Here is a 112,992-nt window from a genome sequence, read left to right as displayed (position 1 = left end):
GCATCGAGTCCGTGACGGTCAGGTAGTCGTCGACCACGTGGTCCGCGATCGCGTGCAGCACCGCGGACGGGCCCTTGGCCAGCTGGCCGGGATCGGACTCCAGCTCCTCGCGCAGCGGACCCAGCGAGCCGTGCCGGCCGTGCCGCACCGTGATCACGAAGTCCTCGCCGACGAACACCATGATCTCGCCGGTGTTCACCACCTCGCTGGTGGCCGTGAGTTCCTCGTGCTCGACGTAGCAGACCGTCTTGAACACCGCGAAGAGCGTCTCCCCGTACCGCTCCAGCTTGGGGCGCTGGTGGGCCTCGACGGCGTCCTCGACGGCCAGCGGGTGCAGGTCGAAGAGCTCGGCGATGCCCGCGAACTCCTGGTCGGTCGGCTCGTGCAGCCCGAGCCAGACGAAGCCCTCCCGGCGCTTGCGCACCCGCTCCACGACATCCACCAGATCCCCGCGCACGGGGGTGCGGACACCGTCCCGGTACGTCACGCAGTTCACCACCGAGGAGCCCAGCGGGGAGCGGGCCGGGTGGCTCAGGTCGACGCGCGGGCGCCGCCTGGCCAGCCGAGCCACCTTGCGAAGGCCGCCGACCCCGCCGAGGCTCGTGACCTTCCGCAGATTCCCTGCCATGGACATCCGGATCTCCTCGCGTGAACTCCTCGCGCCGTTCCTGCGCCTTGGCGCGCCAGTCTGCCAGGCCCACGTGAGCTGCGGGTAAGGCTGTGGAAACGACTCATTCCGCTTTGTTCCCGGCTGTGGACGAACGACTCGCCGATGCCGTTGTCCTGAGACATCGACGCATGCGGGTGCGGTGCGGTTCTCCTTACCGGAGCGTCGACCATTACGGGTAAGTCGGACAACTGGGATGATCGCGGCATGACGCGAACCGATGGGTACCTCCTCGACAACCGGCAGACCGAGGCGGCAGAGCATTTCAGCGCCTTCGCCGCTCTCTTCGACCCGACGACGTTCCGGCATCTCGAAGCGCTCGGCGTCGGATCCGGCTGGCGCTGTTGGGAGGTCGGCGCCGGCGGCCCGTCCGTGGTGTCCTGGCTGGCGAAGAGGGTCGGCCCGACCGGACGCGTCGTCGCGACCGACACCGACACCTCACGGCTGGCCCGGGGCGCCCGGCCGCCCGTCGAGGTCCGCGTCCACGACCTCGGCGTACAGGACCCGCCGGGGGAGGGCTTCGACCTGGTGCACGCTCGCCTCGCCCTCGTCCACGTCACCGACCGGCAACGGGCGTTGCGGTCCATGGCCGGCTCTCTGCGCCCCGGCGGGCGCCTCCTCGTCGAGGACGTCGACCCCGCCCTTCAGCCCCTGCTCTGCCCCGATGAGTACGGCCCCGAGCAGCAGCTCGCGAACCGGCTGCGGCACAGCTTCCGCAAACTGCTCGCCGACCGCGGGACCGACCTCCCCTGCGGCCGCACCCTCCCGCGCCAGCTCCGGGAGGCCGGCCTGACCCGCGTCCACGCCGACGCCTACTTCCCTCTCGCCTCACCGGCCTGTGCGGCCCTGGAGTCCGCCACGATCCGCCAGATCCGCGACCAGCTGGTCACCGCGGGCCTCGCCACGGACCAGGACATCCAGCGGCACCTCATGAACGTCACGTCCGGCGCGCTCGACCTCACGACGCCACCGATGATCTCGGCGTGGGGACGCAAGTAGTAGCCAGGGGTGGTGCGGGCGTGGGGTGTCAGCCCGGGCCGGGGCGGTCTGCCCCGCATTAGCCGGGCAGAGGCGGCCTGCTCCGCACCAGCCGGGCAGAGGCGGTTTGCTCCGTATCAGCCGGGCAGAGGCGGCCTGCCGCCCACTTGCTCCACTGCCCGCGCACCCGCCCGGCAGCCCTCCTCCGCCGCCTCCTCCGGTCCGGCGCCCGCGAGCAGGGCGCCGAGGAACGTGCCGGTGAAGGCATCACCGGCGCCCGTGGTGTCCCGCGGCGTCGCCGGCACGGCGGGAACGCGGGCGCACACCTTCCCCGAGCGAGCCACGAGTGCTCCCTCGCGCCCCTGCTTCGCGACGACCAGCGGGATGCTCAGGCTCAGCTCGGCCGCCGCGTCGGCCGTGTCGGCCAGCCCCGTCAGCAGGCACGCCTCGTCCCGGCTGGGCAGCAGTACGTCCACGCCCTCCACGAGCGCCAGGAATCGCTCGACGCCCAGGTCGGTGAGGAACCCCGCCGACGCCGGGTCCAGACTCACCGGCACGCCACGCGCCTGTGCGGCCTTCACAGCCACCGTCACCAGGGCGCGACCCTGTTCCGAGAACAGGAGGTAGCCCGACAGGTGCAGCCGGGCCACCCCGTCGAGCAGCGCGTCCGACCAGTCGGCGGGTTCGAGCCGCAACGCCGCGCCGCTGTCGGTGAGGAACGTCCGCTCCGCCGAAGCGTCCCGGTCCACCAGGCAGATCACCGTGCCGGTCGGCGCCAGCGGGTCGACGACGAGCTGCGGGCGCACGCCGTGGGCCGCCAGTTCACGCTCGTGCCAGGCGGCCGTATCCGCGCCCACACGCCCGAGCAGCCGTACCTCCGCCGCACCCCGGAGTGCCGCCCAGCACGCCACGTTCGCGCCCGCGCCGCCCGGCACCGTCCGGATCGAGGCAACCGTGTCCGTGCCCGCCGCGAGCGGCCCCCGGTGCCGCGCGACGACATCGGTGATGACGTCCCCGACGACCAGCAGCGCCGCGCCCTCCACGGAGCGCTCTTCACAACCCGCGGGGCGGCCGGCCCCGGTCCCGGTCACCCCCGGGCCCAGGCCGCCGCGATCCGCGCCGCCAGACGCACATTGCCGCGGACCGCCGCCAGGTTGGCGCTCAGGGAGGCTCCGTCGGTGTGCCGCACCAGATAGTCGAGCAGGAACGGCGTGACCGCCTGGCCGGTGACCCCCTCCTCCTCGCACGCGTGCAGCGCGTCCGCGAGCACGCGCGCGTGCAGCTCCGGATCGAGCTGCTCCGCCTCGGGGACGGGGTTGGCGACGATCAGGGCCGACTCCGGCTCACCGAGCGCGTCCTGGGCCCGCATGACGCCCGCCACCTGCTCCGGCGTCCGCAGCGTCCAGTCCACCGGATGCCCCGAGTCGGACAGATAGAAGCCCGGGAACCGGTCGGTGCCGTAACCGGCCACCGCGACACCCAGCGTCTCCAGCCGCTGCAGGGTCGCCGGCACGTCCAGGATCGACTTCACCCCGGCACACACCACGGTGATCCGCGTCCGCGCCAGCAGACCCAGATCGGCCGACTCGTCCTGCGTCACCGTCCATTCCCGGTGCACCCCGCCGAGCCCGCCGGTCGCGAACACCCGGACGCCCGCCAGCGCCGCCAGCAGCGCGGTAGCCGACACCGTGGTCGCCCCGCTCGCTCCGGAGGAGAGCGCGAGCGGCAGATCACGGTGGCCCAGCTTGCGGATCCCGTCTTCGTTCGCGACCCGCTCCAGCTGCTCCTTGTCCAGTCCGACATGGGGCCGCCCGTCCAGCACGGCGATGGTCGCGGGCACCGCCCCCTCCTGCCGCACGGCCGTCTCCAGCTCCAGGGCCACCTGGAGGTTGCGCGGCCGAGGCAGCCCGTGGGCGATGATCGTGGACTCCAGGGCCACCACGGGCTGCCGCGCCTCGAGCGCCGCCCGTACCTCTTCCGACATCACCAGCACCACGCGCCTGCCTCCTGTCAGTCGGTCCTCCCTCATCTCTGGCGGGCGGCGCGCCGGGCCAAACCCTTGCGGGCTGTCACAGAGGTCACCAGCCTGGAGTGCATGACGGACCACACAGCACGCCTCGACCACGTCGTCCTCTGGGTGCGCGACCCGCTCGCCGCCGCCGACTTCTACGAGAAGGCCGTCGGCATGGAGCCGCTCAGGCGCACCGAGTTCGCCGCGGGCCAGGTGCCGTTCCCGTCCGTGCGCGTCAACGACGAGACCATCCTCGACCTCATGCCGCTGACCTTCGCGGAACGCATGAAGATGCTGCCCGGCGCCGCCGACAGCGCCGGCCACCCGGTCAACCACGTCTGCCTGTCCCTGCCCCGCGGCGACTTCGACGCCCTGCTCGGCCGCCTCGAGGAACGCGCCGTACCGGTGTCGGAGCTCTCGTACGACTCCTTCGGAGCCCGGGGCAAGGCCACCCGCAGCTTCTACTTCCGGGACCCGGACGGCAACGTCTTCGAGGCGCGGCACTACGACTGACTTCGAGGCGCGGCACTACCACCGACCGGGCCCGAGACCTCAGAAGAGAGGCTCGGGCAGCACCCCCTCCAGGGCGAGCAGTTTCCGCTTGGTCTCCAGTCCGCCCCCGAAGCCGCCGATCCCGCCGCCGCTCTCGACGACCCGGTGGCAGGGCACCACCACGGGCAGCGGGTTGGCGCCCATCGCCATGCCCACGGCCTGCGCGGCGCCCGGCTGACCGACCCGCCCGGCCAGATCGCCGTACCCCACGACCGTGCCGTACGGCACGCCCGAGGCCAGTTCGCGCAGGACCTCCCTGTTGAAGCCGGAGATCAGCGACCAGTCCAGCGGCAGGTCGAAGTCGCGCCGCTCACCCGCGAAGTACGCCGCGAGCTGGCGTATCGCCTCGGCCAGCAGTGGGGAGCCGGGCGCCCCGACGGGCTCGGTGCCGAGACGCGACGCCAGCCGCTCGACCGCCCGGTCCCGCACCGCGTCCGTGGCATGGAACACAACGCTGACCAGGCCCTCGCGGGTCGCGGCCAGCAGCAGCGGACCGATGCCGCTGTCGACGACGCACCACACGACCCGCTGCTCGACCTGCGCATGGCTGTCCATGCGCCCACCGTACGACCCACCACTGACAACGCCGCCGCGCCGGGAAGGCCGCCAGGCGGCCGCCGGGGGCGAGAGATCACCCGCCGACGGCCTCCCGCACCACATCCGGCTTGTTCGTGATGATCCCGTCGACGCCGTACCGGGCGACCCGCTGGGCGGTGGCCGCGTCGTCGACCGTCCAGGTGAAGACCTCCAAAGGCGTGCCGTGCGGTCCGTCGAACGCCTGCACGGCGGAGACGTACGCCGTGGAGAGTGAGCCGTACGACGGGTTGATCTGGTCGGCGAAGCCGGCATAGGCCGACAGGTCGGACACCGGCGGCGTCCCCAGGAACCCGGTCTTCACACCGGGCTTCAGCTCGTGCACCGTCCGCACGCTGTCCGCGCTGAAGCTCTGCACGATCAGCCGGCCCGCCAGATGCGACTTGTCGAGCCAGCCTTCGTTGCTGAGGACCTTGAGCGTCTGGCGCTCTATGCCCGGATAGAGCTCCGGGTTCTTGATCTCCAGGAGAAGCTTCTGGTGGTGCCGCTCGACGCGGTCCACGAACTGCTCCAGCGTCGGCACGCGCGCGCCCGCGTAGGCGGGGCCGAACCAACTGCCCGCGTCGAGACGGGCGATCTCGGCGGCGGTGAAGTCCTTCACCTTCCAGGGGGCCCGCCCGGGGAAGACCTCCTCGACATCGGTGGTGCGCCGCAGGTTGTCGTCGTGGACGACGACGAGCTCGCCGTCCCTGGTCTCCTGGACGTCGTTCTCCACCCAGGGGATGCCCAGCTCGGCCGCCTTGTCCACGGCGGCCAGCGTGTTCTCGGGCGCGTACGCGGAAGCGCCCCGATGGGCGATGACCTGCGGCGCCACCTCGGCGTCGGCGGCCCCGGCGGGGGAGACGGGGACGAGGAGAGCGGCGGTCCCCAGGAGTGCGGTGGTGGAGGCGGCAACGGCGCGCGCGTGCATGCGTACTCCTCGCGTGAGCGTTCGGCGACATCACAGACAGATCAACTGTGACAGCAGAGGGTCAACGCGAGAGGGGTGCAGGATGGCCACAGGTTGAACGCAGATGACCCAACTCCGGTCACTGGTGCCGCACAACTGGGGCAAGGCCGTGTTTCTTTGCCGGAAAGTCGTTCGACCATTCCGGTGGGAGTCATACTCTCTGCGTCAACCCTGACCGCTCGTGCGGTCCTGGGAGGGGGCACATCAGGAGTTCCGGGACGCAAAGGGCGGGAAGGACAGCCGCGCATGCAGGGCACGGTCGACGGATTCAGCTACGGCCTGGTCACACCCCTGGTGGCCTACCTCATGGCCTGCCTGGGCGGCGCCCTGGGGCTGCGGTGCACCAATAGATCCATGCTGGTCGCCCAGTCGTGGCGCCCCGGCTGGCTCGCCCTCGGCTCGGCCGCCATCGGCTCCGGCATATGGACCATGCACTTCGTCGCGATGATGGGGTTCACGGTCCGGGAGACCCCGATCCACTACGACAAGGCGATGACCTTCGCGAGCCTCGCCGTGGCGATCGTCATGGTGGGCGTCGGGGTCTTCATCGTGGGCTACAAGGGTGCCCGGGGAACGGCCCTCTTCACCGGGGGCACCATCACCGGTCTGGGCATAGCGTCGATGCACTACCTCGGCATGGCCAGCATGCGCCTGGACGGGAAGCTGGAGTACAACACCTTCACCGTCGGCATCTCCGTCGCGATCGCCATGTGCGCCGCCACCGCCGCGCTGTGGGCGGCCGGCCAGGTCAGGGGATTCCTCTGGAGCGTGGGTGCCAGCCTCGTCATGGGGCTCGCCGTCAGCGGCATGCACTACACCGGCATGGCCGCCCTCGACGTCCACCTCCACGGCACTTCCGCACCCACCTCGGGAGAGTCGCCCGCGGCCCTGCTCGCGCCCATGCTGATCGGCCCGCTCGCCTTCCTCCTGCTCGCCGGTGTCGTGGTGATGTTCGACCCGCTGATGGTCATGGGGAAGCCCGCCGTCGCCCCCGTCGAGCAGAAGCCCGGCATCCCCGCCCACTCCCACAGCGCCGTCCACCACTCCGCGCACCGACTGCGGTTCCGCCCCCGCCGTCCCGTGGAGCACAGCCGCTCCCGAACCCCGCAGAAGCACTGATCGGAGCCCGTTGTCAGTGCGGGGTCGTACGGTGGATTCCATGCGGCCCGTTTCCCAGATCGAACGCACGGTGGCGCCCTTCGAGGTCGTCAGCCCCTACCAGCCGAACGGCGACCAGCCGACGGCCATCGCCGATCTCGCCCGGCGCGTCCAGGCAGGCGAGAAGGACGTCGTCCTGCTCGGCGCGACCGGCACCGGCAAGTCCGCCACCACCGCGTGGATGATCGAGAAGCTTCAGCGCCCCACACTCGTGATGGCGCCGAACAAGACGCTGGCCGCCCAGCTGGCGAACGAGTTCCGCGAGCTGCTCCCGAACAACGCCGTCGAGTACTTCGTCTCGTACTACGACTACTACCAGCCCGAGGCATACGTCCCGCAGTCGGACACCTACATCGAGAAGGACTCCTCGATCAACGAGGAGGTCGAGCGCCTGCGCCACTCCGCGACCAACTCGCTGCTCACCCGCCGTGACGTCGTGGTGGTCGCCTCGGTCTCCTGCATCTACGGCCTGGGTACGCCGCAGGAGTACGTGGACCGCATGGTCCCCCTCAAGGTCGGTGACGAGTTCGACCGGGACGAGCTGCTGCGCCGCTTCGTGGACATCCAGTACACGCGCAACGACATGGCCTTCGCCCGCGGCACCTTCCGCGTCCGCGGCGACACCATCGAGATCTTCCCGGTCTACGAGGAGCTGGCCGTCCGCATCGAGATGTTCGGCGACGAGATCGAGGCGCTGTCCACCCTCCACCCGCTCACCGGCGAGATCATCAGCGACGACCAGCAGCTGTACGTCTTCCCGGCCTCCCACTACGTCGCAGGGCCCGAGCGGCTGGAGCGGGCGGTCAACGACATCGAGAAGGAGCTGGGCGAGCGCCTCGCGGAACTGGAGAAGCAGGGCAAGCTCCTGGAGGCCCAGCGCCTCAGGATGCGCACCACGTACGACATCGAGATGCTCCGCCAGATCGGCTCCTGCTCCGGCGTCGAGAACTACTCGATGCACTTCGACGGCCGCCTGCCCGGCTCCCCGCCCAACACCCTGCTGGACTACTTCCCGGACGACTTCCTCCTCGTCATCGACGAGTCGCACGTCACGGTGCCCCAGATCGGCGCCATGTACGAGGGCGACGCCTCCCGCAAGCGCACCCTCGTCGACCACGGCTTCCGGCTGCCCTCCGCCCTGGACAACCGCCCTCTGAAGTGGGAGGAGTTCCAGGAACGCATCGACCAGACGGTCTACCTGTCCGCGACCCCCGGAAAGTACGAGCTCTCCCGCGGGGACGGCGTCGTCGAGCAGATCATCCGCCCCACCGGCCTGGTCGACCCGGAGGTCGTCGTCAAGCCCACCGAGGGCCAGATCGACGACCTGGTGCACGAGATCCGGACGCGCACCGACAAGGACGAGCGCGTCCTGGTCACCACGCTCACCAAGAAGATGGCCGAGGACCTCACGGACTACTTCCTGGAGCTGGGCATCCAGGTGCGCTATCTGCACAGCGACGTCGACACCCTGCGCCGCGTCGAGCTGCTGCGTGAGCTGCGCGCCGGCGAATACGACGTGCTCGTCGGCATCAACCTCCTGAGGGAGGGCCTCGACCTGCCCGAGGTGTCCCTGGTGGCGATCCTGGACGCCGACAAGGAGGGCTTCCTGCGCTCCGGCACCTCCCTGATCCAGACCATCGGCCGTGCCGCGCGCAACGTCTCGGGCCAGGTCCACATGTACGCCGACAAGATCACCCCGGCGATGGAGAAGGCCATCGACGAGACCAACCGGCGCCGGGAGAAGCAGATCGCGTACAACACGGAACAGGGCATCGACCCCCAGCCCCTCCGCAAGAAGATCAACGACATCGTCGCCCAGATCGCCCGCGAGGACATCGACACCGAGCAGCTGCTCGGCTCGGGCTACCGCAAGGGACGCAAGGACGGCGGAGGCGCCAAGGCGCCCGTGCCCTCCCTGGGCGGCAAGGCCGCCGAGGGGGCCAAGCCCGCCAAGGGCAGGGGCAAGGCCAAGGAGACGGTGCCGACCGACCGCCCCGCGGCCGAACTCACCGAGCAGATCGAGGAGCTGACCACGCGCATGCGGGCCGCCGCCGCGGACCTCCAGTTCGAGATCGCGGCCCGGCTGCGCGACGAAGTCTCCGAGATGAAGAAGGAACTGCGCCAGATGAAGGAGGCGGGCCTGGCCTGACAGCGGACCGCGTACGCGCAGTGTTGCAAGACCGACACAAAGCGCCGACCGGGGTACGTCACTGTCAGTGCCGCTGCGTAGGGTTCTGGTCAACCGCGAATGCGCGGCAACAGGGGACGTTCGAGAGGGGAATCAGCGCGTGACCGTCAACATGACCAAGGGTCAGGCCATCAGTCTTCAGAAGAACGACGGCGGCAGCCTGACCGCGGTGCGGATGGGTCTCGGCTGGCAGGCGGCTCCCCGGCGCGGCCTGTTCGGCTCACGGACGCGCGAGGTCGACCTCGACGCCTCCGCCGTCCTGTTCGCGGACAAGCAGCCGGTCGACGTCGTCTTCTTCCGTCACCTGGTGAGCGACGACGGCTCGGTGCGCCACACCGGCGACAACCTCGTCGGCGGTGTCGGCCAGGGCGGCGACGACGAGGCCATCCTCGTCGACCTCTCCCGCGTCCCGGTCCACATCGACCAGATCGTCTTCACCGTGAACTCCTTCACGGGCCAGACGTTCCAGGAGGTGCAGAACGCGTTCTGCCGCCTGGTCGACGAGACCAACGGCCAGGAGCTCGCCCGCTACACGCTGGCCGGCGGCGGCCAGTACACGGCCCAGATCATGGCGAAGGTGCACCGCTCGGGCTCGGGCTGGTCGATGACGGCCCTGGGCAACCCGGCCAACGGCCGTACCTTCCAGGACCTCATGCCGACGATTCTGCCCGTCCTCTAAGGCCCCAGGGGCACCCGCTCGGGGCGGGCCGGCGGGCGGCACACGACACCACACAACGACACAGGGGGACGAAGGCGATGACGGCCGAGCTGGTGCGGGGGCAGAACCACCCGCTCTCCCAGGCCCGTCTCGAGATCCGGGTCTCGGCCGGCACACCGATCGTGGCTGCGGCCGCGCTCAGCGACGAGACCGGCAGGATCCACGGCGTGGAATGGGTGGCCCATCCGGGTGCCCCCACCCAGCCCGGTCTCGAGGTCTCCCGGCAGGCCGCCGCCGACCACCGCCTCGCGGTGGACCTGGACGCCCTGCCGGAGGCTGTCCACCGTGTCGGCGTGCTGCTCGCCCTTCCCGCCGGTGGGGCGGGCCCGGTCCGCTTCGGCGCCGTCGCCGCCCCGTTCGTCGCCGTCACCGGCCTCGACGGCGGCGAGATCGCCAGCTACACCCTCACCGGCCTGGACAGCGAGTCGGCCGTGGTCGCCCTGGAGCTCTACCGCCGCCAGGGCGTCTGGAAGGTGCGCGCCGTCGGCCAGGGCTACGCGGGCGGCCTCGCCGAACTCCTCACCGACCAGGGCCTGCCCCAGGCTCACCAACTGGCCGGCAGCATCAACGAGGCGGTGGCCCAAGGGCTGGCCCGCTCGGTGCAGGCGCCCCCGCCGCGCACCGCGGACGGCGACCGTTCCCGCCAGACAGCGACCCCGGCCCTCGGCCAGGACCAGGGCGGCACCGTGCCCCAGGGCGCTCCCGGCCCCGTACCACCCACGTCCCCTTACGGCGGGCAGCCGCCCGGCGTGCCGGGGCAGCCCGCACCGCAGCCGACGTATCCCGGCACGGCGCCGGACCCTTCCGCCGTCACCCAGCCGTCCGTGCCGACCGCGGGCAGCCCGATCGACTACAGCCATCCGCGCCGCCAGAACGCCGCTCCGCCCCCGCCTCCGCCCACCGCACCCCCGGCTGCGCCCGGGCAGCCCGCCCAGCCCGTGGCGGGCGACGCGACCGGCTGGTCCATGGAGGAGCGTCTCTACAACCAGGTGTGGGGCATGTTCGAGGACCTGGCCCGTACCACCGCCGCCTACCGCAGCGCCGTCGACTTCGCCGAGTCCCGCATGGACAAGGAGCTCGAACAGGTCCTGTCCGACCCGCGCAGCCGGATCGGCGGGCAGGGCGACGCCGCCCGTGAGGCGGCCCGCGCCCGGCACGCACAGCTCGTCGACCAGGCCAGGGAGGCCCTCGACCGGGACATCGCCCAGCTCACGGCAGAGGCCGACGTCGTCGAACCGGCTCTGCCGCCGGCGTACGCCCGCTGGGACAACCCCGTGTGGCATACCTACCGGCCGCCGATGGAGATCCCCATGGCCCTGCGCCTGGGCGACCTCCGTCTCCCCGAGGCCGACCGGATCCGCATCCCGATGCTGGTCCGGCTGCCGCTGGAGCGGGGTCTGTGGATCGACAGCGGCCACACCGGATCATCCGACGGTCTGTTCACCGACTCGCATGCCCTGGGGCGTCTCGCCATGGACACGGCGGTCGCGCACGCGGCCCGGCTGCTCGCCGCCTATCCCGCGAGTGAGTTCACCGTTCATGTCATCGACCCGGCCGGCTCGGGAGCGCAGCCGCTGGTACCTCTCGTGCAGAGCGGTGTGCTCGCGGCCCCGCCCGCGCTCGGCGCCGCAGGCGTGGCGGACGTGCTGGGGCGGCTCACCCAGCGGGTCGACCTGGTGCAGATGGCGGTGCGCGGAGGCGCCGCCGACTCCTTGCCACCCGGCTTCGACACCTCGCAGCAGTTGCTGATCGTCAACGACTTCCCGCACGGATTCGACGACCGCGCCGTGAACCAGCTGCGCTACCTCGCCGACGAGGGCCCCGCCTTCGGCGTGCACCTGATGATGGTGGCCGACCGTGAGGAGTCCTCCGGATACGGGCCTTTGCTCGACCCGCTGTGGCGTTCGCTGTTGCGATTGACGCCGGTGCCCGACGACCACCTCGCCGACCCGTGGGTCGGTCATGCCTGGACCTACGAGCCGTCGCTGGTGCCGCCCGGCAGTCAGGTCCTCCAGCAGGTGCTCTCCCAAGTCGCGGCCGCCCGCACCAAGTAGTTGTAAAGCCTCCCGACCTGGGGTTTTGATCCTCTTTTTGCCAAGCGCTTTACCTGTTCTTGGTGATTGGGGTAATGTTGACGGCACGGAGGGGAGTACTCCCTGTCTGCTGCGACGTACCCGTCAATACGGATCAGGCCAGATCCCGGGGCGTCGGCCCATCGTTGGGTGGAAGAGACCTCCGGCAGCGACGACGCTGACATTTGCCGTTAACGACTGCCGGAGGCGCAGTGGATGTTTCCGTGACCCTATGGGTCCTGACGATCGTGGGTCTTGCCGCCCTGATCGCGGTCGACTTCTTCATTGGCCGCAAACCGCACGACGTGTCGATCAAGGAAGCCGGGATCTGGACGATCGTCTGGATCGTGCTGGCCGCGCTCTTCGGGCTCGGTCTGCTGGTGTTCGGCGGCGGCCAGCCCGCCGGCGAGTTCTTCGCGGGCTTCATCACAGAGAAGTCGCTGAGCGTCGACAACCTCTTCGTCTTCGTCCTGATCATGGCGAAGTTCGCGGTGCCCTCGCAGTACCAGCAGCGCGTTCTCCTGATCGGTGTCCTCATAGCCCTGGTCCTGCGGGCCATCTTCATCGCGGCCGGCGCGGCGATCCTCGCCAGTTTCGCGTGGGTGTTCTACATCTTCGGCGCCTTCCTCATCTGGACCGCCTGGAAGCTCATCCAGGAGGCCCGCGCTGACGAGGAGGACGAGGACTGGGAGGAGAACAAGCTGCTCAAGGCCGCCGAGCGCCGCTTCGGTGTGGCTGACCGCTACCACGGCACCAAGCTGTGGATCGAGGAGAACGGCAAGCGGGTCATGACCCCGATGCTGGTCGTGATGCTCGCGATCGGCACCACCGACGTCCTGTTCGCCCTCGACTCCATCCCCGCGATCTTCGGCCTGACGCAGGACCCGTACATCGTCTTCACGGCCAACGCGTTCGCCCTGATGGGTCTGCGTCAGCTGTACTTCCTCATCGGCGGCCTGCTGAGGAAGCTGGTCCACCTCAGCTACGGTCTGTCGATCATCCTGGGCTTCATCGGTGTGAAGCTGGTGCTCCACGCCCTGCACGAGTCCGGGGTGCACGTCCCCGAGATCAGCATTCCGGTATCGCTCGGAGTGATCTGCGCCGTCCTGATCGTCACCACGATCACCAGCCTGCTGGCTTCCAAGAAGCAGGCGGCGGCCGAGGCGGCGCAGGGGGAGAGCGGAAGCGCTCCGAAGGACAGTATCGACGTCTGACCGCGTCGGACGTAGGAACAACCATCACCGGGACCGGTGGTCGGCGAATTGCCGACTGCCGGTCCCGGTGCTTGCTTGTTTCCTGAGCGTGTTCCCCGGTCCGGGGGCGCCGTGGCCGGCTGGAGGTGCCATGAAGTTCGTGCAGATCATCGACTTCGAGACCGAGCGCTTGGACGAGATGGAGCAGATTTTCGAGGACGCGGAGCGGCGCTTCGCCGGCCGGACGGGCGGCCCCACCCACCGCACGCTCCTGAAGGACCGCGACAACCCCCGCCGCTATCTGGCGCTGATCGAGTTCGAGTCGTTCGACGAGGCCATGCGCATCAGCGAGGACCCCGAGACCGGCCGCATGGCGGAGCATCTGGGCGCGCTGTGCATCGGCGAGCGGGTCTACACCAACTGCGACCTCCTGGACGCGAGTGAACTCAAGTAGGCCCTGGCTCGGGCCCCGCGCGACCGGAGTGCGGGGCCCTTGCCCCTCTGCGACGATCACTGCATGATCGCTCGGCGCAGGCCGCCGCTCACGGCACAGTGGACGACCCTGGTGCCCGTGCTCGCGGCCGTGTTGCTGGTCCTGACCTGGGGGCGCGATCTGCCCGCGGCTGTCGTCGCGCTGGTGACCCTGGTCCTGGCGGGAGCTGTTCTGTCCGCCGTCCAACATGCCGAGGTGGTGGCGCACCGGGTCGGTGAACCGTTCGGCTCCCTCGTTCTCGCCGTCGCCGTCACGATCATCGAGGTCGCCCTCATCGTCACCCTGATGGTCGACGGCGGGGACAAGAGCGCGACACTGGCCCGCGACACGGTCTTCGCAGCCGTGATGATCACCTGCAACGGCATCGTCGGCCTGTGCCTGCTGGTCGCCTCGCTGCGGCACGGCACGGCCGTCTTCAACCCAGAGGGCACCGGCGCCGCACTCGCGACCGTCGCGACCCTGGCCACGCTCAGCCTGGTGCTGCCGACGTTCACCACGAGCAAACCGGGCCCGGAGTTCTCCACCGTCCAGCTGACCTTCGCGGCGGTCTCCTCGCTGATCCTGTACGGCCTGTTCGTCGCGACGCAGACCGTGCGGCACCGGGACTACTTCCTGCCGATCACCCGGCAGGGCGACGTGATCACCGCCGAGGAGCACGCCGCGGCGCCGACTGCCCGTACCGCCCTGATCAGCCTGGGACTGCTGGGCCTGGCGTTGATCGGCGTGGTCGGCCTGGCCAAGGGTGTGTCGCCCACCATCGAGTCCGGGGTGGAGGCCGCAGGGCTGCACCAGGCCGTGGTCGGCGTGATCATCGCGCTGCTGGTACTGCTCCCGGAGACCATCGCCGCACTGCGCTCCGCACGCCGCGACCGTGTGCAGACCAGCCTTAACCTCGCCCTCGGCTCGGCCATGGCCAGCATCGGCCTGACCATCCCCGCCGTCGCGCTCGCGTCCGTGTGGCTGTCCGGCCCGCTGGTGCTCGGCCTCGGCGCCACGCACATGGTGCTGCTCGCCCTGACCGTGGTGGTGGCCTCCCTGACGGTGGTCCCGGGCCGCGCCACACCGCTCCAGGGCGGGGTCCATCTGGTCCTGTTCGCGGCGTACCTGGAACTGGCGATCAACCCGTAGGCGCCTCAGCCTCCGCCCCGGCCTCAGCCTTCGCCCCCGCCTCCACCGGCACCGGACGCGTCTCCGGCAGCAGCGCGAAACACCCCAGGCTGACCAGCGCGATCGCCGTCAGATACGCGGCCACGCCCCAGGGCACCCGCCCGCCCTGCTCGGCGAGCGCCGTCGCCACGATCGGCGTGAGAGCGCCCCCGAGGACGCCGCCGAGGTTGTAGCCGACGGCGGCGCCGGTGCAGCGCACCCGCGGCTCGTACAGCTCGGGCAGATACGCGGCGATCACGGCGAACATCGTGATGAACGAGAGCATCGCGCCGAGGAAGCCGAGGAACATCGGCAGCGGCGTTCCGGTGGCGAGGAGCGCGACCATCGGGAACATCCACAGGGCGGCCGCCGCGCACCCGGCCAGGCACATGGGTCGTCGGCCGTAGCGGTCCCCGAGCATCGCCACCAGCGGCGTGAGCGCGCCCTTCACGACCACCGCGCCCATGATGCAGGTCAGCATGACACTGCGGCTCACCCCGAGCCGTTCCGTCCCGTAGGCGAGGGACCAGGTCGTCACGGCGTAGAAGATCGCGTAGCCGATCGCGAGCGCTCCGCCGGTCAGCAGGAGGAGACGCCAGTGGTCGCGCATGACCTCGGCGATGGGCACGCGCGCGTGGTCGTCGAGTTCGAGGAAGCTGGGGCTCTCGGCGAGCGACGAGCGCAGCCACAGCCCCACAACCGCCAGTACCCCCGCCGCCCAGAACGGCACCCGCCAGCCCCACGCGGCGAACTGCGCCTCGGAGAGCGTCGCCGACAGCCCCAGCACCACACCGTTGGCGAGCAGGAACCCCAGGGCGGGCCCGACCTGCGGGAAGCTCGACCACAGCCCGCGTCGCTCGGCGGGCGCGTGCTCCACCGTCAGCAGCACCGCTCCGCCCCACTCCCCGCCGAGCCCCAGCCCCTGCAGGAAGCGCAGCACCAGGAGCAGCAGGGGAGCGGCCACGCCGATCGTGTCGTAGGTCGGCACACAGCCGACCGCGACCGTGGAGGCGCCGGTGAGCAGCAGGGAGGCGACGAGGACCGGCCGCCGTCCACGCCGGTCCCCGATGTGCCCGAACAGCACCGACCCGAGCGGCCGCGCCACGAAGCCCACGCCGAAGGTGGCGAAGGCGGCCAGCGTCCCGGCCACCGGCGAGAACGTCGGGAAGAACAGCGGACCCAGGATGAGGGCCGCCGCGGTCCCGTAGACGAAGAAGTCGTAGAACTCGATGGCCGTGCCGGCGAGCGATGCGGCCGCTAGGCGCGGCATGGAGGGTGCCCTTACGGTGCGTACGTCGTGCATGCCGCGTCAACTACCCACGGTGACGGTGGGTTACGGGGGCGCGCGGGGGCTCGGGGCCCTCAGTAGGTGACCGTGATGCGCCGGGCCGGTCCGTCCACGCGCACGGTGCCGCCGTACGGGATGACCAGTTGCGGATCGGTGTGCCCGAAGTCCACGTCGAAGACGATCGTGGTGTCGGGAGCGTAGGCCCGCATGGCGCGCACAACCGCCTCACGCTGGTCGGACGCGTAACGAGCGGCCTCCTCCGGGGCGTTGGGCCGCTCGAAGGACCAGGTCTTGGGGCGGCCCATCAGCAGCGCCGGGAAGCGCTGGAGCAGCCCGCGCTCGCCCATGGTGCGCAGGGTGCTGAAGACCTCCGTGGCACTCGGCATGTCCTCCGAGGTCTCCAGCAGGAGCACACCGCCGTCGTACTCGGACGGGTCGTGCGCGATCTCGCGGTCGGCCATCAGCAGCCAGCCGAGGATCTCCAGGCAGCCGCCCCAACTGCGGCCCTCCACCACACGGTCGGCGTTGACCCAGGTCCAGCCGGTCCCGTGCCGGGTCTCCGGCTCGGCATCGAAGGTCGCCGGGTCAGCCCAGTCCCGGTCGATGTCACGCCATCGCTCGGCGGGCTTCAGCTCGTACGGGCCGGAGGTGAACAGGGCCGCACGCAGGGAGTCGGCGGTCTGCGGGTGCAGGGCACCAGGACGGCCGAGCTCGCACATGACGCTCCCGCCGTGGTATCCGACGATGCCGCTGTTGCGCAGGAAGGCGAGCAGGTTGGTGTTGTCGCTCATCCCGAAGAACGGCTTCGGGTTCGCCCGGATCAACTCCCGGTCCAGCAGCGGCAGCACGGTGATCTGGTCGTCCCCGCCGATCGACGCGATGACCGCCTTGATGTCCGGATCGGAGAAGGCGGCGTGGATGTCGTCGGCCCGCTCCCGGGGCGTCGAGCCCATCTTGCGCGTCGCCGGATACTCGACCGGCTCCAGCCCGTACTCCTTGCGCAGCCGCTCCAGTCCCAGCTCGTAGGGGAGCGGGAAGAGCCCCGGCAGGCCGGAGGAGGGGGAGATCACGGCGATACGGTCACCGGGCGACGGCTTGGGCGGGTAGGAGAGGCTCGTCATGCCGGGAGGCTATGGCCCGGCGGGCTGTCGGCGCACCGTGATAAACCGGGTCCGAGCAGCGGTCCGTCACGGGCCGCCCGACCCTGAACGGACCGGAGGAACCGTGCCCCGCACCCTGGCCAACGCCCCGATCATGATCCTCAACGGCCCCAACCTGAACCTGCTCGGCCAGCGTCAGCCGGAGATCTACGGCTCCGACACGCTCGCCGACGTCGAGGCCCTGTGCGCCAAGGCGGCGGCCGCGCACGGCGGCACGGTCGACTTCCGCCAGTCCAACCACGAGGGCGAGCTGGTGGACTGGATCCACGAGGCGCGGCTGAACCACTGCGGCATCGTGATCAATCCGGGTGCCTACTCGCACACCTCCGTCGCCATCCTGGACGCCCTCAACACCTGTGACGGCATGCCGGTGTTGGAGGTCCACATCTCCAACATCCACAAGCGCGAGTCGTTCCGGCATCACTCCTACGTCTCGCTGCGCGCCGACGGGGTCATCGCGGGCTGCGGGGTCCAGGGCTATGTGTTCGGGGTGGAGCGCGTCGCGGCGCTGGCGGGAGCGGGACAGGCGGACGCGTAGACCCTGCCCGCGGTGTAAGCCCCGATCGCCCTGGCTAGCGCCCCTTACAGCCGCCCCGCCTCCACGATCCGCCGCAGGAAGCGCTGCGTGCGCTCCTGCCGCGGTTCCCCGAAGACCTGCTCGGCGGTGCCGCGTTCCAGCACCACGCCGCCCTCCAGGAAGCACACCTGGTCGGCGACCTCCCGTGCGAAGCCCATCTCGTGCGTGGCCAGCACCATGGTCATGCCCTCGTCCTTCAGGTCGCGGACGACGGTGAGGACCTCGCCCACCAGCTCGGGATCGAGGGCGGCGGTGATCTCGTCGAGCAGCAGCAGCCGGGGGCGTACCGCCAGGGCACGCACGATCGCCACCCGCTGCTGCTGGCCGCCGCTCAGCCGGTCCGGGTACTCGCCCGCCTTCCCGCCCAGCCCCAGCCGCTCCAGCAGCGCACGCGCGCGTGCCTCGGCCTCGGCGCGGGGCAGGCCGTGCACCCGGCGCGGAGCGAGCGTGATGTTCTCCAGGACCGTCATGTGCGGAAAGAGGTTGTACGACTGGAAGACCACGCCGATCCGGCGGCGCACGGCGTCCTGGTCGACGCGCGGGTCGGTGATCTCCTCGTCGTCCAGCCAGATCGCCCCGTCGTCGATCTCTTCCAGCAGGTTCGCGCACCGCAGCAGCGTGGATTTGCCGGAGCCGGAGGCGCCGATCAGCGCGGTGACCGTGTGCGGGGCCACCTCCAGGTCGACGTCCCGCAGGACGACCGAGCCGCCGAAGGTCTTGCGGACGGACTCCATGCGCAGCACGGACGTTTCGCTCATGTGGTTCCTCCCTGGGCCCGCCGGCGGTCCATCCGCGCCGTCACCCAGTCCGTGAAGCGGGTCATCGGGATGGTCAGCGCGACGAAGACCAGACCCGCGACGATGTACGGCGTGTAGTTGAGGCTGCGTCCGACGATGATGTCGGCGGCCCGTACGGCGTCCACCGCACCGCCGATCGAGACCAGCCCGGTGTCCTTCTGCAGCGACACCAGGTCGTTCAGCAGCGGCGGCACCTGGCGGCGTACGGCCTGGGGCAGCACCACGTGGCGCAGCGCCTGCCGGTTGCTGAGCCCGAGGGAGCGGGCCGCGGCACGCTGCGAGGGATGCACGGACTCGATGCCGGCGCGGAACACCTCGGCGACGTACGCCGAGTACGTCAGGGTGAGCGCGGTGCCGCCGAGGAGCACCGGGTCGACGGTCACCCCCTGGAGCCGCAGCGCCGGGACGCCGAGGACCACGATCATCAGGTTGATGATGAGCGGCAGCCCCCGGAAGAAGTCCGTGTAGGCGGCGGCCAGGGCGCGCAGCGGGAAGAACACCGGGCCGCGCAGTGTACGCGCGACGGCGATCAGCATGCCGAGGACGAGCACCGCGGCACCGCAGATCAGCAGCAGCCGGACGTTCAGCCACAGCCCGTCGAGGACCTTCGGGAACGCCTCGCGCGCGTACCCCCAGTCGAAGAAGGTCTCCTTGGTGCGCGGCCAGCCCGGGGCGTTGACGACGACCAGGTAGAGGACGGCTCCCGTGACGAGGGTCGAGAGCGCGCCGATCGCGGTGGCACGCCGGGCGCGGGCGCGCTTGTAGCGTTCACGGTCCAGGCGCCGCTGCGAGGGGACGTACCCGTCCGGCGCGTCGTGCTCGCCGGATCCCTCCGCCAGCTCCTCCTTGTTCACCGTCACTTGAGCACCGGGGCGTCGACGGCGTCCGACAGCCACTGCTGCTCGAGCTTGGCGAGCGTGCCGTCCTCGCGCAGCGCGTCCACGGCCCGCGAGACGCAGGGGGTGAGCGCGCTGCCCTTGTCGAGCACGAGACCGAACTGCTCCGGCGTACCGCCCTGGTTCTCGAACTGGCCGACGACCGTCGCGTCCGTGATCTCGGCCCCGGTGATGTAGAAGGCCGTCGGCAGGTCCACGACGATGGCGCCGACCTGGCCGTTCTTCAGCGCGGACTTGGCCTGGTCGTTCTTGCCGTAGACGGCCGCGGCCTGCTTCGGCTTCACCACGTCGTCGATGTAGTCGAGACTGGTGGTACCGACCTGGGCGCCCAGCTTCACGTCCTTCAGGTCGGCGATGCTCTTCGCCTTCGCGGCCTTGGAGCCCTTCAGCGCGACGACGGCCTGGCGCACGTCGTAGTAGCCGGACGAGAAGTCCACGGCCCTCTTGCGTTCGGCGCTGACGGACACCTGGTTGATGTCGAAGTCGAAGGTCTTCTCGCCGGGCGCGAAGGCCTTGTTGAACGGGACGGTCTGCCAGGCGACCTTGTCCTTGCCGTACCCGAGCCGCTCGGCGACGGCGTACGCGACCGCCGACTCGAAGCCCTTGCCGCCGGCGGGGTCGTCGTCCTTGAACCACGGCTCGTAGGCGGGTTCGTCGGTGGCGATGGTCAGCTTGCCCGAGGAGTGGGTGGCCAACTTGCCCTTGGCGCAGGTGCTTGCGGCCGATGCCGATGGCCCGTCCGACGCCTCCGGCTGCGGAGCACAGCTCACGGCGGCGGCGGCGAGGAGGAGGACGACGGCGGCGGCAGCGCGGCGCAGGGCGCGAGGGGCAGGATGCATGGCGGGAGATTGGCAGCCGACAGTCCCGTTTGTCGAGGTCACGGCACCAGGCGTCCGCATGGTGGGAACGGGTGTTGCAATCTCGTGAACGGCCGGGGCCGCCGGCCGAGGGCGGGGATCGACAGGCCGGCGGCCCATCCGCCCAGGAGCCGTCATCCTGCGCGGGGCTCCTACCAGTTGACCGCGCAACTACACGCACCGGGAGCGCGCGCACGACACCGGCGCGTGTGAAGCGTTCACACGGGGCGCGTGCGCGGCTTGTGACTGCGAACTCGCGCCCCGGCTCGGCCTCTCACCACCCGCGCGCGTGCCACTCCGGCAGTTGCGGGCGCTCCGTGCCCAGCGTCGTGTCGTTGCCGTGCCCCGGGTAGACCCACGTCTCGTCCGGGAGGACGTCGAAGATCCTGGTCTCCACATCGTGGAGGAGGCTGGCGAACGCCTTGGGGTCCTTGTGGGTGTTGCCCACACCGCCGGGGAACAGGCAGTCCCCGGTGAACACATGGGGGTGCCCGTGCGGGTCGTCGTAGACGAGGGCGATCGAGCCGGGCGTGTGCCCGACCAGGTGGCGCGCGGTGAGTTCCACGCGCCCCACCCGGATGGTGTCGCCGTCGTCGACCAGCACGTCGGTCCGTACGGGGATGCCGTCGGCGTCGTCCCGGCCCGCGTACGTGCGGGCGCCGGTGGCCGCCACGACCTCGGCGAGCGCCTGCCAGTGGTCGCCGTGCTGGTGGGTGGTGACGACGGACGCGATGCCGTCGCCACCGATCATGCCGAGCAGTGTGTGCGCCTCGTTCGCGGCGTCGATCAGCAACTGCTCGTCCGTGGCCCGGCAGCGCAGCAGATAGGCGTTGTTGTTCATCGGACCGACCGCGATCTTGGTGATCATCAGGTCCTTGAGCTCGTGCACGTCGGCAGGCCCGCCGACCGTCACCTCTCCGCTGTACGTCATGTCCGCCAGCCTATAGCGGGGGAGTGGTCCGGGTCCTAGAGCGGGGGCAGCGCCGGAAGCCGGCCCCCGGCCACCTCCAGCGCGGATCCGGCACGGCGGCCGGCGAGCCAGCCCAGAAGATCGGCCGGGGGACCAGTGACGGTCACCTCGGGTCCTTCTCCGGGTTCCCGTCCCGTGCTCCACGCGCGCGTGGAGTCCGTGAGGCGCGTGGGCGGTACGTCGGGATGCCCGGCGAACCGGTCGGCCAGGAAGACGATCTCCCGCTCGGTGAACTCCGTCGGCAGATCCTCCAGCTCGTACCCGATCCCCAGGTCCACGTGGTGCAGCTCCACCTCCACCCAGCGCCGGAACGGCACCCGGGACGCGGAGTCCGTGACCCCGTTGCGCAGCTCCACCGTGCGCGACCAGTCCGCCGGAGCGGCCCCGGTCTCCTGGAAGCGGGCCGCGCTCTCGCGCAGGTCGGCGAGCTGGACGTCGAGGGCGCGTGGGGCGTCCCGCTCGATGTCGGCGTCCCGGGCCTCGCCGGAGACGTACATGGGGCGCCCTTCGAGGACGTTCACGAGGGCGTCCGCGTTGCGGGCGAGGTGGGCGAGGACATGGCCGCGGGTCCAGCCGGGAAGCCGTGACGGCTGCGTCACAGACGCGTTGTCCTGTTTGCCGACTGCGATGAGCAGCCGCTCCGTAGCGTCACGTACAGACGCCAGGTCATGACCGTGATCAATCATGGTGCTGACCCTAGCCGCGCCACACCTTTGGGTGAAGGTGGTGAACGAGTGCCGTAAATCGAATGCACGTGCTATAGGGTCGGACGTGGCGTCGGGCATGCTGGAGAGCCGGGGTTTTGTTGACAACCCGTGAATCCGACCGGCGTTGTCAGTGGCTCCCCCTAGTCTGAGAAGGACGGGGGCCCCGCCCCTGTCACTTCTCTCAAGAAAGGTGCGGACCGGCGTGGCCGACCGTCTCATCGTTCGTGGAGCGCGCGAGCACAACCTCAAGAACGTCTCGCTCGACCTCCCGCGCGACTCGCTCATCGTCTTCACGGGCCTGTCGGGGTCGGGCAAGTCCTCGCTGGCCTTCGACACCATCTTCGCCGAGGGGCAGCGGCGCTACGTGGAGTCGCTCTCCTCCTACGCCCGGCAGTTCCTCGGCCAGATGGACAAGCCGGACGTCGACTTCATCGAGGGCCTCTCCCCGGCGGTCTCCATCGACCAGAAGTCGACCTCGCGCAACCCGCGCTCCACGGTCGGCACCATCACCGAGGTCTACGACTACCTGCGTCTGCTCTTCGCGCGCATCGGCAAGCCGCACTGCCCCGAGTGCAGCCGCCCGATCTCCCGCCAGTCGCCGCAGGCCATCGTCGACAAGGTCCTGGAGTTGCCGGAGGGCAGCCGCTTCCAGGTGCTGTCGCCGCTGGTGCGCGAGCGCAAGGGCGAGTTCGTCGATCTCTTCGCCGAGCTCCAGACCAAGGGCTACTCCCGCGCGCGCGTGGACGGCGAGACGATCCAGCTGTCGAACCCGCCCACGCTGAAGAAGCAGGAGAAGCACACCATCGAGGTGGTCGTCGACCGCCTCACGGTCAAGGAGGGCGCCAAGCGCCGCCTCACCGACTCCGTGGAGACCGCGCTCGGCCTGTCCGGCGGCATGGTCGTGCTCGACTTCGTCGACCTCCCCGAGGACGACCCCGAGCGTGAGCGCATGTACTCGGAGCACCTGTACTGCCCGTACGACGACCTGTCCTTCGAGGAGCTGGAGCCCCGCTCCTTCTCCTTCAACTCGCCCTTCGGCGCCTGCCCGGACTGCTCCGGCATCGGCACGCGCATGGAGGTCGACGCGGAGCTGATCGTCCCGGACGAGGACAAGAGCCTCGACGAAGGCGCCATCCACCCGTGGTCGCACGGCCACACCAAGGACTACTTCGGCCGCCTCATCGGCGCACTCGCCGACGCGCTGGGCTTCCGTACGGACATCCCCTTCGCGGGCCTGCCGCAGCGCGCCAAGAAGGCCCTGCTCCACGGTCACAAGACCCAGGTGGAAGTCCGCTACCGCAACCGCTACGGGCGCGAGCGCCGGTACACCACGGCCTTCGAAGGTGCCGTCCCCTTCGTGAAGCGCCGGCACCGCGAGGCCGAGAGCGACTCCAGCCGTGAGCGCTTCGAGGGCTACATGCGCGAGGTGCCCTGCCCCACCTGTGAGGGCACGCGCCTGAAGCCGATCGTCCTCGCGGTCACGATCATGGACAAGTCCATCGCCGAGGTCTCCGCGATGTCGATCAGCGACTGCGCGGACTTCCTGGGCGAGCTGAAGCTCACGGCCCGCGACAAGAAGATCGCCGAGCGCGTGCTGAAGGAGGTCAACGAACGGCTGCGGTTCCTGGTCGACGTCGGCCTGGACTACCTCTCGCTGAACCGCGCGGCCGGCACCCTCTCCGGCGGCGAGGCCCAGCGCATCCGCCTGGCCACCCAGATCGGCTCCGGCCTGGTCGGCGTCCTGTACGTCCTCGACGAGCCGTCCATCGGCCTGCACCAGCGCGACAACCACCGCCTGATCGAGACCCTCGTCCGGCTGCGCGACATGGGCAACACGCTCATCGTCGTCGAGCACGACGAGGACACCATCAAGACCGCCGACTGGATCGTCGACATCGGACCCGGCGCCGGTGAGCACGGCGGCAAGGTGGTGCACAGCGGCTCCCTGAAGGAGCTGCTCGCCAACGCCGAGTCGCAGACCGGTCAGTACCTGTCCGGCAAGAAGGCCATCCCGCTGCCCGACCTCCGGCGCCCGCTGGACCCGACCCGGCAGCTCACGGTGCACGGCGCCCGGGAGAACAACCTCCAGGACATCGACGTGTCCTTCCCGCTGGGCGTGCTCACCGCCGTCACCGGTGTGTCCGGCTCCGGCAAGTCGACCCTGGTCAACGACATCCTGTACACACACCTGGCCCGCGAGCTGAACGGCGCGAGGAGCGTGCCCGGGCGGCACACGCGCGTGGACGGCGACGACCTCGTCGACAAGGTCGTGCATGTCGACCAGTCGCCCATCGGCCGCACCCCGCGCTCCAACCCGGCCACCTACACCGGCGTCTTCGACCACATCCGCAAGCTGTTCGCCGAGACCACCGAGGCGAAGGTCCGCGGCTACATGCCCGGCCGCTTCTCCTTCAACGTCAAGGGCGGCCGCTGCGAGAACTGCTCGGGCGACGGCACCATCAAGATCGAGATGAACTTCCTCCCGGACGTGTACGTCCCGTGCGAGGTCTGCCACGGTGCCCGGTACAACCGGGAGACCCTGGAGGTCCACTACAAGGGCAAGTCCATCGCCGACGTCCTGAACATGCCGATCGAGGAGGCCACGGAGTTCTTCGAGGCGGTCCCCGCGATCTCCCGCCACATGAAGACCCTGAAGGACGTCGGCCTCGGCTACGTCCGGCTCGGCCAGTCCGCGACCACCCTGTCCGGAGGCGAGGCCCAGCGCGTCAAGCTCGCCAGCGAGCTGCAGCGCCGCTCCACCGGCCGCACGGTCTACGTCCTGGACGAGCCGACCACCGGTCTGCACTTCGAGGACATCAGCAAGCTGCTGACGGTCCTGTCCGGACTGGTCGACAAGGGCAACACGGTCATCGTCATCGAGCACAACCTCGACGTGATCAAGACCGCCGACTGGATCGTCGACATGGGCCCCGAGGGCGGTGCGGGCGGCGGCCTGGTCGTCGCCGAGGGCACCCCCGAGCAGGTCGCCGCGGTCCCGACCAGCCACACCGGCAAGTTCCTCCAGGAGGTCCTCGGCGCCGACCGCATCAGCGACGCGTCCTCGGTGCCGGCACCGCGCAGGACGGCGTCGAAGAAGACGGTCGCGGCGCAGGCCCCGGCGAAGAAGACCGCCACCAAGAGGGTCAACAGCACCGCCGCCAAGAAGGCGGCGACCAAGACCACCAAGACCACGAAGGCCGCCGCGAAGAAGACGACGCGGACGACCAAGGGCTGAGGGCTGCGCCCACGCGCCGTGCCCCACGGGAACTCTCGTGGGGCACGGCGCGTCGGTGTGTCGGGAGCCCGTGTGCTGATCAGCCGTTCCCCGGCTCCACGAACTGCATGTCGAGCTGGATCTTCACCACTTCCCCGAGCAGACCGGGAGCGAAGTCGAGCCCGAACTCGCTGCGCCGGATCTCGCCCGTCGCCTCGAACCCGGCATGCCGGCTGCCGTCCATCGGCACCTCGACCAGCCCGCCGAACTCCACGGCGAGCGTCACCGGCCGGGTCACCCCGCCGATCGTCAGCTCACCCTCCATCGTCCAGTCCTCGCCCTCACCCGACACCCGGGTCGAGCGGTACGTCATCGTCGGGCGCTTCTCGACGTCGAGCAGGTCGTAGGCGCGGACATGCGCGTCCCGGTCAGCGTTGCCCGTGTCGATCGAGGCCAGGTCGACGGTCGCGGAGACCCGCACGTCCTCGACCCGTTCCCCGACGAAGAGTTCGGCCTCCAACCGCTCGAAACGACCCCGTACCTTGGCGATGCCCAGGTGACGGATGGTGAAGTTCACCGAAGAGTGGAACGGGTCCAGGGCCCATTTCCCCGGAGCCAGCGGCAGGGCGGTGGCAGAAGCGGCGGCAGCGATGTCATTCGTCATGTGCTCCACCCTGAGGGCCGGGCGGCGCAGGAGGGAGACCGTCCGGAGCCTGGTAGTGGCAGGGCCACGATCCGCGCCCGGGCGCGTTGTACGTTCGGCGGGTGAGCGACAACGAGTTGGGCACCTTCCTGCGCACCTGGCGTGAAGCCGTCAGCCCCGCCGAGGTGGGGCTGCCCACGGGGCAGCGGCGCCGCACCCCGGGCCTGCGGCGCGCCGAACTGGCCACGCTCGCCGGCATCAGCGTCGAGTACCTCACCCGGCTGGAACAGGGACGCGACCGCAACCCCTCCGCCCAGGTGCTCGGTGCCGTCGCCGACGCCCTGCATCTGACGCTCAACGACCGGATGCTGCTGCGCCGCCTGACCAAGGAGGCGGACGGCGGCGACCCGCTGGTCTGCGCGGCGGCCCCGTCGCTCGGCCGCACGGCGCGCCCCACCGTCCGGTCCGTGCTCGACCGCCTGGAGCCGACCCCCGCGCTGGTGGTCAACTGGATCGGCGACATCCTCGCCCACACCGCGGGCTACGAGCGGCTGGCCGGCCCCCTCGGCCTGCTCGACGACGAGCGGCCCAACCTGCTCCGGTACCTGTTCACCGACGAGCGGGCCCGGGTCGCCTACCGCGACTGGGACCGGGTGGCCGACGACATGGTCGCCCGGCTCCGGCACGGGGCCCCTCTCCGGGATCCGCACGTCGCCGAGCTGGCCGACGAGCTGACGGTGACGGCGGGAGCGGACTTCGCCGACCGGTTCGCCGACCTGGCCGTGGTGCCGCGGCGGACTGGCTCCCAGCACATCGAGCACCCGGAGGCCGGATCGCTGCGACTGCTGCACGAGACGCTGGTGCTGCCCGACGAAGGCCAGCGCGTGATCGTCCATCTGCCCGCGGACGATGCCACGGCCGACGCCCTGGACCACCTCGACGGCCGCCGCCCCGGCGCGCTGCGAGCCGTGGGAGAGGCCGGCTGAGCGAACTCAGCCGTCCAGCTCGTGCGCGTACGGCGGCTCCGCACCCGCCCGTGAGCAGGTGACGGCCGCCGCGCGAGCCGCGAATCGCAGGAGTTCCGTCCAGCCGTCGGACCCCAGCGCTTCCAGGGCTCGCTCGCTCAGCGCATCGCGCACCGCGAGTCCGTGCAGCAGCGCCGCGTTGACCGTGTCGCCCGCGCCGATCGTGTCCACGACCTCCACCCGCTCGCCCGGCACCGCGTACTCGCCGCCGTCGGCGGTGAAGACGGTCAGCCCGTCACCGCCCCGGGTGATCACGACCGCTGCCGGGCCCGCCGCCAGCCACTCCTGGGGCGTGCCGCCGAGCCACTGGGCGTCCTCGGCGGACAGCTTCAGCAGCGACACCGACGGCAGCCAGCTCTTGAACCGCGCCCGGTAGGCGTCCGCGTCCGGGATCAGCCCGGCCCTGATGTTCGGGTCCAGCGCGGTGAACACGCCCTGCGCGGCCGCCGAACGCATCAGCTCCTCGTACGCGCTCGCCCCCGGCTCCAGCACCAGCGAGCAGGTGCCGAAGGAGACCGCACGAGTGCCCGACGGCAACGCGGAGGGCGCCGCGAACAACCGGTCCGCCGTCCCGTCCACGTAGAAGGAGTACGCCGCCGAGCCGTCCACACCGACCGTGGCGACGGCGAGGGTCGTCGGCTCGGCGCCGCGCTGCACCGACGACACGTCGACCCCGGTCTCGCGCAGCCGGTCCAGCAGCGCCTCCCCGAAGGCGTCGGACGACACCCGGGAGCAGAAGGCGGCGGGGGAGCCGAGGCGGCCCAGCGCCACGGCCGTGTTGTACGGGCCGCCGCCGAGCGCCGGCTGCAGCGCCGCCAGGGCACCCGCGCCCCGCGGTACCAGGTCGATCAGTGCCTCACCGGCGACGACGATCATGCGACGGTTCCTCTCTCGGACTGCGCGGCCCGCGCGGATTGCACGGACTGTGCGTACTACTGGGGCTGTTGGGCCTGCTGAGGCTGTTCGGGATGCTCGGATCGTGTCGGCTCCTCCGGGCAGCCGCACGATGTGCGATGGACGAAGGCGGAGGCGAGCCGCACGGTCCGCGCCGGCCGGTCCGGCTCGGCGAGACGCTCCAGGAGCACGCGTACGGCATGGGCGCCGATGTCCTTGCTGGGCTGCGCGATCGCGGTGAGCCGGGGCGAGAACAGATCCGCCCAGGCGAAGTCGTCGAAGCAGCACAGCGCGATGTCGCCCGGTACGGACAGGCCGCGGGCGCGCAGGGCACGCAGCGCCCCGATGGTCATGGCGTTGTTGCCGGTGACCAGCGCGGTGGGCGGCACGGCGAGGGACAGCAGGGCCGCGGCGGCCTGTTCGCCACCGGCCGACTCCGAGTCGCCGTGCACCAGGAGCCGTTCGTCGTACGGCAGTCCCGCGAAGGCGAGGCCGCTGCGGTAGCCGGTGATCCGCTCGCTCGTGGTGCTGAGCCCCGGCCGCCCCGCCACCAGCCCGATCCGCCGGTGGCCGAGGCCGGCGAGATGGGTGACCAGCCGGGACGTCGGTTCGGCGTTGTCGGCGCACACCTGGTCGAAACGCGGACCGCCGTCCGCCGCCGGGTCGGCCACCAGCCGGTCGAGGAACACCGCCGGTACATCGTGCCGCCCCAGGTACGTCAGCAGCCCGAGCGGATCCGCCGAGGGCGCGACGATCATGCCGTCCACCCGGCGCTCGTGCAGCAACTGGACGACCTTGCGCTCGTGCTCCGGGTCGTCGTGCGGATCGGCGATCAACAGGCTGTAGCCGTGTTCCAGGGCGCTGGCCTCGACGCCCTGGAGGATCTCCGTGAAGTACGGGTTGCTGATCGCCGACACCGCCAGCCCGATGGAACGGGTGCGGGACGTCACCAGGGAACGGGCCAGCGTGTTCGTGGTGTAGCCGAGCTCCTCCACGGCGTCCAGGACGGCCTGGCGGGTGTGCGGCAGCACCGGCCGGGTGCCGTTCAGCACGTGCGAGACGGTCGCCACGGAGACACCGGCGCTTCGCGCGACGTCGGCCATGGTCGCCATGCCGTTCCCTCCTCCGCTTCCGGCGGTCCGGCGGGGAACGTATCGCATCCGACGCCGTACGTAAACGCTTGCGCAAACGTTTACGTCCGTGCGGGACCGTCACCGTGACCGCACCGCGACCGCAGACCGGCCACGGCCCCGCCGTCGTGACGCCTACTCCCAGTCCCAGCCGATCCCCAGAAACCCGGCCCGCACCCGCGGCTCGACCACGTGCACCGACCGGTGCCGTCCACTCAGCGCCAGCTCCTGGCAGCCGCTGCGCGGCGCCGCCGCCGAGTGCTGCGCGAACCGGTGACAGCGCACCGGGAGGGCCGCGGCGTCGAAGCACACCTGGAGCGCGTACTGGCCGCCGGGGACGTCGAAACCGCGGACGTACTCGCGCGACTCGTCCGCCGTCCCGTCCTCGACGCCGTAGCGGAACAGGAACGTGTCCCCGGCCCGCAGCCGGGTGTCGAAGAGCAGCTCGGCGGCGAGCACGCCGGTGTCGCGGTGCCAACGGACGCGTCCCGTACGGCAGTTCTCCAGGGCATGCACCCTCACGCGCTCGGGCACGGCTCCCCGGTCGCCGTGGTGGACGGCGACGAAGCGGTCGACGCCGTCCCGGTGGGCGCGCACGATGTGGTGCGACTCGCGCTCGGCCAGCTCGCGCCGCGCCCCGATCCGCAGCCGCTCGTGGTGCCCGAGGGTGTGCAGGCCCCCGTCCGGCGGGCAGTCCAGCTCTGCCAGCAACTGGTCCAGGACCCCGGAGGCCTCGACGAGGGAGCGATAGGACCGGGCCGTGGACCGCTGCCCGGACGGGCCGGCGTCGGACTCGGCGAGCAGCCGGATCAGCGACTCCTCGGGAAGCTCCAGGATCTCTTCCAGCGCGCGGACGGCTCGCAGCGACTCGGGGCGCTGCGGACGCCTGGCCCCCTGCTGCCAGTAACTCAGGCTCGTGACACCGACCTTCACGCCGTGGCGGGACAGGTGGTGCTGCACGCGCTGCAGCGGCAGCCCACGGGCTGCGATCGCCGCACGCAGGGCGACGTGGAAGGGGCCGCCTCGCAGGGCCGAGTCCAGGTCCGCGGTGGCGATGTCCGCGTGCTGTGTGGCGTGCGGCATGCAGGGGCCTCTCTCTGAGTCGGCAACGGCTGGTCAGACCGTTCGCACGGGCCGCCCGGGGCCGTCCCGTCGGCGCACCGGCGGGTCTTCACATCCGTACGTCGTCGTTCAGGGCCCCGAGTTCCACCGCATTGAAGCGTGTTGACCTGGTCCCGACAACACCTGATGCCGGACAGTGATGTACGCCCGCCCGGACATGCGAACGCCCGGGGCGTACGCCCCGGGCGTTCGCGGCAGACGGTGGGTTTCTAGGAGCGGTCGCTTCCGCCCTGTTCCTCGAGGGCGAGACGCTTGGCCCGCACTATGTCGGGGTCGCGCGGGTCCAGGGCGTCGCGCAGCGCGAACGCCTCGTCCGCGTACCGGCGGGCACGGACCGTCCGCCGGGTTTTCTCGATCCGCATCCGCTTCATCTGCGCAGCCCTCCGACCCGTGGCCCGCCCGCTCCGAGTGGAAGCGGCCGGTCCGCACTGACAACCTGTGCCTGCACCGACACGGCCCTCGTCCGCCGGACGCCGCCGTGTCCCCGTGGGAAGCCTGCATTCCCGCTACCGGCCCGCCGTAATCCCCGCGGCGGGACATGCCGTTGGAAACTGCCACCCGCCAAGCCCGTGATCGTGCCCCGCGCTCCCGTCGGACTGTCGGTGCTCGCCAGTAGGGTGTGAGACATGGCCGACCCCTCCAGCTACCGCCCCAAACCGGGTGAGATCCCCGACACGCCGGGGGTCTACAGGTTCCGTGACGAGCACCGCCGGGTGATCTACGTCGGTAAGGCGAAGAGCCTGCGCCAGCGCCTGGCGAACTACTTCCAGGACGTGGCGGGAATGCACCCGCGCACCCGGACCATGGTCACCACGGCCGCGTCCGTGGAGTGGACGGTGGTGTCCACGGAGGTCGAGGCGCTCCAGCTGGAGTACTCCTGGATCAAGGAGTACGACCCCCGGTTCAACGTCAAGTACCGCGACGACAAGAGCTACCCGTACCTCGCGGTGACGATGAACGAGGAGTACCCGCGCGTGCAGGTGATGCGCGGTCACAAGAAGAAGGGCGTCCGCTACTTCGGGCCGTACGGGCACGCGTGGGCGATCCGCGACACCGTCGACCTCCTGTTGCGCGTCTTCCCCGTGCGCACCTGCTCCGCCGGTGTCTTCAAGAACGCCGCCCGCACCGGCCGCCCCTGTCTCCTCGGCTACATTGGCAAGTGCTCGGCCCCCTGCGTGGACCGGGTCTCCGCCGAGGAGCACCGCGAACTGGCCGATGAGTTCTGCGACTTCATGACCGGCCGGACGAACACGTACATCCGCCGGCTGGAGAAGCAGATGGCGGAAGCGGCCGACGAGATGGAGTACGAGCGGGCGGCCCGGCTGCGCGACGACATCGAGGCCCTGAAGAAGGCCATGGAGAAGAACGCGGTCGTGCTCGCCGACGCGACCGACGCCGATCTGATCGCGGTCGCCGAGGACGAGCTGGAGGCGGCCGTCCAGATCTTCCATGTGCGCGGCGGACGCGTGCGCGGCCAGCGCGGCTGGGTCACCGACAAGGTGGAGGAGATCACCACCGGCGCCCTCGTGGAGCACGCCCTGCAGCAGCTCTACGGCGAGGAGACCGGCGACGCCGTCCCCAAGGAGGTCCTGGTCCCGGCCCTGCCCGACCCCGTGGAGCCCGTCCAGGAGTGGCTCACCGGGCGGCGCGGCTCGATCGTCTCCCTGCGCGTCCCGCAGCGCGGCGACAAGAAGTCCCTCATGGAGACGGTCCAGCGCAACGCGCAGCAGGCGCTGGTCCTGCACAAGACCAAGCGCGCCTCCGACCTGACCACGCGCTCGCGCGCCCTGGAGGAGATCGCCGACGCCCTCGACCTGGACAGCGCCCCGCTCAGGATCGAGTGCTACGACATCTCCCACCTCCAGGGGGACGACGTCGTGGCCTCCATGGTCGTCTTCGAGGACGGGCTCGCCCGCAAGAGCGAATACCGCCGCTTCCAGATCAAGGGCTTCGCCGGGCAGGACGACGTCCGTTCCATGCACGAGGTGATCACCCGCCGCTTCCGGCGCTACCTCGCCGAGAAGGAGAAGACGGGGGAGTGGACCGACGGCGAGAACGCCGAGACCCCTGAGATCGACAGCAACGGCGAGATCGTCGGGACCGGCCTCACCGAGGACGACGGCCGCCCCAGGAAGTTCGCCTACCCGCCCCAGCTCGTGGTCGTCGACGGCGGTGCCCCCCAGGTCGCGGCCGCCCGGCGGGCCCTGGACGAGCTCGGTATCGACGACATCGCCGTGTGCGGCCTCGCCAAGCGCCTGGAGGAGGTCTGGGTGCCCGGCGACGACGACCCGGTGGTCCTGCCCCGCACCAGCGAGGGCCTGTACCTGCTCCAGCGGGTCCGCGACGAGGCCCACCGGTTCGCGATCACCTACCAGCGCTCGAAGCGGGCCAAGCGCTTCCGCTCCAGCCCTCTGGACGACGTGCCGGGACTCGGCGACACGCGGAAGCAGGCACTCCTGAAACACTTCGGTTCGTTGAAGAAACTGCGATCCGCCACCATCGACCAGATCTGCGAGGTTCCCGGCATAGGCCGCAAGACCGCGGAGACCATCGCGGCGGCCCTCGCCCAGGCGGCCCCGGCCGCACCCGCCGTCAACACGGCGACCGGAGAGATCATGGAAGAGGAACCCGGCACGGAACCTGGCACGGAACGCGGGACCATGGGTTCCAGTGGGGAACCCGTGACGATGGGCGCCCCGGACGAACGACGGGGGCAGGAGACATGAATGTGAACGAGCACGACGGGCAAGAACAGCAAGCCGGAGACGGAGCACAGGTGAGCACGGGCACGCCCAACGACAAGGCCCCGGTCCCGGACGCGGCCATCCCCGAGCTGGTGATCATCTCCGGCATGTCCGGGGCCGGCCGCTCGACGGCCGCGAAGTGCCTGGAAGACCTCGGCTGGTTCGTCGTCGACAACCTGCCACCCGCGCTGATCCCCACCATGGTGGAGCTCGGCGCCCGCTCCCAGGGCAACGTGGCCCGGATCGCCGTCGTCGTCGACGTCCGCGGCCGCCGCTTCTTCGACAACCTCCGCGAGTCCCTCGCCGACCTGGAGGCGAAGAACGTCACCCGGAGGATCGTCTTCCTGGAGTCCTCCGACGATGCCCTGGTGCGCCGCTTCGAGTCGGTGCGCCGCCCGCACCCCCTCCAGGGCGACGGCCGGATCGTCGACGGCATCGCCGCCGAGCGCGAACTGCTGCGCGAGCTGCGCGGCGACGCCGACCTGGTGATCGACACCTCCAGCCTGAACGTGCACGAGCTGCGCGCCAAGATGGACGCCCAGTTCGCCGGCGAGGAGGAGCCGGAACTGCGGGCCACGGTGATGTCCTTCGGCTACAAGTACGGCCTGCCGGTCGACGCCGACCTCGTCGTCGACTGCCGCTTCCTGCCGAACCCGCACTGGGTCCCGGAGCTGCGCCCTTACACCGGCCTCAACGACGAGGTCTCCGGGTACGTCTTCAACCAGCCCGGAGCCAAGGAGTTCCTCGACCGGTACACGGAGCTGCTCCAGCTCGTCGCCACCGGCTACCGCCGTGAGGGCAAGCGCTACGTGACCATCGCCGTGGGCTGCACGGGCGGCAAGCACCGCTCGGTCGCCATGTCGGAGAAGCTCGCCGCCCGGCTCGCCTCCGAAGGCGTGGAGACCGTGGTCGTACACCGGGACATGGGACGCGAATGACACGACGTACTCCGCGGCTGAGCCGGCTGCGCCGGGTGGTGCCCGACGGCAGCACCGACGCACGGGCCGGCCGGCCCGCCGAGGCCCGGGGCGGCAGACCACGCCGCCGGGGCACCCAGCCCAAGGTCGTCGCCCTCGGCGGCGGCATGGGCCTGTCCGCCTCGCTGGCCGCACTGCGCCGGATCACCGGCGACCTCACCGCCGTCGTCACCGTGGCCGATGACGGTGGCTCCAGCGGCCGGCTCCGCGACGAGCTGGGCGTGCTGCCGCCCGGCGACCTGCGCAAGGCGCTGGCCGCGCTGTGCGGTGACGACGACTGGGGCCAGACCTGGGCCCGGGTCATCCAGCATCGCTTCCAGTCCCAGGGCGACCTGCACGAGCACGCGGTCGGCAACCTGCTGATCGTCGCCCTCTGGGAGCAGCTCGGCGACCACGTGCAGGCCCTCGACCTGGTCGGACGGCTGCTCGGCGCCCAGGGGCGTGTGCTGCCCATGTCCGCCGTCCCACTGGAGCTCCAGGCCCTGGTCAAAGGCCACGACCCGGAGCGCCCGGAGGAGGTCGACACGGTCCGCGGCCAGGCCACCGTCGCCCTCACCCCGGGCGAGGTGCAGTCCGTGCACGTCGTGCCGCACGACCCGCCCGCCGTGCCCGAGGCGGTCGAGGCCGTCCTGGACGCGGACTGGGTGGTGCTCGGCCCCGGCTCCTGGTTCTCCTCGGTCATCCCGCACCTGCTCGTGCCCGAGCTGCTGGACGCGCTCACGCAGACCAAGGCACGCCGGGTACTCTCCCTGAACCTCGCCCCGCAGCCCGGAGAAACCGAGGGCTTCTCCCCGCAGCGTCATTTGGAGGTTTTGGGACGACACGCCCCTAAACTCGCCCTGGACGTGGTGCTGGCCGACGAGGCCGCCGTGCCCGACCGTGACTCCCTGACCGACGCCGCCAAGCGCTTCGGGGCCGCGGTCGAGCTGGCGCCGGTGGCCAGGCCCGACGGGACCCCGAGGCACGACCCGGAGCTGTTGGCCGCCGCGTACGACCGTATTTTTCGGATGCATGGAAGGATCGGCCCATGGCGATGACGGCAGCGGTGAAGGACGAGATCTCCCGGCTCCCCGTCACCCGGACCTGCTGCAGAAAGGCGGAGGTCTCCGCCATGCTGCGGTTCGCCGGCGGCCTCCACCTGGTGAGCGGTCGGATTGTGATCGAGGCGGAGCTGGACACGGCGATGGCGGCCCGCCGTCTGAAGCGGGACATCCTGGAGATCTTCGGCCACAGCTCCGAACTGATCGTGATGGCACCCGGCGGACTGCGCCGCGGCTCCCGCTACGTCGTGCGTGTCATCGCGGGCGGGGACCAGCTGGCCCGCCAGACCGGCCTGGTCGACGGGCGCGGCCGCCCGATCCGTGGCCTGCCCCCGCAGGTGGTCTCGGGGGCCACCTGCGACGCCGAGGCCGCCTGGCGTGGCGCGTTCCTGGCGCACGGCTCGCTCACCGAGCCCGGCCGGTCCTCCTCCCTCGAGGTGACCTGCCCGGGCCCCGAGGCCGCGCTCGCACTGGTCGGCGCCGCCCGCCGCCTGTCGATCGGGGCCAAGGCCCGTGAGGTGCGCGGGGTGGACCGTGTCGTCGTGCGGGACGGCGACGCCATCGGTGCCCTGCTGACCCGGCTCGGTGCCCATGAGTCGGTGCTGGCCTGGGAGGAGCGCCGGATGCGCCGCGAGGTGCGCGCCACGGCGAACCGGCTCGCCAACTTCGACGACGCCAACCTCCGCCGCTCGGCCCGCGCCGCCGTCGCGGCCGGTGCCCGCGTGCAGCGCGCCCTGGAGATCCTCGCCGACGACGTCCCCGAGCACCTCGCCGCCGCCGGCCGGCTGCGCATGGAGCACAAGCAGGCCTCCCTGGAGGAACTGGGCGCGCTCGCGGACCCGCCGCTGACCAAGGACGCCGTCGCCGGCCGGATCCGCCGCCTGCTGGCCATGGCCGACAAGCGCGCCTCCGACCTCGGCATCCCGGGCACGGAGTCCAACCTCGCCGACGAACTCGCCGACAACCTCGTGGGCTGACCTCACAGGCCGTCAATCAGCCGGTGTCCGGCGCCCACTTGGGTGGTCGGCACCGGCTTTTGCGTGTCGTTCAGGCACTCTTGACTCGATCATGGACTGTCATGAGCCTGGCATCTGTTCGCTGCTGTGGCGAACCCACGCAAGGGGGGTTCATGAGACGAAGAGCGAGATCGATCCTCGCTGTCGGCGCGCTCCTGATCGGCGGAGCGAGCATCGCACCCATTGCCCAGGCACAACCGGGAAGTTCGGCCCCGTCCGACTCGGACGAAGTCAAGGTCTTCCGGGCCGAGGTCACCCAGAAGCAGGTACCCCTGCTGCTGGCGGCCGGTCAGGACGGCCACGAACTCGGCGAGCAGGTGCCCGAGAAGGGCACGGGCACCGTCGAGGTCTATCTCACCGACCAGCAGGCGACGAAGCTTCGGAAGCAGGGCGTCGGCCTCACCGAGCACAAAGTCTCCGCAGGTGCCGAGAAGCGCGTCAAGAACGCCGCCGAGGGCGTGTTCCGCCCGTACAGCGGAGGGGGTGGCCTGAAGGAGGAGATCCTCCGGGCCGCGCAGCAGCACCCCGGCCTCACCAAGGTCGTCTCCATCGGCAAGACGGTGGGCGGCCAGGACATCCTCGCCCTGAAGCTCACCAAGAACGCGAAGAAGGCGAAGGACGGCTCCAAGCCCTCCGTCCTCTACATGTCCAACCAGCACGCGCGCGAGTGGATCACGCCGGAGATGACCCGGCGCCTGATGCACCATTACCTGGACAAGTACAAGACGGACAAGCGCGTCAAGAAGATCGTCGACTCCACGGAGCTGTGGTTCCTCCTGTCGGCCAACCCCGACGGCTACGACCACACCTTCAAGAGCGACGACAACCGCATGTGGCGCAAGAACCTGCGGGACAACAACGGCGACGGCGTCATCGGCACCGGCGACGGCGTCGACCTCAACCGCAACTTCACCTACAAGTGGGGCTACGACGACGAGGGCTCGTCCCCCAGCCCCACCAGCGAGACCTACCGCGGCGCGAGCCCGGGCTCCGAGCCGGAGACCAAGGCCCTGGACGCCTTCCAGAAGCGGATCGGCTTCACGTACGGCATCAACTACCACTCCGCCGCCGAACTCATCCTCTACGGAGTCGGCTGGCAGGTGGCCACCCCGACCCCGGACGACGTCCTGTACGAGGCGCTCGCCGGCACGCCCGAGAACCCGGCGGTCCCCGGCTACCACCCGCAGGTCTCCTCCGAGCTGTACACGACGAACGGCGAGGCCGACGGCCACGCGGCGAACGTCAACGGCCTGGCGATGTTCACCCCTGAGATGTCGACCTGCGCGACCGCCTCGAACGTCGACCCGAACGACGAGTGGAAGGCGTCCGACTGCCGGTCGGTCTTCACCTTCCCGGACGACGAGAAGCTGATCCAGCAGGAGTTCGCGAAGAACATCCCGTTCGCACTCTCCGTCGCCGAGTCGGCCGCCCGCCCCGACCGGCCGTCCTCCTCGGTCGGCATGAGCGCCGCCGACTTCACCCCGGCCGCCTTCTCCACGTCCTACTCGCGCGGCGCCGACCAGGAGATCTCCGTCGTCGCACGCAAGTCCGTGCGCGACAAGGAGCTGAGGTACCGCGTCAACGGCGGCCGCACCGAGGACATGGCGCTCAAGCCCTGGAAGGGCGGTGAGACGTACGGCGGTGAGGACAACCTCTACTTCGACGAGTACCGGGCGAAGGTCAAGGACGGCGATCCGGGCGACAAGGTCGAGGTGTGGTTCACCGGGGAGACGAAGAACGGGAAGCCGGTCTCCAGCAAGCGCTTCACCTACACCGTGGCCGAGCTCCCCAGGGCGAACACCCTCGTGGTCGCCGAGGAAGGCGCCGCCGCCACGCAGGCACAGAGTTACGTCGACGCGCTCAAGGCCAACGGCCGCAAGGCGGCCGTCTGGGACGTCGCCAAGCAGGGCGCGCCCGACGCGCTCGGCGTGCTGAGCCACTTCGACACCGTCGTCCACTACACGGGCGCGGGCGTCCCGGGCGTCGCCACCCAGCTCCAGCTGCGGGCCTTCCTCAACGAGGGCGGCCGGCTGATCGAGGCGGGCGAGCAGGCCGGCGGCAGCGTCGACCTGGGCGGCGGCACGCTGTCGAACGACTTCAGCCAGTACTACCTGGGTGCCTACAGCCGCACCTCGACCCCCGGGGCGACCGGCTTCACCGGCTCCGGCGGGCTCGGCGGCTTCACGGGCACGCTCGCCGGCACCCCCGGCAACCCGCTCGACAAGGCGGGCACCTACGCGGTCACCTCCGGCGAACTGCCCGCCGACAAGTACCCGCAGTTCGCGAGCGAGGGCGCGGGACAGTTCGCCGGCACGGTGAACCCGTACGGCCCGTACGCGGGCTCCTCCATGGCGGCGGCCGTCCACACCAACGACGGCTACAAGCGCCTCACCCGCACCGTGGACCTCACCGGCACCACGGCGGCGGACAAGCCCACGCTGCGCACCCAGTTGCTGTGGGACACCGAGCCCGGCTACGACCACGTCCTGGTCGAGGCCCACACCACCGGCGCCGACGACTGGACGACCCTGCCCGAGGCGGGCGGCGCCACCAAGGCCACCGTGCCGGAGGAGTGCGCGGCCGGCTTCTACGTCAATGAGCACCCCTGGCTGAAGCGCTACCTCACCCTGACGGACGACGGCTGCACCGCGGCCGGCAGCTCCGGCCAGTGGCACAGCCTCACCGGCGCCTCCAGCGGCTGGCAGCAGGTGAACTACGACCTGAGCGCCTATGCCGGCAAGACGGTCGAGCTGTCGATCAGCTACGTCACCGACCCGGGCACCGGCGGGCGCGGCGTCCTCGCCGACGACGCCGCGCTCGTCGTCGGCGGCACGGCGAAGGAGACCGAGGGCTTCGAGACCTCCCTCGGCGCCTGGAAGACGGCCGGCCCGCCCGCGGGCAGCCCGGCCGTCCTCAAGGACTGGACGCGCACCGGGGCGCTGTTCCGGACATTCGGCGCGGTCACCACGGACGACACCGTGCTGCTGGGCTTCGGCCTGGAGCACGTCGCCGCGGCGGCCGACCGGACGGCACTGATGAGGAAGGCGCTCGCTTCCCTGGACGGGTGACACCCCTTACCTGAAAGGGTGACGTCCCTGGTCAACAGGGATGCGCTTCGTGTAGCGAAATCGAGTGATCTTGCTCTCAGTGGTGGGCGGTCCGTACCCCTACTGGCGGGTACGGACCGCCCTGCCGTGTATGGGGCATCTGGATGTCACCACCTGGGGCTCAGGGAGGTAGGGTCGTAGGCGGTCGGGGACATCCCAAACAGAGCTCGCCGGCTCTTCATGGCCGGCGTACCAACGAGGAGATCGGTTCGTGACGATCCGCGTAGGCATCAACGGCTTCGGCCGCATCGGCCGCAACTACTTCCGTGCGCTGCTGGAGCAGGGTGCGGACATCGAAATCGTGGCTGTCAACGACCTGGGTGACACCGCGACCACCGCTCATCTGCTCAAGTACGACACCATCCTGGGCCGCCTCAAGGCAGAGGTGTCGCACACCGCAGACACGATCACGGTCGACGGCCACACCATCAAGGTGCTCTCCGAGCGCAACCCCGCCGACATCCCGTGGGGCGAGCTGGGCGTCGACATCGTCATCGAGTCGACCGGCATCTTCACGAAGAAGGCCGACGCCGCCAAGCACCTCACCGGCGGCGCCAAGAAGGTCCTCATCTCGGCTCCGGCCAAGGAAGAGGACATCACCATCGTGATGGGTGTCAACCAGGACAAGTACGACCCGGCGAACCACCACGTCATCTCCAACGCCTCCTGCACCACCAACTGTGTGGCGCCGATGGCCAAGGTCCTCGACGAGAACTTCGGCATCGTCAAGGGCCTGATGACGACGGTCCACGCGTACACCAACGACCAGCGCATCCTGGACTTCCCGCACTCGGACCTGCGTCGCGCCCGCGCCGCCGCCGAGAACATCATCCCGACCACCACGGGTGCCGCGAAGGCCACCGCGCTGGTGCTGCCGCAGCTGAAGGGCAAGCTCGACGGCATCGCGATGCGCGTCCCGGTCCCGACCGGCTCGGCCACCGACCTGGTCGTGACGCTGCAGCGCGAGGTCACCAAGGACGAGGTCAACGCCGCGTTCAAGAAGGCGTCCGAGGACGGCGACCTCAAGGGCTACCTGGCCTACACCGAGGACCAGATCGTCTCCTCGGACATCGTCAGCGACCCGGCCTCCTGCACCTTCGACTCCTCCCTGACCATGGTCCAGGAGGGCAACTCGGTGAAGATCCTCGGCTGGTACGACAACGAGTGGGGCTACTCCAACCGCCTCGTCGACCTTACGGTCTTCGTCGGCAACCAGCTCTGATCAATCGAGCAGGCACGACCATGTGAGAGCAGGGCTCGGTCAGCGCGAGGACGCGCTGTCCGAGCCCTGACGCACGTACAGATCAGAGCTGTTCGATCACGAGCGCTTACGAGCGATCACGAGCTCTTTCAGGAGTCCCCTCATGAAGACGATCGACGAACTCCTCGCCGAAGGGGTCGCGGGCAAGCGGGCTTTCGTCCGCGCCGACCTGAACGTGCCGCTGGACGGCACGGCGATCACCGACGACGGCCGCATCCGCGCCGTGCTGCCCACGGTCAAGGCCCTCGCCGAGGCGGGCGCCCGCGTGGTCGTCGCCTCCCACCTGGGCCGCCCCAAGGGCGCCCCGGACCCGGCCTTCTCCCTCGCCCCCGCTGCGGCGCGCCTCGGTGAACTCCTCGGCGCCGACGTGGCCTTCGCGACCGACACGGTCGGCGAGTCCGCCCAGGCCACCGTCGCCGCGCTGACCGACGGCCAGGTCGCCGTCGTCGAGAACCTGCGCTTCAACGCCGGCGAGACGAGCAAGGACGACGCCGAGCGCGGCGCCTTCGCCGACCGGCTCGCAGACCTTGCCGACGTCTACGTCGGCGACGGCTTCGGAGCCGTACACCGCAAGCACGCCTCCGTGTACGACCTCCCGGCCCGGCTGCCGCACTACGCCGGCTACCTCATCGCGACCGAGGTCGGCGTCCTCAAGAAGCTCACCGACGAGGTCGAGCGGCCCTACGTCGTCGCGCTCGGCGGGGCCAAGGTCTCCGACAAGCTCGCCGTGATCGACCAGCTGCTCGGCAAGGCCGACCGCATCCTCATCGGCGGCGGCATGACCTACACCTTCCTCAAGGCCAAGGGCTACGAGGTCGGCATCTCCCTCCTTCAGGAGGACCAGATCCCCGCTGTCCAGGAGTACATGGAACGGGCCGAGAGGACCGGCGTCGAGCTGGTCCTGCCGGTGGACATCCTCGTCGCGACCGAGTTCCCGGACCTGAAGACCAAGGCCCCGGCCAACCCCACGACCGTCGCCGCGGACGCCATCCCGGCCGACCGGATGGGCCTCGACAACGGGCCCGAGACCTGCAAGCTGTACGCGTCCAAGCTCGCCGACGCCGCCACCGTCTTCTGGAACGGACCCATGGGCGTCTTCGAGCACCCCGACTACGCCGAGGGCACCAAGGCGGTCGCCCAGGCCCTCGTCGAATCCAAGGGCTTCACCGTGGTCGGCGGTGGCGACTCCGCCGCCGCCGTGCGCACCCTGGGCTTCGACGAGACGGCATTCGGCCACATCTCGACCGGTGGCGGCGCCTCCCTCGAATACCTAGAGGGCAAGACGCTCCCCGGCCTCGCCGCACTGGAGGACTGACCCACATGACCGCGCGCACGCCGCTGATGGCGGGCAACTGGAAGATGAACCTCAACCACCTCGAGGCCATCGCCCACGTCCAGAAGCTCGCCTTCGCCCTGGCCGACAAGGACTACGAGGCCGTCGAGGTCGCCGTCCTGCCGCCCTTCACCGACCTGCGCTCCGTGCAGACCCTGGTCGACGGCGACAAGCTCAAGATCAAGTACGGTGCCCAGGACATCTCGGCGCACGACGGCGGTGCCTTCACCGGCGAGATCTCCGGCCCGATGCTGGCCAAGCTCAAGTGCTCGTACGTCGCGATCGGCCACAGCGAGCGGCGCCAGTACCACGCCGAGACCGACGAGCTGGTGAACGCCAAGGTCAAGGCCGCCTACAAGCACGGTCTGACGCCCATCCTGTGCGTCGGCGAGGAGCTGGAGATCCGCGAGGCGGGCAACCACGTCTCCCACACCCTCGCCCAGGTCGAGGGCGGTCTGAAGGACCTCCCCGCCGAGCAGGCCGAGACCATCGTGATCGCCTACGAGCCCGTCTGGGCCATCGGCACCGGCAAGGTCTGCGGAGCCGGGGACGCCCAGGAGGTCTGCTCCGCGATCCGTGGCAAGATCGCCGAGCTGTACTCGCAGGACCTGGCCGACAAGGTCCGCATCCAGTACGGCGGCTCGGTCAAGGCGGGCAACGTCGCCGAGATCATGGCCCAGGCCGACATCGACGGCGCCCTGGTCGGCGGCGCCTCGCTGGACGCCGACGAGTTCGTCAAGATCGTGCGCTTCCGCGACCAGTGAGTATGCGGTAGCGGCGATCCGTCGTACCCTTGCGGGGTCCAGCACTGTGCTGGGCCCCGCGTCGTCCATCCGAATCCGAGGAAGTTGGTCCAGCCGTGGTTTTGGGGTTCTCGATCGCCCTGATCGTCTTCAGCCTGCTGCTGATGCTGCTGGTGCTGATGCACAAGGGGAAGGGCGGCGGCCTCTCCGACATGTTCGGTGGCGGCATGCAGTCCTCCGTCGGCGGCTCCTCGGTCGCCGAGCGCAACCTCGACCGGATCACCGTTGTGGTCGGTCTGGGATGGTTCGCGTGCATTGTCGTGCTCGGCATCCTGATGAAGGTGAACAACTGACCGAGACGCAAGCCGCACGGAACTCGTTCGCAAGCCCCATGTTCGGTACGCGCCGCTGAGCGCGGCCTATCATGGGGCTTGCGTCTTCGTGTGAGGGTTGTAACTCCAATCACTGGACGCGCGTTGGGCCTTACGTAGACTGAGGCGCTCGCGGCGAAGCGGAACGCCGACTCGCTTCGCGGCACCATCACGCAGGGAGTTACGACCGTGGCAAGTGGCAACGCGATCCGGGGAAGCCGGGTCGGGGCGGGGCCGATGGGCGAGGCCGAGCGCGGCGAGTCCGCGCCGCGGCTGCGCATCTCCTTCTGGTGCTCCAACGGACACGAGACCCAGCCGAGCTTCGCCAGCGACGCGCAGGTGCCCGAAACCTGGGACTGTCCCCGCTGCGGATTCCCGGCCGGCCAGGACCGGGACAACCCGCCGGACCCGCCGCGCACCGAGCCCTACAAGACGCACCTGGCGTATGTGCGGGAGCGGCGCAGCGACGCGGACGGCGAGGCGATCCTCGCCGAGGCGCTCGCCAAACTGCGGGGCGAGATCTAGAAAACGAGACCGGCCGGGCACCAGCAGGTGCCCGGCCGGAGCTGGTTTCCGAGCCCCGCCGCGGTCCGCTCGCGGACCGATTGTCAGTGGTGCCCTCTACGGTTTGTGCATCGGGCGAACCGTGAGGGGGGGGGGACAGTGGCGACGGCCGAGGTGGGGAGCGTGCGCACGCCCGTGTGGCGTGGGGGTTTCGGACGGCTGTGGAGCGCTGCCGTCCTGTCCAGCTTCGGTGACGCGCTGCGTACGGCCGCGCTGCCCTTGCTGGCCGTCACACTGACCGACGAGCCGCTGCTCATCGCCTCCGTCACGGCCTGCGGCTATCTGCCCTGGATCGTCTTCGGACTGCTCGGCGGGGCCGTCGCCGACCGCGTGGACCAGCGGCGCGCCATGTGGATGGTGGATGCGTTACGCGGTCTGCTGGTCGCCGCCTTCGCCGTGGCCGTCGCGCTCGGCCACGCCTCGATCGGCCTGCTCATCGTGCTGGCCGCGGCGCTCACCACCCTCCAGACCCTCTTCGACAACGCCGCGACCGCGCTGCTGCCCGCCTTGGTCGACCGGGACGCGCTGGGCGGTGCCAACGCCCGGCTGATGACCGGCCAGCGCGTCGCGGGCGGCCTGCTGGGCGGGCCGGTCGTGCCGCTGCTGCTGGCGGCGGGGGCCGCAGTGCCCTTCGCGGCCGACGCGGTGACCTTCCTGGTGGCCGCCGCGCTGATCGCCACACTGCCGGCCGACGGGACCGACCGTGAGCCGAGGCCGGCGGGCAGCACCCTGCGCCGCGAGATCGCGCAGGGGCTGCGCGCCCTGTGGCGCGACAGCGCCCTGCGCATCCTGTGCGCCGCCACGGCCCTGTGCAACATCGGCATGGGCACCCTGCTCGCCCTGCTGGTCGTCCTCGTCACCGACTGGCTGGAGGCGGGCCCCGCGGGCTACGCGGCGGCGGGCACCGCCTTCACCCTGGGCGGCCTGGCCGGGGGAGTGGTGAACAGCCGGCTGGTCGCGTGGCTCGGCCGGCTGCGGTCGGTGCTGCTCGCCGGATCGGCGCAGACCGCGGCCCTCGTCGTCATGGGCACCGTGCGCAGCCTGACCGTGCTGGTGGGGATGCTGGCCGTCTTCGGGCTCATGGGCATGGTGTGGAACGTCAACACGACGACGCTGATGCAGGAGCGCAGCCCCGCCGAGCTGCTGGGCCGGGTCAGCTCGGCCTTCCGCACCCTGGCCTTCGCCGGAGTACCCCTCGGCGCCCTGCTGGGCGGAGCCGTCGCCACCGCCTGGGGGCCGAACACCCCGCCCCTGCTCACCGCCGCATTCTTCCTCCTGGCCGTCATCGCGCTGATACCCACGCTCCACGCGAACGTATCTGTTGTTGAACCGGACGACGGTGCCACGACGACCGAGGCCACGCGCTGATCAATTAGGTTGGGACCGGCAGCGGGGCAAGGTGCGCAGGCAGGACAGGAAAGAAGGCTGAAGTCCGAGATGAACGCAGACGGCCGTACCAGGCTCAACCAGACGCCCGAGTGGACGGCACTGGCCAAGCACCGCGAGGAGCTGGGCGAGGTCAGGCTGCGCGAGCTGTTCGCCGCCGAGCCCGGCCGCGGCACCGCGTACGCCCTCCGGGTCGGTGACCTGTACGTCGACTACTCCAAGCACCTCGTCACCGACGACACCCTGCGACTGCTGCGGGAACTGGCCGCCGCCACCGATGTCTTCGGGCTCCGGGACGCCATGTTCCGCGGGGAGAAGATCAACACCACCGAGGACCGGTCCGTGCTGCACACCGCGCTGCGCGCCCCGAGGGACGCGGTGATCGAGGCCGACGGCGAGAACGTGGTGCCGGGTGTGCACGCCGTGCTCGACAAGATGGCCGGCTTCGCCGACCGCGTCCGCTCCGGGGAGTGGACCGGCCACACCGGCAAGCGCATCCGCAACGTCGTCAACATCGGCATCGGCGGCTCCGACCTCGGCCCCGCGATGGCGTACGAGGTGCTGCGCGCCTACACGGACCGCTCGATGACGTTCCGCTTCGTGTCGAACGTGGACGGCGCCGACCTGCACGAGGCGGTGAGGGACCTGGACCCGGCGGAGACGCTGTTCGTCGTCGCCTCCAAGACCTTCACCACCATCGAGACGGTCACCAACGCCACCTCCGCCCGCGGCTGGCTGCTGGCCGCGCTCGGTGACGAGGCCGCCGTCGCCCGGCACTTCGTCGCCCTGTCGACGAACGCCGAGAAGGTCGCCGGGTTCGGCATCGACACGGCCAACATGTTCGAGTTCTGGGACTGGGTCGGCGGCCGCTACTCGTACGACTCCGCGATCGGCCTGTCCCTGATGATCGCCATCGGCCCGGACCGCTTCCGGGAGATGCTCGACGGGTTCCGGATCGTCGACGAGCACTTCCGGACCGCGCCCGCCGAGTCCAATGTGCCGCTGCTGCTCGGCCTGCTGGGCATCTGGTACGGCAACTTCCACGACGCCCAGTCGCACGCGGTGCTGCCGTACAGCCACTACCTGTCCAAGTTCACCGCCTACCTCCAGCAGCTCGACATGGAGTCCAACGGCAAGTACGTGGACCGGGACGGGCATGAGGTGGAGTGGCAGACGGGGCCGGTGGTGTGGGGCACGCCGGGCACCAACGGGCAGCATGCCTACTACCAGCTCATCCACCAGGGCACGAAGCTGATCCCGGCGGACTTCATCGGCTTCGCACGGCCGGTCGCCGAGCTGAGCGACGAACTCAAGGCGCAGCACGACCTGCTGATGGCCAACTTCTTCGCCCAGACGCAGGCGCTCGCCTTGGGCAAGACGCCGCAGGAGGTACGGGCCGAGGGGGTTCCGGAGGAGCTGGTGCCGCACAAGACGTTCCAGGGCAACCACCCGACGACCACGATTCTGGCGCCCGAGCTGACGCCGTCCGTCCTCGGCCAGCTCGTCGCCCTCTACGAGCACAAGGTGTTCGTGCAGGGTGCGGTGTGGAACATCGACTCCTTCGACCAGTGGGGCGTGGAGCTGGGCAAGGTCCTCGCCAAGCGTGTCGAGCCCGCGTTGACCGAGGGCGCCGAGGTCGAGGGTCTGGACGCCTCCACGAAGGCGCTGGTCGCGGCCTACCGGGAGTTGCGCGGCCGGGAGTGACGGCTTCCGGACAGTGGACGCGGACGGTGGGACGCCGTCCGCGTCCCGTAGACTCCGGGCGATCATGACAGCGAGTGCTCGGGGGAGCGCGAAGTGGCACGCACACGCGGAAGTTGGACGGGCGGCACGCTGACGGCCCGGTCCCTGTTGAAGCCCCAGGACGTGGCTCGGGCCGTGTTCCACCCGGCGTGGATACCGGATTCGCTCGATCCGTCCGTGGAGCAGCTCAAGAAGTTCCGGGTCATCGCAGGCGCGGTCGCGTCCCTCGGCGTCTACACCTTCCTCCAGGGCGGCTTCGACTTCACGGAACTGCTGGAGAACGCGATGACCGCCTCGGTCGTCCTGCTCTTCCTCACGCCGCTGACGGTCGGGGCGATGCTCTACGTCTGGCGGCGCGGCGGCACCGTACGGCAGTTGCGGGTGCAGCTGCTCAACTCCCTCAAGCTGCTGGTGCTGTTCGTCGGATGTGTGGCCGCCCTGCTCGTGCTGGTGCAGACGGTGAACGGGTCGGCGCACCCCGCCGTGATCATCGGGGTCGGCGTGACCATGATGTGGATGCTCATCTTCACGGCCTACGGGGCGGTGCGGGTCTCCGGCAACTTCTTCGGCACGGCTGCCGTGCACCGCTGTCTGCCACCGCTGCTCGCCATGGTGACGAGCTGGCTGATGGCCGTCCCGGACCTGGTCACCGGTGATCTGCACGGGCTCAGCCTCACGCTGGGCATCGTCTTCATCCTGGGCGCTCCGGTGACGGTCACCGCGATCGCGTCGCTGGAGATGGGGCGGCTGAGGCGGCGGTACGGGATCCGGCTGAAGGCACACCCGGCGACCCTGGCACCGGCCCCCGGCCCCGTTCCGCCGATGTCCCCGCCCGTGCCGCCGGGGATGCCCCCGGCGGGGCAGCCGTACCTGCCGCCGCGGGGGAACCCGTACAACAATCCGTACGGCAACCCCTACGCGCCACACCCTCAGCCGCCGTACAACCCGCAGCGGCCCTACGGCGGCTGACCGGCGAAGCCGCCGAAGTCGAGGTCAGGCGACCGCGCTCAGCGTGTCCGCGAGCCGGCGGCGTGCCGCGCGGGCCGCGGGCAGGGCGGCCAGCGCGGCCGCGCAGAGCACCGCCGCCGCCCCCAGTGGCAGCATGAGGAGGACCGACGGGCCCTGGGCGATCCCCGCGCCGATCCCGCTCGATCTGCCCTGGGCGTCGATGAGCCAGTGGGCGAGCGGCAGACCCAGGGCGGCGGCGGCGAGCACGGCAGCCAGGGCCGTACAGCCGGTGGCCGTGACCGTGATCGCCGTGATCTGGCGGGGGGACAGGCCGATGGCCTTCAGTGCCAGCAGGTCCCGTTCGCCCTCGCGGACGGCGCCGCCGATCGCGGTCAGCAGTTCGATGAGACCGATGAGGGCGAGCACGGCGATCAGCCCGGCGACGACGGCGCGCAGCGGCGAGAGACCGTCGGCGGGGTTGGCCACGGTGTGCACGTCCAGATGGCCGCGCCCGGCCGTGGCGAGCCGGTCGGCGACCTCCCCCGGGTCGGCGCCGGGGTCCAGCCGCAGCTCGTAGAGGGTCGGGCGGAGCCCGGGATCGTTCGCGCGGAGGGTGTCGAGGGACGTGGAGATGACCCGGCCGGCGTTCTCCGGCTCGATGCTGCGGCCCACGATGTGCAGGATCTGCGGCTGGTCGCCGACGGTCATCCGCACCCAGTCGCCGACGCGCACGTCCAGCAGGTCGAGCAGCCCCTGCCCGGCCACCGCCTCGTCGGCGCCGCGGGCGGCGCGGCCCTCGGCGAGGGTGTACGGGTAGGGGTCCTGGTGGGTGCCGAGGCCGCGCAGGGCGATGGTCGCCGTCTGGCCCGGGACCAGGGCGGCCGTCTCGACGCCGGGGTAGGCGGCGGCGACCTGCGGGTCGTGTTCCAGGAGGGTGCGGGTCTGCCGTTCGCTCAGGCCGGTGTCGGCACGGACGCTGAGCGTGGTGGGCAGGCCGATCTGCTCCGGCTCGCTGTGGAAGCGGTCGATGGTGGTCCACGCGCTCATCGCCACGACGATCAGCAGCAGCGGCAGCGTGAGGCGGGCGACCGTGGCCAGAGACCGGGAGCGGCGGGTGAACGCCTTGTGCCAGCCCAGCACCAGCGCGGGCGGAATCCGCAGGCCGAGTGCCCGGCGGGCCACGCCGGACAGTTGTCCGGTGCCTGGAGCCGCGGGCGGGAGTCCGAGGAAGCGGCGCAGGCCGCCGGCGCGCCGGCTCCGGCCCCTCGTGCCGGTCAACCGCCCGCCCAGCGCCGCCGCCGGCCTCGGCACCGGCACCGGCGGCACCCGTCCCGCCCGCCACGCGGCCAGGCCGGTGGTCGCGCCGATGAACAGCACCGCGCCCACCGGGACCACGACCAGCGCCACGGTGTGCCCGGGAAGGCCCTGCCACACGCCGACCGCGTCCCCGAGCCGCCCGGGGATCCGGCTGCCCAGGGCCTCGGCGAGCGCGGCGGCGGCCACGGCGCCCAGCAGGGCGTAGGCGAGGTGCTGGAGCAGGAAGACGCGGACCACCTGCCCCGGGGTGAAGCCGATCGCCTTCAGCACGGAGAGGTCCCGCAGATGGCCGCGGATACGGGTGCTGATCGCCCCGTGCACGGCGAGCCCGGCGGCGACCAGCGCGCCCAGTCCGAACAGGCCCAGCACCTGGCCGAGGAGCCGGTTGTCGCCCTGCGCCTCGGCGCGTGCCTGCTGCCAGGTGGAGACCTCGCCGATCGCCCCGGCTCCCAGCACGGTCACGGCACGCTGCACGACGTAGGAGGTGTCGCCGGGGTCCGTCAGGCGCAGCCCGATCACCTGGCCGCCGGGGTCCGGCACGGCCGACGGCAGGGCCCACACCAGGCCCGGCTGCTCACCGGGCCGGTAGCGCGGCTCGGCGCTGTCGGCGAGCCCGACGACGGTCAGCTCGCGGGCGGTTCCGGGCACGGTGAGGGTGTCGCCGGGCTCGGCCAGCAGCGCGCGGGCGAGACGGCTCTCGAGGACCACACCGTTCGGCGTCGAGGGGTCGAGCCAGTGGCCGGAGACGAGCGGCGGGCGGCCGACGGAGGGGCGTTCCGGAGTGCCGCGCAGCTCCACGGCGGCGCGGCTGCCCCGTGAGGAGACGGTGGCGGCGGCGCTGGGATAGGGCCCGGCGACGGAGTCGACGCCGTCCAGCCCGGCCAGTTTCCCGGTGTCGGCGGCGGTGTCGGTGTGCAGCCACACATGCGCTCCGTGCGACTGCGTGAACACGCGCTGCCAGGGGTTGGTCGCGTACCCGAACAGGGCCGTGGCCAGCAGCAGCGACGCGACGATGCCCGCGGTGGCGAGGACGAGGAACAGCGCCTCGCCGCGGTGCGTGCGCAGATCGGAGTGTGCCCAGCGCAGGGTGGCTCGCACGGGCCTCAGCCTCTCGGCCCGGACGCCGGGCAGCCGTCGTACACCCGCATGTCAGTCCTTGAGTTCCAGCACACCGGAGATGCCGGACCGGCGCGGTGGGGTGCCGCCGTCGAGTTCCGCGTCGTCGGCGATCCGGCCGTCGAAGAAGCTGATCACCCGGTCCGCGGCGCTCGCCAGCCGCGCGTCATGCGTGACCAGAAGGATCGTCTGGCCGCGCTGGTGGAAGCGGGACAGCAGCCGCATCACCTCGCGGGTGCCCTTGCTGTCGAGGCTGCCGGCCGGTTCGTCGGCCAGCAGCAGCGGGGGATGGTTGACCAGGGCCCGGGCCAGGGCGACCCGCTGCTGCTCACCGCCGGACAGCTCGCCCGGCATGCTGCGCTCCTTGCCCGTCAGGCCCAGCTCGCCGAGCAGCTGCTCGCGCTCGGTGCGCGCCCGCTTCGGCGAGCTCCCGGCGAGCAGGGCGGGCAGCTCCACGTTGTCGGCGACGGACAGGTTGGACACGAGGTTGAAGAACTGGAAGACGATCCCGATCCGCTTCCTGCGCTCCACCGCCCAGCGGGCCTCGCTGTAGGTGTCGGTGGACTCGCCGTCGAGCCAGAGGTGGCCCGCGTCCGGCCGCTGGAGCCCGCCCAGCAGATGCAGCAGCGTCGACTTCCCGGCGCCGGACGGGCCGGTGATCGCCACGAACTCGCCCGTCCGTACGCACAGGTCGACCCCGCGCACGGCATGGGCGGGCGCGCCCTCGCCGTGGTGCGTCTTCACCAGCCCCTCGGCGCGCAGCACAGGAGCGGGACGGTCGTCGCTCACTCCAGCTCCTCCAGCTCTTCCTGGCACCGCTCCAGCCAGTCGAGATCGGCCTGCAGGTGCAGCATCGCGCCCTCTATCAGCAGATGCGCGATGCGGTTGTCGCGGTCTTCGGCGGCGGCCAGCTTCGACAGCTGCCGCATGGTGTTCAGATACTGGCGCCGCTGGTGGTTGATCAGGGAGATCTGGTCGGCGAGCCCGGTCTGCGGAGCGAGCGCCAGCTTCATGAAGAAGTCGTCCCGTACCCGCGGCTCGTCCTCGGGTTCCTCGAACCAGGCGCGCAGCGCCTCCCGCCCGGCGTCGGTGAGGTGGTAGACCTTTTTATTGGGCCGGCTGGACTGCGCCACGTCCTCGCCCTCGATCAGTCCCGACTTCTCGAGGCGGCCGAGGGTCACATAGATCTGGCCGACATTCGGCTGAGGGTACGCGGAGCCCAGCAGTTGCTCAAGGTCCTGCTTGAGCTCGTAGCCGTGGGCGGGGCCGCGGGCGAGGAGTGCCAGGAGGTGCAGGCGCACGCGTGCAGTCCTCCTGTCCGGTCAATGTGCTCCAGACCCTAGTATCGCCCATACCTAACAGGTATACATGGCCTCTGATTCCGGGCAAGGGAGCCCGTCGCCGGTGTACAGGGAGGAACCTATGCGGTGGATCCATGCCGCGGGTAGGGGCCTTCTCGTTCTCGTCGTGGTCATGACCGGCTACGTCGCCGCCGGAGCACAGGCGGGCGAGCCGGCCGACGGAGGCCGCGGACCGCTCACCCTGGCCACCGCCGGAGACCTCACCGGCTATCTCGGCCCCCTGCTGGAGGGCTGGAACCGAACCCACCCCGGCGAGAGGGTGACCCTCGTCGAGCTGCCCGACTCGGCCGACGAGACCCAGGCGCAGATGGCCACCGACCTGCGCGACGGCGACCGCAGCCGGTTCGACGTGCTCAACATCGACGTCAACTGGACCTCGGAGTTCGCCGCCGCGGGCTGGATCAGGCCCCTGCCCCGCGACCGCTTCCCGCTGAAGACCTTCCTCCCGCCGGTCGTCGACACGGCGACCTACGACGGACAGCTGTACGCCGTCCCGTACGTCACCAACGCCGGCCTGCTCCTCTACCGCAAGGACGTCCTCGCCAAGGAGGGCGTCGCGCCGCCGCGCACCTGGGCGGAGCTGGAGCGGTACGCGAAGACCATCGCCCCGAAGTACGGCCTCGACGGCTACGCCGGGCAGTTCCTGCCCTACGAGGGCCTCACGGTCAACGCGGCCGAGGCCGTCTACTCGGCGGGCGGCTCGATCCTCGGCGACGAGGGCGAACGTGTCACCGTCGACTCGGCGGCGGCCCGCGAGGGCATCGGGTTCCTGGCCCGCGGAGCGCGGGAGGGCTGGATCCCGAAAGAGGCGCTGGCCTACAAGGAGGAGGAGTCCAAGCAGGCCTTCCAGGACGGCCGGCTGCTCTTCCTGCGGAACTGGCCGTACGCGTACGTCGGCGCCTCCGCCCCGGGTTCCCAGGTCGCCGGGAAGATCGGCGCCGTGCCGCTGCCCGGACGGGACGGGCCGGGGACGAGCGTCCTCGGCGGATCCAACCTGGCCGTCAGCAGCCACGCCCGGCATCCCGACTCGGCCGCCCGCCTGATCGCGTACCTCACCAGCGAGCGCGTCCAGCGGCAGGTCCTCACCCGTGGCGCGCTTCCGCCCGTACGGGCCGATCTCTACACCGACCCGCGGCTCATCCGCAGGTTCCCGTACCTGCCGACCCTGCGCGAGAGCGTGCTCGCCGCCGCACCGCGCCCCAAGAGCCCGCGCTACGACCAGGTCAGCCTGGTCGTCCAGGCGGTCGTGCACGACGCGATGGCCGGGCACGAGACGCCGACGGCAGCGGTGCGCCGTCTGGCACGGGAGCTCGCCGTCATCTCGCGCGGCTAGGGCGCTTCTAGTTACTTGTTAGGTAACGCGGACGTCTCATCTGGCTGAGATATGCCCGATTGGCACCCAATTTTACTATTTCAACTCCTCAGTAGCTTCCGTCTTTTCATTGACACCCTCTCGACATGCCTACTTAACATGCATGCATAACCGCTGCCCTCCACAGAGACAGGTCGATGGGTTGAACAGGCACCACTGGTGGCGTGACGCAGTGATCTATCAGGTGTACGTCCGCAGCTTCCTCGACAGCACCGGCGACGGCATCGGCGATCTCGCCGGCGTCCGGGCCGGACTGCCGTATCTGAAGAAGCTCGGCGTCGACGGGATCTGGCTGAGCCCCTTCTATCCCTCGCCGCAGCACGACCACGGCTACGACGTGGCCGACTACTGCGACGTCGATGCGCTCTTCGGCGACCTCGCCGAGTTCGACCTGCTGGTGGGCGCCGCGCGGCGGCTCGGCGTGAAGGTGCTGCTCGACATCGTCCCGAACCACTGCTCCAGCGAGCACCTCTGGTTCCGCGAGGCCCTCGCCGCGTCTCCCGGCAGCGAGGCCCGCGCCCGTTTCCACTTCGCCGACGGCCGCGGCCCGGACGGCGACGAGCCGCCCAACAACTGGCACGCGATGTTCGGCGGCCCGGCGTGGAGCCGGGTGACCGAGGCGGACGGGCGGCCCGGCCAGTGGTACCTGCACATGTTCACGCCCGAGCAGCCCGACTGGAACTGGCGCGACCCGGAGGTCGCCGCCGAGTTCGACCGGGTCCTGCGGTTCTGGCTGGACCGGGGTGTCGACGGCTTCCGCATCGACGTCGCCGCCGGCCTCTACAAGCACCCCGAACTGCCCGACTCCGACGACCCGGAGGCCGACGCCCGCACCCGCGACTCGGTCAACCCGCTCGCCTGGAACCAGCCCGAGGTGCACGAGGTGTGGCGGCGCTGGCGCTCCATATGCGAGGAGTACACCGAGCGCGACGGCCGCGAACGCCTCCTCGTCGGCGAGGTCTCCGTCCCGACCGCCCGCGAGCACGCCCAGTACGTCCGCCCCGATGAACTCCACCAGGCCTTCTTCTTCGACCTGCTCAGCGCACCCTGGGACCCCGAGGCCTTCCAGAAGGTCATCTCCGAGGCCATGCAGGACATCGCCGGGACCGGCTCGACGGTCACCTGGGTCCTCAACAACCACGACCAGGTCCGCACCGTCACCCGCTACGGCGAACCCGCCACGGAGGGCAGCGGCCTCGGGGCCGCCCGGGCCCGCGCCGCCGCGCTGCTGATGCTGGCACTGCCCGGCGCCGCCTACATCTACCAGGGCGAGGAGCTCGGCCTGCCCGAGGTCGTCGACCTGCCCGACGACGTGCTCACCGACCCGATCTTCCACCGCACCGGCAGCCGGGCCCGGATCCGTGACGGCTGCCGGGTGCCGCTGCCCTGGTCGGGGCAGGCGTCCCCCTTCGGCTTCACCTCCGGCGAGGAGAGCGCCAAGCCGTGGCTGCCGCAGCCGGAGTACTTCGCCGAGTACGCCACCGACCGCGCCCTCGCCGACACCCGCTCCTTCTGGCACCTGTACCGCGACGGCCTCCAACTGCGCGGCACCCTGCCCCAGCTGGGCGAGGGCACCCTGCGCTGGCTGGACGCCCCGCCCGGCGTCCTGGCCTTCGCCCGCGGCGACGACCTGGTGTGCGCCGTCAACTTCGGTACGGCACCCACCCCCGCGCCGGTCTCCGGCACCCCACTGCTCGCCAGCGGCCCCTGCCCCGCCGGGGTACTGCCCGGCTCCACGGCCGCCTGGTGGATCCGTTCCTGAACTCCCCGCAAGTCAACTCCCCGAAGGGACATCAACGATGATGCGACGACGTACCACCCTGCTCGCCGGCTGCACCGCCCTCGCCCTCGCGCTCGGCGCGACCGCCTGCGGCGGCGGCCCCGTCACGGCCGGCGGCGGCGACAAGGCCCTCAGCGGCCAGACGGTCACCGTGGCCGGCGTCTGGTCCGGCACCGAGCAGAAGAACTTCCAGAAGGTGCTGGACGCCTTCACCGAGAAGACCGGCGCCAAGACGCAGTTCACGTCCACCGGCGACAACGTCTCCACCGTCGTCGGCAGCAAGATCGAGGGCGGCAACGCCCCCGACGTCGTGATGGTCCCGCAGGTCGGCGTCCTCAAGCAGTTCGCCGCCAAGGGCTGGCTGAAGCCGCTGTCGAAGAAGACCGAGCAGTCCGTGGACGCGGGATACGCCCCCGTGTGGAAGGAGTACGGCAGCGTCGACGGAACCCTCTACGGCCTGTACTTCAAGGCCGCCCACAAGTCGACCGTCTGGTACAGCCCCGACGCCCTCGCCCAGGCCGGCGTGAAGCCGCCGAAGTCGTACGACGAGATGCTGAAGGCCGGGCAGACCGTGTCCGACTCCGGGCTCGCCGCGTTCTCCGTCGCCGGACAGGACGGCTGGACCCTCACCGACTGGTTCGAGAACGTCTACCTGTCCCAGGCCGGACCCGAGAAGTACGACGCCCTCGCCGCGCACAAGCTGAAGTGGACCGACGCGTCGGTCGTCGACGCCCTCACCACGCTCGGCAAGCTCTTCAAGGACAAGCAGCTCATCGCCGGCGGCCAGAAGGGCGCGCTGAACACCGACTTCCCCGGCTCCGTGGAGAAGGTCTTCGGGCCGGAGCCCGAGGCCGGCATGGTCTACGAGGGCGACTTCGTCGCAGGCGTCGCCAAGGACCAGTTCGGCAAGACCGTCGGGAAGGACGCGAACTTCTTCCCGTTCCCCGCGGTCGGCGGCGGTGAGGCGCCGGTCGTCAGCGGCGGTGACGCGGCCGCCGTCCTGAAGGACGGCAAGAACCAGAAGGCCGCGCAGGCTCTCACGGAGTACCTGGCCACGCCGGAGGCCTCCGCGGTGTGGGCCGAGGCCGGCGGTTTCCTCTCCCCGAACAAGGAGCTCGACCTCGCCAAGTACGGCGACGACGTCACCCGCGCCACCGCCAAGTCCCTCGTCCAGGCCGGGGACTCGGTCCGCTTCGACATGTCCGACCAGGCCCCGGCGGCCTTCGGCGGCACGAAGGGCACCGGCGAGTGGAAGCTGCTCCAGGACTTCCTGCGCGACCCGTCCGACCCGAAGGGCACCGCGGCGAAGCTGGAGGCCGCGGCGGCCAAGGCGTACCAGGACTGATACGCCATGACAGCGACCCTCGTGAAAGAGACGAGCCCCCCGCCGCCCGGCACGATCGCCGACCGCACGCGGCGCCTGCGCCGGCGCGGCAAGGTCATCGCCCTGCTGTTCGTGCTGCCCGCGCTGCTGCTGCTCGGCGCGCTCGTCGTCTACCCGGTGCTGTTCAGCATCGGCCGCAGCTTCTTCGACGCCTCCGGGACGACCTTCGTCGGCGGCGACAACTACGCCGAGATGTTCAGCGACCCGGCCACCCTCAACGCCGTGCGCAACACGGCCATCTGGGTCGTCGTGGCACCGGCCCTGCTGACCGGCCTCGGGCTCATCCTGGCCGTCCTGGTGGAGAAGGTCCGCTGGGCCACGGCCTTCAAGCTGCTGCTCTTCATGCCGATGGCGGTCTCCTTCCTCGCCGCCGGCATCATCTTCCGGCTCGCCTACGACGAGGACCCCGACAAGGGCGTCCTCAACGCGGCGGCGGTCTCCGTCCACGACGCGTTCGAGGGCTCCTCGTCCTACCCGACGGCCCGGGCGCGTGACGGGCAGGGGCTGACGAAGGAGAAGGACGGGTCGTACCGCACGAGTCAGAGCGTGTCGCCGGGCAACGCGGTGACGCTCCCGCTGGTCGGGGTGCTGCCCGACGACCTGCCGGGCGGGACGAAGCCGGCGTACGCGGCGGCGGGTCAGAAGGCCGCCTCCGACGAAGTGCGCGGCGTGGTCTACCTGGACTTCACGCCCGGCGGAGGAGGGGAGCAGGGCAAGGTCGACCGGCGGGAGAGCGGACTGCCCGAGATGAAGGTCCAGGCGGTGCGCGACGGCAAGCCGGTCGCCACGGCGACCACCGCGTCCGACGGCTCCTTCCGCTTCGAGGGACTCGAACCGGGCTCCTACGCCGTGCAGCTGCCGTCGTCCAACTTCGCCCCGCCCTACGAGGGCGTCTCCTGGCTCGGACCGGCGCTGGTCACACCGGCGATCATCGGCGCGTACCTGTGGATCTGGACCGGCTTCTCCATGGTGCTCATCGGCGCCGGCCTGGCGACGCTCCCGCGGGACACGCTGGAGGCGGCGCGGATGGACGGCGCCAACGAGTGGCAGATCTTCCGGCGGATCACGGTGCCGTTGCTGGCACCCGTCCTGACGGTCGTCTTCATCACCCTGGTGATCAACGTGATGAAGGTCTTCGACCTCGTCTACATCATCGCGCCCGGACCGGTGCAGGAAGACGCGACCGTGCTCGCGACGCAGATGTGGCTGGTGTCGTTCGGCGGCGGCAACAACCAGGGCCTCGGCAGCGCGCTGGGTGTGCTGCTCCTGCTGCTGGTGGTCCCGGCCATGGTGTTCAACGTCCGCCGTTTCCGAAGGGGTCAGCGATGAACGCGGTTCGGCGCGGGTTGGGCAACGGGGTCGTCCAGGCCTTCCTCGTGATCGTGGGTCTGGTCTGGATGACGCCCCTGGCCGGGCTGTTCCTGTCCTCGATGCGGTCCGCCGAGGACACCGCGAAGGGCGGCTGGTGGACGGTGTTCACCAGCCCCGGGCAGCTGTCCTTCGACAACTACTCGGAGCTGCTGGGGAACGCCGGGATCACGACGGCGTTCTGGAACACGGTGCTGATCTCGGTGCCGACGACGGTGCTGGTCGTCGTCATCGCGGCACTGGCGGGCTATGCCTTCGCATGGCTGGACTTCCCAGGGCGGGAGACGATCTTCCTGGTCGTGGTCGCGTTGCTGGTGGTGCCCGTGCAGATCGGCCTGCTGCCGGTCGCGAAACTCTTCGGGCAGCTGGGGCTGTTCGGGACGATCCCGGGTGTGGTCCTCTTCCACGTCGCCTACGGCCTGCCGTTCGCGGTGTTCCTGCTGCGGAACTACTTCTCCGAGATACCGAAGGAGATGCTGGAGGCCGCGCGCATGGACGGGGGCAGTGAGTGGCGTATCTTCACGCGGCTCGTGCTGCCCGTGGGGCGGCCGGCGATCGCCTCCCTGGCCATCTTCCAGTTCCTGTGGGTGTGGAACGACATGCTGGTGGCGTTGCTGTTCGCGGACAGCTCCTCGCAGCCGCTGACCGTGGAACTCCAGTCGCAGATACGGCAGTTCGGCAGCAACATCGATGTGCTGGCGCCGGGGGCGTTCGTGTCGCTGGTGGTTCCGGTCGTCGTGTTCTTCGCGTTCCAGAAGCACTTCGTGCAGGGCGTGATGGCGGGGTCGGTCAAGTAGCCGTGGGGAGGCGGGCGCGGTCCACCGCCCGCCTCGACGCGTGTTCCACGTGGGCGCGGAAGCCGCGTGGCGGGCGGCCGGTGAGGCGTTCGACCGTGTCGGTGACCCGGTCCTCGGCTCCCTCGGCGATGGCGCTGTCCAGGCCGGCGAGTACCGCGGCGAACTCCGGGGGCATGTCCCGCGCCAGACGGTCGCGCAATTGCTCGACGGTCAGCCGCCGGTGGGTCACCGGGCGCCCCGTGACCTCGCTGAGCACGGCCGCGGCGTCGTCGTAACTCAGCGCCTGCGGCCCGGTGACGACCAGGTCGCCCTCCGTCCACCGGTCGGCGGTGAGCGCGTGGACGGCGACGGCCGCGATGTCGTCGGCGTCCACGAAGGCCACCCGCCCCTCGCCCGTCGCGGTGAGGATCGTCCCGTGCTCGCGGATGCTCCGCGCGTGCGGGTGGTCTCCGGTGAGGTTCTGCATGAACCACGAGGGTCGCAGTGCCGCCCAGGTCTCGAACAGGCCGGGCAGGGCCTGCTGCACCTGCCCGACGGCCGGGCCGCCGGACGGGATCGCCGAGGAGCCGAGCAGCACGGCCCGGCCCACCCCGGACGCACGGGCCTGTTCCAGGAACGGCAGCATGACGGCTGCGGGCTCGGGCGCCCCGACCGGCGGGACGAGATAGACCCGGTCCGCGTCCTTCAGCGCCTCCTCGAACGTCCCGGGGTCGTACCAGTCGAAGCGGACCGCTTCGGCACCGGCGACGGCGACCGCGCGCCGGCTCGCCGCCTTCACCCGCCGGCCTCGCGCGGTGAGCAGCCGGGCCACCCGCCCGCCGGTCGTGCCGGTGGCGCCCATGACGAGGGTGGCCGCGGTCATCGAACCCTCCCGGCGAAGTCCGCCGCGCCGTCCTGGGGCAGGGCGAGCGGGTTCCAGTAGTCGCGGTAGTGCCTGATACGTCCGTCGGCGACCGTCACCACGGCGATGTACGTCATGTCGAACGGTTCTCCGCTCTTCACCAGCCGCCCCACTCCGCGCATCTCCACCACGATCTTCCCGGGAGCGTCGGTCTGGTGGACGGTCACGTCGGGAAAGTCGTGCAGGTCGATGTGTTCGGGATAGTCGCGCATGTAGTCGAGGACGGCCGCCTTGCCCTCCAGTCGCTTCGGCCACCCCTCGGGCGCGAACGGGAACTCGAGGACACCGTCGTCGTCCCAGAGCGCGACCCAGGCGGCGATGTCCTTGTCGAGCAGCAGCCGCAGGCCGTGGTGGTACAGGTCGGTCGGGGTCAAGGATGTGGTCATGGGTGTCCCTCCGATACGATGCGGACCGCCGGTCCGCTTAATGTCCGACGATACGGACCCGTGGTCCGTTTAGCAAGATGCGGACCCGTGGTCCGTTTAAGCGGCCGGAGGAAGAGGAGGAGTCTCATGCCCGAACGCAAGCCCCGTGCGGACGCCGTGCGCAATCGTGAGTCCGTCCTGGCGGCGGCCGACAGGCTCTTCGCGGCGTGTGCGGACCCCGAGGACGTGACCATGGCCGACATCGCCGCCGCGGCCGGCGTCGGCAAGGGCACGCTCTTCCGCGGATTCGGCGACCGCACCGGGCTGATCCGCGCGCTCTACGAGTCCCGGCTGGAACCGGTCCGCCACGCGGTCGCCGAGGGACCCGGCCCGCTCGGGCCCGGCACGCCCCCGGCGGAACGCGTCCCGGCCCTGCTCGACGCCCTGTTGTGCTTCAAGCTCGACCACCGGCACCTGTCCGTGGCGTTGGAGGGCACGGGAAGCGACAGCCCCTATCGCGCCGCGCACTACGACTGGTGGCACGGCACGCTCCGGGACGTCCTCGAACAACTCCCCGGCTTCCCCGACGGCGACTTCGCCGCCCACGCGCTCCTCGCGGCGGTCCGCGCGGACCTCGTCGACCACCTGGCCGACCGGCGGCACATGGCGCGTGAGCGTCTACGGGCCGATCTGACGGCCTTCACCGCGCGGGTGCTGGGCGGGAGTTGAGCACCGAAACGCCGAAGCGGCCGGAGGCCCCCTGAGGTCAGGGGCTCCAGCCGCTCCGGTGATGAGAAAGTCAGGCGTCCTCGACGCTCACGCCGAGGCCGGCGGATACAGCGAGCGCGGAAGCTGAGAGGCCGCCGCCCCGTCCAGCAGCCACAGCGTCCGGCTGCGGCCGTACGCCCCGGCCGCCGGGGCCTGGATCTCGCCCGCGCCCGAGAGCGCGATCGCCGCGGCCTGGGCCTTGTCCTCGCCCGCGGCCAGGAGCCACACCTCACGGGCCGCCCGGATCGCCGGCAATGTCAGCGTCACCCGGGTCGGCGGCGGCTTGGGCGCGCCGTGGACGCCCACGACCGTGCGGTCCGTCTCGCGTACCGCGGGCAACTCCGGGAACAGCGAGGCGACATGCGTGTCCGGGCCGACGCCGAGCATCAGCACGTCGAACGTCGGCGCGGGGCCGTGGTTCTCCGGGCCGGCAGCCCGCGCCAGTTCCTCCGCGTACGCGGCCGCCGCCGCGTCCACGTCGGCGCCGTGGGGGCCGTCCGACGCGGGCATCGCGTGCACCCGCTTCGGATCGAGCGGCACCGCGTCCAGCAGTGCCTCCCTCGCCTGCGTGATGTTGCGCTCCGGGTCGCCCTCGGGCAGGAACCGCTCGTCGCCCCACCAGAGGTCGAGCCTGCTCCAGTCGACGGCGTCCCGGGCGGGCGCCGCGGCCAGTGCGGCCAGCAGGCCGTTGCCGTTGCGGCCGCCCGTGAGGACCACGGACGCCGAGCCCCGGGAGGCCTGCGCGTCCACGATCTTCGTGATCAGCCTGGCCGCCGCGGCCTGCGCCATCAGCTCCTTGTCGCGGTGCACGACCAGCTGCGGTGCCGTACTCACTTCGTCGTAGCCCTCACTTCGTCGTCGCCTTCCGTACCGGTTCCAGCGCGGGCGGTTCCTGCTTCACCGGCGCCTGCGCCGTCGCTTCCGCAGCGGGTGCTTTCGCAGCCCTTTCGACGGGAGCGGGGAGGGCGAGGCGGCCTCGCCCGTCACTTTTGGGCTCTCCGCTCTCTCCTTTGGCCACCGACTCCTCGGAGACCCGAGGGGCCGGAGCCGACCAGGATGACTTCAGCCGGTCCACCCCGTACCGCAGGGCCGACGCGTACGTGTCGTCCGGGTCAAGCCGCCGCAGCTCCTCCGCTATCAGCTCGGCCGTGTCCCGGCGCTTGAGCGCCACTCCGCGGTCCGGCTGGCCGTCGATGGAGAGCGTGGCGAGGGAGCCGTCCGCGCGGTCCAGCTTGATCGGGCCGCAGTTGGTGTCCAGGCGGACCGCCGTCAGACCGGGGCCGCCGGACAGCGAGCGCTTCACGGGGACGTCCAGCCGGTCCGCGAGCCACATCGCCAGCAGCTCGCAGCTCGGGTTGAACTCCTCGCCCTCCACCTCGACGGCCCTGACCTCGCAGGTGACCTGGTCGAGGGCCGCCGCCAGCATGGAGCGCCAGGGCGTGATGCGGGTCCACGACAGGTCCGTGTCGCCGGGGGTGTAGGTCCCCGACCGGGTCGCCAGGTCCCGTACCGGCTGCTCGGAGGCGTAGGTGTCGGTGACACGGCGCTGGCCGAGGGCACCCAGAGGGTCCTTCGCCGGGTCGAGCGGCGCGTTCACCGGCCACCACACCACCACCGGGGCGTCCGGCAGCAGCAGCGGCAGCACCACCGACTGGGCGTGCTCGGCCACCTCGCCGTACAGGCGGAGCACCACCGTCTCGCCCGAGCCGGCGTCCGCGCCCAGCCGGACCTCCGCGTCCAGGCGGGACTGCGTCCGGTCGCGGGGCGAGCGGGAGACGCGCTTGATGACCACGAGCGTGCGCGAGGGATGCTCGTGCGAGGCGTCGTTCGCCGCCTTCAGCGCGTCGTAGGCGTTCTCCTCGTCCGTCACGATGACCAGCGTGAGCACCATGCCGACCGCCGGGGTGCCGATCGCCCGGCGGCCCTGCACCAGCGCCTTGTTGATCTTGCTGGCGGTGGTGTCCGTCAGGTCTGTCTTCATGGCCGGCGCCAGCTCCGTCCGTGTCGCTCGAGCATTTCGTCCGCCTCGACGGGCCCCCAGGTACCGGCCGGGTACTGGGCGGGCTTGCCGTTCTTGTCCCAGTACTCCTCGATCGGGTCGAGGATCTTCCAGGACAGCTCGACCTCCTCGGTGCGCGGGAAGAGGTTCGAGTCACCGAGGAGAACGTCCAGGATGAGACGCTCGTACGCCTCCGGGCTGGACTCCGTGAAGGACTCGCCGTACGCGAAGTCCATGGACACGTCCCGGATCTCCATCGACGTGCCGGGGACCTTCGAGCCGAAGCGGACCGTCACGCCCTCGTCCGGCTGGACGCGGATGACGATCGCGTTGGAGCCCAGTTCCTCGGTGGCCGTCGTGTCGAAGGGGGAGTGCGGGGCCCGCTGGAAGACGACCGCGATCTCCGTCACCCGGCGGCCGAGGCGCTTGCCGGTGCGCAGATAGAAGGGGACACCCGCCCAGCGGCGGTTGTCGATCTCCAGCTTGATCGCGGCGTAGGTGTCGGTCTTCGACGAGGCGTTGATGCCGTCCTCGTCCAGATAGCCGGTCACCTTCTCGCCGCCCTGCCAGCCGGCCGAGTACTGGCCGCGCACGGTGTCCCGGCCCATGTCCTTCGGCAGCCTCACGGCGCCGAGCACCTTGGTCTTCTCGGCGGCCAGCGCGTCCGCGTCGAAGGAGGCCGGCTCCTCCATGGCGGTGAGCGCCAGCAGCTGGAGCAGGTGGTTCTGGATGACGTCACGGGCGGCGCCGATGCCGTCGTAGTACCCGGCCCGGCCGCCGATGCCGATGTCCTCGGCCATGGTGATCTGCACATGGTCCACGAGGGACCGGTTCCAGATCGGCTCGAACATCGTGTTGGCGAAGCGCAGCGCCAGGATGTTCTGGACGGTCTCCTTGCCGAGGTAGTGGTCGATCCGGAAGACCTGCTCCGGCGCGAACACCTCGTGGACGACCTTGTTGAGTTCCTCGGCCGACTTCAGGTCGTGGCCGAAGGGCTTCTCGATGACCGCGCGCCGCCAGGAGCCGCCCTGCTGGTCGGCCAGCTGGTGCTTCTTCAGCTGCTGGATGACCACCGGGAAGGACTTCGGCGGCACGGAGAGGTAGAAGGCGAAGTTGCCGCCCGTGCCCTGTGCCTTGTCCAGCTCCTCGATCGTGGAGCGCAGCCGCTCGAACGCGTCGTCGTCGTCGAATGTGCCCTGCACGAAGCGCATGCCCTGGATGAGCTGCTGCCAGACCTCCTCGCGGAAGGGCGTGCGGGCATGCTCCTTGACCGCGTCGTGGACCTCCTGTGCGAAGTCCTCGTGCGCCCACTCGCGGCGCGCGAAGCCCACCAGCGAGAAGCCCGGCGGCAGCAGACCCCGGTTGGCGAGGTCGTACACGGCGGGCATGAGCTTCTTGCGTGACAGGTCGCCCGTGACGCCGAAGATGACCAGGCCCGACGGCCCCGCGATACGCGGGAGCCGTCGGTCCGCGGGGTCACGCAGCGGATTGCTGCTCGACACCTGTTCAGCCCTCCGAGGGGGCGAGGCGCTGAAGCTCGGCCTCGGTCGACTTCAGCAGGTCGGTCCAGGACGCCTCGAACTTCTCGACGCCCTCGTCCTCCAGCAGCTGGACCACGTCGTCGTACTTGATCCCGAGCTGCTCGACCGCGTCGAGGTCGGCGCGGGCCTGCTCGTACGTGCCGGCGAGGGTGTTGCCGGTGATCTGGCCGTGGTCCTCGGTGGCGTAGAGGGTCGCCTCCGGCATGGTGTTCACCGTGTTCGGCGCGACCAGCTCGGTGACGTACATGGTGTCGCTGTACGCCTTGTCCTTGACACCGGTGGAGGCCCACAGCGGACGCTGCTTGTTGGCGCCGGCCTTCTCCAGGGCGTTCCAGCGGTCGCTCGAGAAGACCTCCTCGTACGCCTGGTAGGCGAGCCGGGCGTTGGCGATGGCGGACTTGCCGCGCAGCGCCTTGGCCTCGGGGGTGCCCAGGGCGTCGATCCGCTTGTCGATCTCGGTGTCGACGCGCGAGACGAAGAAGGACGCCACCGAGTGGATCTTGGACAGGTCCAGGCCCTTGGCCTTGGCCTTCTCCAGACCGGACAGGTAGGCGTCCATCACCTCGCGGTAGCGCTCCAGCGAGAAGATCAGCGTGACGTTGACGCTGATGCCGTTGCCGATCGTCTCGGTGATGCCCGGCAGGCCCGCCTTGGTGGCCGGGATCTTGATCAGCGTGTTGGGGCGGTCCACCAGCCAGGCCAGCTGGCGGGCCTCGGCGACCGTCGCCTTGGTGTTGTGCGCGAGGCGCGGGTCGACCTCGATCGAGACCCGGCCGTCCTGGCCGCCGGTGGCGTCGAAGACCGGGCGCAGGATGTCGGCGGCGTCGCGGACGTCCGCCGTGGTGATCATGCGGATGGCCTCTTCGACGGTCACCTTGCGGGCGGCGAGGTCCGACAGCTGCTGGTCGTAGCCGTCACCCTCGGAGATCGCCTTCTGGAAGATCGTCGGGTTGGTGGTGACGCCCACGACGTGCTGCTGGTCGATCAGCTCGGCGAGGTTGCCGGACGTGATGCGCTTGCGCGACAGGTCGTCCAGCCAGATCGCGACGCCTTCCTCGGAGAGGCGCTTGAGTGCGTCTGTCATGGAAATTCCATCTCCTACGTGTCGTGTATGAGCGTCAGCGCTGAGCTGCGGCGATCGATTCCCGGGCGGCGGCGGCCACGTTCTCGGCAGTGAAGCCGAACTCGCGGAAAAGGACCTTGCCGTCGGCCGAAGCACCGAAGTGCTCCAGGGAAACGATGCGGCCGGCGTCCCCGACGTACTTGTGCCAGGTCAGTCCGATACCGGCCTCGACCGCCACGCGAGCCTTCACGGCCGGCGGAAGGACGCTGTCCCGGTACCCCTGGTCCTGCTGCTCGAACCACTCCACCGACGGCATGGACACCACGCGCGTGGGCACGCCGGCGCCCTGGAGCTGCTCGCGCGCCTCGACGGCGACGTGCACCTCCGAACCGGTGGCGATGAGGACGACCTCGGGCTCGCCGCCGTCGGCCTCGAACAGGACGTAACCGCCCTTGGCGGCATCCTCGTTGGGCTGGTACGTCGGCACACCCTGACGCGTCAGCGCCAGACCGTGCGGCTGCCCCTTGCCGAACTCCTTCGTCCAGCGCTTCAGGATCTCGCGCCAGGCGATCGCGGTCTCGTTGGCGTCCGCCGGGCGTACGAGGTTCAGACCCGGGATCGCCCGCAGCGACGCCAGGTGCTCGACCGGCTGGTGCGTCGGGCCGTCCTCGCCCAGGCCGATGGAGTCGTGCGTCCACACGTACGTCACCGGCAGGTGCATCAGCGCCGACAGCCGCACCGCGTTGCGCATGTAGTCGGAGAAGACCAGGAACGTGCCGCCGTAGACGCGGGTGTTGCCGTGCAGCGCGATGCCGTTCATCTCGGCGGCCATCGCGTGCTCGCGGATACCGAAGTGGATCGTGCGGCCGTACGGGTCCGCCTCCTGAAGCGGGTTGTCCGCCGGGAGGAACGACGACGTCTTGTCGATCGTGGTGTTGTTCGAGCCCGCCAGGTCGGCCGAGCCGCCCCACAGCTCGGGAATGACCCCGCCGAGGGCCTGCAGGACCTTGCCCGAGGCGGCACGCGTGGCCACACCCTTGCCGGCCTCGAAGACCGGGATCTTCTCCTCCCAGCCGGTGGGCAGCTCACCCTGGGCGATCCGGTCGTACTCGGCGGCGCGCTCCGGGTTGTTGTCCCGCCACTGCTGGTACGCCTTCTCCCACACCGCCCGGGCCGCCTGGCCCCGCTCCAGCGCCTTGCGGGTGTGCGTGATGACCTCGTCCGAGACCTCGAAGCTCTGCTCCGGGTCGAAGCCCAGCACACGCTTGGTCGCGGCCACCTCGTCGTCACCCAGCGCCGAGCCGTGCGCGGCCTCGGTGTTCTGCGCGTTCGGGGCGGGCCAGGCGATGATCGAGCGCATCGCGATGAACGACGGCCGGTCGGTGACCGCCTTGGCCGCCTCGATCGCGTCGTAGAGCGCGTGCGGGTCCAGGTCGCCGTCCGGCTTCGGCGCCACCCGCTGCACGTGCCAGCCGTACGCCTCGTACCGCTTCACCGTGTCCTCGGACACGGCCGTCTCGGTGTCGCCCTCGATCGAGATGTGGTTGTCGTCCCACAGCAGGACCAGGTTGCCCAGCTTCTGGTGGCCCGCGAGGGACGAGGCCTCCGCGGAGATGCCCTCCTGCAGACAGCCGTCACCGGCGACGCAGTAGACGAAGTGGTCGAAGGGGGACTCGCCCTCGGCGGCCTCCGGGTCGAACAGACCGCGCTCGTAGCGGGCGGCCATCGCCATGCCCACCGCGTTCGCGACACCCTGCCCGAGCGGGCCGGTCGTCGTCTCCACACCGGTCGTGTGCCCGTACTCGGGGTGACCGGGGGTCTTCGAACCCCACGTACGGAAGGACTTCAGGTCGTCCAGCTCCAGACCGAAACCGGCCAGGTACAGCTGGGTGTAGAGGGTCAGGGACGAGTGGCCGGCGGACAGCACGAAGCGGTCCCGCCCGACCCAGTCGGCGTCCGCCGGGTCGTGCCGCATCACCTTCTGGAAGAGGGTGTAGGCGGCAGGCGCCAGGCTCATCGCCGTACCCGGATGGCCGTTACCGACCTTCTGTACGGCATCGGCGGCCAGGACACGCGCGGTGTCGACGGACCGCTGGTCCAACTCGGTCCACTCGAGGTCTGTGGTGGTCGGCTTGGTGCTCACCCTGGGTCAGGGCTCCTCTCCACATGTTTCGGATGCCGGTGTATCGGGGCGCCCACCGGCCGCAGTCGAGCCTACCCCCGTGGGACGTGCGTTTTTTCGAGTCACTCAAGAGTGCCGGGGCTCATCCCGATCCGCCTCCTGACTGGGCCGTACCGCATTCGGCAAGTGAATACGGAGCCGCTCATCCGGGTGCTCAATCGAGCCGCCGGCTGCCCTTCCGAAGCCCCCTCCCAACACGACCCGACCCCCGCGAATGTCCGAGTCTGGGCAACGTCTAAAGTGGCGTGGTACGCGCGAGCCTTTACCGGTACTTCACACGGGTGAGGCTCGCTGGGATGTCTCTGTAGGGGTGTGCGTGACGGCCGTTGAATCCCGTCCAGCGGGGATGACCGGGACGGACCAGAGCCCGGCCCACCGGCCGCTCGGGGCCCGTGTCATGGCGTTCGTGGCTCTCACCAAGCCGCGGATCATCGAACTGTTGCTGATCACCACGGTTCCGGTGATGTTCCTGGCGCAGCAGGGTGTACCCGACCTGACGCTGGTGCTGCTGACCTGCGTCGGCGGTTACCTGTCGGCGGGCGGCGCCAACGCGCTCAACATGTACATCGACCGCGACATCGACGCGCTGATGGACCGCACCTCGCAGCGCCCGCTGGTCACCGGCATGGTCAGCCCGCGCGAGTGCCTGGCTTTCGGCATCACCCTGGCCGTCGTCTCGACGCTGCTGTTCGGCCTCACGGTCAACTGGCTCTCGGCCTGGCTCTCCCTCGGCGCGCTCCTGTTCTACGTCGTCGTCTACACGATGATCCTCAAGCGCCGTACCTCGCAGAACATCGTGTGGGGCGGCATCGCCGGCTGTCTGCCCGTGCTGATCGGCTGGTCCTCGGTCACGAACTCCATGTCGTGGGCGCCGATCATCCTGTTCCTCGTCATGTTCTTCTGGACGCCGCCGCACTACTGGCCGCTGTCGATGAAGGTGAAAGAGGACTACGCGCGCGTGGGCGTGCCGATGCTGCCGGTGGTCGCCTCCAACAAGGTGGTCGCCAAGCAGATCGTGATCTACAGCTGGGTCATGGTCGCCGTCTCGCTCCTGCTGACCCCGCTCGGCTACACGGGCTGGTTCTACACGGCGGTCGCCCTGCTGGCCGGCGGCTTCTGGCTGTGGGAGGCGCACGGCCTGCAGAACCGCGCCAAGGCCGAGGTGACGGGCGCCAAGCTCAAGGAGATGCGGCTCTTCCACTGGTCGATCACCTACGTGTCGATCCTGTTCGTGGCGGTCGCGGTCGACCCGTTCCTGCGCTGACGTACGTCACAGGGCCCTGCTCTCGCCAGTCGATCTACTCGTGAGTAGCATCCTGACCATGGCAGACACGCAGCAGGTTGACCCGAAGACCGAGCGCAAGGTCGCCCGGCTCGCCAAGCAGATCACCTCCTTCTCCAAGACCCACGGCGGCGCCGAGGGCCAGGTCGCCTACCTCGGCGAACGCGGAGCCCGCATCGTCCTCGTCGGCGAGGACGGCAACTGGGGCGACCTGGTGGCCCCGTCGTACGAGATCGCCGACCAGGCGGTGGAGAAGTCGGGCATCACCCGCCACGAGTCCTTCGACGGCGAATTCGCGGCGAAGGTGAAGACGGGCCGCTACGAGTGGACGCGCATGGCGGGCATCCAGGTGGGCGGCCCGAAGAACGCCTGACCTCTCAGGGGCGCGGGGAACTGCGCGACAAGCCACACTCCGCCCGCAGTCGCCGATTCACCCGCACCCCCCTCCGGGACCGCGACCTCAACCCGCTTCACCCGTTAGGACCCTTGGAACAACAGGGTCCACACCGGGGAGCCCGGATGATCGAAACGCCGTCCCTAGTGGACCAGTACTGCCACGGAGTGCTCCGCACGGAACTGGGCCTCGGCACCTTCGAGGCCCACCTCTCCCGCACCGAGGGCCCACCCGCCCCCGGCACCACCCTCTTCGACACCCAGACCGGCTTCGCCGTACGGCGCTGGTGCCCGCCCCTTCTCGGCCTCGAACCCCACTGCACCCCCGCCCACTACCTGGCCCGCCGCCGTGAACTGGGCGTCCTGGAGTCCGGCCGCCGGCTCCTGCGCGGCAGCGGCATCACGACGTACCTCGTCGACACCGGCCTGCCCGGAGACCTCACGGAGCCCCGCGAGCTGGCCTCCGCGGGCGCCGCCGAGGCCCATGAGATCGTGCGCCTGGAACTGCTCGCCGAGCAGGTCGCCGACACCTCCGGAACCGTCGAGTCCTTCCTCGCCAACCTCGCCGAGTCCGTGCACGCCGCCGCCGCGAACGCCGTCGCCTTCACCTCGGTCGCGGGCGTCCGGCACGGCCTCGCGCTCGCGCCCGAGCCGCCCGGGCCGGGAGAGGTGCGGGGAGCGGTCGGCCGCTGGCTCGCGGGGCGCGGGGTAGGCGGGGAGCTGAGCGACCCCGTACTGCTGCGGCATCTGCTGTGGAGCGCCGTCGCCTCGGGGCTGCCGCTCCAGCTGCACGCGGGGCTCGGGGCGCCGGGCCTGCGCATCGACCGTACGGATCCGGTGCTGCTGACGGACTTCGTGCGGGCCACGGCCGGGCTCGGCACGGACCTCGTCCTGCTGCACGGCTACCCGTACCACCGGCACGCCGCCCATCTGGCCGGCGTCTTCCCGCACGTCTACGCCGACTGCGGCGCCGCCCTGGTCCGCACCGGCGCCCGGGCCGCCACTGTCCTCGCGGAGATCCTGGAGCTGGCCCCGTTCGGCAAGATCCTCTTCTCCAGCGGCGCCCAGGGGCTGCCCGAGCTGCACGTGGTGGCCGCCCGGCTGTTCCGCGAAGCGCTCGGCCGGGTGCTCGGCACCTGGGTCGCCGAGGGCGCGTGGTCCCTGACCGACGCGCAGCGGGTGGCGGGGATGCTGGCGTCGGGGAACGCGCGCAGGGTGTACGGGCTCGACTAGGCCTTCGTCAGGGAGGCCTCGGCGGCGGGGCCGGGCAGGTCCACAGCCACCTCGGAGCGCTCACGCAGCGACAGCACCACCCGCAGCACCCAGATCCACATCACGGCCGAGCCGAACATGTGCAGGCCGACCAGGATCTCGGGCAGGTCCGTGAAGTACTGGACGTATCCGATGGCGCCCTGCGCGAGCAGGATCAGGAACAGTTCGCGGGTGCGGTTCAGGGGGCCCTTCGGTGCGTCGACCGCCTTGAGGACGAACCACAGGGCGAACGTCAGCGTCACCACGATCCACGCCAGCACGGCGTGCAGTTTGCTCACCGTCTCCCAGTCGACCGGCATCCGCTCGACCTCGCTGGAGTCGCCCGCGTGCGGGCCCGCGCCGGTGACCACGGTGCCGACCAGGATGAGCAGGACGGCGGCCGCGGTCAGGAACCACACCAGCTGCCGCACGGCCTTGCCGACCAGCTGGCGGGGTGCGGTGTCGCCCTCACGGGCGCGCTGCCACATCACCGTGGCCACCGCGATGAGCGCGGACGTCGCCACGAAGTGGGCCGCGACCGTGTACGGGTTGAGGCCGACCAGCACCACGATGCCGCCGAGCACGGCGTTGCTCATCACGATCCAGAACTGCGCCCAGCCCAGCCGGACCAGGCCGCGCCGGTACGGCTTCTGCGAGCGCGCGGCGATGATCGCCCAGCCGACGGCCGCGCACAGCACGTACGTCAGCATGCGGTTGCCGAACTCGATGACGCCGTGAACGCCCATCTCGCTGGTCGTGGTCAGGGAGTCCGCGGTGCACTTGGGCCAGGTCGGGCAGCCCAGGCCCGAGCCGGTCAGCCGCACGGCACCGCCGGTGACCACGATGAGCACCGACATCACGATGGCGGACATGGCGGCCCGCTGGACGGTCCGGGGTTCCGGGGTCCAGCGTGCGGCGATGAAGGCGAGAGGGTTGCGCAGGGCGGCCATGGCGTCGGCGCGGGTCACTTTTGGCACGCGACCCATCGTAGGACGCCGCTTGTGCACGCTTTCACGAGGGTCCCTCATGGCCTACTCCCAGCGGAAGAACCGCCCGGCCGCGGCCAGCCCGGCCACGGCCCAGACCGCCAGGATCCCCAGGTCGGCCCAGGGCGTCCCGGCCCCGTGCTGGAGCACGTCGCGCAGCCCGTCGGACAGCGCCGAGACGGGCAGCAGACCGAGTACGTCCTGCGCGCCGGAGGGGAACTTGTCCAGCGGGACGACGACCCCGCCGCCGACGAGCAGCAGCAGGAACACCAGGTTGGCGGCGGCCAGGGTCGCCTCGGCCTTCAGCGTCCCGGCCATCAGCAGGCCGAGGCCGGAGAAGGCCGCCGTGCCGAGGATCAGAAGCAGCAGGACGGCGAACGGGTTGCCCTGCGGCGACCAGCCGAGCGCGAAGGCGATCACCGTCAGCAGGACCACCTGGAGCACCTCGGTGACCAGCACGGACAGCGTCTTCGCCGTCATCAGGCCCCAGCGCGGCAGGGGCGAGGAGGCGAGCCGCTTCAGCACGCCGTAGCGGCGCTCGAAGCCGGTGGCGATCGCCTGGCCGGTGAACGCCGTCGACATCACCGCGAGCGCGAGAATGCCGGGGGCGAGGAAGTCGACCGCCTCGCCGGCTCCCGTGTCCACGATGTCCACGGTGCTGAAGAGGACGAGCAGCAGGGTCGGGATCACGACCGTCAGCAGCAGCTGCTCGCCGTTGCGCAGCAGCATCTTCGTCTCGAGCGCGGCCTGGGCCGCGATCATGCGGGGGAGGGGCGCGGCCCCCGGCTTCGGCGCATAGGTGCCGGTGGCGGTCACGAACGCAGCTCCTTACCGGTCAGCTCCAGAAAGACGTCTTCCAGGGAGTGCCGCTCCACCGAGATCTTCTCCGGCATCACGCCGTGCTGGGCGCACCAGGAGGTGACCGTCGCGAGCAGCTGCGGGTCGATCTTGCCGACGACCCGGTAGGAACCCGGCGTCAGCTCGGCGGCCGAGGAGTCGGCGGGCAGGGCCTTGAGCAGCGAGCCCACGTCCAGGCCGGGACGGCCGGTGAAGCGGAGCGTGTTCTCGGCGCCGCCCTTGCACAGCTCCTCCGGGGAGCCCTGGGCGATGACCCGGCCCGCGTCGATGATCGCCACGTCGTCGGCGAGCTGCTCGGCCTCGTCCATGTAGTGGGTGGTGAGGATCACCGAGACGCCGTCGGCGCGCAGGTCCCGGACCAGGTCCCAGGTCGCGCGGCGGGCCTGCGGGTCGAGCCCGGCGGTCGGTTCGTCCAGGAACACCAGCTCGGGGCGCCCGACCACGGCCATCGCCAGCGCGAGCCGCTGTTGCTGCCCGCCCGAAAGACGCCGGTACGTCGTGCGCCCGCAGGAGCCGAGCCCCAGGCGTTCGACGAGCGCGTCCACGTCCAGCGGATGAGCGTGCAGCTTGGCGACATGGCGGAGCATCTCGTCGGCCCTGGAGCCCGAGTACACGCCGCCGGACTGGAGCATCACACCGATGCGGGGCCGCAGCCGCCCGGACTCTCCGACCGGGTCGAGGCCCAGGACGCGCACCGTGCCGGCATCGGGCTTCCGGTACCCCTCGCAGGTCTCGACCGTCGTCGTCTTGCCCGCTCCGTTGGGGCCGAGCACGGCGGTCACACCCTCCCGGGCCACCAGGTCGAGCCCGTCCACCGCGGTCTTCGGGCCGTACCGCTTCACCAGGGCCTGGACCTGGACCACGGGCTCACTTCGCATGGGTCCAGAGTCTAGGTAGGCGCGCGGGGGCTCAGACCGGGGGGTGCGGGAACTCCTCCTCACGCGGCCGGTGCACCGCCAGCCACCGTTCGGCGTAGGCCACCGCGTCCGCCACCGGGAACAGCCGGGCTTCGGCCGCCCCGACCTTCCCGCGTACGACGGGACGGTCCCGTTCGAAGTCGTAGCCCAGCTCGTCGAAGCGGTCCGAGCTGATCGACACCTCGGTCACGGTCTCCCAGCCTTCCGGACCCGGTCGGCCCACGGCGACGCGCGGGGACGGTATCCGGTACTCGGCGAGGTGGAAGCTGGTACAGGAGGCGTAGCCGGCACCGAGCAGCAGGACCCGGGCGCCCGTCGCCTCCAGCGTCGCGAGCGGGCTGTGCTCGCCGAGCCTGCAGTCGGGCGCGTGCCCCTCGGTCACCTCCGCCGCGCGCGGCCCGACCGCCGCGAACGAGGTCTGCGGATGGGCGCTGCGCAGGGCGCCGGGCCAGGTCCGTACCGTCTCCGGGACGACTCCGACCCCGCGTGCGGGCGTGATCCGGGGGTCGTACGCGGGCATGGTCGCGCGAATGGCCGCCCACCATTCCGGGGGTACGGGCGGCTTGCGCCACAGGACCGGGTCGGAGAGGTCCCCGGTCTGCGTGGGGACCACCAGAGTGCCCTCCGGGCCGAGCGCGTCGAGCAGCCCCCGCACCACCGCGACGGCGCCGCCGTTGACCCAGCCGAGGGCGCTGAGCGAGGAGTGCACGAGGAGGGTCTCGCCGGGCCGCACGCCCAGTTCGCCCAACTGCGTCCGCAGTGTGTCCCGGGTGACAAGAGGGCCGGTCGGAGGGGGTGTGGACATGGTTCGGGAGTGTCCCCGAAGGGGCTTCGACATGCCACCGGTTTGATCGATCAAAGATCGTTTCCGCAGGTCAGGTTAGCTTTACCTAAGTGACGCAAGGCACCGTCGCGCGAGGCGGGTGTGGCTTGCCCGGTCCTGAAGAATTACGCAACAATGGCGTTGTGAAAAACGTCGGCGAGGCTCGGGAGGCTCCCATGGGTGCCCCACAGGAGGAGCTCGCGACCGGTGAGCGGTCCACCCGCAACCGCGTCGCGCGATCCATCCTGGACCACGGCCCGTCGACCGTCGCCGAGCTCGCCGAGCGGCTGCGCCTCACCCAGGCGGCCGTACGTCGGCACCTGGATGCCCTCGCGGGCGACGGTGTCGTGGAAGCGCGCGAGCAACGGGTCTACGGCGCACGCACCCGCGGCCGTCCCGCCAAGGCGTTCGCCCTGACGGACTGCGGCCGGGACGCCTTCGACCAGTCGTACGACAAGCTCGCGGCCGACGCGCTGCGCTGGATCGCCGACCGTGAGGGCGGCAGCGAGGCGATCGCCGCCTTCGCCCGCGCCAGGATCGCCGCACAGGCGGGCGCGTACCGCCAAGCGGTCGAGGCGGCGCCGCCCGAGAAGCGGACCGAAGCGCTGGCCAAGGCCCTGAGCACGGACGGGTACGCTGCTACGGCGCGCAGTGCGCCCCACCCGCAGAAGGGTGAACAGCTCTGCCAGCACCACTGCCCGGTCGCCCACGTCGCCGAGCAGTTCCCCCAGTTGTGCGAGGCGGAGACGGAATTTTTCGCCGAGCTGCTCGGTACCCATGTACAGCGGCTCGCCACCATCGCGCACGGCGACGGCGTCTGCACGACGTTCATCCCCAAGATTTCCCACACGCAAGTTGACAGCGACAACGCATCTGCAAGCACGGCCGGGAGGAACCCCGCATGACTCTCCCCACGGAGACTGCCCACCCTGAGCTCGAGGGTCTGGGTAAGTACGAATACGGCTGGGCCGACTCCGACACGGCCGGCGCCTCTGCCAAGCGCGGCATCAACGAGGACGTCGTCCGCGACATCTCCGACAAGAAGAACGAGCCGGAGTGGATGACCAAGCTCCGTCTCAAGGGCCTGCGCCTGTTCGAGAAGAAGCCGATGCCGAACTGGGGCTCGGACCTGTCGGGCATCGACTTCGACAACATCAAGTACTTCGTGCGCTCCACGGAGAAGCAGGCGGAGTCCTGGGAGGACCTGCCCGAGGACATCAAGAACACGTACGACAAGCTCGGCATCCCCGAGGCGGAGAAGCAGCGCCTCGTCGCCGGTGTCGCCGCCCAGTACGAGTCCGAGGTCGTCTACCACCAGATCCGCGAGGACCTGGAGGAGCAGGGCGTCATCTTCCTCGACACCGACACGGCCCTGAAGGAGCACCCGGAGCTCTTCAAGGAGTACTTCGGGACCGTCATCCCCGTCGGCGACAACAAGTTCGCCTCGCTGAACTCCGCCGTGTGGTCGGGCGGCTCCTTCATCTACGTGCCGCCGGGCGTCCACGTGGAGATCCCGCTCCAGGCCTACTTCCGGATCAACACGGAGAACATGGGCCAGTTCGAGCGGACCCTGATCATCGTCGACGAGGGTGCCTACGTGCACTACGTCGAGGGCTGCACCGCCCCGATCTACAAGTCGGACTCGCTGCACTCCGCGGTCGTCGAGATCATCGTCAAGAAGAACGCCCGCTGCCGCTACACGACCATCCAGAACTGGTCGAACAACGTCTACAACCTGGTCACCAAGCGTGCCGTGGCCTACGAGGGCGCGACCATGGAGTGGGTCGACGGCAACATCGGCTCCAAGGTGACGATGAAGTACCCGGCCGTCTACCTGATGGGCGAGCACGCCAAGGGCGAGACCCTGTCCATCGCCTTCGCCGGCGAGGGCCAGCACCAGGACGCGGGCGCCAAGATGGTCCACATGGCGCCGAACACGTCGTCCAACATCGTCTCGAAGTCCGTCGCGCGCGGCGGTGGCCGCACCTCCTACCGTGGCCTCATCGAGATCGGCGAGGGCGCCCCGGGCTCGAAGTCGAACGTGCTCTGTGACGCGCTGCTGGTCGACACGATCTCCCGCTCGGACACCTACCCCTACGTGGACGTCCGCGAGGACGACGTGTCCATGGGCCACGAGGCGACCGTCTCCAAGGTCTCCGAGGACCAGCTCTTCTACCTGATGAGCCGCGGTCTGTCGGAGGACGAGGCCATGGCGATGATCGTGCGCGGCTTCGTCGAGCCCATCGCCAAGGAGCTCCCCATGGAGTACGCGCTGGAGCTCAACCGGCTGATCGAGCTGCAGATGGAAGGCGCGGTCGGCTAACCCCACCGCAGTCCATCAAGCCCTTACGTAACGGAAAGCGAGCACTACGACAGCCATGGCTGAGGCCCAGAACATCCCGGTGGGGTCCACCACCACCGGCTCGATCGCGGTGGCGGCCGAGTCGACCGTCGCCACCCGCATGAGCGCGCCCCCCTCCTTCGACGTGACGGACTTCCCCGTCCCGCACGGCCGGGAGGAGGAATGGCGGTTCACCCCGCTGGAGCGCCTGCGCGGTCTGCACGACGGCACCGCCGTGGCGAACGGCAACGGCGTGAAGGTCGAGGTCCAGGCCCCCGAGGGCGTCACCGTCGAGGCCGTCGGCCGCGACGACGCGCGGCTCGGCAAGGCGGGCACCCCGGCGGACCGCGTCGCCGCCCAGGCCTACTCCGCGTTCGAGAAGGCCTCGGTCGTGACCGTCCCGAAGGAGACCGTCCTCACCGAGCCGATCCGCATCGCGGTGCACGGCGAGGGCGGGACCGCCTTCGGCCACCAGGTGATCGAGCTGGGCGCCTTCGCCGAGGCCGTCGTGGTCATCGACCACACCGGTGACGCGGTGCTCGCCGCCAACGTCGACTACCTCCTGGGCGACGGCGCCAAGCTGACCGTCGTCTCCGTCCAGGACTGGGACGAGAAGGCCGTCCACGTCGCCCAGCACAACGCGCTCGTCGGCCGCGACGCCTCCTTCAAGTCGGTCGTCGTCACCTTCGGCGGCGACGTCGTCCGGCTGCACCCGCGCGTCGCCTACGCCGGCCCCGGCGGCGAGGCCGAGCTCTTCGGCCTGTACTTCACCGACCAGGGCCAGCACCAGGAGCACCGCCTCCTGGTCGACCACAACGTCCCGCACTGCAAGTCGAACGTCGTCTACAAGGGCGCGCTCCAGGGCGACCAGGCGCACGCGGTGTGGATCGGCGACGTGCTCATCGAGGCCAAGGCCGAGGGCACCGACACCTACGAGATGAACCGCAACCTGGTCCTCACGGACGGGGCGCGCGTGGACTCCGTACCCAACCTCGAGATCGAGACCGGCGAGATCGTCGGCGCCGGCCACGCCTCGGCGACCGGCCGCTTCGACGACGAGCAGCTCTTCTACCTCATGGCTCGCGGCATCCCGGAGCAGGAGGCCCGCCGCCTCGTGGTCCGCGGCTTCTTCGCCGAGTTGGTCCAGCAGATCGGCCTCCCGGACATCGAGGAGCGCCTGATCGCCAAGATCGACGAGGAGCTGGAGGCATCGGTGGCATGAGCCTCGCATTTGTACGCGTCTGTGGGCTGAGCGAGCTGGAGGACGACACCCCGAAGCGGGTGGAACTCGACGGCACGCCCATGTCCATCGTGCGGACCGAGGGCGAGGTGTTCGCGGTGTACGACATCTGCTCGCACGCGAACGTCTCCCTGTCGGAGGGCGAGGTCGACGACTGTCACATCGAGTGCTGGCTGCACGGCTCGCGCTTCGACCTCCGTTCCGGCAAGCCCGACGCCCTTCCGGCGACGCGCCCCGTCCCCGTATACCCCGTAAAGATCGAAGGGGACGACGTGCTCGTCTCCCTCACCCAGGAGTCCTGAGGCACCCATGGCAACGCTTGAAATCCGAGACCTGCACGTCACCGTCGAGGCCGACAACGCCACGAAGGAGATCCTCAAGGGCGTCGACCTCACCGTGAAGCAGGGCGAGACGCACGCCATCATGGGCCCGAACGGCTCCGGCAAGTCGACCCTCGCCTACTCCCTCGCGGGTCACCCGAAGTACACGATCACCGGCGGCACCGTCACCCTCGACGGTGAGGACGTCCTGGAGATGTCCGTCGACGAGCGGGCCCGCGCCGGCCTGTTCCTCGCCATGCAGTACCCGGTCGAGGTCCCGGGTGTGTCGGTGAGCAACTTCCTGCGCACCTCCGCCACCGCCATCCGCGGCGAGGCCCCCAAGCTGCGCACCTGGGTGAAGGAGGTCAAGGAGGCCATGCAGCGCCTCAACATCGACCCGTCCTTCGCCGAGCGCAACGTCAACGAGGGCTTCTCCGGCGGTGAGAAGAAGCGCCACGAGATCCTCCAGCTGGAGCTGCTCAAGCCGAAGATCGCGGTCCTCGACGAGACCGACTCCGGCCTGGACGTCGACGCCCTGCGCGTCGTCTCCGAGGGCGTGAACCGGGTCCGTGAGACGGGTGAGGTCGGCACCCTGCTGATCACCCACTACACCCGCATCCTCCGTTACATCAAGCCCGACCACGTGCACGTCTTCTCCGGCGGCCGCATCGTCGAGTCCGGCGGTGCCGAGCTCGCCGACAAGCTGGAGGACGAGGGATACGAGGCATACACGAAGGGTGGCGCATCCGCGTGACACAGCTGCCGGGCCTCCTCGACACTGAGGCGCTCCGCAAGGACTTCCCGATCCTGGACCGCCAGGTCCATGACGGAAAGAAGCTCGTCTACCTCGACAACGCGGCGACCTCGCAGACCCCGCGCCAGGTCATCGACGTCCTCGACGAGTACTACGAGCAGCACAACGCCAACGTCCACCGTGGCGTGCATGTCCTCGCCGAGGAGGCCACGGCGCTGTACGAGGGCGCGCGCGACAAGGTCGCGGAGTTCATCAACGCGCCCTCGCGCAACGAGGTGATCTTCACCAAGAACGCCTCGGAGTCGCTCAACCTCGTGGCGAACATGCTGGGCTGGGCCGACGAGCCCTACCGCGTGGACTCCGAGACCGAGATCGTCATCACGGAGATGGAGCACCACTCCAACATCGTGCCGTGGCAGCTGCTCGCGCAGCGCACGGGCGCGAAGCTGAAGTGGTTCGGCCTCACCGACGACGGCCGCCTCGACCTGTCCAACATCGACCAGGTCATCACGGAGAAGACGAAGATCGTCTCCTTCGTGCTGGTCTCCAACATCCTGGGCACCCAGAACCCGGTCGAGGCGATAGTGCGCCGCGCCCAGGAGGTCGGTGCGCTGGTGTGCGTCGACGCATCCCAGGCCGCGCCGCACATGCCGCTGGACGTGCAGGCCCTCCAGGCCGACTTCGTGGCCTTCACCGGCCACAAGATGTGCGGTCCGACCGGCATCGGCGTCCTGTGGGGACGGCAGGAACTCCTCGAGGACCTGCCTCCGTTCCTCGGCGGCGGCGAGATGATCGAGACGGTGTCGATGCACTCCTCGACCTACGCCCCGGCACCCCACAAGTTCGAGGCGGGCACGCCCCCGATCGCCCAGGCGGTCGGGCTCGGCGCGGCGATCGACTACCTCAACTCGATCGGCATGGACAAGATCTTCGCCCACGAGCACGCGCTCACCGAGTACGCGGTGAAGCGGCTCCTGGAGGTCCCCGACCTCCGGATCATCGGCCCCACCACGGCCGAGGAGCGGGGCGCGGCGATCTCCTTCACCCTCGGGGACATCCACCCGCACGACGTGGGCCAGGTCCTCGACGAGCAGGGCATCGCGGTCCGGGTCGGCCACCACTGCGCGCGGCCGGTCTGCCTGCGCTACGGAATTCCCGCGACCACGCGAGCGTCGTTCTATCTGTACTCCACGCCGGCCGAGATCGACGCACTGGTCGACGGCCTGGAGCACGTACGGAACTTCTTCGGCTGAGAGGCGTGCGGAAACCGTGAAGCTGGATTCGATGTACCAGGAAGTCATCCTGGACCACTACAAGAACCCGCACGGGCGGGGCTTGCGGGACGGCGACGCCGAGGTGCACCACGTCAACCCGACGTGCGGTGACGAGATCACACTGCGCGTGAAGTACGACGGCACGACGATCGAGGACGTCTCGTACGAGGGCCAGGGCTGTTCCATCAGCCAGGCGAGCGCGTCCGTACTGAACGAACTCCTCGTCGGCAAGGACCTCTCCGACGCGCGGAAGATCCAGGAGACCTTCCTGGAGCTGATGCAGTCCAAGGGGAAGCTCGAGCCCGACGACGCCATGGAGGAGGTCCTGGAGGACGCGGTCGCGTTCGCCGGGGTCTCCAAGTACCCGGCCCGGGTCAAGTGCGCCCTGTTGAGCTGGATGGCCTGGAAGGACGCGACGGCCCAGGCCCTGGGCGAGGCCGACGCCGAAAGGAAGACGACGGCATGAGCGAGACCATCGAGATGAAGCCGGCCTCGGAGGACGAGGTCCGCGAGGCCCTGTACGACGTCGTGGACCCCGAGCTGGGCATCGACGTCGTCAACCTCGGGCTGATCTACGGCATTCATATCGACGACGCGAACATCGCGACGATCGACATGACGCTGACGTCGGCGGCCTGCCCGCTCACCGACGTCATCGAGGACCAGGCGAAGTCGGCCACGGACGGCATCGTGAACGAACTGCGCATCAACTGGGTCTGGATGCCCCCGTGGGGCCCCGACAAGATCACGGACGACGGCCGGGAGCAGCTTCGGGCGCTCGGGTTCAACGTCTGAGATCCACGCGTGACGAAGGGGCGGCACCCATCGGGTGCCGCCCCTTCGTCATGCTCGGTCCAGCGCGGCTCAGTCCAGCCCGGCCACCAGCCGGAACGACGCGTCCGCGCGGAACTCGCCGTAGTGCTGGTACGGGTCGAGGCGGAGCTGGAAGTCGCGGTGGCGCAGGAAGCGGCCCGGGTAGTTCACCGACTCCAGCATGACCGCGCCCGAGGGGTACACGGGGCGGGGGCAGAAGGTGGCGTCCTTGCGGAAGAGGGCCGAGCCGTCGTCGCTGTCCTCGACGAGGACGAAGCTGCGGTGGCGGAGGTAGCGGCCGTCCGCGGTGGTGAAGGAGTAGCAGGAGGAGTCGGCGAGGCCGGAGACGCGCCGGAAGGTGGCGTCCTCACGCTGCTCGGGGCCGGAGCCGATCGAGTCCAGGCGCACATAGCCGTCGCGCACCCGCCAGTAGCGCTCGGGGTAGTTGACCGAGCGTATGGATATCCCGTTGGACTTCGGGGGCTTCGGGGCCGGTGAAGTCCGGTGGGAATCCGAGGGCTTCGGCGCCTTCGGGCGCGGCTTCGCGGAGGCGCTCGGGCTGGTGGGTGCGCTCGTCGTCGGGGTGGGGGACGGGTGTCCGCGGTCCTTGCCGGGCGCGTGCGTGGTGTTCCCGGAGGGTGTCGCGAAGGAGATCAGCCCGCCGGGGGCCGAGTTGCTGAGTGTCGTCGGCTCCGCCGACTCGGGTGTCGTGTCGCCGGACTGACTGTCCATCACGGCGATCGCCGTCACACACGCGGTGACCGTGGCCAGGGCGAGGGTGCCCGCCAGCCAGAGCCTTCGCGTTCCCGGTGCCCGGGTGGTGTCCGGGGCCCAGCCGCTCTCCCACGGACGGTCCTGTGGCGGCCGGGACTTGTCTTCTGTCATGCGTTTGTTCCTCCATCGGGCACCCTTGACGGCGGCGCAGTTGTGGTGGCCCGGTGCGTGATCGGTGACACCGTAGTGGACGTGTGGGATCACTGGGGGCGTTATGTGAGAGCGGTTTCCGTCCTGTGATGTGTACGGTCGTACAGATGGTGTGTACGCTTGTACACATGGGTTATCTGCTGCTGTCCGCGGCCATCGCCGCCGAAGTGGGTGCGACCACCGCCATGAAGTACAGCGACGGCTTCAGCAGGCTCGGGCCCTCGCTGCTCACGCTCCTCGGATACGTCGTCTCCTTCGCACTGCTCGCGCAGACGCTGAAGACCGTCTCCGTCGCCTCGGCCTACGCCATCTGGTCCGGCGTGGGCACCGCGGCCGTCGCTACCATCGGGACCCTGTTCCTGGGAGAGGGCATGACCACGGCCAAGGCCGCCGGGATCGCGCTGATCATCGTCGGGGTCGTGGTGCTGAACATGGGAGGTGGGCACTGATGCCCCGGCGTTACGACCCCGAGCGGCGGCAGCGGATCATCGACGCGGCGATGCGGGTCGTCGGGGAGAAGGGCATCGCCGGGCTGAGCCACCGCAGTGCCGCCGCCGAGGCCGATGTGCCGCTCGGCTCCACGACGTACCACTTCAAGACCCTCGACGAACTGATGGTCGCCGCGCTGCGGCAGGCCAACGAGGGGTTCGCCAAGGTGGTCGCCGCCCGCGGCGGCCTGGAGGATCCGCAGAGCGACCTCGCGGCCGAACTCGCCGCGTGGATGGGCGAGTGGCTCGCGGGCGACCGCACCGCCGTCGAGCTGGAGTACGAGCTGTACCTGGCCGCCCTGCGCCGGCCCGCTCTGCGGCCCGTCGCCGAGGAGTGCACCAAGGTACTCGCCGAGGTGCTGTCCCGGCGCACGGATCCGGTCACCGCGCGGGCGCTCGTGGCGCTCGTCGACGGCATCTGTCTTCAGGCGCTGCTGACGGGGGCGCCGTACGACGAGGTGTACGCACGGGAGGTGCTGGGGCGGGTCGTGGCGGGGGCGGGTCGTCGCGGGGCGGGGGAGTGAGGCCGGTGGCGGGGCGGCCGCCGCGCGTCGCCGACCAGTACGGGAGACGTACCGCCCGGCACGTGAGACGCCTCCGTACCGGTTCGCATCGACCGCCGTCCGCCGGTTAGGTTGCCCTCATGACCGACACGACTGCTCCTCGCACCACCGGCGCCGTGGCCGCCGGCCTCGCCACGATCGCCGCCGACGGCACCGTTCTCGACACCTGGTTCCCCGCACCCGAGCTGGCCGGCGAGCCCGGCCCGTCCGGCACCGAGCGGCTGTCCGCCGAGCGTGCCGCGGAGCTGCTCGGCGACGGCGCGACCGCCGCGGTCGGCCCCGACGCCCGCCGGGGCGTCGAGGTGGTCGCGGTCCGCACGGTCATCGCCTCGCTCGACGAGAAGCCGGTCGACGCGCACGACGTCTACCTGCGCCTGCACCTGCTCTCGCACCGTCTGGTGAAGCCGCACGGCCAGAGCCTCGACGGCATCTTCGGCCACCTCGCGAACGTCGCCTGGACCTCGCTGGGCCCGGTCGCCGTCGACGACCTGGAGAAGGTCCGCCTGAACGCGCGCGCCGAGGGCCTGCACCTGCAGGTGACGAGCGTCGACAAGTTCCCGCGCATGACGGACTACGTGGCCCCCAAGGGTGTCCGCATCGCCGACGCCGACCGGGTCCGCCTCGGCGCGCACCTCTCCGAGGGCACCACCGTCATGCACGAGGGCTTCGTCAACTTCAACGCCGGCACGCTCGGCACGTCGATGGTCGAGGGCCGTATCTCCGCGGGCGTCCTGATCGGCGACGGCTCGGACATCGGCGGCGGCGCCTCCACCATGGGCACGCTGTCCGGCGGCGGCAACGTCATCATCTCCATCGGCGAGCGCTGCCTGATCGGCGCCGAGGCGGGCGTGGGCATCGCCCTCGGCGACGAGTGCGTCGTAGAGGCCGGCCTCTACGTCACCGCCGGCACCCGCGTCACCATGCCCGACGGCCAGATCATCAAGGCCCGCGAGCTGTCCGGCGCCTCCAACATCCTGTTCCGCCGCAATTCGGTCACCGGCACGGTCGAGGCCCGGCCGAACAACGCGGTGTGGGGCGGGCTGAACGAGATCCTGCACAGCCACAACTAATCCGCGTCGGTCATCGCCGAGCGCCCTCCCAGGCCCGAGGACGGCCGGGAGGGCGCTCGTGTGTTCACGGCCGTTCCGCCGCCTTGACCTCAAGCAAAGTCGAGGTCCTAGCCTGCCGGGCAAGTGATCGATATCTGGGGGCAGGAGCGGGCGGCGATGATTCTTGTGACCGGTGCGACCGGGAACATCGGAAGGACTCTGCTGGGGGAGTTGAGTCTGAGGGGCGCCGTGGCGGTGCGGGCTCTGACGCGGGATGCGGGGCGGGTCTCGGTCCCCGAGGGGGTCGAAGTCGTCGAGGGCGATCTCGCGCGGGCGGATTCCCTGAAGGGCGCGCTGGAGGGGGTGCGTTCGCTGTTCCTGTTGTCGGGGACGGGGGACGAAGAGGAGGTTCTCGCGGCTGCCCGGCAGGCGGGTGTGGAGCATGTGGTGCTCGTGTCGTCGATCACCGTGCAGACCCATCCGCACCTGCCCGCGGCCGGCGAGAACCTGGCCGTCGAACGGTTGCTCAAGGACAGCGGAATGGCCTGGACGATCCTGCGGCCGACGCAGTTCGCCTCGAACACTCTGTGGTGGGCGCAGTCGATCCGTGCGGAGGGCGTGGTCCGGGCGCCGTATGCGGACATCGGGCTTCCCGCCGTGCACCCCGCGGACATCGCGGCGGTCGCTCGCGCCGCGCTGACCGAGCCGGGGCATCGAGGGCGGACGTACGCCCTGACGGGGCCGGCACGCGTCACCGTCCGGCAGCAGGTCGCGGCCGTGGCGGCGGCTCTGGGGCGGGAGGTGACCCTCGTCGAGATCAGCCCGGAGGAGGCACATCGGCAGATGGCGTCCTTCCTGGGGGACGAGACCGCGCACGCCGTGCTCGATCTCATGGGCGGGGACGTCAACGACGAGTTGCTGACGGTGCGCGACACGGTTGCGCAGGTCACCGGTTCCTCGGCCAGGTCGTTCCGGCAGTGGGCAGCGGAGAACGGTGACGCCTTCCGCTGAGCCGGGACACCTACGGACGCATGAGCGGGCGTGACCTCGTGACGGGGCAGGCAGATGAACCGGTGGACGCAGTGTCCGATCTGACGCCGAACCGATGAAACGAGGACCGGGGCATGAGGAATGAGCGGGAGCGGGTCGTGGCGCGCTGTCTGGCCGTGGCGGTCGCGGCACTGGCGGTGTGCTGGATTCCGGCGGGGGCCGCGCACGCCGACGAGACCAACACGAACTCGCACAACGGCCACCGGTTCGGTCTGGTCAACGTCAGCACCGGGCAGGTCGACGACCCGGCCGAGGACGTGCTGGAGCACACGCTGCTGTTCGGTGACGGGTACGCCTGGAACTGAGCCGGCAGCACGACCGCGGGGTGGGGTGCCGGGGTTCGTATCGCACGTGGGTGCGGTGCGGACCCCGGCCCGTTGGCGGGGCAGGGCCCGCCTCGGGGCTGGTCAGGTGGTGGTCACGTGGTGGTCAGGGTCCTGTGGAGCGACAGGAGTTCGTCGGTCCTGGCGCGGTCGGCGGGGCGTAGGGGGGCGCGGACCGGGCCCGCGGGGAGGTTCAGTGCGGTGAGGAGTGCCTTCGTGGTGACGGTGCCCGGCAGGCCTGCCGACATGATCGCCTCGATGAGGGGGGTGGCTCGCTGCTGGAGGCGGGCCGCGTGTGCGGTGTCGCCCGCGTCGAACGCGTCCAGGACCGCTCGCAGGTGGCTCGGGATCACGTTCGCGACCGTGCTGACGTAGCCCGTGCCGCCTACGGCGTACAGCGCGAGATTGTGCTCGTCGCAGCCCGCGTAGTACGCCAGGTCCGTGCGGGACAGCACCTTCTGGGCGCCCAGGAAGTCGTACGAGCAGTCCTTGACCGCGACGATCCGGGGGTGTTCGGCGAGGCGGAGGATCGTCTCGGGTTCGACGCGGATGCCGGTGCGGATCGGGATGTCGTAGAGCATGAGCGGGAGTTCGGTGGCGTCCGCGATCTCGCTGAAATGGGCCTCGATCGCGTCCTGCGGGGGCCTGCTGTAGTACGGCGGGATCACCAACAGGCCGTCCGCGCCCGCCTTTTCGGCCTCCCGGGCCAGGTCGGCGGTGTGCCTCGTGTCGGCGGTGCCGACACCCGCGACGATCGACGCCCTGTCGGCCACGGCCTCGCGGACGGCGGCGATCAGGGCCGACTTCTCGGCGTCCGTGGTGGTCGGGGACTCGCCCGTCGTGCCGGAGACTACGAGGCCGTCGCAGCCGTGTGCGACCAGGTGCGTGGCGAGGTGCTGGGCGCCGTCGAGGTCCAGGGTTCCGGTCTCGGTGAACGGGGTGATCATGGCGCAGAGGGTGCGGCCGAACGGTGGCGTCGTCGTCATGTCAGTAGTGTCGGCGGCGTGTCTGTGTAGCTCCACTTAAATCTTCTACCAGGTGTTGGTTAGATCTGCTTCGAGGTTGTGTGGGGGTGGTGAGGGTACTCGGGCGTTCCTACTTCGAGAGGAGGCGGAACACTGTGACCGGGACCATGGAACATCGGGTCGTGCACGACGAGCACCACTCCGTGGGTGAGCTCGTCGGACAGGCCGCGGAGCAGCTCTCCCTGCTGGTGCGGCAGGAAGTGGCTCTCGCCAAGGAGGAGCTGGCCGAGAAGGGGCGGCGTGCGGGGCGTGGTGGTGGGCTGCTCGGTGCGGCGGGTGCCGTTGCCTATGCGGGGCTGCTCGCGCTGGCCGGTACGGGGGTTGCCGCGCTCTCGCTGGTGCTGTCCGTGTGGGCCTCGGCGCTCATCGTGACGGGGGTGCTGTTCGTCATCGCGGCTGTGCTGGGTGTGGTCGGTCGGGGGCAGTTGCGGCGGGCCACGCCTCCTACGCCTGAGGAGGCTCTCGGCAGTGTGAAGGCGGACGTGGAGGAGATCAGGGAAAGGGCGCATCGATGACGGACGCGACGGGTGGGGCCAAGGGGCCCGATGAGCTGCGGCGGCAGATCGAGCGGACCCGCAGTGAACTCGGCAATACCGTGGAGGAGTTGGCGGGGAAGGCGGATGTGAAGGGGCGTGCGCGTGCGCGGGCGGCTGATCTCCGGGACAAGGCCGGGGCGATGACGGTGCAGTTGCGCAGCAGTGCGGTGCAGGCTGGGCATACGGTGCAGGACAGGGCGACGCATACGGGGCCTCGGCCGGTGCGGAATGCTGTTCAGGCCGGGTTCCGGCATCCGCGGCCGGTGTTGGTGGTGGGGGCGGCTGCCGGGGCTGTGGTGGCTGTCGGGGTGTTCCGGCGGAGGCATCATCACGGGCATCGCTGAGTGCCTGCGGTGGGCTGTGGGGGTGCGCGTCGCGCCTATGCGCCGGGTTGTGGGGCGGGGCCGTGTCGGGGGGTGTCCGTCCTCGGAACGGCGCGATGGGGTTGGACGCCGACTGACTGTTCGTTGACGCGCCAACCGCTGCGGGCGGACACCCCCCGACACGTCCCCTTGCCGCCGTTGGCGCGTGCGGGCGCGTGGTGGTCCCCCGGTTGTGGCTGGCCGTCGGTGCGAGCTGCGGGTGGTGTGGGCGGCATCGTGGTCCGTTTGGCTGCCGCCGGCCGTCGCTGCGGGCATGCGTGCCGCCAGGGGCGGCACCCCGCTACGCCGGGCTGCGGACCCACCCGGCCCCAGCGCTGACGCCGAGTGACTGAGAACCCTTCCTTGACCTCAAGCTTGGTTGAGATTGAAGGGTGGGGTGCGTAGTCATTCGGCGAACCGCGACTGGAGTGTTCAATGAGCCGTCGGACCGAGCAGCACCCCGATCTCACCGACCCGCGTATCGGTGCTCCCCTCTTCAGTACCTGGCGTGTGGGGACGCCCGAGCGGCAGGGGCGGACAGTGGAGGCGATCGGGCGTACCTGGGAGCGGCGGCCCTGGCCCGCTGATGGGCTGCTGGGGTATCACGTGTACGCGGGGCATGACGGGTCCACGCTGATGCACCACTCGCAGTGGAGCGGTGAGCAGGCCTTCGAGGCGTTTGTGAAGACTCATCGGCAGGAGCGGGTCGACGAGATCGACACCGCAGTGCCGGGAATCGAGCGGGTGGGGCTCGGGCGGTACCGGCGGTATCGCAGCAGGGAACGGGCCGTCGGGGACGTGCGCGTGCCTGGGCTGATCGTCACCGTGCGGATCGGCTTCGAGGAAGGGGCCGGGGCGCGTAGGGAGGAGTGGATCGGCTTGGTGGCGAGGGCCGTGGAGGACGATCCGGACGGGCACGCCGGGCTGATCTCCGCTCACTTCCATCTGAGTACCGATGGCGGGCATGTGCTGAACTACGCCGAGTGGGAGAGTGACCAGGCCTATGACGCTGCCTTGGCCGCTTCAGGGGGCGATGACGCGTGGGAGCGGGTGCGGGCGTATCCGGGGGTGAAGGGGACGAGCGGGAGCCGGTATCGGCATGCTCTGGGGCTTGTGCCCGGGTGAGTGAGGATGAGGTGGGCCGGCTGAAGCAGTTCTTCAGCCGGCCCTTGTGGGTTACGGGCGGAAGCGCAGGACCTGGGGGTCGTGGTCGCTGATCTGGTCGTTGAACTCCGCGTTGATGTGCACGCTGTCGTACTCGAAGTCGCAGTCGCGACGGATCGACGGGCTGATCAGGATCTGGTCGAGGACCTGGCTGTTGCCCTGGTAGACGTACGAGTAACGCTCGTTGCGGGGGAGCGACTTGATCGCCGACCAGAGTTCGCCGCGGCCCTCCAGGAGCTTCGCGGTCTTCGAGAACTCGAAGTCGTTGATGTCGCCCAGCGTGATGACGTCCGCGTTCTTCTGGGTGTCGAGGATGTCCTTGACGAAGGCGTTCACCAGGGTGGCCTGCTGGTGGCGCTGGGTCTCGGAGCTGCGGGACGGCGGCTGGTACTGGGAGGTCAGGCCCTGGTCGCCGCCCTTGGAGTTGAAGTGGTTGGCGATCACGAAGACCGTACGGCCGCGGAAGGCGAACTCGCCGGCCAGCGGCTTGCGGCTGTTCTTCCAGGCCTCGTCGGCGGGGGCGATACGGCCGGGGCTCAGCGTGAGCTGGGCCTTGCCGCGGACCTTCGTCACGTCGGTGGCCGTCGTGGCGTCGCCGCCCGCGCGGTCGGCGAAGGAGACCCGCTCCGGGTTGAACAGGAAGGCCTGGCGGATGTTGCCGCCGGGCTCGCCGCCGTCGGTGTTGTTCGCCGGGTCGATCGAGCGCCAGTCGTACTTCGGGCCGCCTGTCGCGACGATCGCGTCGATCAGCTTGGTCATCGTCTGGTCGGCGGCGACCGTGCCGTCGTTCGTGGCGCCGTTGTTGTCCTGGATCTCCTCCAGGGACACGATGTCGGGCGACTTCAGGTTGTTCACGATCGCGGAGGCGTGCTCGGCGAACGTGCCGTCGGACGGGTCGAGGTTCTCGACGTTGTACGTCGCGACCGACAGTTCGCCGCCGCGCTGACTACGGGTGGTCTCGCGCTTCAGGTCACCCGTCTTGAGCGTGCCGAGTTCGCTCGCGACCAGGGTGTAGCCGCCGAACTGGTTGTAGTCGAGCGGGCCCGCCGTCGTGCCGGAGAGGGTGTCGCCTACGTTCGCCTTCGGGAAGTCGGCCGTCGCCCCGAGGGACTGGATCTGGAGGCGGCCGGTGTTCTGGGCGTCGTAGGAGCCGTAGACCGTGCCGCCGTGGCGGTTGCGGTTCTCGTGCGGCTTCACCGTCACCCAGAGTTCGGTGTACGGGTCGGTGGCGCCCACCACCCGTGTGTCGGTGACGCGGACGGTCATGCCCTCCAGCGCCTCGTAGTGGTCCAGGGCGTACTTCGAGGGCTTGAGGGCGAGGGCGTTGATCGAGCCGTTGGTGGTCGTGTCGCCGGGTGGCGCGTAGGTGGCCGGGACCGACCGCGAGGTGATGGTGGTGGCGGCGGGAAGCGTGTTGCCGCTGGAGAGGACCGTGAACGTCGGCTTGGTGATCTCCGTCAGCGACTGGTTGCCGGAGGTGGCGCCGCCGGGGACGTACTCCGCGACCGTGCCGCTGACCGTGACGGAGTCACCGACGGCGACCCCCTTCGGCGCCGAGCTGGTGAAGACGAAGACGCCCTCGCTGGTCGCCGGGTCGGCGTCCGGGTTCGGGTCCTGGATCCAGAAGCCGCGGGAGGAACCGTACGTCCGGATGCCGGTGACGATTCCGGCCACGTCCGTGACCTGCTTCCCGGCGTACGGGGAGGTACGGGTGTTGCCCTGGACGTCGTGGACGCGGACCGAGTCCGCGTGCGCGGGGGTGGTGAGGACGATCGTGGATGCCGCGGAGCACGCGGCGGCGACGGTGAGCGCGGCGAGACGCGCGGACGACTTGCTCGGCAACGGGGTTCCCTCCGGGGACATGACAGGTGCCGGGACGAGGGTGGTGCGTGGACTGACTGCCGCTACCTGTGGGGCGGGCGGTGTGACGCGCGTAGCGGGCGGTGGACGGGCGGGCGGGGTGGGGCCGGCCCGGTGAACAACTGTCCGCCGACTTCTACGCGCGTCAATCTCCAGCCTGGTCACGTCACTTGTCAAGGTTTCGGCCATGTACGACGGCTGACGGGGAGATGAAGTAGGCGGCATGGGTGGAAATCCGTCTAGGCTGAGCGGCTGAGTCGTATGAGGCGCCCTAGGAGAAACAGCCGATGTCAGACAGCTCCCCCCTGCCGCCGGTGCGGCTGCACTCCGAAGCGGAGCTGGCGCGTGCCGCACTGTCCACGCCGTTGCTGTCCCGGGCCGCCCGGCTCGCCCGCTGGGCCGGGCCGGACACCCGCGTCGACGCCGGGGGAGGGCTCGTCGACGAGCAGCTTCCCGCGGCGGTCGAGACGCTCGGGCTGAGCGGGGACGATGCCGCAGCCGACGCCAGCGAGGCATGGCGGGTGGCCGTGGACACCGGGCTCGTCGAGGTCGTCGACGAGGAGGAGGGCACCGTCCGGGCGGGCGAGGACCTGGCCCTGCTCACCGGTGGCTCGCCGCAGGACGTGCTCGCCCTGTGGCTCGCCGCCCTGGAGACGGTGCTCGCCGACGCGAGCGTGCCCGACCTGGAGGGGCTCGCGGATCTCGTCGACGAGGACGGCGAGCTCGACCTCTCCGGGCTCGACTGGGACCCCGAGTCCGAGGCCGAGTTCCTCGACGGGGTGCTCGGCAACCTCTATCTGCTGACCGCCGGCGAGGACACGCCCGGCGAGGCGCCGGTGCCGCTGCCCGCGCTGGCCGCGTCGGTGATCGTGCCCAGCGACATGGGCGAGCCCACCAACGACGTCCTGGAGCAGGTGTCCGACGCGATGATGCGGCTGGACGACCAGTTCCGGATGCTGGAGCCCGTGGGGTTCGTGGAGTACCAGCCGGTGGACGAGGCGCTCATGGCCGACGCCGACGAGGAGCCCGCGGCGCCCGTGGACGACACCGACGTCTCCCGCTACGGCATGGTCCGGCTCACCCCGCTCGGGCTGTACGGGATGCGTGCCCGGCTGCTGGAGGCCGGGTTCGAGGCACCGGCCGTCGGGGACCTCGCGGACAAGGGCGCCGACGCGCTGCTCGACGGCACGGCGGCGTTCCCGCCGGCCGCGGCGCAGGCCGAGACCGAGCAGTGGCTGTCCCGCCGTGACTCCCTCGCCTCCGCGCGGGAGCTGCTGGCGGCGGCCCGTGGCGCGGACGCCGGTGCGCCGCTGCGGCGGCTGCGCTGCCAGCAGGCGCTGTCCCTGGTCGGCGCCTCGGCCGAGCCGGCGCTGCGGGAAGTCCTCGACGATGCCGAGCTGGGCGGGCTCGCGCGGGTGTGGCTGACCGAGCACGGGGCGGCGGATGTGCCCGCGCCGTCCGAGGCGATGGTGTATTGGCTGACCATCGACACGGTGGCTGCGCAGCTTGCCGCCGAAGGGAACTCCGAGGAGTTGCGGGCGTTGGTACAGGGGCTTGCTCAGCAGCACAGCGGGTTCTTTGCGGCGGTGTGGCGGGTGGATCATCCAGCTGTGGCTGATGTGCTGGAGGCGATGGGGCGGTTGCATCCGGACAAGAAGATCGCCAAGGAGGCGCGGAAGGCCGCGTTCAAGGCGCGGTCGCAGCACGGGGGCTGAGCTGGTCCGGCGTATGCCGGCCCGTTGTGGCTGGTCGCGCCCACGCGGCGGAGCCGCATATGAGAACAGTCCCGCGCCCCTTTGGGCGTTGTTCAGCCCTCATTCACCTATGAGCGGCACGGTGTCGCCGAACGAGGTCCGCCACCCTCCACGGCATACTCACCGTCACAGGAGACACCATGTCGCTCACCCGCAGGGACTTCGCCAGAACCTCCGCGATCACCGGTGCCGGTGTCGCGCTGGCGGGCAGTGTCGGCGCCCTCGGCACCGCACCGAACGCCCTCGCGTCCTACGACACCGGCAGCGCGGGGGACGCGTCCGCGGACTCCCGGCACGGAGTCGGCTACGGGCCGCTGGTCCCGGACCCCAAGGGCATCCTCGCCCTGCCCGCCGGCTTCACGTACCGGATCCTCACCTACAGCGGCAAGACGAAGCTGGAGTCCGGCGAGTTCACGCCGTCCAACCACGACGGCACCGCCACCTTCGACGGTCCCCGCGGCACCACCCTGCTCGTCAACAACCACGAGCTGAAGGGCCCGCGCGCCAAATGGGAGCACCCGGTGCCGCTCACCGAGGGCCTCGTCTACGACCCGGCCGCCGCCGGTGGCTGCACGGTCGTCGAGGTGCGCCCCGACGGACGCGTCGCCGAGTGGGTGGGCATCGCCGGCACCTCCACCAACTGCGCAGGCGGCAGCACCCCCTGGGGCACCTGGCTCACCTGCGAGGAGAACTCCGACAAGGCCGGCGTCAACGGCATGACCAAGGACCACGGCTATGTGTTCGAGGTCGATCCGTGCGACCGGCGCGCCAACCGCGGCCCCAAGCCCCTGAAGTTCTTCGGCCGCTACGACCACGAGGCCGTCGTCATCGACCCCAGGCGCGGCCACGCCTACCTCACCGAGGACGCCGCCGACCCCAACGGCCTCTTCTTCCGCTGGACCCCGCCCAGGGGCTTCGAGTACGGCCCCGGCAAGTTCCGCAAGCTCGCCGACGACGCCGGTGTCCTCCAGGCGCCCAAGTGCTTCGACTCCGGCGGCAAGTTCGTCGACGACCTGTCCAGGGCCACGAAGATCGGCACCGTCTACGGCGTCGACTGGGTGGACGTACCGGACCGCGACGCGCGCACCACGCCCGTGCGCAAGCAGTTCAAGGACGACCAGGTCACCCGCGCCCGCAAGCTGGAGGGCATGTGGTGGGGCGACGGCGGTGCCTACATCGTCTCCTCGTACGCCCGCGAGGAGAGCCCCGTCCAGCACGACGGGCAGGTCTGGTTCTACGACCCCAAGCGCCGGACACTGACGTTGAAGGTCCTGCTCGGTGTGAATCCCGACCCCTCCAAGGACGGCGCCTTCGACGGCCCCGACAACATCACCGTCTCCCCGTACGGCGGCCTCGTCATCGCCGAGGACGGGGAAGGGGTACAGCACCTGTTCGGGGCCACCGACAGCGGACGTACATACCCCATCGCCCGCAACGAGCTGAACATAGGCACCGAGGAGGAGCCGGAATACAGCGAGTTCACCGGTGTCACCTTCTCTCCCGACGGCCGGACGCTCTACGCCAACATTCAGACGCCGGGCATCATGCTTGCCATCACCGGCCCTTGGAAGCGCCAGAAGCGGTAATTAATTCGTTCGCAGTGCCCGCGCCGCGCCTCCTACAGTGAGATCACAACGTCACGCACCTCCCGGTGCGATGGCAGCGGCTACTTCTCTTCCAAAGAATCCGACGCCGCCGCCGACTTGATCTCGGGAGGCGCAGCATGTGGTGGGTGCCCGGTGCGAAGGCAACGGTTACTTCCTGGGATCGGAGGGTTGCGGGTTCGAGTCCCGCCGGCGACTTCGTGTCGCCGTAGCTCAATGGGTAGAGCATCTGAATTAGTCCGTCGCCGACTTCTGTCCTCGGGCGCCCACCTCTTTTCTCGCATGCAGCGTCTCCCCCGGAAACAAGTAAGAACGAATTCGGGGGAATTCATCATGGCGCGATTCAACTCCAAGGCAGCCCGCGCGCGTCCCGTCTCGCGCGTCACGTCCACCGGGCGTGTGCTGCGCACCTACGAGGGCGGCCGCGGCCGCGAGCGGGATGCCCGCTCCGAGCTCTTTCTGCTCGCCGTCTCGAACTTCGTCTCGCAGCAGACCTTCTACGAGGCCGGCGCCGACCGCGACGACCGCTTCGCGAAGCTCGTGCGCGAACTCGCCGTCACCGACCCGGTATGGACGGCCGGCCTGCTCGGCTGGCTGCGCGGCGAGGGCAACCTGCGTACGGCCTCGGTCGTCGGCGCCGCCGAGTACGTCAAGGCCCGCCTGGACGCGTGCGCGACCGATGGCCCGTCCAACCGGCAGGTCGTCGCCTCCGTGCTCCAGCGGCCCGACGAGCCGGGCGAACTGCTCGCGTACTGGACCGCGATGTACGGGCGGAACGTGCCCAAGCCGGTCAAGCGCGGCATCGCCGATGCCGTGCGCCGCCTGTACCACGGCAAGGCGCTGCTGAAGTACGACACCGCTTCCAAGGGTTACCGCTTCGGCGACATCCTCAACCTCGTGCACGCGGCCCCGGACCCGGACAAGCCGTGGCAGGGCGAGCTGTTCCGCTACGCCCTCGACCGGCGGCACAACCCCGACACCGCGGTGCCGCCGGAGGCGGACCGTGTCCTCGGCGCGCACCGCGAGCTGATGGCGCTGCCGGTCGAGGAGCGGCGGGCGGTCGTGACCGCCGAGGGCGGTGCCGAGCGGCTGGCCGCGGCCGGAATGACGTGGGAGACGCTGGCGGGCTGGCTGCAGGGGCCGATGGACAAGGCGGCCTGGGAGGCCGTGATTCCCTCCATGGGCACCATGGCGCTCGTGCGCAACCTGCGGAACTTCGACGAGGCCGGGGTGTCCGACGAGGTCGCCGAGCGGGTCGCCGCGCGGATCAGCGACCCGGCCGAGGTCGCGCGCTCGCGGCAGTTCCCCTTCCGGTACCTCGCCGCGTATCAGCACGCCCCGTCACTGCGCTGGTCGTACGCGCTGGAGCGGGCCCTCGGTCACTCGCTCGCCAACGTGCCCGCGCTGCCCGGCCGGACGCTGGTGCTCGTGGACCGCTCGGGCTCGATGTTCTGGTCCCGGCTGTCCGACCGCTCGGAGCTCACCCGCGCCGACGCGGCGGCGGTCTTCGGTACGGCGCTCGCGCTGCGGGCGGAGCGCGCGGACCTGGTCGAGTTCGGCTCGACGAGCGACCGTGTGCGGTTCCGCGAGGGCGAGTCGGTCCTGAAGATCCTCGACCGCTTCGGCGACCTGGGCGGCACCGACACGACGGAGGCGGTGCGCCGGCACTTCCGGAAGCACGACCGGGTGCTGATCGTCACCGACGAGCAGTACACGCACCACCGCCAGGGCGACCCGACCGAGCAGGTCCCGGCCGACGTGCCGGTCTACACCTGGAACCTCGCCGGATACCGGGCGGGCCACGGCCCGTCGGGCACGGGGAACCGGCACACCTTCGGCGGCCTGTCGGACGCGGCCTTCCGGATGGTTCCGCTGATCGAGGCGTCCCGCGACGCCGACTGGCCCTGGGCGGCCTGAGGGACCGTGGCCCGCACCGCGTGGGGAGTGCGGGCCACGGTCCTCTTGTTAGCGGGGTAGCTGACATCTAACATTTCAGTTCATGGAGGCCATCCGACCCGTGCCCCGGACCCTGCTCAGGGACCGGGCGTACGCGGCGATCCGGGACGCCATCGTGGCCGGGGAGATCGAACCCGGTGCGGTGGTGCGGGACGCCGAGCTCGCCGAGCGGCTCGGGCTGTCCCGGGCGCCGGTGCGGGAGGCGTTCTCCCGGCTGGTGGACGAGGGACTGCTGGAGAGCAAGCCGCAGAGCTACACCCGGGTGACTCCGCTCGTGGCCTCCGACGTGCGGGACGCCGCCGCCGTGGTCGGCGCCATGCACGAGCTGGTGACGCGGGTCGCCGTGCCCCGGCTGCAGGCCGCGGACATCGAGGCGATGCGTGCCGCCAACGAGCGGTTCTCCGCCGCCGTCGGCAGCGGAGACGTGGACGCGGCTCTGCGTGCCGACGACGCGCTGCACGAGGTCCTCGTCCGGGTGAGCGGCAACCGCGCGGCCGCCGCGACCGCCGCCCGCTACACCCCGCTCATCCGCCGCCTGGAGCGACGGCGCTTCGGCCAGGGCGGCAGCTGCCGTTCGGCCGGGCTGCACGAGCGGCTGATCGAGGCCTGTGCGGCCGGTGACGTGGCCGAGGCGGTCCGCGTCACGGCGGAGATCTGGCGGGGGCTCGAAGAACTCGCCGACTGAGACCGACCCCCGATCCCGGGAGGACCCATGCCCCTTTCCTCGTACGAGCGTTACCCCCTGCTCTTCGGGCCCTCGCCCGTCCACCGCCTGGTGCGGCTGACCGAGCACCTCGGCGGCGCCTCCCTCTGGGCCAAGCGCGAGGACTGCAACTCCGGTGTCGCGTACGGCGGGAACAAGACCCGCAAGCTGGAGTACCTGGTCGCCGACGCGCTCGCCCAGGGCTGTGACACGCTCGTCTCGATCGGCGGGGTGCAGTCCAACCACACCCGCCAGGTCGCGGCCGTCGCCGCCCGGGCCGGGCTCAAGTGCGTGCTCGTGCAGGAGAGTTGGGTGGACTGGCCCGACGCCGTGTACGACAAGGTCGGCAACATCCTGATCAGCCGGCTCGCCGGGGCCGATGTGCGGCTGGTGAAGGCCGGGTTCGGGATCGGGTTCAAGGAGAGCTGGGAGCAGGCGCTCCGGGAGGTCGAGGAGGGGGGCGGGAAGCCGTACGCCATCCCGGCCGGTGCCTCCGACCATCCGCTCGGCGGCCTCGGCTTCGCCGCCTGGGCGCATGAAGTGGTCCAGCAGGAGCGGGAGCTGGGCGTCTTCTTCGACACCGTCGTCGTGTGCTCGGTGACCGGGTCGACGCAGGCCGGCATGGTCGCCGGGTTCGCCGCGCTGGAGGAGGCGGGCGGGCGGCCCCGGCGCGTGCTCGGCATCGACGCCTCCGCCAAGCCGGCCGCCACCCGCACGCAGATCGCCCGGATCGCCCAGAACACCGGGCAGCTCATCGGCCTCAAACGCGAGCTGACCGAGTCCGGCATCGAACTCGACGAGCGGTATCACGCGGGCATCTACGGCATCCCTGACGAGTCCACCCTGGCGGCGATGCGGCTCGCCGCCCGGACGGAGGGCATGGTCACCGACCCCGTGTACGAGGGGAAGTCCATGGCCGGAATGATCGACCTGGTCTCCAACGGGGAGATCGGCCGCGACTCCACGGTCCTCTACGCCCACCTGGGCGGACAGCCGGCGTTGAACGCGTACAGCGCGTTGTTCTGAGGGGCGGCTCGGGCTGGGGGTGGTGCCCGGCCTCTCGGCGGGGTCGCGCGCGTGCGTGGGAATCAACCCGCCGGGGCCCCTGTTGTCTGCGGATACCCGAGATCACGGAAGAGCCCCATGCCCGAGGAATCAGCCGTTCGAGAGCTCCGACTCGTCGTGACCGCCGACGACTACGACGCCGCGCTGCACTTCTACCGGGACGTGCTCGGTCTGGCCGAGAAGGGGGCCTTCGCCTCGGAGGGCGGGCGGGTCACGATTCTTGATGCCGGGCGGGCCACGCTGGAGCTGACCGATCCGAATCACGCGGCCTTCATCGACGAGGTCGAGGTGGGGCGGCGGGTGGCGGGACATGTCCGGGTCGCCTTCCAGGTGGACGACTCCGTCGCCGTCACGGCGAAGCTGGCCGCCGCCGGGGCCGAGGTCGTCGCCGAGCCGACGCGCACCCCCTGGAACTCCCTGAACTCCCGGCTGGAAGCCCCCGGCGCCCTCCAGCTGACCCTGTTCACGGAGCTCGACGACTGAGCGGCCCGCCCCGCTTCCCCTGCCGGGCCGGATCCGGCGCCGGATACAGTGCTCTGCGTGCGGACGGACAATCAGCGGGGGGAGCCGGGCACGGACCGGCCCGATGGTGCCCGGCGCCGGGCCACGATCCACGATGTCGCACGGCTGGCCGGGGTGTCACGCCAGACGGTCTCCCGGGCGGTCAACGACAAGGGTGAGATCGACCCGGGCACCAAGGAACGGGTGCTGGAAGCGGCGCGGCTCCTGGACTACCGGCCCAGCCGGTTCGCGCGCGGGCTCGTCCAGAAGGGGGCGGTGACGGCGGGCCTGGTCATCCCGGACCTGCGGAATCCGTTCTTCCCCGAGGTGGCCGCCGGAGTGCTGGAGGCGGCCGAGCAGCGCGGCTGGCAGGTCGTCGTATGGGACTCCCGTATCGACGAGGCCAGGGAGCGGCAGGCGCTCGACGTGCTCTCGCACCAGGCGGACGCGGTCGTGGGCTACTTCAAGGATTCGGACGAGGTGCTCACCCGGCACCTCGGGGGCGTGCCCCTGGTGCTGCTGGAGCGCGGCCCGCAGCAGACCCGGTTCGCGGCTGTCGGTATCGACGCCTCCGCCGGTGTCGAGCAGGGCATCGCCCACCTGGTCGAGGCCGGGCACCGCCGGATCGGCATGCTGGACGGCGAGCGCGGACCCGGTGCCCGCAAGCAGGCCTTCCTCGAGCAGGTCCGGCGGCACGGTCTGCCCGTCGACGACAGCTGGATCGTGCTGTGCACCGAGCACAGCGTGGCGGGGGGCGAGGCCGGCATGGAGCGGCTGCTGGACGCGCGGCCCGAGATCACCGCGGTCTTCGGGTTCAACGACCTGATCGCGGTCGGGGCGATGCGTACCGCCCGCCGCCGTGGCCGCAGGGTGCCGGACGATCTGGCCGTGCTGGGCTTCGACGGCCTCTCCCTGGGCGAGCTGGTGGACCCCGCCCTGACCACCCTGCACATCGACAAGCGACAGCTGGGACGGCTGGCCGTCGAGCAGATGGCCCGGCTGTGCGCCGGCGAGGAGCCGTTGCGGGGCGCGGACGCGTGGGTGACGCCCGAACTGGTCGTGCGCGAGTCCGCCTGACTCGCCTGACTCCCCGGGCCGTCGGGCCCGTCGGCAGATCTGCCCCGCAGTTCCCTTGACACCGGTTTTCGGGCGCCCCGATACTCAACGGCAACGCTCACGTGAACGTTCACGAACCCTCAGAATCTCCCATCGCGAGATAGTCGGCCCGACCACCACGCGCCCGCCGACATCGTTGTCTTCGCTCTTCCTCATCCCGGAAGCTTCCCCCCATCCCCGTGAGAACGGGCCCGCGGCAGCGCTGTCCCCCGGCCGCGGTACGCCCGGAAAGCGAGTGCGCGCCCATGGAACACCGCACGATGTCCCGCAGACGATTTCTGGGGGCCTCCCTCGGCGGCGCGGGAGCGGGCCTGCTCGGACTGACCGGATGCGGGACCGAGGCGGGCTCGGCCTCCGCCGGCACGGACCACCTCAGCCTCTGGTACTGGAAGGGCTCGCTCAGCGACAAGCTGCTCGCCACCGCCCGGCGCGGTGTGCCCGGCGTGCCGGGACTGAGGGTGAAGGGCTCCCAGATCCCGGACGGCGACATCGACTCCAAGGTGCGCACCAGCCTCGCCGCCCGCGCCTACGTTCCGGACCTGACGGTCGTCAACAGCGACAACCTCGCCACGTTCTTCCCCGACGAGAACGAGTTCCTCGACCTGCGCACGCTCGGCGCGGAGTCCGTCCGCGACCAGTACCTCGACTGGAAGTGGAAGGCCTGCTTCACCCCGACGGGCAGGATGATCGGCTTCCCGCTGGACGCCGGTCCCACCGCGCTCTACTACCGCCGGGACCTCTTCGAGAAGGCCGGACTGCCCTACGAACCGGCGGATGTCGCCGAAGGGGTGCCCACCTGGGAGAAGTTCATCGCCGCCGGACGGACCCTGCGGGCGAAGGGACCCGGCAAGCCCTACCTCGTGAGCAACATCGGCAACGTCTTCCAGCAGGTCCTGCTCCAGAGCCCCCAGCAGTTCGTGGACGCCGACAACCGCTTCATCGGTGATCAGGAGCATGTCCGCCGCGCCTGGGATCTCTCCGTGGAGATCCTCCTGCAGAAGCTCAGCGCCCGGATCACCGACGGGACGCCCGACTTCAACGCGGCCATGAGCGGCGGCAGGGTCGCCACCATGACCACGGCGGTGTGGGCCATCTACGGCCTGAAGGACACCGCCCCGAAGACCTCCGGATCCTGGCGGCTGACCACCCTGCCCGACGGCCCCTGCAACTACGGCGGCTCCTACGTCACCCTGACCCGCTACTGCCGGGAACCGGAAGCGGCCTTCGCCTTCCTGAAGTGGCTGCTCAGCCCCGCGAACCAGCTCAAGAGCTACCAGGAGATGGCCCTGTTCCCCACCACTCCGGCCGCCTACGCCGACCCGGCGATGCACAAGCCCGACCCCTTCTTCGGCGGTCAGCAGCCCATCGACGTCTTCGGCCCGGCCGCCCAGAAGGCCCCGGTCGTCTACTTCAGCCCCTACGAGGAGACCGCCAACACCCCGTTCTTCCAGGAGCTGACCAATGTGGAGATGCTCGGCAAGAACCCCGACCGGGCGTGGCGGGACGCCGTGAACACGGCCGAGACCACGCTGTCCCGGGTAGGGGTGAGCTGACATGGCCACGGTTCTCGATCCGGCCGGTGCGCCGGCGGCCGACGAGCGGCCACCTGCCCGCCGTACCAAGTCCACCACCCCGGGCGGACGTAAGCGTCACGTCCCGCCCCTGCTCGCCATCTCCCCGTTCTACGTGCTGTTCGCCGTCTTCGGCGCCTTCCCGATCGTCTTCTCCGTCTATCTGTCCTTCCAGGACTGGGACGGCATCGGAGACATGCGCTTCGTCGGGTTCAAGCAGTACGGCTGGCTGCTTCAGGACTCGGTGTTCTGGCACTCGGTGCTCAACACCTTCGAGATCTGGTTCCTGTCGACGGTGCCGATGCTGTTCCTGGCCCTGGTGCTGGCGTTCCTGCTGCATTCGCAGGTCCGCTTCACGGGCGCCTACCGGGTGGCGTACTTCATCCCCAACGTGACCTCGATGGTCGCCATGACCGTCGTCTTCGGCTCGGTCTTCGCCCAGGCGGGCCTCGCCAACGCGGTGCTGCGGGCCATCGGGGTGGACGGGATCGGCTGGCTGTCCTCGGAATGGGGCATCAAGTCGTCCGTCTCCCTGATGATCATCTGGCGGTGGGTCGGCTACAACGCGCTGATCTTCCTGGCGGGCCTCCAGGCCATCCCCACCGAGCACTTCGAGGCCGCCCGCGTCGACGGCGCGAACAGCCGGCAGACCCTCTTCCGGGTCGTGCTGCCGCAGCTGCGGCCCGTGGTGCTGTTCGCCGCCGTCACCTCCACCATCAACGGCCTGCAGATCTTCACCGAGTCCCAGGTGCTCTTCCAGTCGACCGACGTCGGAACCACGGGCGGTCCGGGCCAGGAAGGGATGACCATCGTGCTCTATCTGTGGCAGAAGGCCTTCAAGGAGCACCAGTTCGGCTACGGCGCCGCGATGGGCTGGGTCCTCTTCGCGATCATCGCCGTCTTCACCATCATCAACTGGCGGCTGGTCTCCGGCTCGGACGACGACCGCCGTCCCGGCATCGCCGGTCTGCTGCGCCGCAAGGGGGCCCGCAATGGCCGCTGACGACAGGACGACCTCCAGCGCGAACCTGGCCATCGGCTCCGGCAGCAGGCTCAGCCGTATCGGCGTCCGGGCGACGCTGCTGTTCGGTGTGCTGGTCTCGCTGTTCCCCTTCTACTGGCTGGTGGTGCTGGCCTCCGGCACCACGCAGGACATCTACCGTTACCCGCCCAAGCTGCTGCCCGGGCCGCATCTGCTGGACAACATGGGGCGGGTGCTCGACACCGTCGACTTCTTCGGCTCGCTGTTCAACACCGTCGTCGTCGCCGTGCTCGGGACGGTGCTGGTGCTGTTCTTCGACTCGCTGGCCGCGTTCGCCTTCGCCAAGTACGAGTTCCCGGCGAAGAAGTTCCTCTTCGGCATGCTGCTGGTGACGTACATGATCCCCGCGCAGCTCTCCCTGGTGCCGCAGTTCGTCACCATGGCCGAGTTCGGCTGGGCGGGCTCGCTGAAGGCACTGATCATCCCCAGCGCGGCGAACGCGTTCGGCATCTTCTGGATGCGCCAGTACGCCCAGAACTCACTGCCGGACGAACTGCTGGACGCCGGGCGGATCGACGGCGCCGGCTTCTTCCGCCTCTACTGGACGGTCGCCCTGCCGCTGTTCCGCCCGGCCCTGGCCTTCCTCGGCATCTTCACGTTCATCGGCCTGTGGAACGACTACATCTGGCCCCTGGTCGTCATGATCGACCCGGACAAGGTCACCCTCCAGGTCGCCCTGGCGAACCTCAACGTCCTCTACAACACTGACTACTCCCTGGTGATGGCGGGTGCCTTGATGAGCGTCATCCCGTTGATCCTGGTGTTCCTCATCGGCGCGCGGCACTTCCTGCGGGACCTGGCGGCGGGGGCGATGAAGATTTGAATCCTCCCCTCCGTGAAGGGAGGGGATTTCTGGCTCAGGCTGCCTCCTGGAGCAGCGCTCCAGGAGGTCTTGCGCCATCAGGCACCAGCCCACTTGCGGCCGGTGTCCTGGCGCTGCCTGGCGATCTTCTTGTACGCCTTCGCCCGCAGCTTCTTCGCCTCGCGGTATCCCTTCGACCCGGGCTGTCCCTTCTTCGGCCTGCGACGGGCCATCATGCGGTCATAGCGGGTCAGCTTCTTCTGGGCCTTCCTGCCGTGCCCGGTGCGTGGCAGGTCGTGCGCGTCGGATGTGGTCGTCGCGGTCTCCCTCACGCCCCAGTCGACACCGAGCACCCGGCCGGTCGGCGGCAGGGGCAGGCTCCGTCTCGGTAAGGTGCGGAGAGTGTCCCCGGTTCGTGAGGAGTGGCTGCGTGGCGCAGGTAAGGCCCATGCGGGCGGATGCCCGGCGTAACTACGAGCGGCTGCTGAAGGTGGCCGTGGAGGCCTTCGCCGAGCACGGGGAAGGCGCGTCGCTCGACGACATCGCCAAGCGGGCCGGGGTCGGCTCCGGCACGCTGTACCGGCACTTCCCGACCCGGCACGCGCTGCTGGAGGCCGTGTACCTCGACCGTATCGAGGCGATCGCGGCCCGGGCCGACGAGCTCGCGGCCGGGCTTCCGCCGGGCGAGGCGCTGGTGGAGTGGCTGTACGAACTCGGCGACGGGCTGATCGCGGTGCGCGGCCTCAAGGCCCTGCTGGGTCCGGCCGTCACGGATACCGGCTCCCCCGTGGGGGCGGCCTGCGGCGAATCGGTGAGGGGCGCGGCGGGGCGGCTGGTCCGCGCGGCGCGGGAGGCGGGTGCGCTGCGGGGGGATGTCGAGCCGATCGATGTTCTGCGGCTGGTCCACGGTGTCGCGGCGGCGGCGGAGCTGGCGGATGCGGAGTGTGCGTATGTGCGGCGGTATCTGATGCTGTTGGTGGAGGGGCTGCGGCCGAGGGGTGCGTGAGGGTGTGGGGTCGTCTTCCCGGGCGCCGTAAGGGTGCGGGAGGTTCGCAGGGTGCGGGAAGTGTGTGGCTTGTCGCGCAGTTCCCCGCGCCCCTGGAGGGGCGCGGGGAGCAAGCATGTTGTCTTACAGGGCCTGGGCTGCCGGCTTGACCATGCCCCTGACCGTGCGGGACTTCACGAAGTCGCCCATCGCTGTCATGTCCCACTCGCCCGAGAACTGGCGGATCAGCTTGGCCATCATCACGCCGGTCTGCGGCTCGGCGCTGGTGAGGTCGAAGCGGACCAGTTCCTCCCCGGTCGTGCCGTCCAGGAGGCGGCAGTAGGCCTTGGCGACCTCCGTGAACTTCTGGCCGGAGAAGGAGTTGACCGTGAAGACCAGGCCGGTGACCTCCTGCGGCAGCCGGCCGAGGTCGACCATGATCACCTCGTCGTCCCCGCCGCCCTCACCCGTGAGGTTGTCGCCGGAGTGCTTGATCGCGCCGCCCACGATCTGGAGCTTGCCGAAGTAGCAGCTGTCGATGTGGTTGCGCTGCGGCCCGTAGGCGATGACCGAGGCGTCGAGGTCGATGTCCTTGCCGCGGTACGCCGGCTCCCAGCCGAGGCCCATCTTGACCGAGGAGAGCAGGGGGCGGCCGCCCTTGACGAGGGAGACGGTCTGGTTCTTCTGGAGGCTGACGCGGCCCTTGTCGAGGTTGATCTTCCCGGTGCCGGGCGCGGGCGGGGGAGGCGTGGCGGGGGCCGGGGGCGCCGCGGGCGTGGAGACGGGCGGGGCCGGCGGGGCCACCGGCGGCTGCATGGGGGCCGGGGGCGGGGTCACCGGCTGGGCGGCGGCGGCCGGTTCCTCCACCGTCACACCGAAGTCCGTGGCGATGCCCGCGAGGCCGTTGGCGTAGCCCTGGCCGACCGCGCGGGCCTTCCACTGGCCGTTGCGCAGATAGATCTCCACGATCACCAGGGCCGTCTCGCTGCCGAGCTGCGGCGGTGTGAAGGAGGCCAGGACGGAGCTGTCGTCCGCGTTGCGGATCGTGGCGGTCGGCTCCACGCCCTGGAAGGTCTGGCCCGCGGCATCCGGGCTGGCGGTGACGATGATCTTCTCGATGCCGGGGGGTACGGCCGCCGTGTCGACCGTGATCGCGTCGGGCGCGGTGCCGCCGCCGGAGCGGTACGTCACGCCCGGGCCCGACGGCTGGTTGTAGAAGATGAAGTCGTCGTCGGAGCGCACCTTGCCGTCGGCGGTGAGCAGCAGGCCCGATACGTCGAGCCGCACCGGGGCGGCGACGTCCACCGTCACGCGGGCGGCGGACAGGGGGATGTTCGAGCCGGGGGTCATAGCTGTCATGCCGGGTGAACGAGCGAGGCGGTTTTGCCGTTCCCTTACCTTGCGGCCAATCGGGTCAGCGGCGATTGCGGGGATGGTCGCGCGAGGTGCGTTCGTTGCCCCGCTTGTAGTTGCCGGTCCAGCGGGCCATGACGAGCTGGGGGTCGGAGGTCTCGACCTCGGTGAGGAACTGTTCGGCCCGGGGGCCGTTCAGGGTGGTGGCGGGGCGGCCGTGGTGGGTGATGCGGACGGTTCCGCCCGTGTGCTGCTCGTAGCTGAATCCGTGGGGTTGTGGCATGCCGGGAGGGTACGGGGCGGGAGACAGGCGCCCCCAGCGAATTTCGCCTGGCCCGCCTCGGCCGACCCGCGCCCTGTGACCCGGTCCATTGATAGGTGTTTTGCTATCAATCCGTCGAAGATCGGCATCAGGCGGATGTTCCCTTCGGCGGTTCGGCTGCACAAGACTGGCGCGGAAGGATCTTGCACGACCGGCGGTGACTCGGGGGACGCGTGGGGTGCGGCCGGAGGGGGTCGCATCCCACGCGCCGTTTGACCGGTCCGGCCTTCCTACGGCACCACGACGATCTTCCGGCCCACGCCGGCCGCGAACTGCTCCAGCGCCTGCGGGTACCGCTCCAGCGGGATGCGGTCGCTGATGAAGATCTCCGGGTCCAGCACGCCGTTCGCGAACAGCTCCGCCGCCCGTTCGAAGCTGTGCAGCACCGCCATCGAGCCCGTGATGGTGATCTCCTGGTTGTAGATGCGGTACGGGTCGATCGTCACGCGGGTCGAATAGTCGGCCACGCCGAACTGCAGGAACGTGCCCGCCTTCGCCACCCGGTCCAGGCCGTCCTGGATCGCCGCCGCGTTGCCCGTGGCGTCGACGACCAGGTCCCAGCCCTGCGGCCGGTCCAGTTCGTCGGGGTTCGCGGCCGACGCGGAGACACCGAGGCGGCGGGCCGTCTCCAGACGGGCCAGGTTCACGTCGACGACGTCCACGCTCGCCGCGCCCGTGCGCTTGGCCAGCTCCAGCATCATCAGGCCCATCGTTCCGGAGCCGTAGATCAGGACGTGCGCGCCGAGGCGGGACTGGAGCACGTCGTAGCCGCGTACCGCGCAGGACAACGGCTCCACGAGGGCCGCGTCCTCCGTACGGACGTGTTCCGGGAGCTTCACGCAGTTCGCCACCGGGGCCACCGCGAACTGCGCGGCGCCGCCCGCCGTCGTCACGCCGATCGCCGCCCAGCGTTCGCAGAGGTTGTTGTGGCCCGTACGGCAGTAGCGGCACTCGTAGCAGTAGAGCGAGGGGTCGACCGCGACCCGGTCGCCCACCGACACCTCCGTGACCTGGGTGCCGACCCCGACCACCTGGCCCGCGAACTCGTGCCCGGGCACGATCGGCAGCTTCGGGGCGAACTCGCCCTGCAGGATGTGGAGGTCGGTGCCGCAGAGGCCGCAGGCGGCCACCTCGACGACGACCTCGCGCGGCCCTGGCGTCGGGTCCGGGACCTCGGCGACGACGGCCTTGCCCACGGACTCGATGACGGCGGCCTTCATTTCACGGCTCCCAACGACAGGCCCTGGACCAGCTTGTCCTGGGCGGCGAACCCCGCGGCGAGCACCGGCAGGGAGATGACGAGCGACGCGGCACACACCTTCGCCAGGAACAGGCCCTGGCTGGTGATGAAGCCGGTCAGGAAGACGGGGGCGGTCTCGGCGACCACGCCGGTCAGCACCCGTGCGAAGAGCAGTTCGTTCCAGCTGAAGATGAAGCAGATCAACGCCGTCGCGGCGATACCGGGGAGGGAGATCGGGGCGACCACGCGCGCGAGGACCGTCGGCAGTCTGGCCCCGTCCACCTTCGCCGCCTCGATCACCGCGACCGGGATCTCGGCGAGGAAGGACTGCATCATCCACACCGCGATCGGCAGGTTCATGGACGTGTAGAGGATGACCAGCAGCCAGATGTTGTCGAGCATCCCGGCGTTCTTCGCGAACAGGTAGATCGGCAGCAGGCCCGCGACCACCGGCAGCATCTTCGTGGAGAGGAAGAAGAACAGGACGTCCGTCCACTTGCGGACGCGGTTGATCGACAACGCGTACGCCGCCGGGAAGGCCAGCAGCAGCACCAGCAGGGTCGAGGCCAGTGACGCGACCGTCGAGTTGATCAGCGCCGGCCAGGGGCTCGCGCCGCCGCCCGCGCCGAAGAACTCGCGGTAGCCGTCCAGGGTCAGGGAGGCCGCGAAGGAGGGCGGGTTGGTCGCCGCGTCGGCTTCCGAGTGCAGGGACGTCAGGGCCATCCAGGCGATGGGCAGGAAGAACACGATCCCGGCCAGCCAGGCCATGAGGCCCATGCTGTTGCGGCGTACGACGTTCATGCGCGGGACACCTCCTCGCGGAACAGGGACGACACCACGCGCAGGGCGAAGGTCGCGATGACGATCGAGCCGATGACGACCAGGACGCCCGCGGCCGAGGCGAGGCCGTTCTCGTGGGCCTGGTAGAAGCTCTGGTAGACGGTGTAGGGGAGGTTGGCGGTGCCCAGGCCGCCGGACGTGATCGTGAAGACCGCGTCGAAGTTCTGGACGATGTAGATCGAGCCCAGCAGGGCGCCCAGTTCGAGGTAGCGGCGCAGGTGCGGGAGTGTCAGATGGACGAAGATCTGCCAGTCGCTCGCGCCGTCGACCCGGGCCGCCTCGACCTGCTCGTGGTCCCGGCTCTGCAGTCCGGCGAGCAGGATCAGCATCATGAACGGCGTCCACTGCCAGACGAGGGAGGCCTCGACCGCGAGCAGCGGGGTGTTGGAGATCCAGTCGGGCTGTGGGCCGCCCACATAGTGCAACAACCCATTGAGCAGGCCGTATTCAGGGTTGTAGAGCACATGCTTCCAGAGCAGGGCCGCAGCGACCGGGACCACCAGGAACGGTGCGATCAGCAGGGTGCGGACGATGCCCCGGCCCCGGAACCTCCGGTCCAGCAGCAGGGCGAGGACGAGTCCCAGCACCAGGCTGGCCAGGACCACGGCCACCGTCAGGAGCACGGTCGTCCACACCGAGTGGCGCAGGTCCGCGTCGGTGAGGACCTCCTGGTAGTTGTCGAGGCCCGTGAAGTGCCGGGCGTCGGGATAGAGGGCGTTCCAGTCGAAGAAGGAGATCACCAGCGTGGCCACGAAGGGCAGCTGGGTGACGACGACCATGAAGATCAGGGCGGGGAGCAGCGGGGCCCGGGTGGCCCAGGCGCGCAGCCGGGCGGAGGGCCTGCGGGCCGGGGTGCGGAGCTCGGGGGAGGCCACGGGGGCCGTTGTCGTGGCGGTCATCGTCCCTCGTACTCCTCGGAGATCTTCTCGGCGAGCTGCTGGGACTTCCTCAGGGCCGATTCGACGGACTGGCGTCCGGCGATGGCCGCGCTGATCTCCTGGGAGACCTTGGTGCCGAGGTCGGTGAACTCGGGGATGCCGACGAACTGGATGCCGGGCGCGGGCCGCGGCTGCACGCCGGGATCGTCGGGCCGGGCCCCCTCGATGGCCTCCTTGGTCATCTCCTGGAAGGCGGCGGCCTCCTTGCGGTAGTCGGCGTTGGCGTACGTCGACGCCCGCTTGCCGGCCGGGACGTTCGACCAGCCGGCCTTGTCGCCGACCAGTTCCTCGTAGCCCTTGCCGGACGCCCAGGAGACGAACTTCCAGGCGTTGTCGGGGTTGCGGGAGGACTTCTGGATGCCCCAGGCCCAGGTGTAGAGCCAGCCGGACGACTTCGTCTTCTCGACGGGGGCGGGGGCGTAGCCGACCTTGCCCTTGACCGGGGAGTTCGCCGCCTCCAGGGATCCGGCCGCGGAGGTGGCGTCGTACCACATGGCGACCTTGCCCTGGGTCATGTTGTTCAGGCACTCGGCGAAGCCGGACTGGGCGGCGCCGGACTCGCCGTGCTCGCGGACCAGGTCGACATAGAACTTCGTCGCCTTCTCGAAGGCGGGTGAGTCGAGCCGCGCCTTCCAGTTCTTGTCGAACCAGGTGCCGCCGAAGGTGTTGACGACCGTCGTCAGCGGCGCCATGACCTCGCCCCAGCCGGGCAGGCCGCGCAGGCAGATGCCCTTCATGCCCGGTTCGGTGCCGTCGGCCTTCGCCGCGAGGTCCGCCACCTGCTGCCAGGTGGGGTGGGCGGGCATCGTCAGGCCCTGCTTCTCGAACACGTCCTTGCGGTACATCAGGAACGACGACTCGCCGTAGAAGGGCTGGCCGTAGAGCTTGCCGTCCTGTGCGGTGAGGGACTGGCGCATCGGCTTCAGGACGTCCCGCTCGTCGTAGGCCGGGTCCTTGGCCACATAGCCGTTCATCTCGTGCAGCCAGCCGTTGCGGGCGTAGATCGGTATCTCGTAGTTGGACAGGGTGGCGACGTCGTACTGGCCGGCCTGGTTGGCGAAGTCCTGGCTGATCTTGTCGCGGACATCGTTCTCGGGCAGGACCGTGAAGTTGACTTTGATGCCGGTCTCTTGGGTGAAGTGGGCGCGGGTGAGCTTCTGCAGCTCGACCATCTGGGGGTTGTTGACCATGAGGACGTTGATGGCGTCGCCGCCGGATCCGGCCCCGCCCGCGCCGACCCAGCAGCCGGAGAGCAGCGGGGCGAGCAGCGTCCCTGCGGCGGCCGCGGCGAGCGTGGCTCGCGTTGGCCGTCGTCGGCTCTGGGTTCGCATGGATCGCTCCTGGATGTATGGGGAGATAAGGGGTAGTTCAGGGCATGGCTGCGCCCGATGGGGGACGTCGGTGTGGTGTCAGACCCGGATGACCTGGGGTCCGAGCAGTGAGTAGCGGTGGGCTTCGGCCGTCGGCAGCAGCGTGCTCGTCACGATCGTCTCCAGCGTGCCGACCTCGGCGAACCGGCAGAAGCTGACCGCTCCGAACTTGGTGTGCACGCCCGCGAAGACCGTGCGGCGGGCGGCCCGGATCGCCTGTGTCTTGACCTCGCTGACGGCCGGGTCGGGGGTGGTGAGGCCGTGTTCGCGGGAGATGCCGTTGGCGCCGATGAACGCCAGGTCGACGACGAAGCCGGCCAGCATCTTCGTCGTCCAGTGGTCGACGGTGGCGAGGGTGCCGGAGCGGACCCGGCCGCCGAGCAGCAGGACGGAGACGGTGTCGGTCTCGGCGAGCGCGCCCGCGACCGGCAGGGACGCGGTGACCACGGTCAGCGGCCGGTCCCTGGGGAGTGCCTCGGCGATGAGCTGCGGGGTGAAGCCCTCGTCGACGAAGACGGTCTCGGCGTCCCCGAGCAGCTCGGCCGCGGCGGCCGCGATCCGGCGCTTCTCGGGGACGTGGCTGGTGGCCCGGAAGGCGAGCGTCGTCTCGAAGCCGGCGCTCTCCACCGGGTAGGCGCCGCCATGGGTGCGGCGGAGCAGGCCGTGATCCTCCAGGACGCGCAGATCCCGGCGCACGGTCTCCTTGGCCACGCCCAGCTCGGTGGCGAGGGTGGTGACGTCGACAGCGCCGTCACGGCGTGCGACGAGCACGATCTCGCGCTGACGTTCTTCCGCGGTTCTGTTCATGGCCGTCACCCGCCTCCTGCTGTGCTGCCCGCTCGGGCCCTCGGTCGGGCCTTGGGGGAAGTTCTACAGCGGGTGTTCGACGGTGGCCAGGTCTGTTGCGGGCGCGATCCTGCCCGTGTGTGCCCGTTCGGTCCCGGGCATGCGCGGCGTGCCGCGGGGGTGCCGTGGCCGTCCGCGGGTGCGTTGTGGCTGGTCGCGCGGTTCCCCGCGCCCCTGGGGGCGCTGCCCGACCGCGTCCGGGCCGTGCCCGAATGCCCGAGCGGGCGGGTCCGTTCTCTGCCCGCCCCGTCGCCGGAGGCGCTGTCTTCAGGTCAGTACGGCCAGATCGGCGGGTCCGTCACGAACTGGCCGCCGAGGTAGGCGTGCGCCTCGTTGCCGTCCCGCAGCTCGCCCTGCTCGGCGATCAGCTTCTCGGCGAACGGCTCGGAGTCGTCCTGGGGGTCGTAGCCGAGCGCCCGCGCCGTGCTGAGGTCCCACCACAGCCGGGTGTTGGCGGAGGAGCCGTAGACGACGGTGTGGCCGACGTTCCCGGCGGTCAGGCTCGCGTGGAGGAGGCGGGCGCCGTCGGCCGGGCTCATCCACACCGACAGCATGCGCACGCTGGTCGGCTCGGCGAAGCAGGAGCCGATGCGCACCGAGACCGTCTCGATCCCGTGCTTGTCCCAGTAGAACTGCGCGAGGTCCTCGCCGAAGGACTTGGACAGGCCGTAGAAGGTGTCCGGGCGGTGCGGGGTGTCGATGGGGATGAGCGGGTCGTCGCCTCGAGGGCGCGGGGTGTAGCCGACGGCGTGGTTGGAGGAGGCGAAGACGATCCGGCCGACGCCCTCCTCGCGGGCGGCCTCGTACAGGTGGTAGGTGCCCTCGATGTTCGCCTTGAGGATCTTCTCGAAGGGGGCTTCCAGGGAGATGCCCGCGAGGTGGATGATCGCGTCGACGCCGCGGACCGCCTCGCGCACGGCGTCCTTGTCGCCGAGGTCGGCGACGATCGCGTCCGGCGCGTCCTCGATCGGGCGCAGGTCGAGCAGGCGCAGCTCGTAGCCATAGGCCGGGAGCAGGTCCCGCATCAGGGTGCCGAGGCCGCCGGCGGCGCCGGTGAGCAGAACGGTGCGGGGAGCGGGCATCCTCGGGTCTCCTTGAATGGGCCGCCGTGTACATGGGCGCACGGCATTCATATGCGTGGACACGCTAAGGAGCTGGGGTGGAGCCCGTCAAGTATGTCGCGGGAGCGGCGAATCCGCTGGTGCGTCGCGGGTTCGTGCGCTTGACCGGCACGTAGGGGGCGCCTTAGCGTGGAGGTGTTCAGAAATATAGACGCCAATCATGAATATGGAACCGGGAGAGCTCGTGACGTCAGCCCCTCTCGCCGCTCGGCTCACCATCCCCAGCGGACCGCTGTTCTTCCCGGTCACCGCGTACGGCCCCGACGGCTCCGTGGACCTCGACGCCTACCGCACGCATGTGCGCCGCGGGGTCGAGGCCGGAGCCGCCGCCGTGTTCGCCTGCTGCGGCACCGGTGAGTTCCACGCGCTCACACCCGAGGAGTTCGAGCGGTGCGTCCGGGCGGCCGTCGAGGCGACCGAGGGGCGCGTGCCGGTCGTCGCGGGCGCCGGGTACGGCACCGCGCTCGCCGTGCGCTACGCCCGCCTCGCCGAGGCCGCCGGGGCGGACGGGCTGCTCGCCATGCCGCCCTACCTCGTCGTCGCCGGGCAGGAGGGGCTGCTGCGGCACTACCGGGAGGTGGCCGCCGCGACCTCCCTGCCCGTCATCGTCTACCAGCGCGACAACGCTGTCTTCACGCCGGAGACCGTCGTCGAACTGGCCCGCACGGACGGGATCATCGGCCTCAAGGACGGGCTCGGCGACCTCGACCTCATGCAGCGCGTCATCAGTGCGGTGCGCATGGAGGTCCCGGGCGACTTCCTGTACTTCAACGGTCTGCCGACCGCCGAGCAGACCCAGCTCGCCTATCGCGCCCTCGGCGTCACGCTCTACTCCTCCGCCGTGTTCTGCTTCGCGCCCGAGCTGGCCCTCGCCTTCCACCGGGCCCTCGGGAACGGCGACGAGCGGACCGTGGAGAAGCTGCTGGACGGCTTCTTCCGCCCGTTCGTCGAACTGCGCGCCCAGGGCCGCGGCTATGCCGTCGCCCTCGTCAAGGCCGGTGTACGGCTGCGCGGACTGGACGTGGGCGAGGTACGGCCCCCGTTGCACGAGCCGACCGAGGATCATGTCAAGCAGCTCGCCGAACTGATCGAACGCGGCTACGCGCTGTTGGAGGAGGCCAAGTGAAGGCGTCGGCATTCGTCTACCCCTGGGACGTCAACGGGGACCCGGAGGCGCCCGCGCGGATCGCTCGCCTCGGCGTGGAGCAGGTGACGCTCGCCGCCGCCTACCACTCCACCCGCGCCCTCACGCCCCGCCACCCGCGCCACCGCATCGTCACCGCCGAGCACGCCTCCGTGCTCTACCCGGCGGACGACCGCTGGGCGGGGCGGGAGCTGCGCCCCTACGCGGCCGGCGCCTGGGCCCCCGGTGACGCCTTCGGGGAGGCCGCCGCCGCCCTCACGGACGCCGGCCTCGAGGTGCACACCTGGGTCGTCCTCGCCCATAACTCCCGCCTCGGCGCCGAGCACCCGGACACCTCGGTCGTCAACGCCTACGGTGACCGCTACCCCTGGGCGCCGTGCATCGCCCAGCCCGCCACGCGCGCGTACCTGACCGACCTGGCGGCCGAGGCGGCCGTACGGCCCGGGGCGCGGGGCACCGAGCTGGAGTCCCTCGGCTGGTACGGCCTGCAGCATCTGCACGCCCACGACAAGACCGGCGGCGTCGGCCTCGGGGACGCCGGGGAGTACCTGATGGCCCTCTGCTTCTGCCCGTCCTGCCGGGAGGGCTACGGCCGGCACGGCCTGGACGGTGACGAGCTGGCCGCCGCCGTGCGGACCGCGCTGGAGCCGGTCTGGCAGGGGGCGACGCCCTCCGACGGGGGCTGGACGGGCATCGAGAAGCTCCTCGGCGAGACCCTCGGGCACACCACGCGCGCGTGGCGCGACGACACCGCCCGCACGCTCCAGGAGGAGGCCGTCGCGGCGGTCCGCGCCGCCGCCCCCGACGGCTTCCAGGTGCTGCTGCACGCGGACCCGGTGTCCTACCACGTCGGCGCCAACCCCGGCGTCGACCCGGCGCACATCCTCTCCGTCGCGGACGGCGTGGTCGTGCCCTGCGCGGGAGGCGCCGGCACCCTGACGCCGTTCGCTGGCCAGGGCAAGGAGGGCGCGGTCATCGCCGCGAACTTCCCCGTCGTCTCGGGCATGGGCGGCGGCCCTGACACCCTCGCCACCGACGCGGCAGAGGCCCAACGACTCGGCGCCACGGAACTGCGGCTGTATCACGCCGGGTTGGCGTCGGACGGGGACCTGGAGGCGGTTCGCTCCGTTCTCGCGGGTCGCTGACGCGGCGGGGGTTGCCCCGGCGGCTCGGTGCCATCGAACTGTGGCTCTGCCAGGCGGGGTCGGCGGGCGCCAGGAGGGCTGTGCCCAGGGTCGACGGCGTCGGCCGGTGGTGCGCTGGCTTGGCCAGGGGTGCCTCGGTGGCTGGGTGCCGCCGAGCTGTGGCTTCGTCATGTCGGGTTGGTGTCCGATGGCGACCTTGGGCGCGCGGGGCGTTGGAAGAGCGGGGCCGCTGTCGTCAGGAGGGCTGCGCCCAGGGTCGACGGCGACGGCCGGTGGTGCGCTGGCTTGGCCAGGGGTGCCTCGGTGGCTGGGTGCCGCCGAGCTGTGGCTTCGTCACGTCGGGTTGGTGTCCGATGGCGACCTTGGGCGCGCGGGGCGTTGGAAGAGCGGGGCCGCTGTCGTCAGGAGGGCTGCGCCCAGGGTCGACGGCGA

General features: G+C 70.5%; 105 protein-coding genes and 1 pseudogene (1 of these 106 running past the window's edge). 63 read left to right on the top strand and 43 right to left on the bottom strand.

Features of this window, described 5'->3' with window-relative positions; all coding sequences use genetic code 11:
• Positions 1-634, bottom strand: the 5' portion of a protein-coding gene (locus ACZ58V_RS27080; RefSeq protein ID WP_382828024.1) for a magnesium and cobalt transport protein CorA. Its footprint begins 494 nt before the window's first position; the window shows 634 of its 1,128 coding nt (coding positions 1-634); its start codon is at positions 632-634; the stop codon falls past the left edge of the window.
• Between the two features lie 240 nt (positions 635-874).
• Between ACZ58V_RS27080 and ACZ58V_RS27075 the strand changes: the two genes are divergently transcribed.
• The gene (locus ACZ58V_RS27075; RefSeq protein WP_471293050.1) at positions 875-1,666 is read left to right on the top strand and encodes a methyltransferase domain-containing protein; all 792 of its coding nucleotides are present in this window, start codon (positions 875-877) and stop codon (positions 1,664-1,666) included.
• Between the two features lie 116 nt (positions 1,667-1,782).
• Here the strand turns inward: ACZ58V_RS27075 and ACZ58V_RS27070 are convergent, their stop codons facing one another.
• Complete coding sequence (locus tag ACZ58V_RS27070) at positions 1,783-2,736, bottom strand: carbohydrate kinase family protein (RefSeq protein ID WP_471293048.1); 954 nt, start codon at positions 2,734-2,736, stop codon at positions 1,783-1,785.
• Positions 2,733-3,638, bottom strand: coding sequence for a pseudouridine-5'-phosphate glycosidase (locus tag ACZ58V_RS27065; RefSeq protein WP_468193638.1), 906 nt, complete (start codon positions 3,636-3,638; stop codon positions 2,733-2,735). Before ACZ58V_RS27065 ends, ACZ58V_RS27070 begins: the two co-directional genes overlap by 4 nt.
• Positions 3,639-3,740: 102 nt before the next feature.
• On the opposite strand from ACZ58V_RS27065, the gene ACZ58V_RS27060 reads away from it, so the two are divergent.
• Positions 3,741-4,169: a VOC family protein gene (locus ACZ58V_RS27060; RefSeq protein WP_468193307.1), complete on the top strand. Its 429-nt coding sequence runs from the start codon at positions 3,741-3,743 to the stop codon at positions 4,167-4,169.
• Positions 4,170-4,208: 39 nt separating this feature from the next.
• Here the strand turns inward: ACZ58V_RS27060 and ACZ58V_RS27055 are convergent, their stop codons facing one another.
• Both ACZ58V_RS27055 and ACZ58V_RS27050 read right to left on the bottom strand, forming a co-directional pair.
• Complete coding sequence (locus ACZ58V_RS27055) at positions 4,209-4,763, bottom strand: methylated-DNA--[protein]-cysteine S-methyltransferase (protein ID WP_468193306.1); 555 nt, start codon at positions 4,761-4,763, stop codon at positions 4,209-4,211.
• A gap of 76 nt (positions 4,764-4,839) precedes the next feature.
• Positions 4,840-5,712 carry a glycerophosphodiester phosphodiesterase gene (locus ACZ58V_RS27050; protein ID WP_468193304.1) on the bottom strand — a complete coding sequence of 291 codons (873 nt, stop codon included), beginning with the start codon at positions 5,710-5,712 and terminating at the stop codon, positions 4,840-4,842.
• Between the two features lie 285 nt (positions 5,713-5,997).
• On the opposite strand from ACZ58V_RS27050, the gene ACZ58V_RS27045 reads away from it, so the two are divergent.
• From ACZ58V_RS27045 to ACZ58V_RS27015, 7 genes are all read left to right on the top strand, one after another.
• Positions 5,998-6,870, top strand: coding sequence for an MHYT domain-containing protein (locus ACZ58V_RS27045; RefSeq protein WP_468193302.1), 873 nt, complete (start codon positions 5,998-6,000; stop codon positions 6,868-6,870).
• Between the two features lie 40 nt (positions 6,871-6,910).
• Positions 6,911-9,058 (top strand): excinuclease ABC subunit UvrB, encoded by a 2,148-nt coding sequence (gene uvrB / locus ACZ58V_RS27040; protein ID WP_471293044.1) that lies wholly within the window; start codon positions 6,911-6,913, stop codon positions 9,056-9,058.
• 139 nt (positions 9,059-9,197) lie between these two features.
• Complete coding sequence (locus tag ACZ58V_RS27035) at positions 9,198-9,776, top strand: TerD family protein (protein WP_215122167.1); 579 nt, start codon at positions 9,198-9,200, stop codon at positions 9,774-9,776.
• A gap of 77 nt (positions 9,777-9,853) precedes the next feature.
• A complete protein-coding gene (locus ACZ58V_RS27030; protein WP_471293040.1) occupies positions 9,854-11,869 on the top strand; it encodes a TerD family protein in 2,016 nt (671 codons plus the stop codon).
• 230 nt (positions 11,870-12,099) lie between these two features.
• Positions 12,100-13,101 (top strand): TerC/Alx family metal homeostasis membrane protein, encoded by a 1,002-nt coding sequence (locus ACZ58V_RS27025; protein ID WP_468193299.1) that lies wholly within the window; start codon positions 12,100-12,102, stop codon positions 13,099-13,101.
• A 130-nt stretch (positions 13,102-13,231) separates the two neighbouring features.
• The gene (locus tag ACZ58V_RS27020) at positions 13,232-13,534 is read left to right on the top strand and encodes a hypothetical protein (RefSeq protein ID WP_471293037.1); all 303 of its coding nucleotides are present in this window, start codon (positions 13,232-13,234) and stop codon (positions 13,532-13,534) included.
• A 63-nt stretch (positions 13,535-13,597) separates the two neighbouring features.
• A complete protein-coding gene (locus ACZ58V_RS27015; protein ID WP_468193298.1) occupies positions 13,598-14,701 on the top strand; it encodes a calcium:cation antiporter in 1,104 nt (367 codons plus the stop codon).
• Here the strand turns inward: ACZ58V_RS27015 and ACZ58V_RS27010 are convergent.
• Both ACZ58V_RS27010 and ACZ58V_RS27005 read right to left on the bottom strand, forming a co-directional pair.
• Positions 14,691-15,989 carry an MFS transporter gene (locus ACZ58V_RS27010; RefSeq protein ID WP_468193297.1) on the bottom strand — a complete coding sequence of 433 codons (1,299 nt, stop codon included), beginning with the start codon at positions 15,987-15,989 and terminating at the stop codon, positions 14,691-14,693. The two genes, ACZ58V_RS27015 and ACZ58V_RS27010, sit on opposite strands and share 11 nt — an antisense overlap.
• A gap of 92 nt (positions 15,990-16,081) precedes the next feature.
• Positions 16,082-17,128: a S66 family peptidase gene (locus tag ACZ58V_RS27005; protein ID WP_471293034.1), complete on the bottom strand. Its 1,047-nt coding sequence runs from the start codon at positions 17,126-17,128 to the stop codon at positions 16,082-16,084.
• A 103-nt stretch (positions 17,129-17,231) separates the two neighbouring features.
• On the opposite strand from ACZ58V_RS27005, the gene aroQ reads away from it, so the two are divergent.
• The gene (aroQ, locus tag ACZ58V_RS27000) at positions 17,232-17,705 is read left to right on the top strand and encodes a type II 3-dehydroquinate dehydratase (protein ID WP_184596819.1); all 474 of its coding nucleotides are present in this window, start codon (positions 17,232-17,234) and stop codon (positions 17,703-17,705) included.
• 44 nt (positions 17,706-17,749) lie between these two features.
• On the opposite strand, the gene ACZ58V_RS26995 is transcribed toward aroQ, so the two are convergent.
• The 5 genes from ACZ58V_RS26995 to ACZ58V_RS26975 all read right to left on the bottom strand — a co-directional run bounded on the left by ACZ58V_RS26995 (position 17,750) and on the right by ACZ58V_RS26975 (position 21,950).
• On the bottom strand, positions 17,750-18,502 hold the full coding sequence (locus ACZ58V_RS26995) for an amino acid ABC transporter ATP-binding protein (protein WP_468193295.1): 753 nt from the start codon (positions 18,500-18,502) through the stop codon (positions 17,750-17,752).
• Complete coding sequence (locus tag ACZ58V_RS26990) at positions 18,499-19,401, bottom strand: amino acid ABC transporter permease (protein WP_468193294.1); 903 nt, start codon at positions 19,399-19,401, stop codon at positions 18,499-18,501. The genes ACZ58V_RS26995 and ACZ58V_RS26990 overlap by 4 nt, the downstream gene beginning before the upstream one ends.
• The gene (locus ACZ58V_RS26985; RefSeq protein ID WP_468193292.1) at positions 19,398-20,276 is read right to left on the bottom strand and encodes an ABC transporter substrate-binding protein; all 879 of its coding nucleotides are present in this window, start codon (positions 20,274-20,276) and stop codon (positions 19,398-19,400) included. The genes ACZ58V_RS26990 and ACZ58V_RS26985 overlap by 4 nt, the downstream gene beginning before the upstream one ends.
• A gap of 292 nt (positions 20,277-20,568) precedes the next feature.
• Positions 20,569-21,225, bottom strand: a complete 657-nt coding sequence (locus ACZ58V_RS26980; RefSeq protein WP_193480669.1) for an MBL fold metallo-hydrolase — start codon at positions 21,223-21,225, stop codon at positions 20,569-20,571.
• Positions 21,226-21,260: 35 nt separating this feature from the next.
• Complete coding sequence (locus tag ACZ58V_RS26975; protein WP_471293029.1) at positions 21,261-21,950, bottom strand: maleylpyruvate isomerase family mycothiol-dependent enzyme; 690 nt, start codon at positions 21,948-21,950, stop codon at positions 21,261-21,263.
• Between the two features lie 223 nt (positions 21,951-22,173).
• Between ACZ58V_RS26975 and uvrA the strand changes: the two genes are divergently transcribed.
• Positions 22,174-25,206: an excinuclease ABC subunit UvrA gene (gene uvrA, locus ACZ58V_RS26970; protein WP_468193289.1), complete on the top strand. Its 3,033-nt coding sequence runs from the start codon at positions 22,174-22,176 to the stop codon at positions 25,204-25,206.
• Between the two features lie 79 nt (positions 25,207-25,285).
• On the opposite strand, the gene ACZ58V_RS26965 is transcribed toward uvrA, so the two are convergent.
• A complete protein-coding gene (locus ACZ58V_RS26965; RefSeq protein ID WP_471293026.1) occupies positions 25,286-25,849 on the bottom strand; it encodes a YceI family protein in 564 nt (187 codons plus the stop codon).
• Positions 25,850-25,950: 101 nt separating this feature from the next.
• Between ACZ58V_RS26965 and ACZ58V_RS26960 the strand changes: the two genes are divergently transcribed.
• A complete protein-coding gene (locus tag ACZ58V_RS26960) occupies positions 25,951-26,814 on the top strand; it encodes a helix-turn-helix domain-containing protein (RefSeq protein ID WP_471293022.1) in 864 nt (287 codons plus the stop codon).
• A gap of 6 nt (positions 26,815-26,820) precedes the next feature.
• On the opposite strand, the gene ACZ58V_RS26955 is transcribed toward ACZ58V_RS26960, so the two are convergent.
• The 4 genes from ACZ58V_RS26955 to ACZ58V_RS26940 form a co-directional block, all read right to left on the bottom strand.
• A complete protein-coding gene (locus ACZ58V_RS26955) occupies positions 26,821-27,729 on the bottom strand; it encodes a carbohydrate kinase family protein (protein ID WP_468193285.1) in 909 nt (302 codons plus the stop codon).
• A 56-nt stretch (positions 27,730-27,785) separates the two neighbouring features.
• The gene (locus ACZ58V_RS26950) at positions 27,786-28,859 is read right to left on the bottom strand and encodes a LacI family DNA-binding transcriptional regulator (RefSeq protein ID WP_471293019.1); all 1,074 of its coding nucleotides are present in this window, start codon (positions 28,857-28,859) and stop codon (positions 27,786-27,788) included.
• A gap of 153 nt (positions 28,860-29,012) precedes the next feature.
• Positions 29,013-29,960, bottom strand: a complete 948-nt coding sequence (locus ACZ58V_RS26945; RefSeq protein WP_471293016.1) for a hypothetical protein — start codon at positions 29,958-29,960, stop codon at positions 29,013-29,015.
• A gap of 248 nt (positions 29,961-30,208) precedes the next feature.
• Positions 30,209-30,361 carry a hypothetical protein gene (locus tag ACZ58V_RS26940; protein ID WP_184597020.1) on the bottom strand — a complete coding sequence of 51 codons (153 nt, stop codon included), beginning with the start codon at positions 30,359-30,361 and terminating at the stop codon, positions 30,209-30,211.
• A gap of 264 nt (positions 30,362-30,625) precedes the next feature.
• On the opposite strand from ACZ58V_RS26940, the gene uvrC reads away from it, so the two are divergent.
• From uvrC to ACZ58V_RS26875, 13 genes are all read left to right on the top strand, one after another.
• On the top strand, positions 30,626-32,725 hold the full coding sequence (uvrC, locus tag ACZ58V_RS26935) for an excinuclease ABC subunit UvrC (RefSeq protein WP_468193280.1): 2,100 nt from the start codon (positions 30,626-30,628) through the stop codon (positions 32,723-32,725).
• Positions 32,722-33,681 carry an RNase adapter RapZ gene (gene rapZ, locus ACZ58V_RS26930; protein WP_468193278.1) on the top strand — a complete coding sequence of 320 codons (960 nt, stop codon included), beginning with the start codon at positions 32,722-32,724 and terminating at the stop codon, positions 33,679-33,681. The genes uvrC and rapZ overlap by 4 nt, the downstream gene beginning before the upstream one ends.
• Positions 33,678-34,757, top strand: coding sequence for a gluconeogenesis factor YvcK family protein (locus ACZ58V_RS26925; RefSeq protein ID WP_189731002.1), 1,080 nt, complete (start codon positions 33,678-33,680; stop codon positions 34,755-34,757). The genes rapZ and ACZ58V_RS26925 overlap by 4 nt, the downstream gene beginning before the upstream one ends.
• The gene (whiA, locus tag ACZ58V_RS26920; protein WP_189731004.1) at positions 34,748-35,737 is read left to right on the top strand and encodes a DNA-binding protein WhiA; all 990 of its coding nucleotides are present in this window, start codon (positions 34,748-34,750) and stop codon (positions 35,735-35,737) included. The genes ACZ58V_RS26925 and whiA overlap by 10 nt, the downstream gene beginning before the upstream one ends.
• Before the next feature lie 152 nt (positions 35,738-35,889).
• Entirely contained in the window at positions 35,890-38,844 is a 2,955-nt protein-coding gene (locus ACZ58V_RS26915) for a M14 family metallopeptidase (protein WP_471293012.1), read from the top strand.
• 250 nt (positions 38,845-39,094) lie between these two features.
• Entirely contained in the window at positions 39,095-40,105 is a 1,011-nt protein-coding gene (gene gap, locus ACZ58V_RS26910; RefSeq protein WP_468193274.1) for a type I glyceraldehyde-3-phosphate dehydrogenase, read from the top strand.
• Between the two features lie 142 nt (positions 40,106-40,247).
• Positions 40,248-41,459 carry a phosphoglycerate kinase gene (locus tag ACZ58V_RS26905; protein WP_471293010.1) on the top strand — a complete coding sequence of 404 codons (1,212 nt, stop codon included), beginning with the start codon at positions 40,248-40,250 and terminating at the stop codon, positions 41,457-41,459.
• Between the two features lie 5 nt (positions 41,460-41,464).
• Complete coding sequence (tpiA, locus tag ACZ58V_RS26900) at positions 41,465-42,241, top strand: triose-phosphate isomerase (protein WP_189731012.1); 777 nt, start codon at positions 41,465-41,467, stop codon at positions 42,239-42,241.
• Between the two features lie 95 nt (positions 42,242-42,336).
• Positions 42,337-42,573 (top strand): preprotein translocase subunit SecG, encoded by a 237-nt coding sequence (gene secG / locus ACZ58V_RS26895; protein ID WP_184912724.1) that lies wholly within the window; start codon positions 42,337-42,339, stop codon positions 42,571-42,573.
• A gap of 207 nt (positions 42,574-42,780) precedes the next feature.
• The gene (locus ACZ58V_RS26890; protein WP_003976875.1) at positions 42,781-43,116 is read left to right on the top strand and encodes an RNA polymerase-binding protein RbpA; all 336 of its coding nucleotides are present in this window, start codon (positions 42,781-42,783) and stop codon (positions 43,114-43,116) included.
• A 138-nt stretch (positions 43,117-43,254) separates the two neighbouring features.
• A complete protein-coding gene (locus ACZ58V_RS26885) occupies positions 43,255-44,523 on the top strand; it encodes an MFS transporter (RefSeq protein WP_471293008.1) in 1,269 nt (422 codons plus the stop codon).
• 69 nt (positions 44,524-44,592) lie between these two features.
• The gene (gene pgi / locus ACZ58V_RS26880; protein WP_471293006.1) at positions 44,593-46,245 is read left to right on the top strand and encodes a glucose-6-phosphate isomerase; all 1,653 of its coding nucleotides are present in this window, start codon (positions 44,593-44,595) and stop codon (positions 46,243-46,245) included.
• Positions 46,246-46,338: 93 nt separating this feature from the next.
• Positions 46,339-47,253, top strand: a complete 915-nt coding sequence (locus ACZ58V_RS26875) for a hypothetical protein (RefSeq protein ID WP_471293003.1) — start codon at positions 46,339-46,341, stop codon at positions 47,251-47,253.
• Between the two features lie 24 nt (positions 47,254-47,277).
• Here the strand turns inward: ACZ58V_RS26875 and ACZ58V_RS26870 are convergent, their stop codons facing one another.
• The 3 genes from ACZ58V_RS26870 to ACZ58V_RS26860 are packed head-to-tail and all read right to left on the bottom strand — an operon-like array spanning position 47,278 to position 50,966.
• Entirely contained in the window at positions 47,278-49,647 is a 2,370-nt protein-coding gene (locus ACZ58V_RS26870; RefSeq protein WP_471293000.1) for an ABC transporter permease, read from the bottom strand.
• 51 nt (positions 49,648-49,698) lie between these two features.
• Positions 49,699-50,454 (bottom strand): ABC transporter ATP-binding protein, encoded by a 756-nt coding sequence (locus ACZ58V_RS26865; protein ID WP_468193265.1) that lies wholly within the window; start codon positions 50,452-50,454, stop codon positions 49,699-49,701.
• Positions 50,451-50,966 (bottom strand): PadR family transcriptional regulator, encoded by a 516-nt coding sequence (locus ACZ58V_RS26860; RefSeq protein ID WP_184596865.1) that lies wholly within the window; start codon positions 50,964-50,966, stop codon positions 50,451-50,453. The genes ACZ58V_RS26865 and ACZ58V_RS26860 overlap by 4 nt, the downstream gene beginning before the upstream one ends.
• Positions 50,967-51,087: 121 nt before the next feature.
• On the opposite strand from ACZ58V_RS26860, the gene ACZ58V_RS26855 reads away from it, so the two are divergent.
• From ACZ58V_RS26855 to ACZ58V_RS26835, 5 genes are all read left to right on the top strand, one after another.
• Positions 51,088-52,359, top strand: a complete 1,272-nt coding sequence (locus tag ACZ58V_RS26855; RefSeq protein WP_471292997.1) for an ABC transporter substrate-binding protein — start codon at positions 51,088-51,090, stop codon at positions 52,357-52,359.
• Between the two features lie 142 nt (positions 52,360-52,501).
• Positions 52,502-54,160 carry a glycoside hydrolase family 13 protein gene (locus ACZ58V_RS26850; RefSeq protein WP_471292994.1) on the top strand — a complete coding sequence of 553 codons (1,659 nt, stop codon included), beginning with the start codon at positions 52,502-52,504 and terminating at the stop codon, positions 54,158-54,160.
• A 37-nt stretch (positions 54,161-54,197) separates the two neighbouring features.
• Positions 54,198-55,523, top strand: coding sequence for an ABC transporter substrate-binding protein (locus ACZ58V_RS26845; protein ID WP_468193260.1), 1,326 nt, complete (start codon positions 54,198-54,200; stop codon positions 55,521-55,523).
• A gap of 6 nt (positions 55,524-55,529) precedes the next feature.
• Positions 55,530-56,891 (top strand): ABC transporter permease subunit, encoded by a 1,362-nt coding sequence (locus ACZ58V_RS26840; RefSeq protein ID WP_471292991.1) that lies wholly within the window; start codon positions 55,530-55,532, stop codon positions 56,889-56,891.
• Positions 56,888-57,727: a carbohydrate ABC transporter permease gene (locus tag ACZ58V_RS26835; protein ID WP_399020316.1), complete on the top strand. Its 840-nt coding sequence runs from the start codon at positions 56,888-56,890 to the stop codon at positions 57,725-57,727. Before ACZ58V_RS26840 ends, ACZ58V_RS26835 begins: the two co-directional genes overlap by 4 nt.
• On the opposite strand, the gene ACZ58V_RS26830 is transcribed toward ACZ58V_RS26835, so the two are convergent.
• Positions 57,720-58,589, bottom strand: coding sequence for an NAD(P)H-binding protein (locus ACZ58V_RS26830; RefSeq protein WP_468193257.1), 870 nt, complete (start codon positions 58,587-58,589; stop codon positions 57,720-57,722). The two genes, ACZ58V_RS26835 and ACZ58V_RS26830, sit on opposite strands and share 8 nt — an antisense overlap.
• Positions 58,586-59,014, bottom strand: coding sequence for a nuclear transport factor 2 family protein (locus tag ACZ58V_RS26825; RefSeq protein ID WP_468193255.1), 429 nt, complete (start codon positions 59,012-59,014; stop codon positions 58,586-58,588). The genes ACZ58V_RS26830 and ACZ58V_RS26825 overlap by 4 nt, the downstream gene beginning before the upstream one ends.
• A 126-nt stretch (positions 59,015-59,140) precedes the next feature.
• On the opposite strand from ACZ58V_RS26825, the gene ACZ58V_RS26820 reads away from it, so the two are divergent.
• Positions 59,141-59,722, top strand: a complete 582-nt coding sequence (locus ACZ58V_RS26820; RefSeq protein WP_468193253.1) for a TetR/AcrR family transcriptional regulator — start codon at positions 59,141-59,143, stop codon at positions 59,720-59,722.
• 87 nt (positions 59,723-59,809) lie between these two features.
• Here the strand turns inward: ACZ58V_RS26820 and pgl are convergent, their stop codons facing one another.
• From pgl to tkt, 5 genes are read right to left on the bottom strand one after another with little or no spacing between them, the layout of a single operon-like run.
• Positions 59,810-60,595 carry a 6-phosphogluconolactonase gene (pgl, locus tag ACZ58V_RS26815; RefSeq protein WP_468193252.1) on the bottom strand — a complete coding sequence of 262 codons (786 nt, stop codon included), beginning with the start codon at positions 60,593-60,595 and terminating at the stop codon, positions 59,810-59,812.
• A gap of 13 nt (positions 60,596-60,608) precedes the next feature.
• The gene (opcA, locus tag ACZ58V_RS26810) at positions 60,609-61,742 is read right to left on the bottom strand and encodes a glucose-6-phosphate dehydrogenase assembly protein OpcA (RefSeq protein ID WP_468193250.1); all 1,134 of its coding nucleotides are present in this window, start codon (positions 61,740-61,742) and stop codon (positions 60,609-60,611) included.
• Positions 61,739-63,262: a glucose-6-phosphate dehydrogenase gene (zwf, locus tag ACZ58V_RS26805; protein ID WP_432959275.1), complete on the bottom strand. Its 1,524-nt coding sequence runs from the start codon at positions 63,260-63,262 to the stop codon at positions 61,739-61,741. Before zwf ends, opcA begins: the two co-directional genes overlap by 4 nt.
• A 4-nt stretch (positions 63,263-63,266) precedes the next feature.
• A complete protein-coding gene (tal, locus tag ACZ58V_RS26800; protein ID WP_468193248.1) occupies positions 63,267-64,385 on the bottom strand; it encodes a transaldolase in 1,119 nt (372 codons plus the stop codon).
• Between the two features lie 34 nt (positions 64,386-64,419).
• Positions 64,420-66,507 carry a transketolase gene (gene tkt, locus ACZ58V_RS26795; RefSeq protein ID WP_471292987.1) on the bottom strand — a complete coding sequence of 696 codons (2,088 nt, stop codon included), beginning with the start codon at positions 66,505-66,507 and terminating at the stop codon, positions 64,420-64,422.
• A gap of 385 nt (positions 66,508-66,892) precedes the next feature.
• On the opposite strand from tkt, the gene ACZ58V_RS26790 reads away from it, so the two are divergent.
• The 3 genes from ACZ58V_RS26790 to ACZ58V_RS26780 all read left to right on the top strand — a co-directional run bounded on the left by ACZ58V_RS26790 (position 66,893) and on the right by ACZ58V_RS26780 (position 69,454).
• Positions 66,893-67,810: a heme o synthase gene (locus ACZ58V_RS26790; protein ID WP_311125049.1), complete on the top strand. Its 918-nt coding sequence runs from the start codon at positions 66,893-66,895 to the stop codon at positions 67,808-67,810.
• 58 nt (positions 67,811-67,868) lie between these two features.
• Complete coding sequence (locus ACZ58V_RS26785) at positions 67,869-68,201, top strand: hypothetical protein (protein WP_468193245.1); 333 nt, start codon at positions 67,869-67,871, stop codon at positions 68,199-68,201.
• 146 nt (positions 68,202-68,347) lie between these two features.
• Positions 68,348-69,454, top strand: coding sequence for an amidohydrolase family protein (locus tag ACZ58V_RS26780; protein ID WP_471292984.1), 1,107 nt, complete (start codon positions 68,348-68,350; stop codon positions 69,452-69,454).
• Here ACZ58V_RS26780 and ACZ58V_RS26775 read toward each other — a convergent pair.
• Genes ACZ58V_RS26775 through ACZ58V_RS26760 form a run of 4 tightly spaced genes read right to left on the bottom strand, consistent with a single transcriptional unit; the run spans position 69,451 to position 73,038 of the window.
• Positions 69,451-70,500: a COX15/CtaA family protein gene (locus ACZ58V_RS26775; protein WP_471292981.1), complete on the bottom strand. Its 1,050-nt coding sequence runs from the start codon at positions 70,498-70,500 to the stop codon at positions 69,451-69,453. The two genes, ACZ58V_RS26780 and ACZ58V_RS26775, sit on opposite strands and share 4 nt — an antisense overlap.
• Positions 70,501-70,503: 3 nt before the next feature.
• Positions 70,504-71,220: an ABC transporter permease gene (locus ACZ58V_RS26770; RefSeq protein WP_471293305.1), complete on the bottom strand. Its 717-nt coding sequence runs from the start codon at positions 71,218-71,220 to the stop codon at positions 70,504-70,506.
• Positions 71,221-71,270: 50 nt separating this feature from the next.
• Positions 71,271-72,194 carry an ABC transporter ATP-binding protein gene (locus ACZ58V_RS26765; RefSeq protein WP_468193240.1) on the bottom strand — a complete coding sequence of 308 codons (924 nt, stop codon included), beginning with the start codon at positions 72,192-72,194 and terminating at the stop codon, positions 71,271-71,273.
• 31 nt (positions 72,195-72,225) lie between these two features.
• Entirely contained in the window at positions 72,226-73,038 is an 813-nt protein-coding gene (locus ACZ58V_RS26760) for an AAC(3) family N-acetyltransferase (RefSeq protein ID WP_468193239.1), read from the bottom strand.
• A gap of 161 nt (positions 73,039-73,199) precedes the next feature.
• On the opposite strand from ACZ58V_RS26760, the gene ACZ58V_RS26755 reads away from it, so the two are divergent.
• Genes ACZ58V_RS26755 through ACZ58V_RS26720 form a run of 8 tightly spaced genes read left to right on the top strand, consistent with a single transcriptional unit; the run spans position 73,200 to position 79,780 of the window.
• Positions 73,200-73,961: a helix-turn-helix transcriptional regulator gene (locus ACZ58V_RS26755; RefSeq protein ID WP_468193237.1), complete on the top strand. Its 762-nt coding sequence runs from the start codon at positions 73,200-73,202 to the stop codon at positions 73,959-73,961.
• Positions 73,958-75,379, top strand: a complete 1,422-nt coding sequence (gene sufB, locus ACZ58V_RS26750) for a Fe-S cluster assembly protein SufB (RefSeq protein ID WP_399020296.1) — start codon at positions 73,958-73,960, stop codon at positions 75,377-75,379. The genes ACZ58V_RS26755 and sufB overlap by 4 nt, the downstream gene beginning before the upstream one ends.
• Before the next feature lie 55 nt (positions 75,380-75,434).
• Positions 75,435-76,619: a Fe-S cluster assembly protein SufD gene (gene sufD, locus ACZ58V_RS26745; RefSeq protein ID WP_468193236.1), complete on the top strand. Its 1,185-nt coding sequence runs from the start codon at positions 75,435-75,437 to the stop codon at positions 76,617-76,619.
• Positions 76,616-76,939: a non-heme iron oxygenase ferredoxin subunit gene (locus tag ACZ58V_RS26740; protein ID WP_468193235.1), complete on the top strand. Its 324-nt coding sequence runs from the start codon at positions 76,616-76,618 to the stop codon at positions 76,937-76,939. The genes sufD and ACZ58V_RS26740 overlap by 4 nt, the downstream gene beginning before the upstream one ends.
• 7 nt (positions 76,940-76,946) lie before the next feature.
• Positions 76,947-77,711 (top strand): Fe-S cluster assembly ATPase SufC, encoded by a 765-nt coding sequence (sufC, locus tag ACZ58V_RS26735; protein ID WP_189731061.1) that lies wholly within the window; start codon positions 76,947-76,949, stop codon positions 77,709-77,711.
• A complete protein-coding gene (locus ACZ58V_RS26730) occupies positions 77,708-78,964 on the top strand; it encodes a cysteine desulfurase (protein WP_382498721.1) in 1,257 nt (418 codons plus the stop codon). Before sufC ends, ACZ58V_RS26730 begins: the two co-directional genes overlap by 4 nt.
• A gap of 16 nt (positions 78,965-78,980) precedes the next feature.
• A complete protein-coding gene (sufU, locus tag ACZ58V_RS26725) occupies positions 78,981-79,451 on the top strand; it encodes a Fe-S cluster assembly sulfur transfer protein SufU (protein WP_382828143.1) in 471 nt (156 codons plus the stop codon).
• Positions 79,448-79,780, top strand: coding sequence for a metal-sulfur cluster assembly factor (locus ACZ58V_RS26720; RefSeq protein WP_184596910.1), 333 nt, complete (start codon positions 79,448-79,450; stop codon positions 79,778-79,780). The genes sufU and ACZ58V_RS26720 overlap by 4 nt, the downstream gene beginning before the upstream one ends.
• 69 nt (positions 79,781-79,849) lie before the next feature.
• Here the strand turns inward: ACZ58V_RS26720 and ACZ58V_RS26715 are convergent, their stop codons facing one another.
• Positions 79,850-80,683 (bottom strand): AbfB domain-containing protein, encoded by an 834-nt coding sequence (locus tag ACZ58V_RS26715; RefSeq protein WP_471292976.1) that lies wholly within the window; start codon positions 80,681-80,683, stop codon positions 79,850-79,852.
• A gap of 167 nt (positions 80,684-80,850) precedes the next feature.
• Between ACZ58V_RS26715 and ACZ58V_RS26710 the strand changes: the two genes are divergently transcribed.
• The 5 genes from ACZ58V_RS26710 to ACZ58V_RS26690 all read left to right on the top strand — a co-directional run bounded on the left by ACZ58V_RS26710 (position 80,851) and on the right by ACZ58V_RS26690 (position 84,177).
• Positions 80,851-81,171 carry a DMT family transporter gene (locus ACZ58V_RS26710; protein ID WP_468193231.1) on the top strand — a complete coding sequence of 107 codons (321 nt, stop codon included), beginning with the start codon at positions 80,851-80,853 and terminating at the stop codon, positions 81,169-81,171.
• Positions 81,171-81,734 (top strand): TetR/AcrR family transcriptional regulator, encoded by a 564-nt coding sequence (locus ACZ58V_RS26705; RefSeq protein ID WP_471292974.1) that lies wholly within the window; start codon positions 81,171-81,173, stop codon positions 81,732-81,734. Before ACZ58V_RS26710 ends, ACZ58V_RS26705 begins: the two co-directional genes overlap by 1 nt.
• 119 nt (positions 81,735-81,853) lie before the next feature.
• Positions 81,854-82,843, top strand: coding sequence for a 2,3,4,5-tetrahydropyridine-2,6-dicarboxylate N-succinyltransferase (gene dapD, locus ACZ58V_RS26700; RefSeq protein WP_468193229.1), 990 nt, complete (start codon positions 81,854-81,856; stop codon positions 82,841-82,843).
• A gap of 156 nt (positions 82,844-82,999) precedes the next feature.
• Positions 83,000-83,833 carry an NAD(P)H-binding protein gene (locus ACZ58V_RS26695; RefSeq protein WP_471292971.1) on the top strand — a complete coding sequence of 278 codons (834 nt, stop codon included), beginning with the start codon at positions 83,000-83,002 and terminating at the stop codon, positions 83,831-83,833.
• Between the two features lie 113 nt (positions 83,834-83,946).
• Positions 83,947-84,177, top strand: coding sequence for a hypothetical protein (locus tag ACZ58V_RS26690; RefSeq protein WP_468193226.1), 231 nt, complete (start codon positions 83,947-83,949; stop codon positions 84,175-84,177).
• Positions 84,178-84,290: 113 nt separating this feature from the next.
• Here the strand turns inward: ACZ58V_RS26690 and dapA are convergent, their stop codons facing one another.
• Complete coding sequence (gene dapA, locus ACZ58V_RS26685; protein ID WP_468193225.1) at positions 84,291-85,181, bottom strand: 4-hydroxy-tetrahydrodipicolinate synthase; 891 nt, start codon at positions 85,179-85,181, stop codon at positions 84,291-84,293.
• A gap of 134 nt (positions 85,182-85,315) precedes the next feature.
• Here dapA and ACZ58V_RS26680 point away from each other — a divergent pair, with 134 nt between their 5' ends.
• The 3 genes from ACZ58V_RS26680 to ACZ58V_RS26670 all read left to right on the top strand — a co-directional run bounded on the left by ACZ58V_RS26680 (position 85,316) and on the right by ACZ58V_RS26670 (position 87,243).
• Positions 85,316-85,735 carry a phage holin family protein gene (locus ACZ58V_RS26680; protein ID WP_471292968.1) on the top strand — a complete coding sequence of 140 codons (420 nt, stop codon included), beginning with the start codon at positions 85,316-85,318 and terminating at the stop codon, positions 85,733-85,735.
• On the top strand, positions 85,732-86,100 hold the full coding sequence (locus ACZ58V_RS26675; RefSeq protein WP_468193223.1) for a DUF3618 domain-containing protein: 369 nt from the start codon (positions 85,732-85,734) through the stop codon (positions 86,098-86,100). The genes ACZ58V_RS26680 and ACZ58V_RS26675 overlap by 4 nt, the downstream gene beginning before the upstream one ends.
• 453 nt (positions 86,101-86,553) lie before the next feature.
• Positions 86,554-87,243 carry an antibiotic biosynthesis monooxygenase gene (locus ACZ58V_RS26670; RefSeq protein WP_471292965.1) on the top strand — a complete coding sequence of 230 codons (690 nt, stop codon included), beginning with the start codon at positions 86,554-86,556 and terminating at the stop codon, positions 87,241-87,243.
• A gap of 51 nt (positions 87,244-87,294) precedes the next feature.
• On the opposite strand, the gene ACZ58V_RS26665 is transcribed toward ACZ58V_RS26670, so the two are convergent.
• Complete coding sequence (locus ACZ58V_RS26665; RefSeq protein ID WP_471292963.1) at positions 87,295-89,124, bottom strand: endonuclease/exonuclease/phosphatase family protein; 1,830 nt, start codon at positions 89,122-89,124, stop codon at positions 87,295-87,297.
• 305 nt (positions 89,125-89,429) lie between these two features.
• Here ACZ58V_RS26665 and ACZ58V_RS26660 point away from each other — a divergent pair, with 305 nt between their 5' ends.
• The 10 genes from ACZ58V_RS26660 (at position 89,430) to ACZ58V_RS26615 (ending at position 101,277) form a co-directional block, all read left to right on the top strand.
• Positions 89,430-90,857 (top strand): hypothetical protein, encoded by a 1,428-nt coding sequence (locus ACZ58V_RS26660; RefSeq protein ID WP_468193220.1) that lies wholly within the window; start codon positions 89,430-89,432, stop codon positions 90,855-90,857.
• 179 nt (positions 90,858-91,036) lie between these two features.
• Entirely contained in the window at positions 91,037-92,482 is a 1,446-nt protein-coding gene (locus tag ACZ58V_RS26655; protein ID WP_471292960.1) for an alkaline phosphatase PhoX, read from the top strand.
• A 351-nt stretch (positions 92,483-92,833) separates the two neighbouring features.
• Entirely contained in the window at positions 92,834-94,417 is a 1,584-nt protein-coding gene (locus ACZ58V_RS26650) for a TROVE domain-containing protein (RefSeq protein WP_471292957.1), read from the top strand.
• Positions 94,418-94,499: 82 nt separating this feature from the next.
• Positions 94,500-95,141: a GntR family transcriptional regulator gene (locus tag ACZ58V_RS26645; RefSeq protein ID WP_468193216.1), complete on the top strand. Its 642-nt coding sequence runs from the start codon at positions 94,500-94,502 to the stop codon at positions 95,139-95,141.
• Between the two features lie 27 nt (positions 95,142-95,168).
• On the top strand, positions 95,169-96,185 hold the full coding sequence (locus tag ACZ58V_RS26640; protein WP_471292955.1) for a 1-aminocyclopropane-1-carboxylate deaminase: 1,017 nt from the start codon (positions 95,169-95,171) through the stop codon (positions 96,183-96,185).
• A 117-nt stretch (positions 96,186-96,302) separates the two neighbouring features.
• Positions 96,303-96,707, top strand: a complete 405-nt coding sequence (locus tag ACZ58V_RS26635; protein ID WP_471292952.1) for a VOC family protein — start codon at positions 96,303-96,305, stop codon at positions 96,705-96,707.
• A 57-nt stretch (positions 96,708-96,764) separates the two neighbouring features.
• Positions 96,765-97,802, top strand: coding sequence for a LacI family DNA-binding transcriptional regulator (locus tag ACZ58V_RS26630; RefSeq protein WP_468193212.1), 1,038 nt, complete (start codon positions 96,765-96,767; stop codon positions 97,800-97,802).
• A 299-nt stretch (positions 97,803-98,101) separates the two neighbouring features.
• On the top strand, positions 98,102-99,394 hold the full coding sequence (locus ACZ58V_RS26625; RefSeq protein WP_471292949.1) for an ABC transporter substrate-binding protein: 1,293 nt from the start codon (positions 98,102-98,104) through the stop codon (positions 99,392-99,394).
• 1 nt (position 99,395) lies between these two features.
• Positions 99,396-100,415 carry a carbohydrate ABC transporter permease gene (locus ACZ58V_RS26620; protein WP_471292946.1) on the top strand — a complete coding sequence of 340 codons (1,020 nt, stop codon included), beginning with the start codon at positions 99,396-99,398 and terminating at the stop codon, positions 100,413-100,415.
• A complete protein-coding gene (locus tag ACZ58V_RS26615; protein ID WP_468193207.1) occupies positions 100,405-101,277 on the top strand; it encodes a carbohydrate ABC transporter permease in 873 nt (290 codons plus the stop codon). The genes ACZ58V_RS26620 and ACZ58V_RS26615 overlap by 11 nt, the downstream gene beginning before the upstream one ends.
• Before the next feature lie 86 nt (positions 101,278-101,363).
• Here the strand turns inward: ACZ58V_RS26615 and ACZ58V_RS26610 are convergent.
• Positions 101,364-101,636, bottom strand: a pseudogene (locus ACZ58V_RS26610) (transposase); the annotation flags it as partial.
• Positions 101,637-101,686: 50 nt separating this feature from the next.
• Here ACZ58V_RS26610 and ACZ58V_RS26605 point away from each other — a divergent pair.
• The gene (locus ACZ58V_RS26605) at positions 101,687-102,262 is read left to right on the top strand and encodes a TetR/AcrR family transcriptional regulator (RefSeq protein WP_471292944.1); all 576 of its coding nucleotides are present in this window, start codon (positions 101,687-101,689) and stop codon (positions 102,260-102,262) included.
• A 123-nt stretch (positions 102,263-102,385) separates the two neighbouring features.
• Here ACZ58V_RS26605 and ACZ58V_RS26600 read toward each other — a convergent pair whose 3' ends face one another.
• From ACZ58V_RS26600 to ACZ58V_RS26565, 8 genes are all read right to left on the bottom strand, one after another.
• A complete protein-coding gene (locus tag ACZ58V_RS26600; protein WP_468193634.1) occupies positions 102,386-103,591 on the bottom strand; it encodes a TerD family protein in 1,206 nt (401 codons plus the stop codon).
• Positions 103,592-103,655: 64 nt separating this feature from the next.
• A complete protein-coding gene (locus ACZ58V_RS26595) occupies positions 103,656-103,877 on the bottom strand; it encodes a hypothetical protein (RefSeq protein WP_471292941.1) in 222 nt (73 codons plus the stop codon).
• A 269-nt stretch (positions 103,878-104,146) separates the two neighbouring features.
• Complete coding sequence (locus ACZ58V_RS26590; RefSeq protein ID WP_471292938.1) at positions 104,147-105,136, bottom strand: zinc-dependent alcohol dehydrogenase family protein; 990 nt, start codon at positions 105,134-105,136, stop codon at positions 104,147-104,149.
• The gene (locus tag ACZ58V_RS26585; RefSeq protein ID WP_468193200.1) at positions 105,133-105,957 is read right to left on the bottom strand and encodes a carbohydrate ABC transporter permease; all 825 of its coding nucleotides are present in this window, start codon (positions 105,955-105,957) and stop codon (positions 105,133-105,135) included. The genes ACZ58V_RS26590 and ACZ58V_RS26585 overlap by 4 nt, the downstream gene beginning before the upstream one ends.
• Complete coding sequence (locus ACZ58V_RS26580) at positions 105,954-106,895, bottom strand: carbohydrate ABC transporter permease (RefSeq protein WP_468193198.1); 942 nt, start codon at positions 106,893-106,895, stop codon at positions 105,954-105,956. The genes ACZ58V_RS26585 and ACZ58V_RS26580 overlap by 4 nt, the downstream gene beginning before the upstream one ends.
• Complete coding sequence (locus tag ACZ58V_RS26575; RefSeq protein ID WP_471292935.1) at positions 106,892-108,265, bottom strand: ABC transporter substrate-binding protein; 1,374 nt, start codon at positions 108,263-108,265, stop codon at positions 106,892-106,894. Before ACZ58V_RS26575 ends, ACZ58V_RS26580 begins: the two co-directional genes overlap by 4 nt.
• A gap of 78 nt (positions 108,266-108,343) precedes the next feature.
• The gene (locus tag ACZ58V_RS26570) at positions 108,344-109,111 is read right to left on the bottom strand and encodes a DeoR/GlpR family DNA-binding transcription regulator (protein WP_471292933.1); all 768 of its coding nucleotides are present in this window, start codon (positions 109,109-109,111) and stop codon (positions 108,344-108,346) included.
• Between the two features lie 311 nt (positions 109,112-109,422).
• On the bottom strand, positions 109,423-110,232 hold the full coding sequence (locus ACZ58V_RS26565) for an NAD-dependent epimerase/dehydratase family protein (protein ID WP_471292930.1): 810 nt from the start codon (positions 110,230-110,232) through the stop codon (positions 109,423-109,425).
• Positions 110,233-110,455: 223 nt separating this feature from the next.
• Here ACZ58V_RS26565 and ACZ58V_RS26560 point away from each other — a divergent pair, with 223 nt between their 5' ends.
• Both ACZ58V_RS26560 and ACZ58V_RS26555 read left to right on the top strand, forming a co-directional pair.
• Entirely contained in the window at positions 110,456-111,397 is a 942-nt protein-coding gene (locus ACZ58V_RS26560) for a 5-dehydro-4-deoxyglucarate dehydratase (RefSeq protein ID WP_468193192.1), read from the top strand.
• The gene (locus tag ACZ58V_RS26555) at positions 111,394-112,560 is read left to right on the top strand and encodes a hypothetical protein (protein ID WP_471292925.1); all 1,167 of its coding nucleotides are present in this window, start codon (positions 111,394-111,396) and stop codon (positions 112,558-112,560) included. Before ACZ58V_RS26560 ends, ACZ58V_RS26555 begins: the two co-directional genes overlap by 4 nt.
• Positions 112,561-112,992: the final 432 nt, after the last annotated feature.

Source organism: Streptomyces sp. NPDC040589, assembly GCF_055594445.1.
The sequence above is the reverse complement of the archived record's forward strand: the minus strand, read 5'-3'. Positions and strand labels throughout refer to the sequence as shown.

Coding starts and splice junctions, on each gene's coding strand:
- ACZ58V_RS27075 (WP_471293050.1), top strand. CDS start 875: ATGACGCGAACCGATGGGTACCTCCTCGACAACCGGCAGACCGAGGCG.
- ACZ58V_RS27060 (WP_468193307.1), top strand. CDS start 3,741: ATGACGGACCACACAGCACGCCTCGACCACGTCGTCCTCTGGGTGCGC.
- ACZ58V_RS27055 (WP_468193306.1), bottom strand. CDS start 4,763: ATGGACAGCCATGCGCAGGTCGAGCAGCGGGTCGTGTGGTGCGTCGTC.
- ACZ58V_RS27050 (WP_468193304.1), bottom strand. CDS start 5,712: ATGCACGCGCGCGCCGTTGCCGCCTCCACCACCGCACTCCTGGGGACC.
- ACZ58V_RS27045 (WP_468193302.1), top strand. CDS start 5,998: ATGCAGGGCACGGTCGACGGATTCAGCTACGGCCTGGTCACACCCCTG.
- uvrB (WP_471293044.1), top strand. CDS start 6,911: ATGCGGCCCGTTTCCCAGATCGAACGCACGGTGGCGCCCTTCGAGGTC.
- ACZ58V_RS27030 (WP_471293040.1), top strand. CDS start 9,854: ATGACGGCCGAGCTGGTGCGGGGGCAGAACCACCCGCTCTCCCAGGCC.
- ACZ58V_RS27020 (WP_471293037.1), top strand. CDS start 13,232: ATGAAGTTCGTGCAGATCATCGACTTCGAGACCGAGCGCTTGGACGAG.
- ACZ58V_RS27015 (WP_468193298.1), top strand. CDS start 13,598: ATGATCGCTCGGCGCAGGCCGCCGCTCACGGCACAGTGGACGACCCTG.
- ACZ58V_RS27010 (WP_468193297.1), bottom strand. CDS start 15,989: ATGCCGCGCCTAGCGGCCGCATCGCTCGCCGGCACGGCCATCGAGTTC.
- ACZ58V_RS27005 (WP_471293034.1), bottom strand. CDS start 17,128: ATGACGAGCCTCTCCTACCCGCCCAAGCCGTCGCCCGGTGACCGTATC.
- ACZ58V_RS26995 (WP_468193295.1), bottom strand. CDS start 18,502: ATGAGCGAAACGTCCGTGCTGCGCATGGAGTCCGTCCGCAAGACCTTC.
- ACZ58V_RS26985 (WP_468193292.1), bottom strand. CDS start 20,276: ATGCATCCTGCCCCTCGCGCCCTGCGCCGCGCTGCCGCCGCCGTCGTC.
- ACZ58V_RS26980 (WP_193480669.1), bottom strand. CDS start 21,225: ATGACGTACAGCGGAGAGGTGACGGTCGGCGGGCCTGCCGACGTGCAC.
- ACZ58V_RS26975 (WP_471293029.1), bottom strand. CDS start 21,950: ATGATTGATCACGGTCATGACCTGGCGTCTGTACGTGACGCTACGGAG.
- ACZ58V_RS26965 (WP_471293026.1), bottom strand. CDS start 25,849: ATGACGAATGACATCGCTGCCGCCGCTTCTGCCACCGCCCTGCCGCTG.
- ACZ58V_RS26955 (WP_468193285.1), bottom strand. CDS start 27,729: ATGATCGTCGTCGCCGGTGAGGCACTGATCGACCTGGTACCGCGGGGC.
- ACZ58V_RS26950 (WP_471293019.1), bottom strand. CDS start 28,859: ATGGCGACCATGGCCGACGTCGCGCGAAGCGCCGGTGTCTCCGTGGCG.
- ACZ58V_RS26945 (WP_471293016.1), bottom strand. CDS start 29,960: ATGCCGCACGCCACACAGCACGCGGACATCGCCACCGCGGACCTGGAC.
- ACZ58V_RS26940 (WP_184597020.1), bottom strand. CDS start 30,361: ATGCGGATCGAGAAAACCCGGCGGACGGTCCGTGCCCGCCGGTACGCG.
- uvrC (WP_468193280.1), top strand. CDS start 30,626: ATGGCCGACCCCTCCAGCTACCGCCCCAAACCGGGTGAGATCCCCGAC.
- rapZ (WP_468193278.1), top strand. CDS start 32,722: ATGAATGTGAACGAGCACGACGGGCAAGAACAGCAAGCCGGAGACGGA.
- ACZ58V_RS26925 (WP_189731002.1), top strand. CDS start 33,678: ATGACACGACGTACTCCGCGGCTGAGCCGGCTGCGCCGGGTGGTGCCC.
- whiA (WP_189731004.1), top strand. CDS start 34,748: ATGGCGATGACGGCAGCGGTGAAGGACGAGATCTCCCGGCTCCCCGTC.
- ACZ58V_RS26915 (WP_471293012.1), top strand. CDS start 35,890: ATGAGACGAAGAGCGAGATCGATCCTCGCTGTCGGCGCGCTCCTGATC.
- ACZ58V_RS26905 (WP_471293010.1), top strand. CDS start 40,248: ATGAAGACGATCGACGAACTCCTCGCCGAAGGGGTCGCGGGCAAGCGG.
- tpiA (WP_189731012.1), top strand. CDS start 41,465: ATGACCGCGCGCACGCCGCTGATGGCGGGCAACTGGAAGATGAACCTC.
- pgi (WP_471293006.1), top strand. CDS start 44,593: ATGAACGCAGACGGCCGTACCAGGCTCAACCAGACGCCCGAGTGGACG.
- ACZ58V_RS26855 (WP_471292997.1), top strand. CDS start 51,088: ATGCGGTGGATCCATGCCGCGGGTAGGGGCCTTCTCGTTCTCGTCGTG.
- ACZ58V_RS26850 (WP_471292994.1), top strand. CDS start 52,502: ATGCATAACCGCTGCCCTCCACAGAGACAGGTCGATGGGTTGAACAGG.
- ACZ58V_RS26845 (WP_468193260.1), top strand. CDS start 54,198: ATGATGCGACGACGTACCACCCTGCTCGCCGGCTGCACCGCCCTCGCC.
- ACZ58V_RS26840 (WP_471292991.1), top strand. CDS start 55,530: ATGACAGCGACCCTCGTGAAAGAGACGAGCCCCCCGCCGCCCGGCACG.
- ACZ58V_RS26835 (WP_399020316.1), top strand. CDS start 56,888: ATGAACGCGGTTCGGCGCGGGTTGGGCAACGGGGTCGTCCAGGCCTTC.
- ACZ58V_RS26830 (WP_468193257.1), bottom strand. CDS start 58,589: ATGACCGCGGCCACCCTCGTCATGGGCGCCACCGGCACGACCGGCGGG.
- ACZ58V_RS26825 (WP_468193255.1), bottom strand. CDS start 59,014: ATGACCACATCCTTGACCCCGACCGACCTGTACCACCACGGCCTGCGG.
- ACZ58V_RS26820 (WP_468193253.1), top strand. CDS start 59,141: ATGCCCGAACGCAAGCCCCGTGCGGACGCCGTGCGCAATCGTGAGTCC.
- opcA (WP_468193250.1), bottom strand. CDS start 61,742: ATGAAGACAGACCTGACGGACACCACCGCCAGCAAGATCAACAAGGCG.
- tal (WP_468193248.1), bottom strand. CDS start 64,385: ATGACAGACGCACTCAAGCGCCTCTCCGAGGAAGGCGTCGCGATCTGG.
- ACZ58V_RS26790 (WP_311125049.1), top strand. CDS start 66,893: ATGACCGGGACGGACCAGAGCCCGGCCCACCGGCCGCTCGGGGCCCGT.
- ACZ58V_RS26785 (WP_468193245.1), top strand. CDS start 67,869: ATGGCAGACACGCAGCAGGTTGACCCGAAGACCGAGCGCAAGGTCGCC.
- ACZ58V_RS26780 (WP_471292984.1), top strand. CDS start 68,348: ATGATCGAAACGCCGTCCCTAGTGGACCAGTACTGCCACGGAGTGCTC.
- ACZ58V_RS26775 (WP_471292981.1), bottom strand. CDS start 70,500: ATGAGGGACCCTCGTGAAAGCGTGCACAAGCGGCGTCCTACGATGGGT.
- ACZ58V_RS26770 (WP_471293305.1), bottom strand. CDS start 71,220: ATGATCGCGGCCCAGGCCGCGCTCGAGACGAAGATGCTGCTGCGCAAC.
- ACZ58V_RS26765 (WP_468193240.1), bottom strand. CDS start 72,194: ATGCGAAGTGAGCCCGTGGTCCAGGTCCAGGCCCTGGTGAAGCGGTAC.
- ACZ58V_RS26760 (WP_468193239.1), bottom strand. CDS start 73,038: ATGTCCACACCCCCTCCGACCGGCCCTCTTGTCACCCGGGACACACTG.
- sufB (WP_399020296.1), top strand. CDS start 73,958: ATGACTCTCCCCACGGAGACTGCCCACCCTGAGCTCGAGGGTCTGGGT.
- sufD (WP_468193236.1), top strand. CDS start 75,435: ATGGCTGAGGCCCAGAACATCCCGGTGGGGTCCACCACCACCGGCTCG.
- ACZ58V_RS26740 (WP_468193235.1), top strand. CDS start 76,616: ATGAGCCTCGCATTTGTACGCGTCTGTGGGCTGAGCGAGCTGGAGGAC.
- sufC (WP_189731061.1), top strand. CDS start 76,947: ATGGCAACGCTTGAAATCCGAGACCTGCACGTCACCGTCGAGGCCGAC.
- ACZ58V_RS26720 (WP_184596910.1), top strand. CDS start 79,448: ATGAGCGAGACCATCGAGATGAAGCCGGCCTCGGAGGACGAGGTCCGC.
- ACZ58V_RS26715 (WP_471292976.1), bottom strand. CDS start 80,683: ATGACAGAAGACAAGTCCCGGCCGCCACAGGACCGTCCGTGGGAGAGC.
- ACZ58V_RS26710 (WP_468193231.1), top strand. CDS start 80,851: ATGGGTTATCTGCTGCTGTCCGCGGCCATCGCCGCCGAAGTGGGTGCG.
- ACZ58V_RS26705 (WP_471292974.1), top strand. CDS start 81,171: ATGCCCCGGCGTTACGACCCCGAGCGGCGGCAGCGGATCATCGACGCG.
- dapD (WP_468193229.1), top strand. CDS start 81,854: ATGACCGACACGACTGCTCCTCGCACCACCGGCGCCGTGGCCGCCGGC.
- ACZ58V_RS26695 (WP_471292971.1), top strand. CDS start 83,000: ATGATTCTTGTGACCGGTGCGACCGGGAACATCGGAAGGACTCTGCTG.
- ACZ58V_RS26690 (WP_468193226.1), top strand. CDS start 83,947: ATGAGGAATGAGCGGGAGCGGGTCGTGGCGCGCTGTCTGGCCGTGGCG.
- dapA (WP_468193225.1), bottom strand. CDS start 85,181: ATGACGACGACGCCACCGTTCGGCCGCACCCTCTGCGCCATGATCACC.
- ACZ58V_RS26675 (WP_468193223.1), top strand. CDS start 85,732: ATGACGGACGCGACGGGTGGGGCCAAGGGGCCCGATGAGCTGCGGCGG.
- ACZ58V_RS26670 (WP_471292965.1), top strand. CDS start 86,554: ATGAGCCGTCGGACCGAGCAGCACCCCGATCTCACCGACCCGCGTATC.
- ACZ58V_RS26660 (WP_468193220.1), top strand. CDS start 89,430: ATGTCAGACAGCTCCCCCCTGCCGCCGGTGCGGCTGCACTCCGAAGCG.
- ACZ58V_RS26655 (WP_471292960.1), top strand. CDS start 91,037: ATGTCGCTCACCCGCAGGGACTTCGCCAGAACCTCCGCGATCACCGGT.
- ACZ58V_RS26650 (WP_471292957.1), top strand. CDS start 92,834: ATGGCGCGATTCAACTCCAAGGCAGCCCGCGCGCGTCCCGTCTCGCGC.
- ACZ58V_RS26645 (WP_468193216.1), top strand. CDS start 94,500: ATGGAGGCCATCCGACCCGTGCCCCGGACCCTGCTCAGGGACCGGGCG.
- ACZ58V_RS26640 (WP_471292955.1), top strand. CDS start 95,169: ATGCCCCTTTCCTCGTACGAGCGTTACCCCCTGCTCTTCGGGCCCTCG.
- ACZ58V_RS26635 (WP_471292952.1), top strand. CDS start 96,303: ATGCCCGAGGAATCAGCCGTTCGAGAGCTCCGACTCGTCGTGACCGCC.
- ACZ58V_RS26625 (WP_471292949.1), top strand. CDS start 98,102: ATGTCCCGCAGACGATTTCTGGGGGCCTCCCTCGGCGGCGCGGGAGCG.
- ACZ58V_RS26620 (WP_471292946.1), top strand. CDS start 99,396: ATGGCCACGGTTCTCGATCCGGCCGGTGCGCCGGCGGCCGACGAGCGG.
- ACZ58V_RS26615 (WP_468193207.1), top strand. CDS start 100,405: ATGGCCGCTGACGACAGGACGACCTCCAGCGCGAACCTGGCCATCGGC.
- ACZ58V_RS26600 (WP_468193634.1), bottom strand. CDS start 103,591: ATGACCCCCGGCTCGAACATCCCCCTGTCCGCCGCCCGCGTGACGGTG.
- ACZ58V_RS26595 (WP_471292941.1), bottom strand. CDS start 103,877: ATGCCACAACCCCACGGATTCAGCTACGAGCAGCACACGGGCGGAACC.
- ACZ58V_RS26590 (WP_471292938.1), bottom strand. CDS start 105,136: ATGAAGGCCGCCGTCATCGAGTCCGTGGGCAAGGCCGTCGTCGCCGAG.
- ACZ58V_RS26585 (WP_468193200.1), bottom strand. CDS start 105,957: ATGAACGTCGTACGCCGCAACAGCATGGGCCTCATGGCCTGGCTGGCC.
- ACZ58V_RS26580 (WP_468193198.1), bottom strand. CDS start 106,895: ATGACCGCCACGACAACGGCCCCCGTGGCCTCCCCCGAGCTCCGCACC.
- ACZ58V_RS26575 (WP_471292935.1), bottom strand. CDS start 108,265: ATGCGAACCCAGAGCCGACGACGGCCAACGCGAGCCACGCTCGCCGCG.
- ACZ58V_RS26570 (WP_471292933.1), bottom strand. CDS start 109,111: ATGAACAGAACCGCGGAAGAACGTCAGCGCGAGATCGTGCTCGTCGCA.
- ACZ58V_RS26565 (WP_471292930.1), bottom strand. CDS start 110,232: ATGCCCGCTCCCCGCACCGTTCTGCTCACCGGCGCCGCCGGCGGCCTC.